This window comes from Nocardia africana NBRC 100379 (genome assembly GCF_001612635.1).
Lineage (GTDB): Bacteria > Actinomycetota > Actinomycetes > Mycobacteriales > Mycobacteriaceae > Nocardia > Nocardia africana.
The window spans coordinates 171,554-286,896 of the sequence record NZ_BDAV01000012.1 but is presented as its reverse complement, the minus strand read 5'-3'; the positions used below and the strand labels follow the sequence as shown (position 1 = coordinate 286,896).

The 115,343-nt window shown below is 66.2% G+C and carries 99 protein-coding genes and 3 tRNA genes (2 of these 102 running past the window's edge); 49 read left to right on the top strand and 53 right to left on the bottom strand.

What is annotated here, in order from left to right:
- The 6 genes in view from NA3_RS22545 to NA3_RS22520 are tightly spaced (at most 31 nt apart) and all read right to left on the bottom strand, a layout consistent with a single transcriptional unit that may run on beyond the window.
- Nucleotides 1-340: the 5' portion of a hypothetical protein gene (locus tag NA3_RS22545; protein ID WP_227995507.1), read on the bottom strand. The gene continues 314 nt to the left of window position 1, outside the view; only the first 340 of its 654 coding nucleotides appear in the window; the start codon lies at nucleotides 338-340; its stop codon lies off the left edge, out of view.
- Nucleotides 340-2,010, bottom strand: a complete 1,671-nt coding sequence (locus NA3_RS22540; RefSeq protein ID WP_062965608.1) for an ABC transporter family substrate-binding protein — start codon at nucleotides 2,008-2,010, stop codon at nucleotides 340-342. The genes NA3_RS22545 and NA3_RS22540 overlap by 1 nt, the downstream gene beginning before the upstream one ends.
- A 31-nt stretch (nucleotides 2,011-2,041) precedes the next feature.
- Nucleotides 2,042-3,718: an ABC transporter family substrate-binding protein gene (locus NA3_RS22535; protein WP_062965607.1), complete on the bottom strand. Its 1,677-nt coding sequence runs from the start codon at nucleotides 3,716-3,718 to the stop codon at nucleotides 2,042-2,044.
- Nucleotides 3,719-3,727: 9 nt separating this feature from the next.
- Nucleotides 3,728-5,614, bottom strand: coding sequence for an ABC transporter ATP-binding protein (locus NA3_RS22530; RefSeq protein WP_062965606.1), 1,887 nt, complete (start codon nucleotides 5,612-5,614; stop codon nucleotides 3,728-3,730).
- Nucleotides 5,611-6,624 (bottom strand): ABC transporter permease, encoded by a 1,014-nt coding sequence (locus tag NA3_RS22525; protein WP_062965737.1) that lies wholly within the window; start codon nucleotides 6,622-6,624, stop codon nucleotides 5,611-5,613. Before NA3_RS22525 ends, NA3_RS22530 begins: the two co-directional genes overlap by 4 nt.
- A 13-nt stretch (nucleotides 6,625-6,637) precedes the next feature.
- Complete coding sequence (locus tag NA3_RS22520) at nucleotides 6,638-7,615, bottom strand: ABC transporter permease (RefSeq protein ID WP_062965605.1); 978 nt, start codon at nucleotides 7,613-7,615, stop codon at nucleotides 6,638-6,640.
- Between the two features lie 172 nt (nucleotides 7,616-7,787).
- On the opposite strand from NA3_RS22520, the gene NA3_RS22515 reads away from it, so the two are divergent.
- Entirely contained in the window at nucleotides 7,788-8,591 is an 804-nt protein-coding gene (locus NA3_RS22515; protein WP_062965604.1) for an HAD family hydrolase, read from the top strand.
- A gap of 126 nt (nucleotides 8,592-8,717) precedes the next feature.
- On the opposite strand, the gene NA3_RS22510 is transcribed toward NA3_RS22515, so the two are convergent.
- Entirely contained in the window at nucleotides 8,718-10,859 is a 2,142-nt protein-coding gene (locus tag NA3_RS22510) for an N-acetylmuramoyl-L-alanine amidase (protein ID WP_062965603.1), read from the bottom strand.
- A gap of 308 nt (nucleotides 10,860-11,167) precedes the next feature.
- On the opposite strand from NA3_RS22510, the gene NA3_RS22505 reads away from it, so the two are divergent.
- Nucleotides 11,168-12,757 (top strand): SpoIID/LytB domain-containing protein, encoded by a 1,590-nt coding sequence (locus NA3_RS22505; protein WP_062965602.1) that lies wholly within the window; start codon nucleotides 11,168-11,170, stop codon nucleotides 12,755-12,757.
- Between the two features lie 18 nt (nucleotides 12,758-12,775).
- On the opposite strand, the gene NA3_RS22500 is transcribed toward NA3_RS22505, so the two are convergent.
- Nucleotides 12,776-13,276: a MarR family winged helix-turn-helix transcriptional regulator gene (locus NA3_RS22500; RefSeq protein WP_062965601.1), complete on the bottom strand. Its 501-nt coding sequence runs from the start codon at nucleotides 13,274-13,276 to the stop codon at nucleotides 12,776-12,778.
- Nucleotides 13,277-13,382: 106 nt separating this feature from the next.
- Between NA3_RS22500 and NA3_RS22495 the strand changes: the two genes are divergently transcribed.
- The 19 genes from NA3_RS22495 to NA3_RS22405 all read left to right on the top strand — a co-directional run bounded on the left by NA3_RS22495 (nucleotide 13,383) and on the right by NA3_RS22405 (nucleotide 41,510).
- Nucleotides 13,383-14,396: an EamA family transporter gene (locus NA3_RS22495; protein WP_084491781.1), complete on the top strand. Its 1,014-nt coding sequence runs from the start codon at nucleotides 13,383-13,385 to the stop codon at nucleotides 14,394-14,396.
- Between the two features lie 24 nt (nucleotides 14,397-14,420).
- Nucleotides 14,421-15,059, top strand: coding sequence for an NAD(P)-dependent oxidoreductase (locus tag NA3_RS22490; RefSeq protein WP_062965600.1), 639 nt, complete (start codon nucleotides 14,421-14,423; stop codon nucleotides 15,057-15,059).
- Nucleotides 15,060-15,233: 174 nt separating this feature from the next.
- Nucleotides 15,234-15,836 carry a hypothetical protein gene (locus tag NA3_RS22485; protein ID WP_062965599.1) on the top strand — a complete coding sequence of 201 codons (603 nt, stop codon included), beginning with the start codon at nucleotides 15,234-15,236 and terminating at the stop codon, nucleotides 15,834-15,836.
- A gap of 248 nt (nucleotides 15,837-16,084) precedes the next feature.
- Complete coding sequence (gene glf, locus NA3_RS22480; RefSeq protein WP_062965598.1) at nucleotides 16,085-17,287, top strand: UDP-galactopyranose mutase; 1,203 nt, start codon at nucleotides 16,085-16,087, stop codon at nucleotides 17,285-17,287.
- Between the two features lie 37 nt (nucleotides 17,288-17,324).
- Entirely contained in the window at nucleotides 17,325-19,280 is a 1,956-nt protein-coding gene (locus NA3_RS22475) for a glycosyltransferase (protein ID WP_062965597.1), read from the top strand.
- Nucleotides 19,281-19,342: 62 nt separating this feature from the next.
- The gene (locus NA3_RS22470) at nucleotides 19,343-19,876 is read left to right on the top strand and encodes a phosphatase PAP2 family protein (protein WP_062965736.1); all 534 of its coding nucleotides are present in this window, start codon (nucleotides 19,343-19,345) and stop codon (nucleotides 19,874-19,876) included.
- Between the two features lies 1 nt (nucleotide 19,877).
- Nucleotides 19,878-20,825, top strand: a complete 948-nt coding sequence (locus tag NA3_RS22465) for a decaprenyl-phosphate phosphoribosyltransferase (RefSeq protein WP_062965596.1) — start codon at nucleotides 19,878-19,880, stop codon at nucleotides 20,823-20,825.
- 4 nt (nucleotides 20,826-20,829) lie between these two features.
- The gene (locus NA3_RS22460; RefSeq protein ID WP_062965595.1) at nucleotides 20,830-22,788 is read left to right on the top strand and encodes an arabinofuranosyltransferase AftB family protein; all 1,959 of its coding nucleotides are present in this window, start codon (nucleotides 20,830-20,832) and stop codon (nucleotides 22,786-22,788) included.
- A gap of 284 nt (nucleotides 22,789-23,072) precedes the next feature.
- Nucleotides 23,073-24,083 (top strand): alpha/beta hydrolase, encoded by a 1,011-nt coding sequence (locus NA3_RS22455; RefSeq protein WP_062965594.1) that lies wholly within the window; start codon nucleotides 23,073-23,075, stop codon nucleotides 24,081-24,083.
- A 367-nt stretch (nucleotides 24,084-24,450) separates the two neighbouring features.
- Nucleotides 24,451-25,461, top strand: coding sequence for an alpha/beta hydrolase (locus tag NA3_RS22450; RefSeq protein WP_227995415.1), 1,011 nt, complete (start codon nucleotides 24,451-24,453; stop codon nucleotides 25,459-25,461).
- Nucleotides 25,462-25,953: 492 nt separating this feature from the next.
- The gene (locus NA3_RS22445) at nucleotides 25,954-26,883 is read left to right on the top strand and encodes an alpha/beta hydrolase (protein ID WP_036525379.1); all 930 of its coding nucleotides are present in this window, start codon (nucleotides 25,954-25,956) and stop codon (nucleotides 26,881-26,883) included.
- 233 nt (nucleotides 26,884-27,116) lie between these two features.
- On the top strand, nucleotides 27,117-28,925 hold the full coding sequence (locus tag NA3_RS22440; RefSeq protein ID WP_062965593.1) for an alpha/beta hydrolase-fold protein: 1,809 nt from the start codon (nucleotides 27,117-27,119) through the stop codon (nucleotides 28,923-28,925).
- Between the two features lie 143 nt (nucleotides 28,926-29,068).
- Entirely contained in the window at nucleotides 29,069-29,617 is a 549-nt protein-coding gene (locus tag NA3_RS22435; RefSeq protein WP_084491778.1) for a DUF732 domain-containing protein, read from the top strand.
- Nucleotides 29,614-30,606 (top strand): cutinase family protein, encoded by a 993-nt coding sequence (locus NA3_RS22430; protein WP_062965592.1) that lies wholly within the window; start codon nucleotides 29,614-29,616, stop codon nucleotides 30,604-30,606. The genes NA3_RS22435 and NA3_RS22430 overlap by 4 nt, the downstream gene beginning before the upstream one ends.
- 180 nt (nucleotides 30,607-30,786) lie before the next feature.
- Nucleotides 30,787-31,779 (top strand): LLM class F420-dependent oxidoreductase, encoded by a 993-nt coding sequence (locus NA3_RS22425; RefSeq protein WP_227995505.1) that lies wholly within the window; start codon nucleotides 30,787-30,789, stop codon nucleotides 31,777-31,779.
- A 242-nt stretch (nucleotides 31,780-32,021) separates the two neighbouring features.
- The gene (gene fadD32 / locus NA3_RS22420; protein WP_181838437.1) at nucleotides 32,022-33,944 is read left to right on the top strand and encodes a long-chain-fatty-acid--AMP ligase FadD32; all 1,923 of its coding nucleotides are present in this window, start codon (nucleotides 32,022-32,024) and stop codon (nucleotides 33,942-33,944) included.
- Nucleotides 33,945-34,188: 244 nt separating this feature from the next.
- A complete protein-coding gene (pks13, locus tag NA3_RS22415) occupies nucleotides 34,189-39,564 on the top strand; it encodes a polyketide synthase Pks13 (protein ID WP_062965589.1) in 5,376 nt (1,791 codons plus the stop codon).
- The gene (locus NA3_RS22410) at nucleotides 39,561-41,105 is read left to right on the top strand and encodes an acyl-CoA carboxylase subunit beta (protein WP_062965588.1); all 1,545 of its coding nucleotides are present in this window, start codon (nucleotides 39,561-39,563) and stop codon (nucleotides 41,103-41,105) included. The genes pks13 and NA3_RS22410 overlap by 4 nt, the downstream gene beginning before the upstream one ends.
- A 204-nt stretch (nucleotides 41,106-41,309) precedes the next feature.
- Entirely contained in the window at nucleotides 41,310-41,510 is a 201-nt protein-coding gene (locus tag NA3_RS22405) for a DUF5988 family protein (RefSeq protein WP_036497026.1), read from the top strand.
- A gap of 89 nt (nucleotides 41,511-41,599) precedes the next feature.
- On the opposite strand, the gene NA3_RS22400 is transcribed toward NA3_RS22405, so the two are convergent.
- From NA3_RS22400 to dprE1, 6 genes are all read right to left on the bottom strand, one after another.
- Complete coding sequence (locus NA3_RS22400) at nucleotides 41,600-44,971, bottom strand: arabinosyltransferase domain-containing protein (protein WP_372464258.1); 3,372 nt, start codon at nucleotides 44,969-44,971, stop codon at nucleotides 41,600-41,602.
- A gap of 50 nt (nucleotides 44,972-45,021) precedes the next feature.
- Nucleotides 45,022-48,273, bottom strand: coding sequence for an arabinosyltransferase domain-containing protein (locus tag NA3_RS22395; RefSeq protein ID WP_062965586.1), 3,252 nt, complete (start codon nucleotides 48,271-48,273; stop codon nucleotides 45,022-45,024).
- Between the two features lie 74 nt (nucleotides 48,274-48,347).
- Nucleotides 48,348-50,201, bottom strand: coding sequence for a DUF6541 family protein (locus NA3_RS22390; RefSeq protein ID WP_227995414.1), 1,854 nt, complete (start codon nucleotides 50,199-50,201; stop codon nucleotides 48,348-48,350).
- 172 nt (nucleotides 50,202-50,373) lie between these two features.
- Nucleotides 50,374-52,338, bottom strand: a complete 1,965-nt coding sequence (locus NA3_RS22385) for an arabinofuranosyltransferase (RefSeq protein ID WP_062965585.1) — start codon at nucleotides 52,336-52,338, stop codon at nucleotides 50,374-50,376.
- Between the two features lie 175 nt (nucleotides 52,339-52,513).
- Complete coding sequence (dprE2, locus tag NA3_RS22380; protein ID WP_062965584.1) at nucleotides 52,514-53,275, bottom strand: decaprenylphospho-beta-D-erythro-pentofuranosid-2-ulose 2-reductase; 762 nt, start codon at nucleotides 53,273-53,275, stop codon at nucleotides 52,514-52,516.
- Nucleotides 53,272-54,762 carry a decaprenylphosphoryl-beta-D-ribose oxidase gene (gene dprE1, locus NA3_RS22375; RefSeq protein ID WP_167354271.1) on the bottom strand — a complete coding sequence of 497 codons (1,491 nt, stop codon included), beginning with the start codon at nucleotides 54,760-54,762 and terminating at the stop codon, nucleotides 53,272-53,274. Before dprE1 ends, dprE2 begins: the two co-directional genes overlap by 4 nt.
- 167 nt (nucleotides 54,763-54,929) lie before the next feature.
- On the opposite strand from dprE1, the gene NA3_RS22370 reads away from it, so the two are divergent.
- Nucleotides 54,930-55,412 carry a GtrA family protein gene (locus NA3_RS22370; protein ID WP_084491776.1) on the top strand — a complete coding sequence of 161 codons (483 nt, stop codon included), beginning with the start codon at nucleotides 54,930-54,932 and terminating at the stop codon, nucleotides 55,410-55,412.
- 12 nt (nucleotides 55,413-55,424) lie between these two features.
- On the opposite strand, the gene NA3_RS22365 is transcribed toward NA3_RS22370, so the two are convergent.
- The 3 genes from NA3_RS22365 to NA3_RS22355 form a co-directional block, all read right to left on the bottom strand.
- Nucleotides 55,425-56,045 (bottom strand): pyridoxamine 5'-phosphate oxidase family protein, encoded by a 621-nt coding sequence (locus NA3_RS22365; protein ID WP_062965583.1) that lies wholly within the window; start codon nucleotides 56,043-56,045, stop codon nucleotides 55,425-55,427.
- 371 nt (nucleotides 56,046-56,416) lie between these two features.
- Nucleotides 56,417-58,630: a molybdopterin-dependent oxidoreductase gene (locus NA3_RS22360; RefSeq protein WP_062965582.1), complete on the bottom strand. Its 2,214-nt coding sequence runs from the start codon at nucleotides 58,628-58,630 to the stop codon at nucleotides 56,417-56,419.
- A gap of 100 nt (nucleotides 58,631-58,730) precedes the next feature.
- Complete coding sequence (locus NA3_RS22355) at nucleotides 58,731-59,213, bottom strand: hypothetical protein (protein WP_062965730.1); 483 nt, start codon at nucleotides 59,211-59,213, stop codon at nucleotides 58,731-58,733.
- A 368-nt stretch (nucleotides 59,214-59,581) separates the two neighbouring features.
- Here NA3_RS22355 and NA3_RS22350 point away from each other — a divergent pair, with 368 nt between their 5' ends.
- Both NA3_RS22350 and NA3_RS22345 read left to right on the top strand, forming a co-directional pair.
- A complete protein-coding gene (locus NA3_RS22350) occupies nucleotides 59,582-60,280 on the top strand; it encodes a DUF4282 domain-containing protein (protein ID WP_227995413.1) in 699 nt (232 codons plus the stop codon).
- Between the two features lie 123 nt (nucleotides 60,281-60,403).
- Nucleotides 60,404-61,276, top strand: a complete 873-nt coding sequence (locus NA3_RS22345; RefSeq protein WP_062965581.1) for a helix-turn-helix domain-containing protein — start codon at nucleotides 60,404-60,406, stop codon at nucleotides 61,274-61,276.
- A 29-nt stretch (nucleotides 61,277-61,305) separates the two neighbouring features.
- Here NA3_RS22345 and NA3_RS22340 read toward each other — a convergent pair whose 3' ends face one another.
- On the bottom strand, nucleotides 61,306-61,809 hold the full coding sequence (locus NA3_RS22340) for a MarR family winged helix-turn-helix transcriptional regulator (protein WP_084491775.1): 504 nt from the start codon (nucleotides 61,807-61,809) through the stop codon (nucleotides 61,306-61,308).
- 86 nt (nucleotides 61,810-61,895) lie between these two features.
- Between NA3_RS22340 and NA3_RS22335 the strand changes: the two genes are divergently transcribed.
- Nucleotides 61,896-63,362, top strand: a complete 1,467-nt coding sequence (locus NA3_RS22335) for an MFS transporter (RefSeq protein ID WP_062965579.1) — start codon at nucleotides 61,896-61,898, stop codon at nucleotides 63,360-63,362.
- A gap of 93 nt (nucleotides 63,363-63,455) precedes the next feature.
- On the opposite strand, the gene NA3_RS22330 is transcribed toward NA3_RS22335, so the two are convergent.
- Nucleotides 63,456-64,013, bottom strand: a complete 558-nt coding sequence (locus NA3_RS22330; RefSeq protein WP_062965578.1) for a dTDP-4-dehydrorhamnose 3,5-epimerase family protein — start codon at nucleotides 64,011-64,013, stop codon at nucleotides 63,456-63,458.
- A 1-nt stretch (nucleotide 64,014) separates the two neighbouring features.
- A complete protein-coding gene (rfbA, locus tag NA3_RS22325; RefSeq protein WP_062965577.1) occupies nucleotides 64,015-64,905 on the bottom strand; it encodes a glucose-1-phosphate thymidylyltransferase RfbA in 891 nt (296 codons plus the stop codon).
- Nucleotides 64,906-65,134: 229 nt separating this feature from the next.
- Here rfbA and NA3_RS22320 point away from each other — a divergent pair, with 229 nt between their 5' ends.
- Nucleotides 65,135-66,166, top strand: coding sequence for an alpha/beta hydrolase (locus NA3_RS22320; protein WP_084491774.1), 1,032 nt, complete (start codon nucleotides 65,135-65,137; stop codon nucleotides 66,164-66,166).
- Between the two features lie 141 nt (nucleotides 66,167-66,307).
- Here NA3_RS22320 and NA3_RS22315 read toward each other — a convergent pair whose 3' ends face one another.
- Nucleotides 66,308-67,015: a DUF8020 domain-containing protein gene (locus NA3_RS22315; protein ID WP_062965576.1), complete on the bottom strand. Its 708-nt coding sequence runs from the start codon at nucleotides 67,013-67,015 to the stop codon at nucleotides 66,308-66,310.
- A gap of 296 nt (nucleotides 67,016-67,311) precedes the next feature.
- On the opposite strand from NA3_RS22315, the gene rfbB reads away from it, so the two are divergent.
- Nucleotides 67,312-68,313 carry a dTDP-glucose 4,6-dehydratase gene (gene rfbB, locus NA3_RS22310; protein ID WP_062965727.1) on the top strand — a complete coding sequence of 334 codons (1,002 nt, stop codon included), beginning with the start codon at nucleotides 67,312-67,314 and terminating at the stop codon, nucleotides 68,311-68,313.
- On the opposite strand, the gene NA3_RS22305 is transcribed toward rfbB, so the two are convergent.
- Nucleotides 68,310-69,911, bottom strand: a complete 1,602-nt coding sequence (locus NA3_RS22305; protein WP_084491773.1) for a DUF2142 domain-containing protein — start codon at nucleotides 69,909-69,911, stop codon at nucleotides 68,310-68,312. The two genes, rfbB and NA3_RS22305, sit on opposite strands and share 4 nt — an antisense overlap.
- On the bottom strand, nucleotides 69,911-70,876 hold the full coding sequence (locus NA3_RS22300) for a glycosyltransferase (RefSeq protein ID WP_062965575.1): 966 nt from the start codon (nucleotides 70,874-70,876) through the stop codon (nucleotides 69,911-69,913). Before NA3_RS22300 ends, NA3_RS22305 begins: the two co-directional genes overlap by 1 nt.
- Nucleotides 70,877-71,103: 227 nt before the next feature.
- Here NA3_RS22300 and NA3_RS22295 point away from each other — a divergent pair, with 227 nt between their 5' ends.
- Entirely contained in the window at nucleotides 71,104-71,631 is a 528-nt protein-coding gene (locus NA3_RS22295) for a GtrA family protein (protein WP_062965726.1), read from the top strand.
- A gap of 149 nt (nucleotides 71,632-71,780) precedes the next feature.
- Complete coding sequence (locus NA3_RS22290) at nucleotides 71,781-73,751, top strand: glycosyltransferase (RefSeq protein WP_084491772.1); 1,971 nt, start codon at nucleotides 71,781-71,783, stop codon at nucleotides 73,749-73,751.
- A 51-nt stretch (nucleotides 73,752-73,802) separates the two neighbouring features.
- Here the strand turns inward: NA3_RS22290 and NA3_RS22285 are convergent, their stop codons facing one another.
- From NA3_RS22285 to NA3_RS22255, 7 genes are all read right to left on the bottom strand, one after another.
- Nucleotides 73,803-74,651: an SDR family oxidoreductase gene (locus tag NA3_RS22285; protein WP_062965574.1), complete on the bottom strand. Its 849-nt coding sequence runs from the start codon at nucleotides 74,649-74,651 to the stop codon at nucleotides 73,803-73,805.
- A gap of 126 nt (nucleotides 74,652-74,777) precedes the next feature.
- A complete protein-coding gene (rsgA, locus tag NA3_RS22280; RefSeq protein ID WP_062965573.1) occupies nucleotides 74,778-75,854 on the bottom strand; it encodes a ribosome small subunit-dependent GTPase A in 1,077 nt (358 codons plus the stop codon).
- Nucleotides 75,855-76,128: 274 nt separating this feature from the next.
- Nucleotides 76,129-76,917: a polyadenylate binding domain-containing protein gene (locus NA3_RS38755; RefSeq protein ID WP_227995412.1), complete on the bottom strand. Its 789-nt coding sequence runs from the start codon at nucleotides 76,915-76,917 to the stop codon at nucleotides 76,129-76,131.
- A 32-nt stretch (nucleotides 76,918-76,949) separates the two neighbouring features.
- Nucleotides 76,950-77,873, bottom strand: coding sequence for a galactofuranosyltransferase GlfT1 (glfT1, locus tag NA3_RS22270; RefSeq protein WP_062965572.1), 924 nt, complete (start codon nucleotides 77,871-77,873; stop codon nucleotides 76,950-76,952).
- 104 nt (nucleotides 77,874-77,977) lie between these two features.
- The gene (wzt, locus tag NA3_RS22265) at nucleotides 77,978-78,784 is read right to left on the bottom strand and encodes a galactan export ABC transporter ATP-binding subunit Wzt/RfbE (protein WP_062965571.1); all 807 of its coding nucleotides are present in this window, start codon (nucleotides 78,782-78,784) and stop codon (nucleotides 77,978-77,980) included.
- 8 nt (nucleotides 78,785-78,792) lie between these two features.
- Nucleotides 78,793-79,617, bottom strand: a complete 825-nt coding sequence (wzm, locus tag NA3_RS22260) for a galactan export ABC transporter permease subunit Wzm/RfbD (RefSeq protein WP_062965570.1) — start codon at nucleotides 79,615-79,617, stop codon at nucleotides 78,793-78,795.
- Between the two features lie 136 nt (nucleotides 79,618-79,753).
- On the bottom strand, nucleotides 79,754-80,350 hold the full coding sequence (locus NA3_RS22255) for a bacterial proteasome activator family protein (protein ID WP_062965723.1): 597 nt from the start codon (nucleotides 80,348-80,350) through the stop codon (nucleotides 79,754-79,756).
- A 235-nt stretch (nucleotides 80,351-80,585) separates the two neighbouring features.
- On the opposite strand from NA3_RS22255, the gene NA3_RS22250 reads away from it, so the two are divergent.
- The gene (locus NA3_RS22250; RefSeq protein WP_062965569.1) at nucleotides 80,586-81,791 is read left to right on the top strand and encodes a cysteine desulfurase-like protein; all 1,206 of its coding nucleotides are present in this window, start codon (nucleotides 80,586-80,588) and stop codon (nucleotides 81,789-81,791) included.
- Nucleotides 81,792-81,835: 44 nt separating this feature from the next.
- Here the strand turns inward: NA3_RS22250 and NA3_RS22245 are convergent, their stop codons facing one another.
- Nucleotides 81,836-82,825: an NAD(P)H-quinone oxidoreductase gene (locus NA3_RS22245; protein WP_062965568.1), complete on the bottom strand. Its 990-nt coding sequence runs from the start codon at nucleotides 82,823-82,825 to the stop codon at nucleotides 81,836-81,838.
- 123 nt (nucleotides 82,826-82,948) lie between these two features.
- Here NA3_RS22245 and NA3_RS22240 point away from each other — a divergent pair, with 123 nt between their 5' ends.
- The 3 genes from NA3_RS22240 (at nucleotide 82,949) to NA3_RS37080 (ending at nucleotide 84,574) form a co-directional block, all read left to right on the top strand.
- On the top strand, nucleotides 82,949-83,437 hold the full coding sequence (locus NA3_RS22240) for a MarR family winged helix-turn-helix transcriptional regulator (RefSeq protein WP_062965567.1): 489 nt from the start codon (nucleotides 82,949-82,951) through the stop codon (nucleotides 83,435-83,437).
- A gap of 231 nt (nucleotides 83,438-83,668) precedes the next feature.
- Entirely contained in the window at nucleotides 83,669-84,277 is a 609-nt protein-coding gene (locus tag NA3_RS39065) for a hypothetical protein (RefSeq protein WP_128145027.1), read from the top strand.
- Nucleotides 84,278-84,415: 138 nt separating this feature from the next.
- Nucleotides 84,416-84,574 carry a hypothetical protein gene (locus tag NA3_RS37080; RefSeq protein ID WP_157126591.1) on the top strand — a complete coding sequence of 53 codons (159 nt, stop codon included), beginning with the start codon at nucleotides 84,416-84,418 and terminating at the stop codon, nucleotides 84,572-84,574.
- Between the two features lie 109 nt (nucleotides 84,575-84,683).
- Here the strand turns inward: NA3_RS37080 and NA3_RS22230 are convergent, their stop codons facing one another.
- Nucleotides 84,684-85,520 carry a LysR family transcriptional regulator gene (locus NA3_RS22230; RefSeq protein WP_062965565.1) on the bottom strand — a complete coding sequence of 279 codons (837 nt, stop codon included), beginning with the start codon at nucleotides 85,518-85,520 and terminating at the stop codon, nucleotides 84,684-84,686.
- A 95-nt stretch (nucleotides 85,521-85,615) separates the two neighbouring features.
- Here NA3_RS22230 and NA3_RS22225 point away from each other — a divergent pair, with 95 nt between their 5' ends.
- The gene (locus NA3_RS22225; protein WP_062965564.1) at nucleotides 85,616-86,341 is read left to right on the top strand and encodes an SDR family NAD(P)-dependent oxidoreductase; all 726 of its coding nucleotides are present in this window, start codon (nucleotides 85,616-85,618) and stop codon (nucleotides 86,339-86,341) included.
- Between the two features lie 14 nt (nucleotides 86,342-86,355).
- On the opposite strand, the gene NA3_RS22220 is transcribed toward NA3_RS22225, so the two are convergent.
- Nucleotides 86,356-86,440, bottom strand: a tRNA-Ser gene (locus NA3_RS22220).
- Nucleotides 86,441-86,644: 204 nt separating this feature from the next.
- Here NA3_RS22220 and NA3_RS22215 point away from each other — a divergent pair.
- Nucleotides 86,645-87,640, top strand: a complete 996-nt coding sequence (locus NA3_RS22215; protein ID WP_372464276.1) for an alpha/beta hydrolase — start codon at nucleotides 86,645-86,647, stop codon at nucleotides 87,638-87,640.
- Between the two features lie 13 nt (nucleotides 87,641-87,653).
- Here NA3_RS22215 and hisC read toward each other — a convergent pair whose 3' ends face one another.
- Nucleotides 87,654-88,733 carry a histidinol-phosphate transaminase gene (hisC, locus tag NA3_RS22210; protein WP_062965562.1) on the bottom strand — a complete coding sequence of 360 codons (1,080 nt, stop codon included), beginning with the start codon at nucleotides 88,731-88,733 and terminating at the stop codon, nucleotides 87,654-87,656.
- A 173-nt stretch (nucleotides 88,734-88,906) separates the two neighbouring features.
- On the opposite strand from hisC, the gene NA3_RS22205 reads away from it, so the two are divergent.
- From NA3_RS22205 to NA3_RS22195, 3 genes are all read left to right on the top strand, one after another.
- A complete protein-coding gene (locus NA3_RS22205; protein ID WP_062965561.1) occupies nucleotides 88,907-89,764 on the top strand; it encodes a dienelactone hydrolase family protein in 858 nt (285 codons plus the stop codon).
- Nucleotides 89,765-89,850: 86 nt separating this feature from the next.
- A tRNA-Ser gene (locus NA3_RS22200) sits at nucleotides 89,851-89,940 on the top strand.
- A gap of 36 nt (nucleotides 89,941-89,976) precedes the next feature.
- A tRNA-Arg gene (locus NA3_RS22195) sits at nucleotides 89,977-90,049 on the top strand.
- A gap of 72 nt (nucleotides 90,050-90,121) precedes the next feature.
- Here NA3_RS22195 and NA3_RS22190 read toward each other — a convergent pair.
- Genes NA3_RS22190 through NA3_RS22150 form a run of 12 tightly spaced genes read right to left on the bottom strand, consistent with a single transcriptional unit; the run spans nucleotide 90,122 to nucleotide 97,534 of the window.
- Nucleotides 90,122-91,339 carry a tyrosine-type recombinase/integrase gene (locus tag NA3_RS22190; protein ID WP_062965560.1) on the bottom strand — a complete coding sequence of 406 codons (1,218 nt, stop codon included), beginning with the start codon at nucleotides 91,337-91,339 and terminating at the stop codon, nucleotides 90,122-90,124.
- A 4-nt stretch (nucleotides 91,340-91,343) separates the two neighbouring features.
- Nucleotides 91,344-91,517 carry a helix-turn-helix domain-containing protein gene (locus NA3_RS37075; RefSeq protein WP_128145028.1) on the bottom strand — a complete coding sequence of 58 codons (174 nt, stop codon included), beginning with the start codon at nucleotides 91,515-91,517 and terminating at the stop codon, nucleotides 91,344-91,346.
- Between the two features lie 10 nt (nucleotides 91,518-91,527).
- Entirely contained in the window at nucleotides 91,528-93,273 is a 1,746-nt protein-coding gene (locus NA3_RS22185) for a replication initiator (RefSeq protein WP_227995411.1), read from the bottom strand.
- Complete coding sequence (locus tag NA3_RS22180) at nucleotides 93,270-93,944, bottom strand: hypothetical protein (RefSeq protein ID WP_062965559.1); 675 nt, start codon at nucleotides 93,942-93,944, stop codon at nucleotides 93,270-93,272. Before NA3_RS22180 ends, NA3_RS22185 begins: the two co-directional genes overlap by 4 nt.
- Nucleotides 93,941-94,099: a hypothetical protein gene (locus NA3_RS37755; protein ID WP_167355027.1), complete on the bottom strand. Its 159-nt coding sequence runs from the start codon at nucleotides 94,097-94,099 to the stop codon at nucleotides 93,941-93,943. The genes NA3_RS22180 and NA3_RS37755 overlap by 4 nt, the downstream gene beginning before the upstream one ends.
- Nucleotides 94,096-94,269, bottom strand: coding sequence for a hypothetical protein (locus NA3_RS37750; protein WP_167355026.1), 174 nt, complete (start codon nucleotides 94,267-94,269; stop codon nucleotides 94,096-94,098). Before NA3_RS37750 ends, NA3_RS37755 begins: the two co-directional genes overlap by 4 nt.
- Nucleotides 94,266-94,571 (bottom strand): hypothetical protein, encoded by a 306-nt coding sequence (locus NA3_RS22175; protein WP_062965558.1) that lies wholly within the window; start codon nucleotides 94,569-94,571, stop codon nucleotides 94,266-94,268. The genes NA3_RS37750 and NA3_RS22175 overlap by 4 nt, the downstream gene beginning before the upstream one ends.
- Nucleotides 94,568-95,857, bottom strand: a complete 1,290-nt coding sequence (locus NA3_RS22170; protein ID WP_167355029.1) for an FtsK/SpoIIIE domain-containing protein — start codon at nucleotides 95,855-95,857, stop codon at nucleotides 94,568-94,570. Before NA3_RS22170 ends, NA3_RS22175 begins: the two co-directional genes overlap by 4 nt.
- Nucleotides 95,858-95,910: 53 nt before the next feature.
- On the bottom strand, nucleotides 95,911-96,210 hold the full coding sequence (locus NA3_RS22165; RefSeq protein ID WP_128145032.1) for a hypothetical protein: 300 nt from the start codon (nucleotides 96,208-96,210) through the stop codon (nucleotides 95,911-95,913).
- Nucleotides 96,211-96,216: 6 nt separating this feature from the next.
- On the bottom strand, nucleotides 96,217-96,834 hold the full coding sequence (locus tag NA3_RS22160; protein WP_062965555.1) for a DUF2637 domain-containing protein: 618 nt from the start codon (nucleotides 96,832-96,834) through the stop codon (nucleotides 96,217-96,219).
- On the bottom strand, nucleotides 96,834-97,085 hold the full coding sequence (locus NA3_RS22155; protein ID WP_062965554.1) for a hypothetical protein: 252 nt from the start codon (nucleotides 97,083-97,085) through the stop codon (nucleotides 96,834-96,836). The genes NA3_RS22160 and NA3_RS22155 overlap by 1 nt, the downstream gene beginning before the upstream one ends.
- Nucleotides 97,082-97,534 (bottom strand): hypothetical protein, encoded by a 453-nt coding sequence (locus NA3_RS22150; protein ID WP_062965553.1) that lies wholly within the window; start codon nucleotides 97,532-97,534, stop codon nucleotides 97,082-97,084. Before NA3_RS22150 ends, NA3_RS22155 begins: the two co-directional genes overlap by 4 nt.
- A 272-nt stretch (nucleotides 97,535-97,806) precedes the next feature.
- Here NA3_RS22150 and NA3_RS22145 point away from each other — a divergent pair, with 272 nt between their 5' ends.
- Together NA3_RS22145 and NA3_RS22140 are read left to right on the top strand one after the other, a co-directional pair.
- Nucleotides 97,807-98,115 carry a hypothetical protein gene (locus NA3_RS22145; RefSeq protein ID WP_062965552.1) on the top strand — a complete coding sequence of 103 codons (309 nt, stop codon included), beginning with the start codon at nucleotides 97,807-97,809 and terminating at the stop codon, nucleotides 98,113-98,115.
- 204 nt (nucleotides 98,116-98,319) lie between these two features.
- Entirely contained in the window at nucleotides 98,320-99,075 is a 756-nt protein-coding gene (locus tag NA3_RS22140) for a GntR family transcriptional regulator (protein WP_227995410.1), read from the top strand.
- A gap of 52 nt (nucleotides 99,076-99,127) precedes the next feature.
- On the opposite strand, the gene NA3_RS22135 is transcribed toward NA3_RS22140, so the two are convergent.
- Nucleotides 99,128-99,964: a hypothetical protein gene (locus NA3_RS22135; RefSeq protein ID WP_062965551.1), complete on the bottom strand. Its 837-nt coding sequence runs from the start codon at nucleotides 99,962-99,964 to the stop codon at nucleotides 99,128-99,130.
- 760 nt (nucleotides 99,965-100,724) lie between these two features.
- Nucleotides 100,725-101,564 carry a DUF6551 family protein gene (locus NA3_RS22130; RefSeq protein ID WP_062965550.1) on the bottom strand — a complete coding sequence of 280 codons (840 nt, stop codon included), beginning with the start codon at nucleotides 101,562-101,564 and terminating at the stop codon, nucleotides 100,725-100,727.
- 1,084 nt (nucleotides 101,565-102,648) lie between these two features.
- Here NA3_RS22130 and NA3_RS22120 point away from each other — a divergent pair.
- Nucleotides 102,649-103,608: a hypothetical protein gene (locus NA3_RS22120; RefSeq protein ID WP_128145033.1), complete on the top strand. Its 960-nt coding sequence runs from the start codon at nucleotides 102,649-102,651 to the stop codon at nucleotides 103,606-103,608.
- A 121-nt stretch (nucleotides 103,609-103,729) separates the two neighbouring features.
- On the opposite strand, the gene NA3_RS22115 is transcribed toward NA3_RS22120, so the two are convergent.
- A complete protein-coding gene (locus tag NA3_RS22115; protein WP_062965547.1) occupies nucleotides 103,730-104,527 on the bottom strand; it encodes a DUF6414 family protein in 798 nt (265 codons plus the stop codon).
- Nucleotides 104,528-104,887: 360 nt separating this feature from the next.
- On the bottom strand, nucleotides 104,888-105,202 hold the full coding sequence (locus NA3_RS22110; RefSeq protein WP_062965546.1) for a hypothetical protein: 315 nt from the start codon (nucleotides 105,200-105,202) through the stop codon (nucleotides 104,888-104,890).
- A gap of 244 nt (nucleotides 105,203-105,446) precedes the next feature.
- Between NA3_RS22110 and NA3_RS22105 the strand changes: the two genes are divergently transcribed.
- Entirely contained in the window at nucleotides 105,447-106,634 is a 1,188-nt protein-coding gene (locus NA3_RS22105; protein WP_063917674.1) for a helix-turn-helix domain-containing protein, read from the top strand.
- A 122-nt stretch (nucleotides 106,635-106,756) separates the two neighbouring features.
- Here the strand turns inward: NA3_RS22105 and NA3_RS38745 are convergent, their stop codons facing one another.
- Nucleotides 106,757-107,275 carry a hypothetical protein gene (locus NA3_RS38745; protein ID WP_227995409.1) on the bottom strand — a complete coding sequence of 173 codons (519 nt, stop codon included), beginning with the start codon at nucleotides 107,273-107,275 and terminating at the stop codon, nucleotides 106,757-106,759.
- Nucleotides 107,221-107,592, bottom strand: a complete 372-nt coding sequence (locus tag NA3_RS38740) for a hypothetical protein (protein WP_227995408.1) — start codon at nucleotides 107,590-107,592, stop codon at nucleotides 107,221-107,223. The genes NA3_RS38745 and NA3_RS38740 overlap by 55 nt, the downstream gene beginning before the upstream one ends.
- 500 nt (nucleotides 107,593-108,092) lie before the next feature.
- On the opposite strand from NA3_RS38740, the gene NA3_RS22095 reads away from it, so the two are divergent.
- From NA3_RS22095 to NA3_RS22080, 5 genes are all read left to right on the top strand, one after another.
- Nucleotides 108,093-108,494, top strand: a complete 402-nt coding sequence (locus NA3_RS22095; RefSeq protein WP_062965544.1) for a hypothetical protein — start codon at nucleotides 108,093-108,095, stop codon at nucleotides 108,492-108,494.
- A gap of 379 nt (nucleotides 108,495-108,873) precedes the next feature.
- The gene (locus tag NA3_RS22090) at nucleotides 108,874-109,749 is read left to right on the top strand and encodes an HNH endonuclease signature motif containing protein (protein WP_167355028.1); all 876 of its coding nucleotides are present in this window, start codon (nucleotides 108,874-108,876) and stop codon (nucleotides 109,747-109,749) included.
- 217 nt (nucleotides 109,750-109,966) lie between these two features.
- Complete coding sequence (locus NA3_RS36205; protein ID WP_084491769.1) at nucleotides 109,967-110,902, top strand: HNH endonuclease; 936 nt, start codon at nucleotides 109,967-109,969, stop codon at nucleotides 110,900-110,902.
- A gap of 463 nt (nucleotides 110,903-111,365) precedes the next feature.
- Nucleotides 111,366-112,211, top strand: a complete 846-nt coding sequence (locus NA3_RS22085; protein WP_062965540.1) for a helix-turn-helix domain-containing protein — start codon at nucleotides 111,366-111,368, stop codon at nucleotides 112,209-112,211.
- Between the two features lie 25 nt (nucleotides 112,212-112,236).
- Nucleotides 112,237-112,755 carry a hypothetical protein gene (locus NA3_RS22080; protein ID WP_062965538.1) on the top strand — a complete coding sequence of 173 codons (519 nt, stop codon included), beginning with the start codon at nucleotides 112,237-112,239 and terminating at the stop codon, nucleotides 112,753-112,755.
- Nucleotides 112,756-112,765: 10 nt separating this feature from the next.
- Here NA3_RS22080 and NA3_RS22075 read toward each other — a convergent pair whose 3' ends face one another.
- Nucleotides 112,766-113,542, bottom strand: a complete 777-nt coding sequence (locus NA3_RS22075; protein ID WP_062965536.1) for a maleylpyruvate isomerase family mycothiol-dependent enzyme — start codon at nucleotides 113,540-113,542, stop codon at nucleotides 112,766-112,768.
- Nucleotides 113,543-113,655: 113 nt separating this feature from the next.
- Between NA3_RS22075 and NA3_RS22070 the strand changes: the two genes are divergently transcribed.
- On the top strand, nucleotides 113,656-115,215 hold the full coding sequence (locus tag NA3_RS22070; protein WP_084491768.1) for an esterase-like activity of phytase family protein: 1,560 nt from the start codon (nucleotides 113,656-113,658) through the stop codon (nucleotides 115,213-115,215).
- 68 nt (nucleotides 115,216-115,283) lie between these two features.
- On the top strand, nucleotides 115,284-115,343 hold the 5' portion of the coding sequence (locus NA3_RS37065) for a hypothetical protein (RefSeq protein WP_157126590.1). The gene runs 99 nt beyond the window's last position; only the first 60 of its 159 coding nucleotides appear in the window; its start codon is at nucleotides 115,284-115,286; its stop codon lies beyond the right edge, outside the window.

Sequence of the window (115,343 nt, the reverse complement as noted above, 5' to 3'; positions counted from 1 at the left end):
TGGCCTCGGATTCCGTCAGGCCGACGAGTGGCGGATCGAAATAGACCGGCAGCCAGCGAGTCCGGCCCCCGGAGGTCAGCTCGAGCCACGATCGGCTCAGCAACCGGTTCTGCTGGCGTACCCGTTTCACCCGGAACGTCCCCGCCGGGAGCGTGCGCCACGGCACCACTCCGAACGCCACCGCGAGACGAAACCCGCTGTACAGCAGCACAACACAGGCGACCGCCGCCAACATGGCGAGCTGCTCCGAATCGGCGAACGGCGCCCAGGCGATGCAGATCACCAGGGCGCCGATCGTGGTGAGAACCGGATAGGCCAGGGGATGGCCGGTACCGGACATCACTTCAGGTAGCCGACTTTCGTCCAGTCGAGGGTGGCCAGGCCGCGAGCGCCGTAGTTGGCGAGATTGGAACGGGTCGCGACGATGCCGGGCGACTGCAGCAGCGGGAGGGAATGGCCCTCGGCGAAGATCTGGCGGTCGACCTGATTGGCCAGCTCGATGGCCTTGCCAGGGTCCAGCTCGGAGACGGTCTTCTCGATCAGATCATTGAGTTCCGGGGAACCGATATGGCCGTAATTGCCCTGCCAGTTGTTCGGGTCGTAGCCCCAGATCTGGCTGATGCTGCCCAAGGGGAACGGGTCACCGACCCAGGTGAACTGCGCCAGATCGAAATCACCCTTCTGGAACACATTGGTGAACAAGCCCTGTCCCGGCCGGGTGTCGATCGTGAGCTTCACGCCGATCTTGGCGAGATTCTGCTGCATGATCTGCGCCATCTGCACCCAGGAGGGATCGTTGTACATCACATCGCGGATCTCGAGTTGGCGACCGTCCTTCACACGCACGTCACCCTGCAATTTCCAGCCGAGGGCATCGAGTTCGCGGGCGGCGGCGTCGGGGTCGTAGGGCAGGGCGTTGTTCTGGTAGCCCTTCTGCCCCTCCAGGTAGATGTGATTGTTCAGCGGCTTGGGTTCGGCGACGAGTCCGTTCTGAATCGCGTTCGCGATACCCTGCCGATCGATCGCCTTCGAGACGGCGACGCGAACCTTCGGATCCTCCAGAATCGACCCGGGGGCGCCGTTGAATGTGAGATGCGACCACTGCAGCGCCGGCGCGCGGCGGATGGAGACATTCGGAACGCCCTGAGCCGTCAGCAGATCGCCGCGGCTACCGATTCCGATCGCGTCGAGTTCGTTGTTCTGCAAAGCGGGCACCAGCGCCGCCGAATCGAGCACGCTGAAATTGATGGTGTCGAGTTTCGGCGTCGCGCCCCACCATTTCGGGTTGCGCCCCAGCGTGATACGCCCTTGAGTGCGATCGGTGGATTGGACGACGAACGGTCCGGCCGTCACCTTGATCCCGTCGACGAGACTCTTGTTGAACGCGTCCGGATTCGAGGTCACCGACTTCGGGTACAGCAGGCTGTTACCGGAGAACTGGCCCTGCCATTCACCGAAATGCTTGTTGAATGTCACCACCGCCTGGCGGTCGTCGACACCGCGCTCGACCTTCGCGACCCGATCGAAACCCATATTGTTGGCGATCAGATACTCCGGATGGCGACCGCTCAGCGCCTCGGCTTGAGAGGCGATGTCCTCCCACGTGATCGGCGTCCCGTCCGTCCACACCGCCTTCGGGTTGATGGTGTAGGTGACGGTTTGCGGATCGGTGCCGGTCAACTCGACGTTGGTGAAGTAGTCGGTGTTGAGATGCGTGCCGCCGGCGGCATCGATGGTGAATGCCTGTGGCAGCATCGGCCGTTCCACCGCGGTGATGTCGTAGTTGTTGCCGTCGATCTGGAGGGTGTTCCAGTTCGGCGGGAACTCCGAGATCGACAACCGGAGATTTCCGCCGTCGCGAAGGTCGGCGACGTCGTGCGGATTGATGTCGTTGGTCGTGCCGAGGTCGGAACTCCCCGCCCCGGTCGTGGAGCCCGAACACCCCGACAGCAGCAATCCGAACGCGACCGCGGGGATCGCGAGCCGGGTTATCGTCGAACGAATCCGCATGGCCTCGTTCTCCTTTCGTCGGGACGGGCGGCTAACTTACGAAGCCGATCTTGGTGTAGTCGTAGGTGGCCAGGCCGGGAGCGCCGTAGTTGGCAATGGTGGTCCGTACCCCGTAGTTGCCCGGATCCTGAGTGAGCGGCAGCGAGAAACCCTCTTCGAAAACCTTGCGGTCCACCTGGTTCGCGAGGTCGATGGCCTTTTTCGGGTCCAATTCGCTGAGGGTCCGTTCGATCAGTGCGTTCAGCTCCGGGGAGCCGATGCGACCGAAATTGCTCTGCTCGTCATCAGGGTGATAGGCGTAGATCTGCGGGATGCTCCCGAAGGGGAACGCGTCACCCGAGAACTGGAACTGAGCGATATCGAAATCACCGGGGATCATCGCATCGGTGAAGAAACCCTGCCGTTGCCGGGTCGCGATGATCAGCTTCACGCCGACCTTCGCGAGATCACCCTGGACGATCTGCGCGACCCGAACCCAGGTGGGGTCGTTGTACATCACATCGCGAATTTCGAGGCGGCGGCCGTCTTTGACCCGCACATCGCCCTGCTGTTTCCAGCCCAGCGCATCGAGTTCGCGCGCGGCGGCCGCGGGATCGTAGGGCAGGCTGTTGTCCTGATAGCCCTCTTGCCCCTGAACGAAGATGTGGTTGTTCAACGGTTTCGGATTGGACACCAGACCGTTCTCGATCGCGTTCGCGATGCCCTGCCGGTCGACGGCCTTCGAAAGGGCCACGCGCAGTGCGGGATCGGCCAGAATCGAACCGGGCGCGCCGTTGAAGGTGATGTGCCGCCACAAATTTCCCGGTGCGTGGCGTACGACCAGTTCGGCACTGCTGCGCACGGTCGCCAGATCCTCGATGGAGTTCAGGCGTGCGGCGTCGAGTTCGTTGTTCTGCAGGGCCGCCGCATATGCGGCCTGATCCATCACACTGAAGGTGATGGTGTCCAGTTTCGGAGTATCGCCCCACCATTTCGGATTGCGGCCCAGCACGATTCGGCCTTGCGTGCGGTCGGTGGAGCGGATCACGAACGGGCCGGAGGTGAGCGGAATGCCGCCGGCGAGCGCGCGATTGAAGGTATCCGGGTCGGCGGTGACCGACTTCGGATACAGCATCGCGTTTCCGGCGAACTGACCGCGCCAATCCGCGTAATGCTGCTTGAAGGTGATCACGGCCTGTCGGTCATCGACCCCGCGTTCGACCTTGTCGACCCGATCGAACCCGTTGTTGATCGCGATCAGATAGCGGGTGTCCACACTCGACAGCGCATGGGCTTGGGAGGCGATGTCCTCCCAGGTGATCGGTGATCCGTCACTCCACACCGCCTTGGGGTTGATGGTGTAGGTGACCTGTTGCGGATCGGTACCGGTGAGCTGGATATCGGTGAAATAGTCCTTGTTGATCGTCAAATTGCCGGACGCGTCGATCAGGTACGACCGGGGCATCAACGGCCACAGCACCTCACCGGTCTCCAACTCGTTGCCGTCGATGGACAGGGAATTCCAGTTCGCCGGATATCCGCTGATCGCCAATCGCAGGTTGCCGCCGTCGCGCACCGCCGCGCGCGGCTGCGGATTGATGTCGTTGGCGGTTCCGAGGCTCGCGGGTCCGTTCGTGGTGTTCACGGATGCGCACCCGGCCAGGGCGACAGCCACGCCGGCCGCCAGTACGACAGCCGCCGAACGCAGTGTCCGCGAACGTATCCTCACGACGAACTCCTAGCGTGCCACGACCGGAAGCGGAACCGCGTCGATCAGCGCGCGGGTGTACTCGTGCTGCGGTGCCGCGAAAATCTGCTCGGCCGGACCGGATTCGACGATCTTGCCGCGATACATGACCGCGATATCGTGCGCGAGGTTGCGGACCACCGAAAGGTCGTGGGAGACGAACAGATACGACAGTCCGCGTTCGGCCTGCAGATCCCGCAGCAGGTTCAGCACCCCGGCCTGAATGGAAACGTCGAGGGAGGACACCGGCTCGTCGAGTACCAGCAGCTGCGGGTCCAGCGCCATCGCCCGGGCGATATTGATGCGCTGCTTCTGCCCGCCCGAGAAGTCGGCCGGATAGCGATCGGCGTGCTCGGCGCGCAGTCCGACCTGTTTCAGCAATTCCGGTACCCGCTTGCGGATTTCGTCGCGGGACCGGCCGTCGACGCGCAGCGGCTCGGCCAGGGCGTCGAAGATCGGCAGGCGCGGATCCAGCGAGGACGACGGATCCTGGAACACGATCTGCAGCTTGCGGCGGATATCGCGTTTGCGCTGCTTGCTCAGCGTCGCGACATCCTCGCCGAAGACCTCGATCGTGCCCGCCTGGGGTTGCGCGAGGTCCATGATCTGGCTCAGCGTGGTCGATTTCCCGGATCCGGATTCACCGACGAGCGCGAGCGTGCGCCCCTTGCGCACCGCGAAATCGATGCCGTCGACCGCGCGCACCTCACCGGTGCGCCGCTTGAAGACCACGCCGGAGGTGACCGGGAAGGTCTTGGTCAGGCCCGAAACCCGCAGCACCACGTCGGAATCGGCGGGCTCGGGTGCGGCGACGCTGTCGGTGTCGTGGCGGTAGGCCGCGAACAGGTCCGCGGTCCCCAGTTCGGTGGTGCGGATGCACGCCGCCCGATGCGCGGGCGCGGTTTCCTGCAGGGGCGGCTCCGCGGCCAGGCAGTCGTCGATCGAGACCGGGCAGCGCGGCGCGAAGGGGCAGCCGGGCGGCAGGGCGTGCATGGGCGGGGGAGCGCCCACGATCGGGATGAGCGGCGCCCGGGCCGGACCGTCCATCCGCGGGATGGAACCGAGCAGACCGACGGTGTACGGCATTCGCGGCGAGTTGAACAGCTCGGCGGCGGGGGCGTTTTCGACGATCCGCCCGGCGTACATCACGGCCACGCGGTCGGCCAGCGTGGCCGCGATCCCCATATCGTGGGTGATCATGATGACGCCGGCGCCGGTGATGTCGCGCGCCTTGCGCAGCAGGTCGAGGATCTGCGCCTGCACCGTCACATCCAAGGCGGTGGTGGGTTCGTCGCAGATGATCAGTTCCGGATCGTTGGCGATCGCCATAGCGATCACCACGCGCTGACGCATACCGCCGGAGAATTCGTGCGGAAAAGCCTTGGCGCGCACCGCCGGTTCGGGAATACCGACCAGATCGAGCAGCTCCACGGCCCGGTCCGCGGCCTGCGACTTGCTCATCTTCTTGTGGGCGACCAGGGCCTCGGCGATCTGATCACCGACCCGGTACACCGGGGTGAGCGCCGAGAGCGGGTCCTGGAAGACCATGCTGACCCGTGTTCCCCGCAGCGCCGAGAGCTGTTTGTCGCCCATGCCGAGCAACTCCCGGCCCCGCAGGCGGATCGAGCCGCGGATGCGGGCCTGGTCGGGCAGCAGCCCCATCACGGCCAGCGAGGACACCGATTTACCGGAACCGGACTCGCCGACGATGGCCAGCACCTCACCGTCGGCGACGGTGTAGTTCACTCCGCGCACCGCGTCGATGCGGCCCTCCTCGCCGGGGAAGGACACGTGCAGGTCCGACACCTCCAGCAGGGGCGCGGTCGTGCCGCGGCGCGAGTCCGCGCGGTCGGCGGATTCGGTGGTGCGATCGGTCATGCCGCTTCAATCCTCTTGTCCGCCTGCTCATCCGGACCGGCACCGGACGTTCGCGCCGACTTTGCGCGCAGCGCCTTGTTCCGCTTCGCCGCCTTGCCGGCCTTCCGGCCCGCCCGCGCGCCCTTGGAACTCGGGTCGAAGGCGTCGCGCAGGCCGTCGCCGACCAGGTTGGCGCACAGCACGATCGCGATCAGGAAACCACCCGGGAACAAGAACAGCCACGGGAAGGTCAAGGCCGATTTGGTGCCGAAGGCGATCAGCGAGCCCAGTGACACGTCCGGCGGCTGCACACCGAATCCGAGGAAGCTCAAACCGGTTTCGGACATGATCGCCGCGCCGACGGCGAGAGTGGTGTCGATGATCAGGATCGACGCGATGTTCGGCACGACATGGGTGACGATCACCGACCGCGTCGAAGCGCCCATATATCGTGCGGCGCGGACGAATTCGCGTTCGCGCAGGCTCAGCGTCAAGCCGCGCACGATGCGGGCGCTGATCATCCAGCTGAATCCGGCCAGCAGCACGATCAGCAGCAGAATCGAACTGCTGCCCTTGGTGCGCGGGGCGAAGATCGCGATGATGATGAAGCTCGGCACCACCAGCAGCAGATCGACCAGCCACATGATCGCGCGGTCGGTCCAGCCGCCGAGCAGTCCCGCGATCGACCCCGCGGTGACCGCGATCAGCGAGGTCAGCACGGCCACGCAGATGCCGATGATCAGTGATTTCTGCAAACCGTGCAGGGTCTGGGCCAGCATGTCCTGGCCGATCTCGTTGGTCCCGAACCAATGCTGCGGCGACGGGGGTTGCAGCAGTGCGTACGGGTCGCGCTCCTGATAGTCGTAGGACAGGAACGGCGGGATCGCGAAGGCACCGATCAGCATGATGATCAGCACGGTCGCACCGACGATGGCCGGCTTGTTGCGCAGGAACCTGCGCCACACCAGCTTTCGGCGACCGGCGGCCGCGGGTTCCGGCGCGCCCTGCGCGATGATCTCGGTTTCGGTCACTTTCTCGCCCCGATCATCCGACCCGCACTCGCGGATCCAGAATCGCATACACGATGTCGGACAGCAGGCCCGAAACCAGCACCACGAATCCCGCGAACACCGTGACGGTCACCACGATGTAGATGTCCTGCGCGTTGATCCCGTCGACGAGCCATTCGCCGACGCCGTGCCAGCCGAAGATCTTCTCGGTGAAGGTGGCGCCGGTGATCAGCGCGCCGAGACTGTAGGCGAACAGGGTCGCCATCGGAATCAGCGCGGTGCGCAGGCCGTGTTTGTAGAGCGCACGGCGGCGGGTGAGCCCCTTGGCCCGCGCGGTGCGGATGAAGTCGCTCTGCAGCACATCGAGCATGGCGTTGCGCTGGTAGCGGCTGTACCCGGCCATCGCGCCCAGGGCGAGACCGAGGCTCGGGACGAGCATGTGCTGCACTCGGTCGACGAACTGATTCCACACACCGTCCACGGCCGTGGCCGAGGTTTCACCGGTGTACAGGAATATCTGTTGCCCCGCGGCCGAATTTATTTCCAGCGCACCGTATTTCAGCAGCGTGGCCAAGAGGAAGATGGGCGTGCTGAGCACCAGCAGGGAAACTATTGTCGTGAAGTAATCGCTGAAGCGATATTGCCGGATCGCACCGGCCGCGCCGATCAGCACACCGAGGACCGTGCCGACCACCGAGCCCACGATCAGCAACCGCAGACTGACCCCGATGCGGCGCGGCAGTTCCTGGCTGACCGGCTGCCCCGTCAGGGTCGTGCCGAAGTCCCCGTGCACCACGCCACCGACCCAGGTGAGGTAGCGCTGCGGGATCGGCTGGTCGAGATGCAGTTCGTGGGCCTTGGCATCGATCACCGACTGCGGCGGTCGCGGATTGCGCTGTTCGAGGCTGTCCAGCGGGCGAAATGTCAGCGACGCCAGACTGAAGGCCAGGAACGACGCCAGCGCCAGCAGCACGACATAGTTGAGCGCACGTCGTAGCAGAAAGCCGGTCATCGGTCCCCTCGGGTCGGTTACTAGCCCCTGATCATAGGGAATGGTCTCGAGTCCACCGGTGACATCGTGCACCACTTCCGGCCCACTCGCAGGCGGGGCGCGGGCAAATGATTACAGCCGCGCCGGAATTTCGGGCAGGATGGAATAGGTGACGCGTCTACCGAAGCCGAAGATGGTGGCCACCGATGTCGATGGCACGCTGCTCGACGAATGGGAACGGGTGACGCCGCGCACGCGTACCGCGGTGGCCGCGCTGATCGCCGACGGAGTGCCGTTCGTGCTGGCCACGGGCCGTCCGCCGCGCTGGATCGATCCGGTGGTCGAGGGCTTGGGCTTTCCTCCGCTGTGTGTCTGCGGCAACGGTGCGGTGATCTACGACAGCGCCGCCGATCGCATCCTGCACACCAGCACGCTGGACGTGGAGAGTCTGGCGTGGATCGCCGACCTCGCCGAGCGGGTGCTTCCCGGCTGCGGGCTGGCCGCCGAGCGCGTCGGTTCCAGCGCGCACGATGCCGCGACGCCACAATTCGTCAGCTCCCCCGAGTACGAGCACGCCTGGCTGAATCCGGACGACACCCAGGTGTCGCGGCAGGAGGTCATCTCGGCGCCGGCCATCAAGATGCTGATCCGGCTGCGCGGGACGCCCAGCGCGCAGATGCAGTCGGCCCTGGAACCCCACCTGGCCGGACGCGCCGACATCACCTATTCCACCAACAACGGGCTCATCGAACTGTCCGCGCCCGGGATCACCAAGGCCGCCGGCCTGAGCGTGGTCGCCGAGCGGCTCGGGGTCGACCCGGCGGCGATCCTCGCGTTCGGCGATATGCCCAACGACGTACCGATGCTCCGCATGGCCGGCCACGGCGTGGCGATGGGTAACGCCCACCCCGAAGCCCAGGCCGCCGCCGACGAGATCACCGCCTCCAACGCGGAAGACGGCGTGGCGCGGGTGCTCGAGCGCTGGTGGGAGAGCTAGGGCCCGTCCGTCAGTCGGCTCGGCCCTGAACTGATCGTGCAAACCTCGCCGCTACGAGCAGGTTTCGCGCATTCGGGCGGAGGTTTGCACGAAAATTCGGGGTGATGCGACCTCGTGGCCCAGCGCTCAGCCCGCGGGAGCGGGGGCTGCCGGTGCCTCCGGTGCTGCTTGCGCATCGGGTGCCGGGGGTGCTTGCGGATCGGAAGGCCCCGCGTCCGGAGCCGCTTGCGGGGCCGGGGCGTCCGCGGCGGGCAGTGCCTGCGGGATCGGCTCGCCGGCCGGGCCCGGTTGTGCCCCACCGTGTTTCAGCAGCGTGGTGACGACACCGGTGGCGGTGTTGAGGATCAGTGAACCGAGCCGGAAATCGGCCCGCTGACCGCCGGGAACCGGATACGGAGTGCGCAGCGGCGTTCCGAGCTGTCCGGATTCGGCGCCGAGTTGGACGAAGCGGTCGAGAATCCGGCCGGCCAGTTCGACGATCGAACCGTCGGGCGCGGCGTAGACGTACCCGTTGACGAATGTGGCGTACTGGCCGCCGTCCCCGGTCGGGGCCGGTTCGGAGGATGCGGCGCCGAGGTGTCCGTTCGGACCGCCCTGCCCCGCCCAGTAGGTGGCGATGACGTTCTTGTCCACCATGCTCAGCAACTGTGTGCTGAGATCCGCCAGGGCAGCCAGATCCGCATGCGCCCGTCGATCTTTCGGAGCCGCGGGCGCGGTGCCGGCGGCCACACCCGCGGCGATCTCGCGGATGCGATCCATGCGCGCATAGGCGGCATCGCCCGGGCAGGTGGTGTTGCCGACGTCGCGATGGGCGAACACGATCGGCAGGTCCACCGCCGCACCCTCGGCGTACGGGGTGTAGTCGGTGCCCTCGGAGTACATGGTGGTGTGGCCCTCGGGGTCCAGTCCCGCGATCTTGGCCCGCCACCCGACGAACTGCCCCGTGGCCTGGAGCTGGGCGTCGCTGGGCGGTTGGGTTTCGAAATCGCCCATCATCGCCACACCCGCGGTGTTCTCGTTGAAACCACCGGCGTGCGCGCCCTCGACCGGGCGGTCCAGACCGCCGTAGCGGCCCTCGAAGATCTGGCCGTACTTGTCGACCAGCGCGTTGTAGCCGATATCGCACCAGCCCAGCGTCTTGGCGTGATACGCGTAGATCGCGCGTACGATGCCGGCGGATTCGGCCTTGGTGTAGTCGTTGCGTCCGGCGGTGTGGTGCACGGTGATTCCGCCCAGCCCGTCGTCATAGGTGGGCTCCTCGCAGCGCAGCGATTCGTCGGCGCCCCACTGCGCGCGGCTGATCACCTTCGGCCCGCCGCCCGGCAGCGGCGCGGCGACCGAGGTCAGATTCTCGTCGATCGCGCCGCGCCCGGGATTGATCAGCACCGCCGAGAGTTGCGACGCGGCCCGCTGCGCCGGGTCGTCGGAGCGGCCGGCGGCCGGGGCGATCGCCTTGTGGGTGGTCAGTATCTGAACCGCCTTCGTCTCGCCGACGTAGATCGGTTCGGTGCCGGTCCGGGCGGCCGCGGCCGCGTGATCGCTGCGATCGGTGTCGACCCGATCGGTCGGGAACCACGGTCCCCAGGTGCCGTCGGCCTGCTGGGCGCGGATGAGAGAGGTGGTGTCGGCCAGTTCCTTCGCGGTCAGGGCGACCATGCTGAACGGCGTATCCCGAGTCAATTCCTTGACTTCCGCGCCGACCTCATCGGCCATATCCGGTGGTACGGCACCGGGGGACAGGGCGGGGGCGGCCGGGTCGGCACCGGGAATCTGTGCGGGGTCGAGCGGGGCGGCGATGAAGCCGGGGCCGGCGTGCGCGGCGGAGGCGATGGGAGTCCGCGTCGGCGCGGCGGGGGCGGGAGCCTGCGGGGTGACCGGTCCGGCGTACGGCGTCGGGGTCGGGGTGGCGGTCGTCGGATCACCGAATTGGGGTAGTGGAATCTCGCTGGGTAGCTGGACCCCCGGCGGAGCGGGTAGGCCGGGCGGGATGGGAATCGACTTCGGCAGCGGAAGTTTCCGCAAGTCGGACAGTCGCAGATCGGGCAGGTTCAAGCCGGTGAGTTCGCGCAGCGGCAACACGATGTCGGGGGCGGACGCCAGGGCCACTTCGGCGAGTTGCGCGGGTATCGCGGCAAGGTCGCTGTCGCCCGCCGGGCGATAGTCGGGAGAGTCGCGCAGTGTCAGCGTCGCGAGCGGGGCGGCGACCGCGAGAGTCGCGACCACGGGGAGGACGGCGGAACGTTTCGGGCGGCGGTACGGCACGAGCATCTCCCATTCAGGTAGAACCGGTGACCGTCAGCGGGGAACAGGGTGGCGCGCGGGGTTGATTCCTGACGGATCAATGGTCACACTAGTCCCAAATGCCGCAGATCTAAACCTTTGGTTGAGGATTAGATCTAGGATAGCTCGAATGTAACTTCCCAGTAGCCACACCAGGTCAGGACATGCCGAGCGAGCGGTGCGTTCGATCAACCACCCGGCTCGCCGAAACCGTTGGGAGGCACGATGGCTCACCGTCGCCCGAGTGCGCACCGCGACGCCCGACGGCCGCTGTTCGCACACCACAGGAGGGTTCGATGACCCGGACCGAAGCCGCCCGCACCGGCGCCGCGCCGCCGCCGGATCACTCGGACAGCGCACGGGTGGACGGGGCCGTGGCCGGATTCCGGAGCCGGCTCCGGCGACGGCACGGTGAACTGCTGCGTCGTCGGCGCATGCGGCGCGGCGCGCTGATCGGATTGGTCGTGGTCCCGGTGACCGGCGGCATCGTCGTCGCCTTCGCGGTGCCGATGTTCGGTTCCGGCACTCGCAACGCCGCGTATCAGGCGGCGGCGGGCCCCGGGCACGGGCGCGGAATGAGCCAGGTGGGCGCGTTCGACCAAGCCACGGCCGGCGCGACGGCCGACGGCATCCTGGCGCACTACTACCCGGGCGCCCAGCTCGGAACGGCCGGGCCGACCACGGTCCGGGTGCGGCTCACCGTCTACGACAACGAGACGCTCGACGTGTACTCCGATTCCGGGCTGACCGTCGCCGGGCGGCGGGTGGTGGCGGGACAGGCCGCGCATCTGACCCCCACGCCGGACGGCGGTGCGAACGTCGTCGTGACCATCGGTTGCGACGGTGATGTGCTGTGGCAGGGCTCCACCGACGATCCCTGGGCCCACCCCGCCGACCCCGGCTCCGACCGGCCCGCGGCCGAACACCTGAAGGTGTGCGACGGCTCGAGTTTCCGTGGGGCACTGGGGGTTACGCAGGACAACGGGCACCCGGCGACGGTGAACCAGCTCGACGTCGAGGACTACCTGCTCGGGGTGGTCCCGGCGGAGATGGAGGCCGACTGGGCCGACAAGGGCGGTGCGGAGGCGCTGCGGGCACAGGCTGTCGCGGCCCGCTCGTACGCCTTGGCCGAACACCGCTACCCGTATGCCCAGACCTGCGACACCACCGACTGTCAGATGTATCCCGGCACCGACAAGGAAGATCCGCGCGCGGCCGACGCGGTCCACTCCACCGCGGGTCAGGTGCTCATGCGTGACGGCCACATTCTGCGCACCGAGTATTCGGCGGCGCCCGGCGGCGGGCAGCCGATCGACATCCATACTCTCGAGGTCGGGCCCACCCCCGCGGAACTGGAATCGGCCCCCGCCGCGCCCGAGGCTCCGGCCGGACCCGCGCCGGCGGTCCCGGAACAAGCGGTGCGCGGCAACTCCGCTATCGATGTGAAGTATGCCGAAAGTGGCGGGGCGGCAGGGCCTTTGGGCGATCCGATGGGTCCGGAGTCGTTGTTGCCCGGCAAGGTCGGAACCTTCCGCTTGTACAAGGGCGGCGTCATCATCGCGACCCCGACCCTCGGCGCCCAGATCGTCGATTACGCCCGCCTGTTGCAGATCGCACCGGAGGTCAGCCAGAGCGCGGGGGAGGGTGCCGGGGTGCGGGCCGCGGCTCCCGGCGGCACCCGCACGCCGGGGACGGCGGCGACTCCCGCCCCGCCACCGCCTCCCACCGGGCAGGATGCGGCGACTCGTCCGGGCCCGGCGGACGCGGCCGGCGCTCCTGCCGCCACGACCGGTTCACCCGTCGACTCGTCGGCGGCGGGAGTCGCGGCACCGGACCACACCGCGTCCGTCCCGGGGGTGACGGCTCCACAGCAGGCTCCGGGATAACGGACGTGCCCGGCCCCGCTAGCCCAGCGAGGTGTCGTCCAATGATTCGGACAGCCGGCGGAGCATGCCGGCGAGCTGGTCAAGATCGGTTCGGCTCATACCGGACAGCAGACGGATCTCGTTGTCGACGTGCAGCGGCATGACCTCGTCGATCACCGCACGGCCGTGCTCGGTCAGCTGGACTCGGATCGTTCGCCGGTCTTTCGCATCGGGAACGCGGCGGACCAGGTCCTTGGCGGCCATGCGGTCGATGCGATTGGTGATCGCGCCCGAGGTCACCATGGTGGCTTTGATCAAGTCGCCGGCGGTGAGGCCGTCGGGCCCGCCGGAGCGGCGCAGGGTGGACAGCACGTCGAATTCCCAGTACTCGAGGCCGTAGCGGGCGAAGAAGTCCTTCATCTCGCGTTCGAGGCGGCGGCCCAGGCGCTTCAGCCGGCCGATGACGTGGGTCGGCCATACGTCGAGTTCCGGGCGGACGCGACCCCAGTCGGCGACGATGCGGTCCACGGCGTCGCTCATGGCTCTCCTCTCGAGCGAATATCTCAACGTTCAGATACTTGACATCAAGACACGTGCTGGTGTCGGATTATCTCAACGTTGAGATTATCAATGAGGAGATACCGTGATGACCCGTACCGCTGCTGCCCGCGGTTCGACTGCCGCGATCCTCGCGATCACCGGGCTGGCCCCGCTGGTGTGGGGGACCACGTACGCCGTCACGTCCGAGTTCCTGCCGCCGGAGCGGCCGATGTTCACCGCGTTGATGCGCGCCCTCCCCGCCGGATTGGTGCTGCTGGGCGCCACTCGGGTGCTGCCGCGCGGGCGCTGGATCGGCCGTGCCGCATTGCTCGGCGTGCTCAACATCGGCGCCTTCTTTCCGTTGCTGTTCCTCGCGGCGTACCGGCTGCCCGGCGGCGTGGCGGCCGTATTGAGTTCGGCCGCACCGCTGTTCGCGCTCGGTTTCGCGGCGTTGCTGCTGCGCGTGCGACCGAGCGGTCGCAAGCTGCTGGCCGCCGCGATCGGCATGCTCGGGGTGGCATTGGTGGTGCTGCGGGCGAATGCCGCGCTGGACCCGATCGGCGTGCTGGCCGGACTGGCCGGCGCGGCATCGATGGCCGCGGGGACCGTGCTGACCGGGTATTGGGGACGGCCCGAAGGTGTCGGCCCGCTGGCGTTCACGAGCTGGCAACTGACCGCGGGTGGGGTGGTGCTGCTGCCGTTGGCCCTGCTCACCGAGGGTGCGCCGCCCGCGCTGGACGGCTCGGCGATCGGTGGATACCTCTATCTCGGCGCGCTCGGCACCGCGGCCGCCTACGCCCTCTGGTTCCGCGGTCTGGCGCGGGTGCCGGCCACGTCGGTCGCCTTCCTCGGCCTGCTGAGCCCGCTCTCCGCGGCGGTGATCGGGTGGATCGCGCTCGGCCAGTCGCTGACTCCGCTGCAGGTGCTGGGCATGGTGATCGCGCTGGGTGGCACGGTGCTGGGCCAGTTGGGGGATCGGGCGCCGAAGCCGAACGAGCCTTCGCTGTCACCGATGGTCACCGATGCGCCAGAACTCGCCGGCCCTCGGCAACTTTCGCCGGGCGACACCGATTCGATCGGGCACGAAGACCCCTCGGCGCACATCTCCCGAGTCCTCTGACCCCATCCTCGCAGGAGAAAGAGCATGCATATCACCGTTTTCGGCGCGGCGGGAGCCGCCGGCAGCCGCATCGTGCGCGAGGCGCTGTCGCGCGGCCACGAGGTCACCGCCGTCGGCCGCAGCGCCGGGCGCCCGGCTGTTGCCTCCGCAGCGGCGAGCTTCCGCGCCGCGGACGCCACCGACCCGGCCCAGGTGAAGGACGTCACCGCCGGCAGCGATGTGGTCATCAGCGCGACCAGGCCACACCCCGGGCGCGAGTACGAATTGGCGGACGTGGCCGCGGCGCTGCTGGAGGGATTGCGCGGCACCGGCATTCGCCTGCTGGTCGTCGGCGGCGCGGGCGACCTGATCGTGCCCGGAACCGGCTCGACCGTCATGCAGATGCCCGACTTTCCGCCGGACTGGCGGCCCATCGCCCTGGCCTGCCACGCCCAGCGCGAGGTATTGCGCAGCGCGACAACCGATGTCGACTGGACCTACCTCAGCCCGCCCGCCCTGCTCGAACCCGGCGAACGCCGCGGAACCTACCGGACCGGCGCCGACGAACTGCTCGCCGACAGCACCGGCACTTCGTACATCTCGATGGAGGACCTCGCCGTCGCACTTCTCGACGAGGCCGAGGATCCGCGCCACACCCGCACGCGCTTCACCGTCGCCTACTGAGTCCGGGCCGAACCATCTTCGCAGACAAGGCTTTATCCCGGCGTCGAGGATCGGTCGACCGCCCCGGCGACGATAGGAGACACCAGTGGGCCGCCTTCCCCGTGATGCGGATTCACCTCGTACCGACGTCGTCGGCAGGCGGTAGAGTGCCTGCCCGAGAGAAGGGGGAGGCCGATGAGCTATCCGTACGGACCCGGCTACGGGAACAATGGTTATCCGCCGGCGGGCTATCCGCCGCCCGGGTATCCGCCCGCGGGCTATCCGGCGCCGGGGTATGCGCCCTACGGCTATCAGGAGCCGCGGCCGAGTGGTGGCGCGGCGATCACCGCCGGAGTTTTCGCCTTACTGCTGGCGTTGCTGGCCGCATTCGGAATCGTCGGTTTGCTCAGTGCGGCCAGCAGCTTGAACCACTCGTACAGCTCCTACAGCTCGCACCGCAGCGGTTCGGGCGACATCTTCTACGTCATGGCCGCCGTCGACGGCCTGATCGCGCTGCTGTGGGCCGTCGGCGGAATCATGCTGATGAACCACAAGAACGCGGGGCGCGTGATGCTGGTCCTGCTGTCCTCGCTCGGGCTGCTGGGCGGACTCGCGGGAATCGTGATGGCGCTGGCCAACGGCGTGCCCGCGGCGTCGATCGGCGGAATCGTCGGCCTGCTGATCGCGGTGCTGATGCTGAGCTTGACGCTGTCCGGTTCGGCGAAGCGGTGGTGCGGGGTGGGTATGCCCGCCTATCCGCCCGCCGCGTACTACGGCCAGCCGCCCTACCCATACTGAGACGGCGACGGACGAGGGCCGCCGTGGCGGGTGTTCGCCCATCCGGGCGGCGGTACGGATGGCGTCGTGGCTCCGCGCCGACCGGTGCCCGCGTCAACCCCCGGTGACACCCTGGTGAACACTTCCCGGCCCCTCGCGGCGATATTCCGCCACCCCTCCCGGTCCGCGCACGGCCGTGACCACCGTCCCCGCCGGCGAGACCTACGGCGTGCAGACGCGGTGACCCGCTACGGCTACGCTGGGCACCCGTGACCGTCGCAGCTCCCTTCGATCTGATCGTCGTCGGCTCCGGATTCTTCGGGCTGACCGTTGCCGAACGCACCGCCAACCTGCTGGGAAAGCGGGTGCTCGTGGTCGAGCGCCGCTACCACCTGGGCGGTAACGCGTATTCGGAGCCGGATCCGGAAACCGGAATCGAAATCCACAAGTACGGTGCCCACCTCTTCCACACCTCCAACAAGCGAGTGTGGGATTACGTCAATCAGTTCACCGAGTTCACCGGTTACCAGCATCGCGTCTTCGCGATGCACAAGGGGCAGGCGTACCAGTTCCCGATGGGGCTGGGGCTGATCTCGCAGTTCTTCGGCCGTTATTTCAGCCCCGAGGAGGCGCGGGCGCTGATCGCGGAGCAGGCCGCCGAGATCGATACCAAAGACGCCGCGAATCTCGAGGAAAAGGCGATTTCGCTGATCGGCCGTCCGCTCTACGAGGCGTTCGTCCGCGATTACACCGCCAAGCAGTGGCAGACCGATCCGAAGGAGCTGCCCGCCGGCAATATCACCCGGCTGCCGGTGCGATACACCTTCGACAATCGCTATTTCAACGACACCTACGAGGGTCTGCCGGTCAACGGTTACACCGCCTGGCTGGAGAAGATGGCCGAATCGGATCTGATCGAGGTGCGCCTCGATACCGATTGGTTCGAGGTTCGCGACGAGATCCGCGCGCAGAATCCGGACGCGCCGGTCGTCTACACCGGCCCGCTGGACCGCTACTTCGACTACAGCGAAGGCGAACTCGGCTGGCGCACCATCGATTTCGAGACCGAAGTGCTCGAGACCGGCGACTTCCAGGGCACCTCGGTGATGAACTACAACGATGCCGACGTGCCGTTCACCCGCATCATCGAGCCGCGCCATTTCCATCCGGAGCGCGACAGCTATCCGGAGGACAAGACCGTCATCATGCGCGAATTCTCGCGATTCGCGCAGACCGGCGACGAGCCGTACTACCCGATCAACACCCCGGAGGACCGCGCCAAACTGCTCGCCTACCGCGAGCGGGCGAAGAACGAAACGGCCGCGGCCAAGGTCGTTTTCGGCGGACGTCTGGGCACCTACCAGTATCTCGACATGCATATGGCCATCGGCAGCGCGCTGAGCACCTTCGACAACGTGCTGCGCCCGCATCTGGAATCCGGCGCACCGCTCACGGCCGGCGATCCCCAGTAATGTGCCACCGGCCCGTACCGCGGATGCAGGAAGTGAAATGACCGCACAAGTGACCCTCGAGGATATGAGCACCGAGACCCGCGCGAAATCCCTGCTGCAGCGCATCATTCTGCCTCGCCCCGGCGAGCCGCTGGATGTGCGGACGCTGTATCTGGAGGAATCGGCGACGAACGCTCGGCGCGCTCATGCTCCGACGCGCACCTCGCTGTCGATCGGCGCCGAATCGGAAGTGTCGTTCTGCACCTATTTCAATGCGGTGCCGGCCAGTTACTGGCGGCGCTGGACGATTCTGGACTCGGTGGTACTGCGCCTGGATCTGTCCGGGCACGGCCGGGTGGACGTCTACCGTTCCAAGGCGGACGGCTCCCGAATCCACGTGCGCGGCAAGGAATTCGCGACCACCACGACGGGCCGTGAAGCGCTCACCGCACCGTCGGATGTCACCACGGTCGAATTCGAGGTCGAGCTGGCGCCGTTCGAGGACGGCGGCTGGATCTGGTTCGACATCACCACCGATTCCGCGGTCGAATTGCGCAGCGGCGGGTGGTACGCGCCGATCGAGGCGCCCGGTGAGGGCAGCATCGCGGTGGGCATGCCGACCTTCAACCGTCCCACCGACTGTGTGAACACCCTCGCGGCCCTCGGCTCCGACCCGCTGGTGCTGGAGAAGATCAAGGCCGTGATCATTCCCGATCAGGGCAATCGCAAGGCCGTGGACGAACCCGGATTCGCCGAGGCGGCCGCGGTTCTCGGCGATCGGCTCGCCATTCACGATCAGCCGAATCTCGGCGGTTCCGGTGGATACAGCCGCGTCATGTACGAGGCGCTGAAAACCACGGACGCGCAATACATCGTCTACATGGACGACGATATCGAGATCGAGCCGGACTGCATTCTGCGCGCGCTGGCCTTCGCCCGTTTCTCCCGAACCCCCACGCTGGTGGGCGGGCAGATGCTGAATCTGCAGGAGCGTTCGCATCTGCACACCATGGGCGAGGTGGTCGACCGCGGGATCTGGATGTGGACCGCGGCGCCGAATGTCGAATACGACCACGATTTCTCGAAGTACCCGCTGCGCGACCGCGACAATTCCAAACTGCTGCACCGGCGCATCGACGTCGATTTCAACGGCTGGTGGACCTGCGTGATCCCGCGCGTGGTGGCGGAGCAGATCGGTCAGCCGCTGCCGCTGTTCCTGAAGTGGGACGACGTGGAATACGGGCTGCGTGCCCGGGCGGCCGGATATCCGACGGTCACGCTGCCGGGTGCGGCGGTCTGGCACATGGCGTGGAGCGACAAGGACGACGCCATCGACTGGCAGGCGTATTTCCACCTGCGCAACCGCCTGGTGGTCGCGGCGTTGCACCTCGGCAACGACGGCCGTCCGATGATCGTCAATACGGTCAAGGCGACGCTGAAACATCTGCTGTGCCTGGAATATTCGACGGTCGCCATTCAGAACCAGGCCATTCGCGATTTCCTCGCCGGGCCCGACAAACTGTTCGAACTGCTGCCCACCGCGCTGGGCCAGGTCGCCGCGATGCGGAAGGAATTCCCGGATGCGGTGATCGTCGGCTCCTCGACGGACCTGCCGCTGCCCAGCGGCGCAGATGTGGGTGCGGTCGGTGAACCGTCGAATCCGCTGGCGAAGATCGTCCGGCTCGGCAAGGGCGTGGCGCACAACCTGCGCAAGGCCAAGACCGAGCATCACGACCGCCCGCAGTTGAACGTCCCGACACTGGACGCGCGTTGGTTCCTGCTCTCGCAGGTCGACGGGGTTACCGTGACCACAGCCGACGGGCGGGGCGTGGTCTACCGCAAGCGCGATCCGCGTCAGGCCCGGGAGCTGTTCGCCGAGGCGATGCGGCTGCGACGGGAACTGGCCGCCCGGTTCCCCGAGCTGCGGGAGCGGTACCGTGCCGCACACGCGCGCTTGACCAGCACCGCGGCCTGGGAGAACGCGTTCGGAATCAACACTAGCGAGGACAAATGACCGCCCCAGCCTCCTCCGATCCGACCGGCGCCCCGCATCTGCAGGTGGTGGCGGACCCCGAGGTGTCCAAGCCCGCGGAGGTCAAGATCCTCAACGCCGTGCAGGGTGCCATCGGCACGCCGCCGGTGATCAAGGCCGCGCGCGGGATGTCGCATTTCGGTGAGCACGCGCTCGGCTGGATGGCCATCGGCGCCGCGGGCGCACTGGTCGACAAGTCCCGCCGGCGTCAGTGGGCCGGAGTCGCGGTCGGCGCCTTCGGGGCGCACGCCGCCTCGGTCGTCATCAAGCGCATCGTCCGGCGCCCGCGCCCGAACGATCCATCGGTGCAGGTCAACGTCTCGACACCGAGCAAACTGAGCTTCCCGTCCTCGCATGCCACCTCCACGACGGCGGCGGCCGTGTTGCTCGGGAAGTTGACCGGGCTACCCTTGCCTGCGGTGCTCGTGCCGCCGATGCTGCTCTCCCGGGTCGTTCTGGGAGTGCACTATCCCTCCGACGTGCTCGCCGGATCCGCTCTGGGTGCGGCATCCGCCGCAGCCGTGCTAGCCGCCGAAAAGAGATTCGCCAGTGACCGCACAGGAAAGAACCCTCGCTGATATGAGTGAAGAGCCGACCGGCACCGACCTCGACGAAGCCGTCCTCAAGGGTCCGCCGAAGACACTGGCCGGCGGAATCGTCAAGGCCGTGCGGCCACGGCAGTGGGTGAAGAACGTCCTCGTGCTGGCGGCGCCGCTGGCCGCGGGTAAGGACGCGGTAACCGGTGCGTACGTGCTGGCGGACGCGACCGTGGTCGCCCATATCGCGATCGCGTTCGTCGTGTTCTGCATGGCGGCCTCGGGTATCTACCTGGTCAACGACGCGCTCGACGTCGAGGCCGACCGCGCTCACCCCACCAAGCGATTCCGGCCCATCGCGGCCGGCGTGGTGCCGGTGAACCTGGCGTATTCGCTCTCCGCGGTGCTGCTGGTCGGCTCGATCGCGGGGTCGTTCCTGGCGTCCTGGCATCTGGCCGTCGTGATGGCGGTCTACATCGGCATTCAGCTGGCCTACTGCTTCGGCCTGAAACACCAAGCGGTGCTCGACATCTGCATCGTGTCCTCGGGCTTCCTGCTGCGCGCGGTCGCCGGTGGCGCGGCCGCCGATATCCGGCTCTCGCAGTGGTTCCTGCTGATCATGGCCTTCGGTTCGCTGTTCATGGCGGCCGGTAAGCGCTACGCGGAGTTGAAGATCGCGCTCGACACCGGCGCCAAGATCCGCAAGTCGCTGCAGTACTACACACCCACCTACCTGCGCTTCATCTGGACCCTGTCGGCCACCGCGGTGGTGGTCTTCTACGGTCTGTGGGCGTTCGAAACCGATCACAAGCACACCCAGTGGTTCGCGATCTCGATGATTCCGTTTACCATCGCAGTCCTGCGCTACGCGGTCGACGTCGATGGCGGCGAGGCCGGGGAACCCGAAGAGATCGCGCTGGGGGATCGCATATTGCAGCTCCTGGCCATCGCCTGGATCGGAGCGGTAGGTGTCGCTGTCTATCTCACCTGACGAGATGCTGGTAGCGGGAGACGAACACGGGGAGGGGGCAGACGCGGAGTCGTCCGATCGCGCACTACAGCGCGACGGCGATGCCGCGCGCCGCTTTTCGGTGCTATCCCGCACGGTATTCGTCGGTGGGGTCATCGTCACCGTCGCGTTGTTCGGTATCGGTGCCTGGCAACGGCGCTGGATCGCCGACGACGGCCTGATCGTCCTGCGCACCGTGCGCAATCTGCTGGCCGGAAACGGCCCGGTCTTCAACGCCGGCGAGCGGGTGGAGACCAATACCAGCGCGGCCTGGACCTACGTGATCTGGTTCTTCAGCTGGATCAGCGACGCCCGGCTCGAATACGTCGGTCTGTTTGTCGCGCTGACCCTTTCGCTGCTGGCCGTCGTCTTCGCCATGGTGGGTTCGGCACGGCTGTGGCGCCCGGTCACCAGCGCCGCGCCGACGCTGCTGCTACCCGCCGGTGCGCTGGTCTACATCGCCGTTCCGCCGGCTCGCGACTACGCCACCTCCGGCCTGGAGAACTGCCTGGTCATCTTCTGGCTCGGCGTGCTGTGGTGGTTGCTGCTGCGCTGGAGTCAGGACGAGAAGCGCGGCCTGGCAAAACTTCTCGTGGCCGGCTTCTGGGCCGGATTGTGCTGGGTGGTCCGCCCGGAGATGACCGTCATCGGTGGGCTGGCGCTGCTCGTGCTGTTCTTCGCACCGGTGCCGCGTACCCGGTTGCGCCCGGTGCTGATTCGCGCGCTGCTGGTGGCGGTCGGTGGCGCGGTGCCGGTCGGTTATCAGATCTGGCGCATGGGTTACTACGGCCTGCCCTATCCGAACACCGCGGTGGCCAAGGAGGCCGGCGGTGCGAAATGGGGCCAGGGCCTGAAATACCTGTGGGATCTCGTCGGCCCGTACTACCTGTGGATCCCGCTGCTGATCCTCGTCGTGGTGGTCGCGGTGCTGCTGCGCGGTCGGCGCCGCCGGACTTCCGATGCCACGCCGGCCGGCGATGCCGGACGGCGGGTCCGTCTGCAGCGGTGGCTGCGCTCTCCGGCAGCGGTGGTGACGCTGATGGTCGGCGGCGGTCTGCTGTTGGTGCTGTTCAACATGCGCGTCGGCGGCGACTTCATGCACGGCCGCATGCTGCTGCCGCAGCTGTTCTGCCTGATGCTGCCGGTTTCGGTGCTGCCGGTCCGGTTGCCGGTCGGCGACCGGGCCGGATGGCTGCGGTGGTCGTTCGCCCTGCCGCTGATCGCCTGGGCCGGAACGGTCGGCTGGGCGCTGTTCGCGGCCAACACCACCGCCGACACCTCGGGCGGGCAGATCAGTGCCTCGGGCATCGTGGACGAGCGGATCTACTACGTCCTCAACAGCGGGCACGACCACCCGGTGCTGGCCGAGGACTATCTGGACTACCCGCGTATGCGGGCCATGCTGCAGGACATCGCCGCCACGCCGGACGGTGGCCTGCTGATCAACTCGCCCTCGTTCATGATGTGGTACGTCGCGCCGCCGCCGCTGCCCATTCCGCCCGGCGGCTACGGGCACACCGTCTACTTCCTCAATCTGGGCATGACCAGCATGAATGTCCCGCTGAGCGTGCGCGTCATCGACCAGGAGGGCCTGGCCTACCCGCTCGCCGCCCATACCGACCGGCTGGCCGACGGACGTATCGGACACGACAAGAACCTGTATCCGGACTGGGTGATCGTCGATACCGGTATGGTCGACCAGCATCCGTGGATGCCGTGGTTCCTCGACGAGAAGTGGGTGCGCCAGGCGCGGACCGCGCTGTCGTGCCCGGCGACCCAGGATCTGCTGGCCTCGTATCGGGCCCCGCTGACCTGGGATCGTTTCAAGCACAATGTCATCCAGTCGCTGCATTTCGCGAAGTACCGCATCGATCGGGTGCCCAAGTACGAGATCCAGCGTTGCCATCTGGTGGATCCGACGACACCGCCCCCGGTGCCGAACTAGACCGCCCGACGGCAACGAAGAAGTCGTATATTAGTCTCGGTTTGATAACGCCGACGTATCGATTTCACGATACGCTCGGTGAAGGACGTCCGTCGGGGGCGCATCTCCGCATGCGCACGGGTGATCATTCGCAGAGAAAGAACAGCGGTCGGACGGGCCGCGCTACGGGAAAGGCCGGACAGGGTATGCGAGGCGTGACTGTGCGATGGGTGCAGCAGAGACGTCGGAGACGGTCGCAGCAGCCGTCGGCGCCTCATCGAGCGGGGTGGCTCAAGCGGTCCGCGGTGGGCGTGGCCTTGGCGACGTTGCTGCCGTTCGGGGTGTCGGTGGCAGAGGCCGGACATGCGGCCGCCGCCTTCAATCCGACAGGTATCGACTTCTGGGTCGATTCGTCGATGGGGCCGATCAAGTCACGCATCTTCCGTGCGGCCGACGGCAACACCGGACGGGTGGTGTACGCCCTCGACGGTATGCGCGCCCAGGGCGACATCAGCGGCTGGGAGAAGGAAACCAACATCATCCCGGCGTTGGTCAACGCCAACATCAACGTGGTGATGCCGGTCGGCGGTCCGTCGAGCTTCTACGCCGACTGGAACGCGCCGAGCAACTTCTTCGGCATCGATACCGGTTCGGTCGGCTCGTCCGGCTCGGCCTCGACCGGCTCGGCGATGACCGGCTCCTCGAACTACAACGAGACGCTGGGCAAGGTCAACACCTACAAGTGGGAAAGCTTCCTCACCCAGGATCTGCCCAATGCGCTCGGCTCGCGGTTGGGCTTCAGCTCGCACCGCAACGGCGTCTTCGGCCTGTCGATGGGCGGCAGCGCCGCGCTGACCCTGGCCGCGTACCACCCGGACCAGTTCAGCTACGCGGGCTCGTTCTCGGGCTACCTGAACATCTCCGCGCCGGGTATGCGTGAGGCCATGCGCGTGGCGATGCTGAGCGCCGGTGGGTACAACATCGACGCGATGGCGCCGCCGTGGGGCCCGCAGTGGTTGCGGATGGATCCGTTCGTGTTCGCACCGCGGTTGAAGGCCAACAACACTCGGCTGTGGGTCGCGGCCGGCAGCGGCATTCCGTCGCCGCAGGACGCGGTCGCCCCGCTCGACATCGTTCAGGGATCGCCGCTGGAGGCGTTGGCGTTGGCCAACACCCGGGCCTTCCAGGTCCGCATGATGACTCTGGGCGCCGGCAACGTCACCTACGACTTCCCGAACGTGGGTGTGCACAACTGGCACAACTGGGAGGACGAGGTCTACCGGATGCTCCCTGATATGTCGGCCAATATCGGCTGATATCAGCACGACTCACGGCCCCGCAGCGGACGTTCGCTGCGGGGCCGTGTCGTATCCTGCGCCGGCCCGACGGCATGTGCCGCAGATCACCTTTCGGACTATTTCCGTGTTGAATCATTCGATCGCGCTGCTCGATCACCGATACTCGATTGGTATCGAAGAACCTGCAGTACAGCGGCGAGTGCCTTCGCCGAAACGCTTTGTCTGTGTTGTCCGGAACGAGCGGCGGTTCGTGCGGTGTGGGATCGGGTGCGACCGCCGCTTCAGGCGAAAGGCCGTGTCGATGCGAATTGCTCGCAGGAAGCCGTTGCTCGGAGGAAGGCCCGGTCACGGGCCGGGTTCGTGGCTCAGGCGCTCGGCGCTGGGCATGGCGTTGGCATTGTTGCTGCCACTGGGAGTTTCGGTACTCGGCAACGGCGCGACCGCGTCGGCGGCGTTCGACCCGTCGGGCTTCGACTTCTGGGTCGATTCTCCGGTGATGGGTCCGGTCAAATCCCGAGTTTTCCGGGCCAAGGACGGCAACACCGATCGCGTGGTCTACGCGCTCGACGGTTTGCGGGCACCCCAGACGTTGAACGGCTGGGAGATCGAGACGAATGTCGCGCAGGTGCTGACCGACTGGAATATCAACGTGGTCATGCCGGTCGGTGGCCAATCCAGTTTCTACGCCGACTGGAATGCGCCCAGCTCGTTCTTCGGCATCCCGTCGAGCAATTTCGGTTCGGTCAACACCGGATCCGGTGCGACCGAGGCATTCCTGGGCGGGCCCGGGAAGGACTATCGCTACGACTGGGAGACGTTCCTGACCGGCCAGTTGCGCGATGCCCTGCGCGATCGGCTCGGCTTCCGGGCAAGCCGCAACGGCGCATTCGGATTGTCGATGGGTGGTAGCGCCGCGCTGACGCTGGCGGCCTATCACCCGGACCAGTTCAGCTTCGCCGGATCGTTCTCGGGCTATCTGAACATTTCCGCCCCCGGTATGCGTGAGGCGATTCGGATGGCGATGGTCGACGCGGGCGGTTACAACGTCGATTCGATGGCTCCGCCGTGGGGTCCGCAGTGGCTGCGGATGGACCCGTTCGTCTTCGCGCCGCGCCTGATCGCGAACAACACCCGGCTCTGGATCGCCGCCGGCAGCGGCGTCCCGTCACAGGAGGACCTGGGCCTGCCGCTGCCGGCGGCGGCCGACCACATCATGCGCGGTGCGCCGCTGGAGGTGCTGGCATTGGCGAATACCCGGGCCTTCCAGGTGCGGATGATGACGCTGGGAGCGACCAACGCGGTGTATTCGTTTCCGAATGCCGGTGTGCACGACTGGTTCAACTGGCAAGCCGAGGCATACCGGATGATTCCGGACCTTTCGGCGAATATCGGCTGAACATCCGCGACATCCCGGGCCCCGGCCGAAACGTCCGGGGCCCGAGGCATGTTCGGCGTTTCCTGGTGAAATTCACCGAGCCAGTAGTTGATTCGTCATTTCACGCTGTCATTTCCGGGCGGACGCGATAGGGTCACTGCACGATTACGAATGGCGCACGGGCGGATTTCAGCCACCCGGCGGGGTCCGTGTTGCTAACGATTGGGCGGTCGAATATCGTCCAGCGAGCGCAAGTGTGACCGTTCGTAGCCGCGGCGTCGCTCATGTCGAAAGGTCGGGTTCGACGTGGGCGCAGATCATGCCGTCGCTGACGGAAGTGGTCGTGGCGCGGCGACAACAGCAGACAGCAGCAGAAAGAGAGCAGGATCCATGCGTTTCGGCAGGTCGGCCGCGCCGGTTTCGCATTCGGCGCTCGCGCCGGAGTCAGCCCCCAGAGGGCGGCGAGGCGCTCAGCGCGGTTGGCGCACACGACTTCTCGCTGCGGGTGCCGCGATGGCACTCCCGATTGCGGCGGGCATCATGGCTCCGGCCGCTATCGCCGCTCCCGTTCACGCACCCGTGCACCAGACCCCCGCGGGCGGCTACGACGAGCTGATGGTGCCGTCGAGCATGGGCCCCATCAAGGTCCAGGTGCAGTGGGCGCGCAACGGCGGTAACGCCGCGCTGCTGCTCCTGGACGGCCTGCGTGCTCGCGACGACCGCAACGCCTGGTCGTTCGAGACCAACGCGCAGCAGATGTTCGGCAACGACAACGTCACCCTGGTGATGCCGGTGGGTGGCCAGTCCAGCTGGTACGCCGACTGGCAGGGCCCGAGCAACACCAACGGCCAGAAGTTCACCTACAAGTGGGAAACCTTCCTCACCAAGGAACTTCCGGACTTCCTCAGCAACTACGGGGTTTCGCGGACCAACTACGCGGTCGCCGGTCTGTCGATGAGTGGTCCGGCGGCGCTGCGCCTGGCGGCGTTCCACCGCGACCAGTTCAAGTACGCGGCCTCGTTCTCCGGTCCGCTGAACTGGAACGCCCCCGGTATGCGCGAGGCGATTCGCGTGATGATGCTCGACGCCGGCCGCTTCAACGTCGACTCGATGGCCGCGCCGTGGAGCCCGCAGTGGCTGCGTTCGGACCCGATGGTGTTCGCGCCGCAGCTGCGCGGTCTGCCGATGTACATCTCGGCCGCCAGTGGTCTGCCGGGTCAGTACGACCACCCGAACGGCCTTGTCGGTGCGTTCAATACCGGTAACGCCATGGGCATCGAGCTGATCTCGATGGTCAGCACCCACTCGTTCAAGGCTCGGCTGGACTCGCTGGGCATTCCGGCCGCCTACGACTTCCCGCCCACGGGCACCCACGCCTGGCTCTACTGGCAGGACGAGCTGGCCAAGGCTCGCACGGGCATTCTGGCCGCACTGAACGCCTGATCAAGGGCCGTAACAACAGCTGAAACCGGCGCCGCGCAGATCCGATCTGCGCGGCGCCGGCATGTTGCGGGCGGGCGTCGGTTGCCTTGTGCGCTGCGATTTCTCAGGTTTGCTGTCCGCGCGTCCTACCGCCTCGAGCGGTCCGGGCGCGGTACAACACTCCTGTGGCAGGTGTGGCATCTGGTAGACGGGGGACGGTTCGTCGCGGCCGCTGGGGCCGCCGACGACTCGCGATGCTGGCCGCTGCCGTGGTCGTGCCGATCGCCTCCGGAATCAGCGTCGCGCCGCTTCCGGCAGCCGCCGAACCCGCCGCGGTGCCCGCACCGGCCGGGGCGAGCGTCGAGAAGGTCGTCTGGCTGACCGATCGCCGCGTCGCCCTGTGGGTGAATTCGCCGTCCATGGGGTCGCCCGTCCAGGTGCAACTCCTGCTGGCCCGAGACTGGAATTCCCGCCCCGACGCGCGATTTCCGCTGCTGTACATGCTCGACGGGCTGCGCGCGCAGGACGACGAGAGCGGCTGGACCAAGGATGCCGGGGCCGTCGACTTCTACGCCGACAAGAATGTCACCGTGGTCCTGCCCATCGGCGGCCAGTCGAGCTTCTACTCGGACTGGGTGCAGCAGGACAACGGCAAGAACTACAAGTGGGAAACCTTCCTGACCAAGGAACTGCCTCCGCTGCTGGAGAGCCAGTGGCGCGCCACCGATGCTCATGGCGTGGAGGGGCTTTCGATGGGGGGTACGGCCGCGATGTTCCTGGCCGGCCGCAATCCGGGCTGGGTGAAGTACGCGGCCTCGTATTCGGGTTTCCTGACCACCACGAGTGTCGGTATGCCGCAGGCGATCATGTTCGCGATGCGCGATGCCGGCGGATTCGACGCCAACGCCATGTGGGGCCCGCCGACGAATGCCGAGTGGTCCGAACACGATCCGTATCAGCTGGCGCCCAAGCTCAAGGGCGTCAGCCTGTACGTCTCCGCGGGCAGCGGGACCACCGGCGCCTACGACAAGCCCTCCGACATCCCGGGCATCAGCACCAATTACGCCGGGATGGGCCTGGAAATGCTGTCCCGGCTGACCAGTCAGAACTTCGTCGACAAGCTGAACAAGCTGTCGATTCCGGTACAGGCCAATTACCGCCCCTCCGGCACACATTCGTGGCCGTACTGGGATTTCGAGATGCGTCAGTCCTGGCCGCAGGCCGCGGCCGCGCTCGGCGTGGAGGCCGAGAAGCCCGCGTGCGCGGTGAACGGCGCGGTCGCCGCGGCCGTGCAGATCGACAAGTGGCTCGGTGACTGTGTCACCGGCGAGTACCAGGTGACCAACGGCAGCGCGCAGGACTTCAAGGGCGGCCGGATGTTCTGGTCACAGGCCACCGGCGCCCATGCCGTCGCGGGAGCGATCGGCGGAACCTATCAGGCGACGGCCGGACCGGGTGGCCCGCTGGGCCTGCCCACCTCCGCCGAACAACCACTGCCCGACGGCCAGGGCCGCTTCCAGACCTTCCAGGGCGGTTCGGTCTATTGGACGCCGCAGACCGGCGCCCAGGTGATCCGGGGGGCGATCCTCGCCGAATGGGAGCGGCAGGGCTTCGAACGCGGCCCCGCGGGCTATCCGACCGGGCCGGAGGCCAGGACGCCGAACAAGGACGGCGTGGTCCAGGGCTTCCAAGGCGGTCCGATGTACTTCAGCGACAAGACCGGGGCGCACCGGGTGCAGGGCCTGATCCTCGGCAAGTACGCGCAGATGGGCTTCGAGAACAGCTGGCTCGGTTTCCCGGCCGCCGAGGAGCAGCCGGCCAAGGACCTGGGCCGCTACAGCAAATTCGAGGGCGGCACCATCTACTGGAGTCCGCTCTCGGGGGCGTGGGCCGTGCGCAACGGCCCGATCATGGACGCGTGGGGCCAGCAGGGCTTCGAGAACGGCAAGCTCGGCTACCCGATCAGCGACGAGTTCCCGGTGCCCGGCGGCGTCCAGCAGAACTTCCAGACCGGATTCGTCGTCGTGCGCGACGGCAAACCCCCCGAGGTGCACGGGGCCTAGGGCGATAAGTCACCTTTAAGTGGTTGATGAGGGTTCCGGCCATGGAATCCCTGTCCGCGCCGGTTGCCGTTAACCTGGAGCGCGACCTGCTAGGCCTTGGAAGAAGTTCTAGCCCTCAGCGAACTAGATCGAGGACACGATTCATGCTTCGGACCCGTCCGGTCGGAGAACGGTACATCGCCGGTGGCAAGGTCGCCGGCATCATGGTCGCGCTGGCGGCCACCGGATTACTGGCCGCCTGCGGCGGTAACGATTCCACGGCGTCGAGCACGCCCACGTTGAAGCCGTCCCACACGAGCGCCACGGTCGCGCCCGCGCAGAGTGCGCCGAGCAGCGCCCAGGCGGCGCCCGAGCCCACCCAGGAACCGGCCCCGGCCACCAGCACGGCGAACGAGCGTCCGGAGCCGGCGCAGCCGAACTCGGGCGACACCACGCAGCTGTCGGCGAAGGATCAGGCCTATCTGGACGAGTTGAAGAAGCGCGGGGTGAATCCGTCCAGCCCGGACATCGCGATCACCGCGGCCAACTACGTCTGCCAGAGCAAGGCGAGCGGCGCCTCCGACCAGGAGGTCAAGACGTTCGTGAACGCGATGGCGGGTACCGACCCGTCCTTCGATCCGCAGAAGATGTCGGTTGAACAGGCGGGCCAGATCTACATCGACGTCGCGACCCAGTCCTACTGCAACAAGTGAACGCGCTACGACGTTCCGGATATGCGGGGGGCGGTCGCGCCCGCAACCGGCGGCCCGGCTGTCTGCTGTTCGTGCTGATCGCGGTGCTGGTGGCGATCCTGGCGCTGGTGCTGTGGTTCGTGCTCGCGGGCCGGCTGCACGTCCCGAAGCCGGGACCGCCCAAGCCGGGTAAGCCCAGCAGCCAGCCGGCGTCCTGCCCGGATGTGCAGTTACTGGCGATTCCCGGAACGTGGGAGTCGAACAGCAACGACGATCCGCACGATCCGACGGCCAATCCGGCGTCGTTGATGCTGCATGTGACCAATCCGGTGCGGCAGCAGTTCCCGGAGTCCCGGCTCGACGTCTACACCGTCCCCTACGTCGCGCAATTCTCCAATCCGATCGCGATTCCGCCGGACGGTCAGTCCTCCTACAACAACAGCCGGTCCGAGGGCACGCAGCGCGCGCTGGCGGAACTGACCGATATGTCGAAGAACTGCCCGCTCACCAACTATGTGATCGCCGGATTCTCGCAGGGTGCGGTGATCGCGGGTGATATCGCAGCGCAGATCGGCGCCGGGCAGGGACCGGTCGCCGCCGACCGGGTTCTCGGTGTGACGCTGATCGCCGACGGCCGTCGCGTGGGCGGGCCCGGACAGGCCGGTGAGATCGGTGTCTCTCCGCCCGGTGTGGGTGCGGAGGTCGCGCTGAAGGGCCTGTCGGTTCCGGGCATCACGATGACGGGCCCGCGTGCCGGTTTCGGTTCGCTGGCCGGGCGCATGAACACCATCTGCGCGCCCGGGGATCTGATCTGTGACGCCCCGCCGCAGGCGCTGAACCCGCTGAACATCGTGCCCGGCCTGATGACCCTGGCCCACGCCGTGGGCAATCCGGTGCACAGCCTCTACAACACCTTCCAGGTGGACGATCAGGGCACCACGGCCACCCAGTGGACGGCCGCCTGGGCCGAGGGTCTGATCAAGGACGCACCCCACCCGCCGCACAGCTGACGACCAGCGGTGACCGTGGTCGCCGGAGATCCCGGAAAAAAAGTAAACCCGAGGGTCACTCAGATTTTGGTGAAGGCTGTAAAGTGCAGCGATGATCGCGCCACAGCGCACATCCGCACAGCCAGGAGCAGAGAGTTCATGACAGAAGCCGCCGCCGCCGGCGCGACCAGCGGTGTCGAGATGACAGCGCTGGGCGTTCCGGCGCGCGCGTTCCGATTCGCTGCTGCCGGTGAAGGAAATCAGCAGGAGGGCGGTGCGCGGAAATTCGTCAAGCTCGCCCAGCAGGCCGAGGAATACGGATACGACTCCTTCGCGATTCCGGACCACCTCGGCCCCCAGGTCGGACCGATCGCCGCACTCGGCGCGCTGGCCGTGGCCACCGACCGGATCCGGATCGGAACCTCGGTGCTGGCCAACGGTTTCCGGCATCCGGTGGTGCTGGCCAAGGACGCCGCGACCATCGACGTGCTCTCGCGCGGGCGGCTGGAACTCGGTGTCGGCGCGGGCTGGATCAAGAGCGAATTCGACGCCGCCGGCCTGCCCTACGAATCGCCGGGCGTGCGGTTGGAGAAGCTGGACGAGGCGCTGACCATTCTCGACGTGCTCCTGCGCGGGCAGGAATGCCATTTCGAGGGCAAGCACTATCAGGTGCGCGGCATCAAGGGCACGCCGCGGCCGCGGCAGGGCCCGCGCCCGCCGCTGGTCACCGGCGGTGGCGGCCCCAAGATGTTGCGACTGGCCGCCAAGCACGCCGACATCATCTCGGTCGTGCCGCGCACGACCAAGACCGGTAAGGGCCTGCTGTCGGGAATCACCCTCGAGAAGACCATCGAGAAGGTGAATCTCATCAAGCAGGCCGCCGGGGACCGGTTCGGCGACATCGAACTCAACTGGACCATCACCGCCGTCGTGATCACCGACGATCGCGAGCGCACGGCCGAGATGGCGTTGGCCGCCCTTGACAAGGGTTTGCACCCGGATCTCGAGGTCGATGTGCAGTTGTCGGTGGAAGACATCCTGAACTCGCCCTATGTGGCCATCGGCACATTCGAGGAGATCGCCGAGCAGATCCGTAACGTGCGGCGATTGACATCGATGTCCTATGTCGGAGTGTTTCCGACGCAGATGGATGCTTTCGCACCGGTGATCCCCTTGCTGCGAGAGGAGCCGTAGCGAGTCGCCACCGTGCAAGCCGGGGAATCGTTCGGCTCGCTCCGGAGACCGCTTCGGGGCCTGCTCTGTAACATGTCCCTGGCTCGAGTACATCTAGCCGATAGGTGGTCACCGCGCAGGCCACCGGAAAAAGCTGCAGGCAAGCTCTCGCACCACAGAGCGCCCGCGGGTGAAAGAGAGTCGGGGCCTCACAGGTAACAGCGGCCATGTCGCCGTGCTGCGTGTGCCTCGGAGGAGAAGGAATGACGGACGAGACTTTCGACGATTACCTGGACGAAACCGGGAACATCAGTATTCCCGAGGGCCGCACCCTGGTCGATTACGTCGAGAAGCACACCCGCAACGATGCGAACGATCTTGCGTATCGCTATATCGACTACTCCCGCGAGCGCGACGGGGAGTATCAGGACCTGACCTGGAAGGAATTCGGCGTCCGGCTGCGCGCGGTGGCCGCTCGCCTGCAACAGGTGACCAAACCCGGCGATCGGGTGGCGATTCTGGCGCCGCAGGGCCTGGACTATGTGATCTCCTTCTTCGCCGCCATCTACGCCGGCACCATCGCCGTGCCGCTGTTCGATCCGGACGAGCCGGGCCACACCGACCGTCTGCACGCCGTCCTCGGCGACTGCAAGCCGTCGGCGATTCTGACCGCGAGCTCCTCGGCCGCCGGCGTGCGCCAGTTCTTCCGGCCGCTGCCGGCCGCGCAGCGTCCGCGCATCATCGCCGTCGACGCGGTGCCCGACACCCTCGGCGAGTCCTGGGTGCGGCCGGATCTGGCCGTGGACGACATCGCCTACCTGCAGTACACCTCCGGTTCGACCCGGACCCCGGCCGGTGTGGAGATCACCCACCGCGCGGTCGGCACCAACCTGCTGCAGATGGTCAACGCCATCAACCTGGACTGGAATTCGCGCGGTGTCACCTGGCTGCCGCTGTACCACGACATGGGCCTGCTGTGCGTGATCCTGCCGGCCATCGGCGGCAAGTACATCACCATCATGTCGCCGAGCGCCTTCGTCCGGCGCCCGGGTCGCTGGATCTCCGAACTCGCCGCGGTCTCCGACGGTGCCGGCACCTTCGCCGCCGCGCCGAACTTCGCCTTCGAGCACGCCGCGGCGCGCGGTCTGCCGAAGAACGGCGAGACGCTGGATCTGTCGAACGTGATCGGCCTGATCAACGGCAGTGAACCGGTGACCACCTCGTCGATGAAGAAGTTCAACGAGGCCTTCGCCCCCTACGGGCTGCCCAAGACCGCGATCAAGCCCTGCTACGGCATGGCCGAGGCGACCCTGTTCGTCTCCGCGACGCGGGCCGAGGACGAGGCCAAGGTCATCTACGTCGACCGCAACGAACTCAACGCCGGACGCGTGGTGAAGGTCGACCAGAGTGCGCCGAACGCGATCGCGCAGGTGAGCTGTGGCTACGTCGCGCTGTCGCAGTGGGCCGCGATCGTCGACCCGGAATCGATCGACAGCCCCGAGGGCGCCCAGGAGCTGCCCGAGGGCCGCGTCGGCGAAATCTGGTTGCACGGCAACAACATCGGTATCGGTTACTGGGGTCGCGACGAGGAAACTCGCAAGACCTTCAAGAACCTGCTGCCCAACCGCCAGGCCGAGGGCTCGCACGCCGCCGGCACCCCCGACGACGCGATCTGGCTGCGCACCGGTGACTACGGCGTGTACGTCGACGGCGAGCTGTACATCACCGGCCGCGTCAAGGACCTGGTGATCGTCGACGGCCGCAACCACTACCCGCAGGACCTCGAGTTCTCCGCGCAGGAGGCCAGCAAGATGCTGCGCCCGGGCTTCATCGCGGCGTTCTCGGTGCCGGCCAACCAGCTGCCGGCCGAGGTCTTCGCCGCCGACAGCCACGCCGGCCTGAAGTACGACGCCGACAATGCCTCCGAGCAGCTGGTGATCGTGGCCGAGCGGGGTCCGGGCGCGCACAAGGCCGACCCGCAGCCGATCGCCGACGCGGTGCGTGGTGCGCTGTCGCAGCGTCACGGCGTGACCGTGCGCGACGTGCTGCTGGTGCCCGCGGGTTCGATTCCGCGTACCTCGAGCGGCAAGCTGGCACGCCGGGCGTGCCGGGCCGCGTATCTGGAGGGCACCCTGCGCGGTGGCTATCAGCAGCAGGCGTTCCCCGACGCACCGGACGAAGAGTAAGTCGTGCTCCCGGTGACTTCCCACCGTGCCGAGATCGGGGTTTCTCGTCGCCCCGGCCGGTCCGTTGGTCGCTGTGACGTGCCCGTTCGGCGGGCCGTTCGGCAGGCCACGGCGGTGTGGAATTCGCCGGGAGACGCGTTCCGGCGGCGGGTTTTTCCACAACCCGCCACTTATCCACATGACGGCGAATCGGCTGTCAATCCCCGCCCGCGCAACATTCGCACACAGGTAGCTTGAGGAATTGATGGCTGATAACGAGGGCACCCAGACGACGGCAACCACCGGCGACGCGAACGCCGAGGTGGAGCAGACCAATGCGACCGAGCAGAGTGTGACCGAGCCGGGCGGTGTCGCGAAATCCGGCGGTACCGACATGTCGGTGGCCGAGCTGCGCGAGTGGCTGCAGCGCTGGGTCGCCGACGCCACCGGCCAGCCCGTGGAGCAGATCACGGTCGACCGGCCGATGGAGGAATTCGGCCTGGCCTCCCGGGACGCGATCGCCTTGGGCGGTGATATCGAAGAGCTCACCGGCGTCCTGCTGAACGCGACGATCGTGTATCAGCATCCGACGATCGCGGCGCTCGCCGAGCGGATCATCAACGGTGAGCCGGAGGCGCCGGAGGAGGCGGCCGACGACACCTTCTACACCGCCGGATATCAGCCGGGGGCGGCACACGACATCGCCATCGTCGGCCTCTCCACGCGACTGCCCGGAGCCGGCGATACGCCGGAGTCGACCTGGGATTTCCTGATCAACCGGGGTGACGGCATCCGGGAGCTGCCCGAGGGCCGCTGGTCCGAATTCCTGTCCGATCCGGATATCGCGGCGGCCGTGGAGAACGGCAATACCCTCGGCGGCTACCTCGACCAGGACGTGATCAAGGGCTTCGACGCGGAATTCTTCGCGATGTCGCCCGTGGAGGTCGAGCGCGTCGACCCGCAGCAGCGCCTGATGATGGAGCTGACCTGGGAAGCGCTGGAGCACGCGCGGATTCCGGCGAACACCCTCAAGGGCGAATCGGTCGGCGTGTTCATCGGCACCTCGACCAACGATTTCTCGCTGATCGCCGCACTCGGGCTGGGCAAGTCGGACGCCGACGCTCCGGCCTCGGCCGATGCCTACGCTCTCACCGGCGGCTCCACCGCGATCGTCGCCAACCGGGTGTCGTACTTCTACGATTTCCGCGGTCCTTCGGTGGCCGTGGACACCGCGTGCTCCTCGACGCTGGTGGCGGTGCACGATGCGGTGCGCGCACTGCGCAACGGCGACGCCGACGTGGCGCTGGCCGGTGGTGTGAACATGCTGCTGGCCCCCGCGATCACACTCGGATTCGACTCCATCGGCGCGGTCGCGAAAGACGGCCACATCAAAGCGTTCTCCTCCGATGCCGACGGCATGGTCCGCAGTGAGGGCGCCGGCATGGTGGTGCTCAAGCGCCTGGCCGACGCCGAACGTGACGGGGACCGAATTCTCGCGGTCGTGAAGGGTACTGCCGTCAACTCCGACGGTCGTTCCAACGGACTGCCGGCACCGAACCCCGAGGCACAGGTCGATGTCCTGCGCCGCGCGTACCGGGATGCCGGTATCGCGCCCTCGACCGTCGACTACATCGAGGCACACGGCACCGGTACCCCGATCGGTGATCCGATCGAGGCCGACGCGCTCGGCCGGGTGGTCGGCCGTGGTCGCGACGACGACAAGCCGGCGCTGCTGGGTTCGGCGAAGACCAACTTCGGACATCTCGAATCCGGCGCCGGTGCCGCCGCCCTCTCCAAGGTGATTCTGGCGTTGCAGCACAACGTCATTCCGCCGAATATCGGCTACGCGGGGCCGAGCCCCTTCATTCCGTTCGATCAGGCGCACCTCAAGGTTGTCGACGAGCCGACCGAATTCCCGCGCTACAGTGGTACCGCCACCATCGGCGTCTCCGGATTCGGATTCGGTGGCACCAACGCCCACGTGGTCATCCAGGAATATGTGCCGGCCGCTGCCGCCGCCGAGGCGAAAGACGATGCGGCGCAAGGTGCTTCAGCCGATGCCGAGCTCGATGCGGGCCTCGACGACGAGGCGACCGATGTCCTCGCCGGTGCCGAGGCCATCATCGAGGGCAACGATCCGCTGGCCGAACCCGAGCCCGTCGCCGAGGCTGCCGAGTGGACGCAGGAGCGCACCGAGCCGCTGCCGGTGATCCTGCCGGTTTCGGCGTATCTCCCGTCGCGCCGTCGCCGGGCCGCGAGCGACCTCGCCGATTGGCTGGAATCCGAAGCGGGACAGGCTACTCCGCTCGAGGATGTGGCACGGTCGCTGGCCAAGCGCAACCACGGGCGTTCGCGTGGCGTGGTGCTGGCCAAGACCCATGAGGAGGCCGTGGCCGGATTGCGCGCCATCGCCGCCGGTAAGCCGGGGCCGGGTGTGTTCACCGCCGATTCCCCGGCCGCCCAGGGACCGATGTGGGTGCTGGCCGGATTCGGCTCGCACCACCGGAAGATGGGTAAGCAGCTCTACCTGGAGAATTCGATCTTCGCCCGGACCGTGGACGAGGTCGACGAGCTGGTTGTCGACGAGGCCGGATATTCGGTCAAGGAGATGATCCTCGACGACGCCCAGGACTGGGATGTGGGCACCTCACAGGTCGGTGTGTTCACCATCCAGCTCGGTCTGGCCGCGCTGCTGCGTGCGCACGGCGCCGAACCGCATGGCGTGGTGGGGCATTCGCAGGGTGAGGCGGCCGGTGCGTACATCTCCGGTGGTCTCCCGCTCGAGGACGCGGTCCGTGTGATCTGCGCGCGCTCGCGACTGATGGGCGAGGGCGAGCAGATGATCACCGACGACCAGGTGCGCAATATGGCCCTGGTCGAGTACAGCGCCGAAGATATCGAGAAGGTGCTGCCGGAGTACCCGGATCTCGAGGTCGCGGTGTACGCCGCGCCGACCAATACCGTGATCGGCGGCCCGCCGGACCAGGTGCACGCGATCGTGGCGCGCGCCGAAGCCGAGGGCAAATTCGCGCGGGTACTGCAGACCCGCGGCGCGGGGCACACCTCGCAGATGGACCCGCTGCTGGGCGAGCTGGCCGCGGAGCTGGCCGGCATCGAGCCGACCAGGGTGACCACGGATCTCTACTCGACCGTGCACAAGGCGACCGTGTACAAGGCCGGTTCGGACCCGGTGCACGATGTCGACTACTGGGTGACCAATATGCGCGGCTCGGTGTACTTCACCAACGCGATCCGCCGCGCGGTCGACGCCGGTATCACCACCTACCTGGAACTGGCGCCGAATTCCGTTGCGCTCATGCAGGTCATGGGCACGACCTTCGCCGCCGGTGTGCACAATGCGGCTCTGATCCCCACGCTGAAGCGCAAGGAGGACGAGTCCGCGGCCGTCATCGCCGCACTGGCCCAGCTGTATGTGCAGGGGCATCCGGTCGACCTGGTGTCGCTGCTGCCCGCCGGTGACTACGCCGACGTGCCGCGAACCGCCTTCCTGCGCAAGGAATACTGGCCCAAGGTCAGCATCGCCACGGGTTCGGGTAGTGGCCGCGTGCCTGGTGCGCACGTGGCGTTGCCCGACGGCCGCCATGCCTGGGAGGTCGCGGCCTCGGCGGTCACCGATCTCGCCGGACTGGTGAATGCGGCTGCGGCGCAGGTGTTGTCGGACGTCGCACTGGGCGCGTCCGTCGCGCATTCCCCGCTGCCGGCATCCGGCACCCTGACCACGACGCTGACCCCGCATCCGGGCGGCGCCTCGGTCCAGGTCCATGCCCGCGAGGGCGCTGCGTTCCGGCTGCTGTTCGACGCGGTGGTCACCGCGAGCGCACCGTCCACCAACGGAACCCCGGCACCCGCCGTCCAGCAGCCCGCGCCCGCTCCCGCCGAAAACGACAGTGGCACAGCCGATCTCGTCGTCGCGGAGAGTTTCGGCGAACGCTGGGACCCGAACGGTACGCAGACCGTCGAGGAGCGTCTGGCCACCATCGCCGCGGAATCCATGGGTTATGCCGTGGAGGATCTGCCGATGGAGATCCCGCTGATGGAGCTGGGACTCGACTCGCTGATGGCGATGCGGATCAAGAACCGCGTCGAATACGAATTCGACATCCCGTCGCTGCAGGTCTCCGCGGTGCGCGATGCCAGCCTCAACGAGGTCGGCAAGGTGCTGCGCTACGCCATCGAGCACCGCGACGAGGTCGCCGCGATGGCGGAAAAGCAAGCGGCCGATGGCGGTTCGCTCACCGTGGACGACAACTTCGTCGCCGCGGCGCGCGCCGCGATGGAGGCCGGGGAGGATCCGGCCGCGGCGGTGAAACAGCAGGTCGAGGCCGCCGAGCCGAAGCCGGTCGAATCGGCCGCTCCCGCCGAAACCGCCGGTGCGGCCGACGCGGATCGAGAGGCGAACGCCGCGGTGGATTCGGCGAGCGACGCAGCCGAGCCGAAGGATGCGGCCGCCGAAGCCAAGACCGCTCCCGCGAAGGCGGCGGCCGTGTTCGGCGGCCAGGTCGCGGGTACCAAGGAACCGGAAGCCGATGTGCCCCCGCGTGATGCGGCCGAGCGGTTGACCTTCGCCGCCTGGGCGATGGTCACCGGTAAGTCGGCCGGCGGCATCTTCAACACCCTGCCGATCCTCGACGAGGACACCGCGGAGAAGCTGGCCGCGCGCCTGTCCGATCGGGTCGGCAGCACCATCGACGTCGACGACGTGCTCGACTGCGAGACGATCGAACAGCTGTCGGATATCGTTCGCCGCCACCAGGATTCGGCCACCGAGGTCGAGGGCTTCATCCGCCCGCTGCGGCCGCTGCCCGAGGGCTCGACCGCGATCCCGGTCTTCGTCTTCCACCCCTCGGGCGGTAATACGCTGGTGTACGAGCCGCTGCTCAAGCGGTTGCCGGAGGGCACGGCGATGTACGGCTTCGAGCGGATCGAGGGTTCGATTCCCGAGCGAGCCCGCGAATACGCCGCCGAGATCCGCAAGATCTTCCCCTCCGGTCCGTACGTGCTCTACGGCTGGTCGCTGGGTGCGGTGTTCGCCCTGCAGGTCGCCCAGATCATGCGTGCCGAGGGCGACGACGTCCGGCTCGTCGGTCTGATCGACCTGGCGCTGCCGGTCGAGGACGAGGACCCGTCGCCGGAGGGCCGGCGCGCGCGGATCGAGCGGTTCCAGGCGTTCGCGCAGAAGACCTATGGCATCGAGGGTCAGCTCGACGAGGAGATGCTCCAGGAACTCGCGGACGCCTCCGACGAGGAGCAGCTCGAAATCATCATGGGGCTGCTGAAATTCGCCGATGTGAAGATCCCCGGCGGCGTGATGGAACACCAGCGCACGTCGTGGCTCGACAGTCGCGATCTGCAGAAGGCTCAGCCGTCGCACTACGAGGGCGACGTGACGCTGTATCTGGCCGACCGCTATCACGACGGCATCATCGAACTCGAGCCTCGTTTCGCCGATCGGCAACCGAACGGCGGATGGGATGGTTACATCCCCAACCTGGAAGTCATCCACATCCCGGGTGACCACCTCCAGATCATCGATGAACCGCGCGTCGCGCAGATCGGTGCCGACCTCACCCGGAAACTGGCCGCGATCTCCGACGATGCACCCGGGAAGGGAGAGCAGTGAGTACGACCGCCGAGAGGCTTGCCGACCTGCGGAAGAAGCTGGAACTCGCGCAGGAGCCGGCCGGCGAAGCGGGGATTGCCAAGCGGGCCAAGAAGGGGATCCCCTCGCCGCGCGAGCGGATCAACATGCTGCTGGACCCGGGTACCTTCGTGGAAATCGGTGCGCTGGTTCGCAATCCGGCCGATAAGAATTCCCTCTACAGCGACGGCGTGGTGACCGGCCACGGGTTGGTGGAGGGCCGCCCGGTGGCGGTGTTCTCCCACGACCAGACCGTGTACGGCGGGACGGTCGGCGAGATGTTCGGCCGCAAGGTCGCCTCGCTCATGCGCTTCGCCGCCAAAATGGGCTGCCCGCTGGTCGGCATCAACGACTCCGGCGGCGCGCGCGTGCAGGAGGCGGTGACCTCGCTGCGCTGGTACGGCGAGATGGCGATCGCCCAGGAAGCGCTCTCGGGTGCGGTGCCGATGGTGTCGCTGATCCTCGGCAACTGTGCGGCCGGTGCGGTGTATCAGCCGATCTGCACGGATGTCGTGATCGCCACCGAATCCGCGCACATGTTCGTCACCGGCCCACAGATCACTCGCGAGGCCACCGGTGAGGATGTGAGCGCCGACGAGCTGGGCGGCGCGTACAACCAGGCCGATTGGGGCAATATCCACCACGTCGCCAAAAACGAGAAGGCGGCGTTCGAGTGGGCGCGCGAATACCTCAGCTACCTCCCGTCGAGCTGTCAGGAGGAGCCACCGATCGTGAACCCGGGCCTCGAGCCGGAGATCACCGAAACGGATCTGGAACTGAACAGCTTCGTCCCGGATTCCGACAACGCCAGCTACGACATGCACGAGGTGTTGTTGCGGATCTTCGACGACGGCGGCTTCCACGAGGTCGGGTCCGATATGGCCCGCAACATCATCACCGGGTTCGCCCGGGTCGACGGCCGGTCGGTCGGCGTGGTCGCCAACCAGCCGATGTATCTGGCGGGTGCGCTCGACGCCAAAGCGTCGGACAAGGCCTCGCATTTCGTCCGGATGTGCGACGCGTTCGAAATTCCGCTGGTGCTGGTCGTGGATACGCCCGGCTTCATGCCCGGTTTGGAGCAGGAGCGGGCCGGCGTCATCAAACGCGGTGGTCGCTTCCTGTTCTCCTTCGTGGAGGCGTCGGTGCCGAAGGTCACCGTCGTCGTGCGTAAGGCCTACGGGGGCGGCTGGGCGGTCATGGGGTCCAAGGCTCTCGGCGCGGACGTGTACTTCGCCTGGCCCACGGCCCGGATCGCCGTGATGGGTGCGGAGCAGGCGGTCGGCCTGGTCGGCCGCCGCCAGCTCGAGGCGGCGCCGGAGGATCAGCGCGAGGCCATCCGCAAACAGATGATCGACTTCTACAACGCGACCGCCGCCACTCCGTGGCCCGCGGCCGAGCGCGGCTACATCGATGCGGTCATCGAACCCTCGGCGACCCGCTTGGAGATCCGCAAGGCGCTGACGCTGCTGCGCGACAAGCGCCTCCAGCGCAACCCACGCAAGCACCACCTGCTGCCGCTGTAACCGCGCGATCGCCACCGACGCCGGCCTCCGCATCATCATCGATCGAGGCCGGCGTTCGTGTCGGTACGGCGCCGCCGCCCGAGTGCCGGACTCCGGCGTCGTGCCCACGCGCGTCGCTGGGGTAACGCCCGGTTGAACGCCGGGTAGCGCGTGTCTTTCGTGGAATCGCCCGGTCGGCGGGCCGCCATATGAGAGCCTTCAGCTATGGGTAGCTCACCGAAGGCTGTACTCGAAGGCGGGCCGGCCGACCTGCCGCACCGCATCGTTCCCATCACTCCACCCGGCATCGAATTACGCGTGCAGAACGCCGGTGGCTACGAACGCTTCAAATCCACACCACGTCGCCAGGACACTCCCGAAGGCAATCTGCCCGTCTACGAATGGATCGAACACGTCGACGTGTAGGGCCCCGGCAACCCCACATCGCCGCATACGACAACGGCGGGCGGCGCACGATATGTGCGCCGCCCGCCGTCGTTCGCGGGGACTACCGATCAGAACACTCGCAGCTGTCCGGGACTCCAGAATCCGGAGCGCGTCGCGGTACCGGTGTCCACCTTCGCCGGTGTGGCATCGGTGTAGTACCGGTCGTAGCGCTCCAGGGTGCCCCAGTCACGAGCCCAGTTGTCCTTCAGGTAGGTCGGGATCGTGGTGGAGCCCGCCAGCATCTGGGTGAAACCGAGCGGGCCGCCGAATTCCTCGGCCTGCCAGGTATCGGTCGAGCTCACCGCGAGCGGGCGGTCGGGCAGGATGCGGTAGTTCGGCATGGTCGCGACGCCGTAGCGGTGCGGGAACGGGTTCTGGCACGGGAACTGCAGACCCACCGCCCAGTCCTCGAGCACCGGCTGCTCGGAGCCCAGGAAGGTGTTCAGCGTGACCATCTTCGGCACCCGCGGCGGTGTGAACGCCAGCCACTGGTCACCGATCAGCACATTGCGATTGGCCGAGATCCGGACCGCATCGGCATCCGCGGCGATCTCCGACAGCGGAATGCGCAGGTTGCGCCACGACGGCGCCGGGCCGATATCGCGCGGAACGTAGCTGCCCTCGAATTTCACCGAACCGTCGGGCTGGCGTTTGCCGTACTCCAGCTTCAGGTCCTGGCCGTACTGCAGCGCACCGGTCTGGTCGAACGACAGGATGCGGCCGGCCGCGGAGATGACCACCAGCGGTGAATCCGCCGACCGAGCGGGCAGTTCGTACCAGCTCGAGGTCAGATGCGCGGGCTGCTGCAGGCCCTGCTGATAGCTGCCCATCACCGGCGTCGTCTTCGGGTCGAGGCCGTAGGGCAGTGCGACGGTCGAACCGTTGATACCGGCCTCTCTGGTGGTGCCGCCGCCGGTGCCCGCGTTCTGGCCCTCGGCGAAGTTCGCACCCACCGACTGGTTGGAGGTGTTGCCGGTGCCCGGCTTCACCTCCACCGCATCGGCTTTCAGATCGGTCGGCACACCGTTGGGATCGAAGCCGGTCGGGTCGGCACCGGCCAGCGGATCGTTGTCCTTCGGCGGATGCGCGGGATCGATGATCGGATTCAACCGGCCCTGATTCGGATTCGACTCGACCAGAACGTCATCGGCGATTCCGCAGCGGTTGCCGTCGACCGCGTCGACGTTGCCGCGGGCCAGTGAGTAGGCCGGGTACTGGGATACCGCGCCCTTGGCCAGCGACAGCACCTCGAACAACACCATCGCCGCGGCGACGAGCGTGAGCGGAATGGCCGCGAATCGGCGAATACGCTTGCCGCGCGACGTTTTCGAACTCTCCGGCGGTTTGGCGTAGCCCTCGCGCAGCGCCTGCCAGGCCACCACCGCGAGCGCGAGGCCGAACAGCACCAGCATCAGCGTGTTGGACTGGAGGCCGTGCAGGGAGACCGTCTTGTCGAACCACGGCACGCCGTAGCTCGACACGTACCAGTAGCCGTTGGTGCCGGAGAACGACAGCGCCAGGGCGAACAGCAGGGCGGCCAGGAAGATCGAGCGGTTCTTGCGCGACCGCAGCGCCGTCGCCGAGACCGCGACCGCGGTCACCGCCGCCAACGCCCCCGCGATGCCCGCGTAGGCGCCGAAGTGGTGGGTCCACTTGGTCGGGTTGAACATCATGAAGAAGATGGTTCCGCAGACCACCCCGATCAACCGCCAGGTCGGACCGCTGGAGATGCCGGGAATCTGCTTGCGCCGCAACAACACCAGGGCGGTGGTGATCAGGCACAGGATCATCACGATGAAGGCGAATCGGCGCGAGACCGAGCCGTCGACGGTCTGGACGAACAGGTAGTAGTAGCGCAGGTAGTCCTCGTACCAGGCCAGGTTCGGGCCGGTGAGGCGGCGCACCCGGTTGGCCTCCTGGATTCCGGCGAAGGTCTGGTCGCTGTAGACCACGGTGAGCACCAGGAAACCGGCCGCCGCGATCGGCGCCAGCAACGGTAGTGAGGACACGAATCCCGAAGCACGCCAGCCACTACCGGCACGCGCCTGCAGATCGCGCTTGCGGCGCACCACGATTCGCACCAGCGGGCGGATGCCGGCGAGCAGGGCGGCCACACACATCAGTCCGGTCGGGGCGGCGGCGAGGGTGAACGCCGCGACCAGTACCGCGCCGGCGGCGGGCAACAGGCGTCCGGTGGCGATCGCGCGTTCGATGGACACCCAGGTCAGCAGCGCACCGAGCGCGACGATCGGCTCCGAGCGCAGTCCGTTGTCATAGGGCAGCCAGAAGGCGAGGAACACCAGCCCGCCGGTCCACAGCGCGACCTTCGAGGTCCGCACGCTGCGGCCCAGTCGCGGCACCACCTCGCGGCTGATCACCATCCAGCACAGAATTCCGCACACCAGCGCGGGGATGCGCACCCACGGGCTGGCCGTGGAGACCTGCGCGAAGACCTGGATGACGTCGTAGTACCAGCCGAACGGCGCCTCCGGCACGCCGTACCAGCGGAAATAGTTGGCCAGATAACCGGCGTGCGGCGCCACCCGCACCATCGTGAGGATGTAGCCGTCGTCGGAGGTGTTGGCGCCGATGAAGTGCCACACCAGCAGGATGCCCAGGACCGCGCCGTCGGCCCAGGTCGGCTTCAGCCAGTGCGCGGGGAAGAAGCGGCGGTGGCCACGGCCGTCGCTGGTGTCGAGGCGGCCGAGCGCGGCCAGCGCGATGAGTGTGCACAGCACCGCGGCGAGCATCGCGACCAGTTTGATCACGGTCGGCGACGAGGAGAAGCGGGAATCGACGGTCATGTGGAACGACAGCCCGGCCGGCGCCGCACCCTTCAGATCCGAGAACACGCCGACCACCTGCGGCCGCAGATCACCCTGCAGGGCGCCGTCCACCGGCACGGTCACCGTTTCGGTGCCACCGCCGGCGGCGGGCCGTTCGACCTGTTTGGTCAGGCCCTCGAAGTGGGCGTAGGTCCGGTCGATATCCGAGGTGATGGTGATCGCGGTGCAGCCGTCGAGTTCGCCGCGCTTCGCGGAGGCGACGATCGCGTTGCGGTCGACCACATCGACCGAATCGCTGGTGACACGCACGAACATGCCCTCGAGCGCGGCCCGGTCGCCCTGCGGCGGCGCGGTGTTGAGCAGCATGCCGCCCTGGGGCAGCTGTGCCACCGTCGAACACGGAATCGATGCCCGCAGATCCACCGGGACCTGCGACATCAGCGGCGCCTCGACATTGCCGATGGTCCCGCCCTGCGGCCAGTTCACCTCGGCGGTGGTCTGCTGGACCGGCAGAAACGGGGTGGCGAGCGCGAAGATCGCACCGAGCAGGCCGGCGATCACCGCGATCATCCGGGCGGTGCGGAAATCGCGCGAGGTCACCGGTAGTTCGGTGACCGCCGGTTTGGTCAAGACAGCTGTTGCGGCGTCGGGCACGGATGGTGATGTTATCTGCCCACACTGAGAGTGACCGTGTTCACGCCCCGCTATTTCACTTTGATGGGCGCATCCTTGGCCCAGCCCCAGCGCGTCTCGACCGTCACCCCGACATCGGCCTGGCGCGCCTCCGGAACATAGGGCGTGAACCGTTCCAGCGAACCCCAGTCCCGGCCCCAGTCGTCGTTCAGATAGGCGGGAATGGTCTGGGCCGACAGCAGCAACCCCGTCCAGCCCAGTGGACCGCCGCCGATATCGTCCTGCCAGGCGTTGGAGGCGTCCGAACCGACCCGGTCCGGCAGGATGCGCCACTTCGGCACCTCGGCCACGCCGTCCTTGTGGTCGAACGGGCGCTGGCAGGGGAAGGCCAGGCCGACGTGCCAATCCTCGAGGACCGGATCGGTGTGTCCGACCACCGAGTCGAGGGTGGCGAGCTTCGGCAGTCGGGGCGGTGTGACCGCGAGCCACTGCTTCGGCGTCAGGTCGTTGGCGACCGCCACGATCCGCACCGCGTTGGTCCCGTCCGGAATGCGGTCCAGCGGCACCCGCATATTCCGCCACGACGGGCCGCCCCCGATATCCAGCGGAACGAACGAGCCCAGCGGCCGCACGGTGCCGTCGGCGGCCCGGTCGCCGAAGTCGACGCGCAGATCCTGCCCGTAGGTGACCACGCCGTCGGCGTTCACCGATTTGATTCGTCCGGCCGCGGTGACCACCAGGACCTTGCGGTCCGGGTCCTGGCGGGCGCCGGGCAGATCCATCCGGTACCAGCCCGAGGTCAGATGCGCCTGCTGTTTGGTCCCGGTGGTGTAGCTGCCCATCACCGGGGTGCGGGCCGGGTCCAGTCCGAACGGCAGTGCGACGGTACTGCCGTTCACGCCCGCCTGCTGCGTGGTGCCGCCGCCGGTGCCCGCGGTGGTGGTGTGGGTGGTCTTGTTGGCGGAATCGGTGTTGACCGAATTCGCGCCGCCGGTGGTCGTCTCCTCGGCGTCGGCGGTCAGATCCTTGGCCACACCGTTCGGGTCGAAGCCCACACTGTCGGCGCCGAGCGCGTCCGCCGCGGAACCGGAGTAGGGCTGCAGCAGGGAATCGGCGGTATCGGTTTCGGTGAGGACCGCGTCGGCCAGGGAGCAGGTATGGCCGCCCAGGGCACGGATATTCGACTTCGCGATGGAGTAGGCCGGATATTGCGTGATCGCGCCCTTGCCGAGGGAGGCGACCTCGAACAGCACCATCACCGCGGCCGCGATCGTCAGCGGTTGCACCGCCCAGGTGTCGAACCGCCCGCGGCCCTCGCTCTTTCGATACGGCTCGCGGTAGTACTGATAGGCCGCCAGCAGCAGGCTCAGCACCGCGAGTCCGAGGAACAGTGTCGAGAGCCCTTTACCCGCGATCAGTGGCGCCTTGTCGTACCACGGCACACCGTAACTGGAGACGTACCACCAGCCGTTGGATCCGGTGAACGTGATCGCCAGCAGGAAGAACACCGCGGCCGCGAACAGCGAGCGGTTGTAGCGGGCGCGAATCCCGTTGATACCCACCGCGACCGCGGTCAGCGCCGCGAGTGAGCCAGCCAATCCGGCATACACACCGAAGTGGTGGGTCCATTTCGTCGGAGTGAACATCATCAGCAGCAGCGACATGAACACGATGCCGAGGATGCGGGCCGAGGGCCCCTTCGAGGTGCCCGGGATCCGGCCGTTCTTGCGCAACATGACCAGGACGCACACCAGCAGGCACAGCAGCATCCCGAGAATGCCGAACCGGCGGGCCAGCGAGCCGTCCGGGGCCAGCATCAGCAGCGAATCCCAGCGGGTCCGCTCGTCGAACCAGGCCACATTCGGCCCGATGACCTTGCGGACCCGGGTCGCCTCCATCACCGAGGCCAGGGTCTGATCGGCGAAGACCACCACCAGGACCAGCGCTCCGGCGGCCGCGCCCGGCGCGAGCAACGCACCGTACCGCAGGACCGCCGCACCGGCCGAACCGCCGCCGCGAGCGCGGGAAATGATGTGCTGCAGAACCGGTCGCGAGCCGGCGACCAGGGCGGCGATGCCGATGAGGCCGGTGGGCCCGGCGGCGAGCGAGAACGCGGCGATCAACACCGCGACCGCGGCGGGCAGCAGGCGTTTGGTCGCGATCGAGCGTTCGATCGAGCACCAGGTCAGCAGCGCGCCCAGGGCGATCAGCGGTTCCGGGCGCAGGCCGTTGTCGTAGGGCAGCCAGGCGACCAGGAACACCAGCCCCGCCGTCCACAGCGCCACGGTGTCGCGGCGGACGCGAGAACCCAGGCGCGGCAGCACTTCCCGGCTGATCACCAGCCAGCACAGCACACCGGCCAGCAGTGCCGGCAGCCGCATCCACCAGCCGGCGTCGCTGACCCGGGTCATCCAGGCCAGCACCTCGTACGGCCAGCCGAAGGGCGCCTCGGCCACTCCGAACCAGCGGTAGTAGTTGGCCATATAGCCCGAATGTTTCGACGCCCGAGCCATATTCAGGATGTAGCCGTCGTCGGAGGTGTTGGCGCCGATGATGTGCCAGACCACCAGGGTGCCCAGCACCACCACATCCGCGACGGTGACCCGCCACCAGTGCGCCGGCAGGAAGCGGCGCGGCCGTCGCCCGTCGGCGGTATCGATCAGATGCAGGCAGATCAGCGCGATGACGGTGAAGACGACCGCGCCGATGATCGCGGCCAGCTTCAGCGGGCTCGGTGTCGACGAGAAGCGCGAGTCGATGGCGGCGTGCAGATGGGCGTCACCGAGCTGCTCCCGAGTCAGATCGGTGAAGACGCCGACGATCTGGGGCCGCACATCGCCGCCGACGGTATTGGTGAACGGTGTGCCGTCCTGCCGTGTGACGCCGGTGAATTCGGCCGTCGTGGCCTGCGCGGTGGAGGTGACGACGAAGCGCGCGCAGTGGCCCACCTCGGCCAGCGATGCCGACAGCAACGGGATATCGCGCAGCCGCACCGAGAGTGTGCGCCCACCCGGCTCGTCGGCGATCTTGGCGATGAGACCCTTCGCGGAGGCATTGGGCGCGTCGGCGGGCACGGTGGACAAGACCGTGCCGCTGGGCAGTTCGCGCAGCGCGCCGCACGGCAGCGAGGCGTCGACGGCGAGCGGCACGTACGACACCAGCGGCGCGTTCACCGGGACCGATTGCGGCTGCGGCCAATCCAGGCTCGCCCGGTCCTCCCGCACCGGCAGCAGCGGTGTGAGCACCGCGAGGGCGACGGCGATCACCCCGGAGAGAAGGGCGATCACGCGGATGCGGGGAAACGCTGGAGAGTCTGCGCGCACCCAGCGATGCTAAGCGACCGGGGCGACGGGGCCCGGAGGTGGCAGCGCGTCACACGAATCTGCCGTCGCGCGAATCAACGCAGTGCGCGCACATCCCAGACGACGACTCCGTCGACCACCTGCCCGGGGACGCCGAGCAACTGGTCCAGGGTCGCGCGGATCACGCCGCCGTGTTCGGTCGGCGGCAGTACCACCACGTCGGCATGCCAGTAGTCGAGATCGGCCAGCGCTCGCGCCCGCGCGCGGGAATCGACCGGCTGGATCCGATCCGTCTTCTGCGCCCGCATCAACAGCGTCGCGGTCGGCCGATCGTCGGGACCGTAACGGCCCTTCTTCTCGGCCGTCGGCCCGACGAAGTAGCCGCCCGCGAGCGGGAAGCGGAAATGGGCGTCGACCTGCCAGCTCAGCGGCTGGGCGTCGAGCCGGGTCGGCGGCGGCGCGATCACCACCGAGCCGTCGCCGACATAGCGGTCGACCGTGCCGTCGGTGAAGAATCGCGGCGTCGGATCGCGATGGGTCACCGGCAGCACGGTCGGTACCAGCGGGACCAGCGCCAGCGCGACGGCGCTGAACCAGATCCCCGGCCGCAGATCCTTCGTGCCGGTGCGGCCGTATTCGAGGATGCGCTGCGTGCCCAGCACCAGGATCGTCGCGAGCGCTGGAATCGCGGCCATGGTGAAGCGGGTCTCCAGCACGGTGTTCAGCAGCGGCACCTGGTCGAGCCAGTGCCACGGAAGGGTGATTCCGGTATCGGACCTGCCGATTCGCAGCGATACGCCCAGCGACAGGATGCTGAAGACCACGATCACCGTGGTGGCCGCGCGAATCGCCCGATACTCGCGATGGCGCGCGCGCCACAGCCAGACCGCCGTCACAGCGGTCAGGGTCAGCAACGGCCAGCCGAAGAAGGCATTCTCCTCGGTCGGATTGATCGCCGGGATCTTGCCCGGGGCGAAGGCGCCGCCCAGCGATTGTGAGGGAAATTCGATCAGCGACTCCAGGTCGTTGGCCATCGGCCCGTGATCGATGGACCGGTAGCTCTGCGGTCCGAAGAACTGCCACCACAGCGGAATCGCCGTAGCGGCCACCGTGATCACCGCGGCCAGCACCAGGGTCGGCGCCACGGCCCGCGCCACCCGCAGCCCGGTCCGAGGTTCGTGCAGGTAGTAGACGAGGGCGAACAGGCCGAAGCCCAGGGCGAAGATCAGTAGCGGCTCCTCGCCGAGCGCGATCTGAAGTGCGACCAGAACCGCGAGCAGCACGGCCTCCCGCACCCGCCGCGCCCGGCTCACCGTGTCGCCGGACGCGGCCCGGCGCGCCATCCGGATGACGATCATCGCGAGTCCCGGCAGGATCGCCAGACCGACGAAATTGGGGTGCGCGTTGGCGTGCGAGATCATCGCGGGCGCGAAGCCGCAGAATGCGCCACCCAGCGCGGCGGCGGAACGGGACCGCACCAACTCCCGGGAGAACAGCCAATACCAGGCGAAACCGGTTCCGGCCAGGCCCAGGGTGAGCACGAGCGCGAAGGTGACGGTCGGGCCGAACAGCACGGTCACCGGCGTCAACGGGATCCCGACCCCGAACATGGCGGTATTGGCCATCATGTTCACGCCGTCGGGATAATTCTGCAGATTCGTGCCCAGCGGATTGTGCAGATGGATCACCGCGTGCGCGGTCTCGGCGAAGAACCACTCCCACATCGACTGGTCCTGGCCGCTCTTCACCAGGTATCCGTGTGCGGTGTCGCGCCACTGCCCGGACAGTACATAGGCGGCGCCGGCGAGATAGAGCGCCGCGACCACAAGATCCGCGCGGAACGCGAGGAGCCGGTCGAGCAGCCGCGCACGCCGGGAGGCTCTATCCGCGAGTCTCGGATCCGCGGATGTGCGCAGCTCAGGCCCCTCGGACAGGACGGCCGCGCTCACCCCCGGACGCTCTGACTCGCCCGGAACCGCTGGCCCGCCCTGCACCACTGGTCAAACACTCCTTCGGCCGACAATCAGCCACCCACCGTACCCATCGGGAATGAAGCAGGGCCGGGTCAAGCCTGTTTATCCACAGGAACGGGGAAAATCCACAGCGTTATCCACAGGGGAGTCAGGAACGCACAACCAGGGTGAACGGCCCGATATCGGTGATCCGGAAATGCGGATCGGCGAAGAGTGTCCGGGGGAATTCGACCGTGTAGCGGCGCACGTTGGGATCGTTCGGATAGACGTCCTCGGCCAGCCGCAGGGTGTAGTTCTCGCCGCTGCGGCGGAACAGGAAGGCGTCCGGCGCGCGCCACGGAGAGTGGTTCAGCGCGTCGATCAACTCGGCCGGTGATTTCAGCTCGCTCCACCGCTTGATCTCGGCGGCCCGGGCCGGGAAATCGGCGAGCGGGTTGGCGTAATGCGAGGTCAGCGCCTGGAAACCGAAGTACGGGTAGTAGGACAGGAAGCTGGTGTCGGCGGTCAGGACCACCGTCTGATCGCGCGGCCGCCCGGTCTGCTCGGTGAGGACCTGATCGATTCGGCCGTAATGCGACACCGCCGAGGGGCTGCGCTTGTCCGCCCGCGCCCCGGTGCCGTCGGTGTCGGTGTAGGCGGTGGTGATCTCGGCATTCAGGATGCCGGGAATGCTCTGCGTGAAGGCGAGCGCACCCAGGACCGCGACCGCCGCGGTCGCCGCCCGGAACCGTCGCGGTTCGTCGATCGCCTGGTAGATCGCTCGCGAGCCCTCGACGAAACCGAACGCTCCCGCCGCGGCCAGCAGCACCTGCAGGATCGGCTCCAACCGGAACGCCAGCCCGGTGGTTCCGGCCGCCGTGACCAGCATGGAGGCCAGCGACCACAGATAGATCGCGACCACCGAGATGCCGAGTGCCTGAGCTCGTCGTGAACTCGCCGCCCGCACCACCAGCCACAGGGTGCCGAGCAGGCAGAGGGCACCGAGCAGCGGCTCGGAGAAGTCGAACATCGGGAACGCGAGCCGCGAACCGGATTCCGGCAGGTAGTGCAGGGCGGTGTTGGATTCCGGCAGATGCCCGGTCAGCACCTTCGCCAGATACGGGCCCCAGACGACCAAGGCCAGGATCGCGGCAATCATGCCCATCACGAGCAAACGCAGCAGGATCGGCCACAGCAGGCGGAAGACGCCGAGCCGCGGAGCGCGCGGCTGATGCACCGCGATCTCGCGCTGCTGCCACCACAGGGTCGCCCAGGCGACGAGGCCCATCAGGACGACGGTGAAGACCGCGACCACGAAGAACAGCGTGTAGAACATCGCCGAGAGTCCGAGGAACGCGCCCGCCCCGATCGCCGCGCCCCAGCCGCCCGCGGTGCGCGGGGCGCCGGCCGATCTCGCCGCCGCCCCGAACTCGTCGGGCCGATACAGCGCCCCCCACGCCAGCACCATCGCCGGTGCGAACAGGATCACCAGCACGGCGCTGTAGGCCTCGGGCGAGGCGAACGCCACCATCACCGCGGTGGTGGTCGCCGCGACCGCGACCGCCCAATCCCAGCGAATCAGCTTGGACCACAACACGAGTGCCAGCACCGACGCCACCGCCAGCGACACGATCGCATACGGTTTGAACGTCTCCCACCCGGCCAGGCCGAGCAGATTCGCGACACGTCCGCCGATCCAGAACCAGCCGGCGGGGTAGTAGGCCGGAATATCGGCGTAGGTCATATCGTGCAGCGCGGCGGTATCGGTGAGTCGCGTCAGATATTCGGTGCGAAATTCCTGATCCACCGAAATGCCGAACAGATACAGCTTGGTCGCCGCGAGCGGCATTCCCAGCGTCACCGTGACGAAGGCGGAAATACCCGCCCAGGAGAGCACTTTCGCCACCCACGGCCACCGGCGCAACCGGATCAGCACGATGGCGAGCACCAGCAGCAGCGCCGCTCCCGCCTGCCCGACGGTGGTCAGCGCCCGAGTCACATTGGAGGAGTTGAACGCCGGCCACTGCACCGCCGACATCGCCGTCAGCCCGATCGCCGCCACCAGCGCGGCGACCACCGCCCCGACGACAGCCTCCCCGAGCCCGCCCCCGACCTGCCGGACTAGTACGCGCACAGTGCCTCCGGATCCTCTCTCGCCGCCGATCTGCCCGCGAGCCTACAAGCCGGGTGGAACCGGTTCGCGTCGGTGCGATGCTCGCGCTGTACCGGCGGCCGTCCTCGGAAAACGACGAAGGAGAGCCGGCGCTCGGTAGCGGCGACTCTCCTTCGCGGCTCGAACTCGAGCCGAATCAGATGGGAAGTTTGCGGAAGATCGGGCGCGGAACGTGGCGCAGGATCATCATGACCCAGCGGAACGTGCCCGGCGCCCAGACCAGTTCCTTACCCTTCTCGGACGCCGAAACCGCAAGCACCGCAACGTCTTCCTTGTTCACCGTGAGCGGCGCCTCGGCGACGTGCGCGGAGAACTGGGTACGCACCTGGCCGGGCCGCACGACGGTGACGCGCGGGCCGTGCGGGCGCAGCGCCTCGCCCAGTCCGAGGTAGAACCCGTCCAGGCCGGCCTTGGTGGAGCCGTAGACGAAGTTGGCGCGCTTGACGCGCTCACCGGCCACGGACGACATGACGATGATCCGCCCGAAACCCTGGGCCTTCATCTTCTCACCGACGAGCACGCCGACCGACACGCCCGCGGTGTAGTTGACCTCGGCGACGCGCACGGCCTTGAGCTGGTTCTGCCACAGCTCCTCGGCATCACCGTCGAGCGCGAAGGCGACGATCGCGACATCGATATCGCCGTCGGCCCAGGCCTGTTCGATCACCTTGGGGTGGCTGCCGGTGTCCAGGGCGTCGAAGTCGACGATCTCGACCTTCGACGCGCCCGCGGCCTCCAGCTGAGCGACCGACTGCGCCCGCAACGGATCGTTCGGCAGCGCCGCGAGCACCACCCGCGCCGGGCCCTTCTTCAGGTACTCCTCGACGATCGCGAGGCCGATCTCCGAGGTACCGCCCAAAAGCAGAATGTTCTGCGGGTTACCTACCGCGTTGATCACTGCAGCTCCAGCCTTCTCGCCATATCGGACATGAAAACGCCTGTGGGATCGACACTTCGGCGGACCTTGATCCACTCGTCGATCTTGGGATACATCTTGTGGAAGGTCTCCGCGGTGGTCCGGGAGTCCTTCGCGGTGTAGAGACGACCGCCGAATTCCAGTACGCGACGGTCCAATTCGGTGACCAGCTCGTTGAGGCCGGGCCGCACGGGGAAGTCGACGCAGATGTTCCAGCCCTCCATGGGGAAGCTCAGCGGCGCCTGGTTGCCCGGGCCGAAGAACTTCAGCACATTGAGCGCCGAGTAATGACCGGAACGCTGAATGTCGACGATGATCTTGGTGAATTCGTCCAGCGCCTCGGGCGGCAGGACGAACTGGTACTGGATGAAACCGGCCGATCCGTAGGCGCGATTCCACTCCGAGACCACGTCCAGCATGTGATAGAACTGCGTCAAGTTCATGATCTTGCCGGTGTAGTTGCCGCCGAGCGCGTAGTACGCCTCGCCGACCATGCCGAGAGTGAGCTTGTTGGCCGCGAAACTCGGGAAGATGTTCGGCACCGTCAGTAGATTCGGCGCGTCGAACTTCAGCGGGTTGCCGCGCAGTTTCTTCGGCAGTTCGTCCAGCTTGGCCAGGCGGCCGCGAGAAACGTTGGCGCGCCCCAGTTTCGGCGGTGCGCTGATCACGTCGAACCAGGTCGAGGAGTACGTGTAGTTCTCCTCGGAGCCGTCCTTGTGTACGGCGATGGTCTCGTCCAGCGTCGTGGTCTTGATGCCGTCGGCGATGAAGTAGGCCGTCTCGGTCGGCGTCATCTCGATCGTGGCCCGCAGGATGATGCCGGTCAGGCCGTTGCCGCCGACGGTCGCCCAGAACAGCTTGGCGTTCTTCTTGGGACCGATGTGCTGAATCTTGCCGTCGGCGGTCAGCAGATCGATCGACCGCACGTGGTTGCCGAAGCTGCCCGCGCTGTGGTGGTTCTTGCCGTGGATATCGGAGGCGATGGCGCCGCCGACGGTCACCTGCCTGGTGCCGGGCAGAACCGGAACCCACAGGCCGAAGGGGAGCGCGGCCTTCATCAGCTGATCGAGGCTGACACCGGCATCCACATCGACGAGGTGGCTGTCACGGTCGATCCGGTGGATGTTGTTCAGCGCCGACATGTCGATGACGAGGCCGCCACCGTTCTGCGCATGGTCGCCGTAGGACCGGCCGAGCCCGCGCGCGATCACACCGCGCCGCAGGTATGCCGGCTTGGACTCGTTGTCCTCCGCGACCATGGCCACGGCCTTGGCGATCAGTTCCGGATCGCCGGTCGAGAGCACTTCGGAGGTGGAGGGCGCGGTACGACCCCATCCGGTCAGTCGACGGGTGCGCGTCGGCAGCGAGAAGCTGTCGGCGGAGCCGTTGCTGCTTGCCTGTGACGCCTCGCCGTCGCCCGCGGAGTTCGCAGGACCCGCGGCGGTGGAGGTCTGAGCTTTCGTGGACATCGGCATAGAGGCTACAGGTATGGCCGGGGAAGGGGTCGGCTGTCGCGTGTCCGCGGCCCGCTCGAGGCGGATTTCACAGCGGCGACCGGGGCGGGAGTGCGGTTGTCGCGGCGGGGCGGGAGTGCCGCTGTCGCGGTGGGGCGTGACCGACCCGCTACTCTCGTGCCGTGAGTGCGGAACCCCATCTCCCTCTTCCGGCCGAATTGCCCCTGGTAGACGAGCCGGGTGGTACAGATGTCGATCTGAAGACGCAGATTGTCCGGTTCGTCCTCACCGGTGGACTGTCGGCGATCGTCGACTTCGGGCTGTACGTGCTGCTCATGGCTCTGTTCGGGGTCCCGCGCGATTTCGCCAAGGCCTGCAGTTTCATCGTCGGTACCACCACGGCGTATCTGATCAACCGGCGCTGGACGTTCAAGGCGCCGCCGAGCCGCAGCCGGTTCGTGGCGGTGGTGATCCTTTACGCCGTGACCTTCGCGGCGCAGGTCGGTATCAATGCCCTGCTCAACGACACGCTGCCCGCGATGTCGGTGGACATCGCCGGCCATTCGGTGAAGGGCGCGGTTCTGATCGCCTTCGTCATCGCGCAGGGCGTGGCCACGGTGATCAACTTCGTCGTGCAGCGTGCGGTGATCTTCAAGATCCGCTGACCTTCCGGACCGTCAACCCTCGCTGACGAGGGCCCGCGCCTGCGCCTTGGCGCCGAAGTAGTCCCCACCCTTGGCTCGCGGACTGTCGGTACCCCACTCCCGTTCCTCGCGGGCGGCCGGAGTCAGGTGCGGGATGTGCTTTCGGCAGTGGATGTAGGCCTCCTCGACGTCCACGACCACCCACCGTTCGGCGACGCGCCCGCGCTCGGCCGCCGGCAGGTCGGGTACCCGGACCCGCAGGGCTTGATCGTCGACGATGCGTGCCGATCCGTTGATATGCAGCCCGACCAGGTCGCGGACGAAGTCGATCAGCAGGATGCCGACGTGCGGATTCTCCAGGATGTTGCCGAGCGAGGCCATCACTCCGTTGCCGCGGTACTCCGGATAGGCGACGGTGTGGTCGTCGATGACGTGCACGAATCCGGGTTTGCCGGCCCGGAAGCTGGTATCGCATTCGCCGTGCCGGTCGGCGGTGGCGATGAAGGCCATATCCATCCGGCCCACGAACTCGCGCATGCGGGAGTTGAGGCTGTTCAGCACCTGTTCGTCGTAGAAACGCTCCGCGCGCTCCTCGGTGCCGAATCGGCGTTGCAGTTCTCGCTCACCGTCACTGCCGCCTGTGGAACCGGACATGCCACACCCCTCCGGGTAGCTGAGATCCGCACGTAGATGGTTCGGCGCCGAACCCGAGATTTGCCGAAATACTATAGGAACAAACGTGTTTCGGATGGCGAAATCCGTGAACCCGCTGATGGCGCAGACTGTCGGTGAAGGTGATCTGTTGGTTGTGCCGCTCCCGCGCCGCACTTTCGCGTACTGACCCGGGCTCGGCAAATGCCCGAAATGCCGTTTGCCCCACGGCTGCTGACCGATTTCACAGGGATCTATGGCCGAAACCGCTTGCGAGCGGGAATGTTTCACATCGAGAAAGCGGGAATAGCGCGCTGGTTGCCTGTTACGTCTCGAGCGCGCTATCCCCTTGCGCGTGCCGGCCGGTGGGAGAATCACACCGGCGTGATGGTCACCGGAACTCCGTTGAACACCGCATTCCCGGATACGGCGTCGATGCGGGAATCATCGGTGAGGGCATTGGCATTCACGCCGGCGTGCTCCCGCGCGACGGTTTGTGTACTGCCCGAATGTCCCCATCCGTGCGGCAGGCTCACCACCCCGGGCATGATCCGGTCGTTCGGTTCCACCGGCACGGTCAGCTTTCCGGTCGCCGATTCGATCGCGGCCAGCTCGCCCAGCCCGAGGCGGGCGACATCGTCGGGATGAATATGCAGCGTGCAGGTATTGGAACCACCGACCAGGGCCGGCACATTGTGCATCCAACTGTTGTTCGACCGGAGTTGCCGACGGCCGATCAACACCACATCCGGCCGGGCAGCGGACAATTCGGCCACCAGCCGGGTCGTATCGTCGAGCAGCGGCTGCGGCGCAAGCTCCACCTTCTGTGAATCCGTGCGCAGCACGCCGGGCAGTCGCGGTTGCAGCGCACCCAGGTCGACGCCGTGCGGATTGTCCAGCAGAACCCGCAGGTTCAGCCCCTCGGGCGCGATGTCGACGGGCCGGCGATCGGGATTCCATTCGCCGTACGGGCCCAGTCGCAGCATCATGTCGATGCGCTGTTCGGTGCTGTCGGCGCCGATCAATTCGGCGCGTCGCTCGGTGAGTCCGGCCTTGTGCAGCGTGCCGGCGATGATCAGCTCGTCCACCGCCGCGACGCAATCACGGCCGGGCTCCGGCTGCTGCCCCGCCAGGGACAGCGCGAGACGGGCCAGTATTTCCGGTTCCGAGGGCCGGTCGTCGGGCAGCGCGACCAGCGGCGGCGAATAGCGGGCGTAGTTGTGCACGGCGAACTGCAGTAGCGCGAAATCGTAGTGCGGCGCCTGCAGGGTGCGCGGCGGCGGCAGGATCACGTCGGCATGGCGGGTGGTCTCGTTGAGATAGCGATCCACACTGACCATGAAGTCCAGACCGGCCAGCGCCTCGCCCAGCCGGGCACCGGCGGGCGCCGAGAGCACCGGATTGCCGGCCACCGTCACCAGCATCCGGACCTGTCCGTCACCGGGAGTGAGAATTTCGTCGGCCAGCGTCGCGACGGGGAATTCGCCCATGGCTTCGGGCAATTCGCGCACCCGGCTGGTCCAGCGCCCGAGCCGGAACGGCCGCGTCCGTACGATGCCCAGTGCCGCGGCGGTCGCGAACATCGCGCCGCCGGGCCGGTCGAGATTGCCGGTGAGCACGTTGATCACATCCACCAGCCACTGTGTGAGGGTGCCGAATTCGGCGGTGCAGGTGCCGATGCGCGCGTAGACCGCGGCCGTCGGCGCCGCGGCCAGCTCCCGCGCCAGCCGCCCCACGGTGTCGGCCGGGATGCCGGTGCGCGCCTGCACCGCCTCGGGGGTGAACGGAGTTGCCGCCGAACGGATCTGCTCGAGGCCCGCCACCTCGATCCGGATATCGGTCAGATTCTCCGCGAAGAGCGTGTGCACGATGCCGAACAGCAGATACGCATCGCTGCCGGGCCGGATGAACAGATGCTCGTCGGCGAGATCGGCGGTCCGGGTGCGTCGCGGATCGACCACGACCAATCGTCCGCCGCGCTTGCGCAGCGCCTTCAACCGGCCCGGGTAGTCCGGGGCGGTGCACAGCGAGCCGTTGGACTCCAGCGGATTGGCGCCGAGCATGAGCAGATAGTCGGTGCGGTCCAGATCAGGCACCGGGACGGTGAGCGGATCGCCGAACATGAGCCCGCTCGACACTTGTTTCGGCATCTGATCGGCGGTGCTGGCCGAGTACAGATTGCGCGTGCTCAACGCCCGGATGAGCGCCGGCACGTACAGCGCGCCGGCGACGGTGTGTGCATTCGGATTGCCCAGATACAGCGCCGCGGCCTGACGACCGTGGTCGCCGAGGATGGCCGGCGCCCGCTCGGCGATGAGGTCGAAGGCCTCGTCCCAGGTGGCCTGCCGCCAGGTGTCGGTGGCGCGATCCCGGATGATCGGTTCGGTCAGCCGATCGGGGTCGGCGTCGAGCGCCCCCAGGCTCGCACCCTTCGGGCAGATGAAGCCGCGGCTGAACGGATCCTCGCGGTCGCCACGCACGCTGGTCACCCGGTTGTCGGCATCCAAGGTGATCTCGAGCCCACAGACGGCCTCGCACAGCGGGCAGGTGCGGTAGGTGGTCCGGGTTTCCGTGGTGACGCGCGTCATGGACCCATCATCGTCGGCGGCACGGTGTCGCGCCGCGATTCATCCGAAATGCACGAAACCGCGAGAACATTCCGTTCTCGCGGTTTCGCGGTTGGTCGATTCAGCTGGCGATACGAGCGACCTGCGGCTTGCGACCGGAGTTCGCCGAGCGCACGGCCGCGGCGATCGCGACGACCGGCGGCAGCCAGCGGGCCTCGGTCGGCGCCACACCCCAGCAGGCCTCGCCGGCCGAGAGCTGGGTGGGCGGCAACGGGATGCCCGCACCGTCGGTGTGCACGATCGCACCCGCCGCGCGCAGCGCCTCGAGCGCCATCGCGGCCTTGGCGAGACCGGTCACCAGGTGGATCTCGCGGCGCTCGGCGCCCGGGATCTCGATCACCGGTCCGGTCAGGTTGTTGGCCCGCAGGAATCGGCGCACGTTCGCGGCCAGTTCGCCGGCGACCTCGATACCCGAAACATTCGTATCGGTGATCAGGCAGATGCCGTTGGCCGTTTCAGCGACCGTCCACCCGCGCCGGATGTAGTCCTGCGCGGTAGCGGCCAACGTCGCCGCTGGGACGGAAGTCGGAAACGCTGTACGCACTGTCTTCTCCATTCCCCGGGTAGATCTGGGTCCTGCCTCGGTGTTCATGGGACGTATCGGGCCGCGCTACCGGCGGTGTTACAACTTGGTGGAAATTTCTTCGTGATGGTCGGATACGTCACAGGGGTGGGCGGTGATCGCCGGTGGCTATGAACCATTCGGACCGCCGTTCGCCGCCGTTGTGAACTGCTACGACTACCACTTTTGTGCCCGTCGCTGTGAATCGAATGCGTTGCGGCTGTTGATTCCCTGGCAGGTCGCTGGGAAGAAAAAGGGATGAAAGTGTGATGTGAGTCGCATGTGGCCGATGGGATTCGAACCCGCCGGGAGATTGCTCGCTTCCGCTGTGCCGGGAGAGGATTCGAAACATGAGCGATGAACCGCAGCGGCCGAGGAGCCGGGACTCCGATACCGCCGCCGCGCGCGATTCCGCTGCGGGCGCACGAAATATGGACGAAGCGCTCGAATTGCCGGCCGAACGCGCCGGCGCCGACGACCGGCCCGGCGACGATGAACCGGGCGTCGCCGACTACGCGGTGGAATCTCGCTGGCTCGCATGGAAGGACTCCGCACGACGACGCCGGTCGCCGGACGACACCGCCGACGAGGGCGAGACCGCCGAGGACGAGCGGCCCGAACCGTTCCGGAGCCCGGGTGCCTTCCGGGCCTGGTGCGGTGCGGCCGCCCGCGCGCTGCTGGATGTGCAGTTCCGCACGCCGGCCACGCGTACGCTGCTCCCGCTGGCCTATCTTCTGGGACTGGCCTTCGCGATCGGCATCCCGCTGGTCCTGGTCGTGGTGCTGTGGCAGGTATCCGCGCTGCTGGGGTTGATCTTCGCGATCGTGGTGGCGGTGCCGCTCGGCCTGACCATCGCGGCCTCGGTCCGATTGGCGCTGGAATTCCTGGTCAACGCCTCGCGGCTGGCAACCCGGGTGGAACACATCAATACCCTCGCCGACGATCTGTTCCGGGCTCTGTCCGATGTCGCCGAGCCGGTGAACCAGCTTTCCGAAGACGTTCGCGCGGTGCAATTCTGGCGGTTCCGCAAGCGTCCGCCGCGCAAGTAGCAGGGCATCCTTCGGCCGGCCGATCGGCGCGGCTGTCGGGCGTTGTTCTGTTGTGCAACAATCCGTTCGGGGGTGCCCGGAGCGAATCCCGGTGCCCGCGAGGGTTTCAGCCGAGGGGGACAAATGGCTTCACCGCAGGGGATCACCGGTTCGACCATGCCGCGGCGGCAACTGGGCCGCCGGTTGCGCGACCTGCGCAATCGTGCTCGGATGACGACCCGGGTGGCAGCTCGCCGGCTGGAATGGTCGGAGGCCAAGATCTGGCGGATCGAGACCGGTCAGACCTCTCTGCGCAGTCTCGATGTGGAAGCCATGTGCAAGATCTACGGCGCACCCGAGGCCGAGCTGGAACCCCTCACCGCCCTGGCCCGGGAAACCAAGGCCCGGGGGTGGTGGGCTCCCTACAGTGACGTGATCGCCGAGGGTTTCGACGTGTACATCGGCCTGGAAGAGGCCGCGACCGAAATCTCCACCTTCGAGAGCGAATTCGTGCCGGGCCTGCTGCAGACCGAGGACTACACCCGCGCGCTGCTGACCGCGGCCCGGCCGGATCTGAGCCCCGTCGATATCGAGCGCCGGATCGAGGTGCGCGGGCAGCGGCAGCGTCTGCTCAACCGCACCCCGGATCCGGTGCGGCTGGTGGCGATCATCGCCGAATCGTTGCTGTGGCGGCGGATCGGTGATCCGGCCGTGATCGCGGGGCAACTGGATCATCTGCGCCGCATGTGCGAGCGCCCGAATATCGACATTCGGTTGGTGCCCAACGATTCCGGCTACCACGCGGGTCTCGAATCCGGGCGATTCGTCCTGTTGGAATTCGGCGCGGCCGGCGCGGAAACGACCGAGCCGCCGGTGGTGTACGTCGAAAATTTCGTCGGGTCTACCTATTTCGACAAAAATTCCGATATCGACCGCTATCGAGGCGCATTCGCGAATATCCGCGCCGCCTCGGTGGACGGGCGAGAGGTGCTGGACGAGGCCATCGCCGCCACCTGACGCGCTATCGGAAGCGTTACAGGCCGGATTCAGTGCAGAGTGCGTTCCAGTACTTCGCGATGAGTCGGGACGGCGGCGGTGTGTACCGCGCGGCCCTTGTCGGTGAGGCAGACATAGATCGCGCGGCGGTCTTCGGTGCACAGGGTGCGATCGACCAATCCGTCGCGTTCCAGCCGTGCCACCGTCCGGGAGAGCGCGCTCTGGCTCAGGTGGATGTCGTGCGCCAGATCGCTCATCCGGTAGCTGTCGCACGAGGCGTCGACCAGGCGGTCCAGCGTCTCGAACTCGCTCAGGCCGATGTGGTGTTCGCGCTGCAGGTCCTTCTCCAGCGCACAGGACACTGCGGCATGGCGAGCGAGTAGTTCACGCCACTCGCCGACCAAGCCGCCCGGCCCGTCGTTCCGGCCGGCCGGAGCCGGGCAGCCGGTCTCGGTATCACTCGGCGCTGCGGACGGCAGACCTGCGGAAAGCGCCGTGTCCGGTGCTACCGCGTCCGTCGAATGCGCCGGAAACGCTGTCGACGCCTTTGTCATGTCGCCATCCTAGTGCCCGCGCCAGTTTCATGCAACCACATTAAATGCTTGTGCATTAGATGCGCATGCATGTAATGTTCCGCCACATGACTTCCACAGCAACACTTCCGGCCGCCTCGGCGGCCGATACTCGGTGGCCGATCCGGCTCTGGGGCATGCTCATCACGCTGTGCATCGTGCTGTTCCTGGACGGCCTCGACGTCTCGATGGTCGGCGTCGCGCTGCCGTCCATCGGTACCGAACTCCATCTCGAAACCTCGACCCTGCAGTGGCTGGTCAGCGGATACGTGCTCGGCTACGGCGGCCTGTTGCTGCTCGGTGGCCGCACCGCCGATCTGCTGGGCCGGCGCAAGGTCTTCCTCATCGCCCTGGCCGTCTTCGCGGTCGCCTCGCTGGCGGGCGGGCTGGTCAGCTCCGGGCCGCTGCTGATCGCGACCCGCTTCGTCAAGGGTCTGGCGGCCGCCTTCACGGCGCCGACCGGACTGTCGATCATCACCACGAACTTCGCCGAGGGGCCGGCGCGTAACAAGGCGCTGTCCATTTACACCGTCTTCGGTGCGGGCGGCTACTCCATGGGCCTGGTCTTCGGTGGCCTGATGACAGGTTTCGGCTGGCGGTGGACCTTCCTGCTGCCGGTGCCGATCGCGCTGGCCGCCTTGGTCTCCGCGGCGATTCTGGTGCCGAAGGACAAGGGCGACACCGCCGAGGGTGGCCACGATCTGCTCGGTGCGCTGTTCTCCACCGCCGCCATGCTGCTGCTGGTCTACACCGTGGTGTCCGCACCGCAGGCCGGCTGGGGTTCGGCACGCACCGTGGGCTCGTTCGCGGCTGTGCTCGTCCTGTTCACCGCGTTCGTCGCGGTGGAGAAGCGGGTGCGGCATCCGCTGATCCGGCTGGGCATCCTGCGCAAGGCCACGCTGGTGCGAGCCAGTCTGGTGATCGTCGCGGTGGCGGGTTCCTACTTCAGCTGGCAGTTCATCGTCACCCTGTACCTGCAGGACAGCCTGGGCTGGTCGCCGCTGACCCTGGCGATGGCGCTGCTGCCGGTGGGTGTGCTGGTGGCCTTGTCCTCGGTGTTCTCCGACAAGTTGGTGGACCGCTTCGGCACCGGCCCGATCATCGCGGTCACGACCACCGTCATGGCAATCGGCTACCTGCTGTTCCTGCGCATCGACACCGCACCGTCCTATCTCGCGGTGATCCTGCCCGCGGTGCTGCTGATCGGCATCGGATGGATCGGCTTCCCGGCCATCAACATCCAGGCCACCAACGGCATCGACGACGAGGAACAGGGCCTGGCGGCCGGTGTGCTGCAGACCTCGATGCAGGTCGGCGCGGCCATCGTCCTCGCCATCACGACCGCGCTGATCTCCTCCGGCCCGCACGGCAATTCACCGCAGGCGGTACTCGACAGCTACCGTCCCGGCCTGATCTTCGCGGGCATCGCGGCGATCATCGGCGCCCTCATCGCCTTCACCCACTTCCTGCCCACCCGCAGGAAGCAGCAGGAGGTCGAGGACTCCGAACAGGCACCGGAACTCGCGGCGGCCTGAGTTACCACCCGAGCGCCACGCCCGGCTCATCAGTTCGAGCCGGGCGTGGCGCTGTGCGAACCGGGCCCGATCGGTGGAACCCGGACGCTGCCCTCAGCGCAGTTCGCGCAGGCGCGGTGCGGCCGCGTCCTTCGGCGAGCGGATGAACGTCAGCGGACTGCCGTCGGAACCGACCGTGGGCCAGTCGATTCCGAGATCCGGATCGAATGCGTCCACGTCCCGGTCGAATTCGGGGGAATATTCGAGGGAACAGAGATAGGTGACGGTGGAATCGTCGGCCAGCGACAGCAGGGCGTGGCCGAGCCCTTCGGAGAGAAATACCGAGCGGCGTGAGATGTCGTCGATCACCACGCTGTCCCAGCGGCCGAAGGTCGGGGAGTCGCGGCGCAGATCGACCACGACGTCCAAGAAGGCGCCGCGCATGCACGTGACGTATTTCGCCTGGCCGGGGGGATTTTCGGTGTAGTGGATGCCGCGCAGGACACCGGCCGCCGAGGTGGAGGTGTTCATCTGCAACAGGTCCAGGGGCCGCCCGGTCGCCTTCTCGAATTCCGAGGCCTTGAACGTCTCGGCGAAGACGCCGCGCTCGTCGCCGCGCAGCTCGGGCGTGAACTCCCACGCACCCGGGACCGCCAGTTCTCGAATCCGCATCTCAACCGTCCTGTCCGTAGCCGTCGTCGCGCCCGCGATTCAGCAGGTCCAGCAGATAAGTCCCGTACCCGGAGCGCACCAGCGGCTCGGCCAGCCGGCACAGCTGTTCGTCGTCGATGAAGCCCATCCGCCACGCCACCTCTTCGGGAACGCCGATCTTGAGTCCCTGGCGTTCTTCGATGGTGCGCACGTAATTGGCGGCGTCGAGCAGCGAATCGAAGGTTCCGGTATCGAGCCAGGCGGTGCCGCGCGCGAGGGTCTCGACCTGCAATCGCCCCTGCTCGAGGTAGGTGCGGTTGATATCGGTGATCTCGTATTCTCCGCGCGCGGACGGTCGCAGGCCCCGGGCGATCTCGACGACGTCGTTGTCGTAGAAATAGAGGCCGGGAATGGCGTAGTTGGACCGCGGGAGTTTCGGCTTCTCCTCGATGGAAACGGCTCGACCCCGGTCGAATTCGATCACGCCGTAGGCCGAGGGATCGGACACCCGATAGGCGAAGACCGCCCCGCCGTCGAGTCCGTCGAAGCGCCGCAGCCGGGTGCCGAGCCCGGGACCGTGAAAGATGTTGTCGCCAAGCACCAGTGCCGCGCATTCGCCGCCGATGTGGTCGGCGCCCAGTACGAAGGCCCGGGCCAGGCCGTCGGGTTCGGGTTGCACCACGTAGTCGATCGCCAGGCCGAACTGCGTGCCGTCGCCGAGCAGCCGGCGGAAGGCCTCGGCATCCTCGGGGGTGGTGATCACCAGGATGTCGCGAATACCCGCCAGCATCAGTGTGGAGAGCGGGTAGTACACCATCGGCTTGTCGTACACCGGGACCAGCTGCTTGCTGACCCCGCGCGTGATCGGGTGCAGCCGGGACCCGGTGCCCCCGGCCAGAATGATTCCGCGCATGTGACGCAAGTCTGCCAGCTTCCGCCCGCTCGGGCTCGATGAGGTTCCGAGTAGACCGCGAAATGGTCACGATGGTTTCGCCGGACCCTGGTCGGGCGATCAAGTATTGCGTAGGTCACACATCCGTGGTGTTCTGAAACACCAGTGTGTGAGATGTCAGCGCCGACACCTCAGCTACCGAATCTGCCGGTAGCCGGTCACTCGGCGCCGAGTGGCAGGTAGGTGCGCGATGACGGCGATTCCCATCGGCGAGGCCGAATACGGGCCGGGGTTCGAACCCGGTGTTGTCGTGGATCCGGTGGTGGTGAACCCGGACCGTGCGAGTTTGCATTCGCAAGCGGTGCTGCTGACCTGCCGGGGCGTGGTGGGCCCCGTTATCCGGCGCTATCCGATCACCCCGATGACCATGCCGGTCGCGCGGCTCCTGATCGACCGGCTGGCGGCGCTGCGGCCGCAGGTGCGTGGCGTGGAACGCGAACAGGTGCGGATGAGCGGCTTCCGGATGGAGATCATCCGCCCGGCCGGCGCCCGGCGATCCCTGCGCGACGGTGCCGTGATGTACATGCACGGTGGCGGCTTCTTCCTGTGCGGACTGGACTCGCACCGGCCGGTGGCGGCCAGCCTGGCGCGTCGTACGGGGCTGCCGGTGGTGAACGTGGACTATCGGCAGCTGCCCGGGACGAATATCGCGGGCTCGGTCGAGGACTGCCTGACGGCCTATCGCTGGCTGTTACGACACGGCGCCGATCCGGGGCGCATCGTCTTCGCCGGAGATTCGGCGGGCGGTTTCCTCACCTTCGCCACCGCGCTGCGGGCGGCGCAGGCGGGACTGCCCGGCCCGGCCGGCCTGGTCGGCCTGTCGCCGCTGCTGGATCTCGATTACCGGGTCAAGGGCGAGTACATGAACGTCGGCCGCGACGCCTACATCCCGATGGCGGCGGTGCGGCAGATGGTGCGTTACGGGGCCGAGGCGGAGCAGCCGTTGGACCCGGCGCTGTCGCCGGTCAACGGATCGCTCACCGGCCTGCCGCCGGCCCTGCTGATCGTCGGCGAGGACGAATTGCTGCGCTGCGACAGCGAATTGATGGCCCGCCGGCTCACCGCGGCCGGGGTGCCGAATTCGCTGGAGCTGTGGCGCGGACAGGTCCACGCCTTCATGAGCATCCTGCCGAATATGCCGGAGAGCCGGGCCGCGCTGGCCCGGGTGGCGCGATTCGTGCGGGCGCGGGTCGAACCGGAAGAGACCGCGCGGACCGCCTGACAGGGAGGGCTCGTAGGCGGCAGCGGAGCGTAACCACCGAGTGCGAAACGACAGTGCCCCGCCCACCGAACGGTGGGCGGGGCACTGTCTCTGATCCGAGGGATCCGCCCGCTCAGGGGTCGCGACGGGCAGCCTGCGGAATTACTTGGCCGGCGCCGGCGGGTTGAACGGCGCGGTCGTGGTGGCGAAGTACTGGATCGCGGCGCCGATCGCGACCGGAGCGGTCACGAAGATCTGGCCGGCGAGCACACCCAGGAAGCCGACGGCGGCAGCACCGGCGACGCAGCCGCCGAGCGGGCCGGCGCCGAACAGGGCGAGCAGCGCACCGGTCGCAGCGAGACCGATAGCGGCGCCCGCGACACAGCCGATGAGCGCGCCGCCGATACCACCGGCCAGGGTGCCGATGGTGGCGCCGGTGGCGATGGTGTCCTTCATGCGGGTGAACGCGGCGACCTCACGGTCGTAGGGGGTCTTCCACGGAGCCGAGTCCTCGAACGGCAGGGCGACCGGCTTGTAGACCGCGTGCGCCATGTCGTACTGCGGGGTCAGGGTGGCGGTGTTGCCGGAGATGTCGGCGGCGATCGGGAACTCGAAGTCGTCGACCCGGAAGTTCAGCGGGGTGCCGGCGAGCACGGTGCCGTTGGCAGCCTTGATCTCGAGCATGCCGTTGTCGTTGACGATCGAGCCGCCGTCGGTCTTGATAATCGCCTTGTCGTTCTCGACGCTGGCCTTGTAGTAGACGCTCTCGGGCGCCGCGGGGGCCGCGGGGTCGGCCGTGGCAGTTCCGGCCGCGACACCGACAGCGGCGACCAGCATGGCGGCGGTCGCGACGAATTTCCTCATCATCATTTTTTGCGGAACCTCGATACAGAGTGGTTCTGGGACATGAGAAATAGAAATCGACGTCAGCTAACGAGCGGTGAACCTGTTGTGTCCGTTCATTCAAATTCTGTTCACCATCGGGTTCTTGCTGATTGTCAGGTTGCGGAAACATGCAGTATGCGTGCGGTTTTCGGACACTGCCTGCAATTCGAACAAAAGGGACATAAAGCATGAGATGTGACGAAGGTCACACACGCGTGTGAGGCTGGTGTGACTCGGTGGTGATTCAAAGCCCGTATTCACCCCCACGTTAGGGTGGCATGGTGCGATTGCTCGTAACCGGCGGAGCCGGATTCATCGGCGCGAACTTCGTCCATCAGACCGTGGCGGATCGACCCGACGTCCGCGTCACGGTGCTCGACGCACTGACCTATGCCGGAAATCGCGCCTCGCTGGCGCCGATCGCCGATCGGATCGAGTTCGTACACGGCGATATCGCCGATTCCGGTCTGGTGGACCGCTTGGTCTCCGGAGCCGACGCCGTGGTGCATTTCGCGGCCGAATCCCATAACGACAATTCGCTGGCCCGGCCGCGGTCGTTCGTGCAGACCAATATCGTCGGCACGTTCACCCTGCTCGAGGCCGTGCGCAAACACGATGTGCGCTACCACCACATCTCGACCGACGAGGTCTACGGCGACCTCGGGGCCGACGATCCGGCATTCACCGAGAACACCCCCTATCAGCCGTCGAGCCCGTATTCGGCCACCAAAGCGTCCAGCGATCTGCTGGTCCGTGCGTGGGTGCGCTCGTTCGGGGTGCGCGCGACGATCTCCAACTGCAGCAACAACTACGGCCCGTATCAGCATGTGGAGAAATTCATCCCGCGCCAGATCACCAATTTGATCGACGGGGTGCGACCGCGCCTCTACGGCGCCGGACATCAGATCCGGGACTGGATTCACGTCGCGGATCACAATCGCGCGGTGTGGGACATTCTCGACCGCGGGCGCATCGGGCAGACCTATCTGATCGGCGCCGACGGTGAACTGGACAACCGGACCGTGGTGGAGTTGCTGCTCGCCGAATTCGGCCGGGACCCCGGCGATTTCGACCACGTCACCGATCGGCCCGGACATGATCAGCGCTACGCCATCGACGCCACCCTGCTGCGCACCGAACTGGGCTGGCGACCCCACTACGGCGATTTCCGGGCCGGACTGGCCGCGACCGTCGCCTGGTATCGCGACAACGAGGCGTGGTGGCGCCCGCAGAAGGAACACACCGAACGCGCGTACGCGGCGGCCGGCGAAAAGGTGCTCTAACCCCAGATCAGGACGTTGTATTTGATCGCGGCCGCGGCCAACGCCACCACGGCCGCGGCCACCACCGTGATCGCGGGTCCGCGCACCGGCGTCACGCCCCGAGAATCGCTGAGCCGCAACGGCATCCACCGCAGCAACACCGCGAATCCGGCAATCGCCAGCGGCACGAAATAGCGTCCCTGCACGCCGTCGATCATCCAGTAGCCCACGGGTGTGAACGACATGTACAGCGTCACGTAGATCATCGCCACACTGGCCAGTACGGTGAGCGCGACGATCCAGGTGCGCCACCGGTCACCGGTCAGCCGATCCGCGATTCCGGCGCTCACCGCCAGCGCCAGCAGGCAGGCCACGATCGACAGCGCGGGAACGTCGACATAGGCGAATCCCAGCTCGCCGAAGAATTGGGTGAACCATTTCTCGTCCCGATACCAGATGCTGTCACCGAAAGTATTCGCGAAATGCACCGGATTCGACAGAATTTCGTGCAGCTGATCGCCGGGACGCACCGAATGCCATTCCGCCGGCTTGCGCATCAGCCCCATACCGTCGCCCGTCGGCGCGGCGATCTTCATCCATACCGCGAACAGGATCGCGCCCAGCGCCGCGAAACACCACGGCAGCCAGCGCAGCACCTTCCCGAAGCCGTACTGCCGGGCGGGAATCAGCACCACCAGCATGGCGAGGATGACGTAGGTCGGCTTGCTCAGCGGCAGTGCCAGCGTCGCCGCCAGCGCGGCCGCCACCTCCGGTCTCGTCAGCCGGGTGTCGAGGAAGACGCCCTTCACCACCAGGCACGACACCAAGATCGCCAGGGCATTGGTGACGGTGTCGGCGGTGACCGTGCCCGCCTGGAACAGCGCGATCGGCAGTACCGCGACCGTGAAGGCCAGCCACTGGATCCGGAACGCGCGCAGCGCCCGCAGCGCGAAGGCCACGATCACCAGATAGGCGAGCAATCCGGCCAGCCGGGTGAGCAGCACCGTATCGCCGACGTCGAGGCCGATGACCTGCGCCAGCCGAATGCCCACGGCCGCGGGCACATACGGCAGCGGGGAGTAGGCGGCGGTGTTGGTGAACCACATCTGCTTGGTCGCGGTCGTGGTCACCGGCGCGGAACCCAGCCGGTCGTAGGCGGTCTCGTCGGCGGCGAGCGGGGCCGGCTCGGTCGGGTGCCGGTTGTAGTCGGTGAAGGCGTAGCCCATCAGCCCGTCGATACTGAGCGGAATCTGGCCGCCGTAGGAGACGCCACGGTCGTCGGTGATCCGCTCGGGGGTGAATCCGCCGTGCGCCACCTGATACGCGCGGCCGAACTGGGTGATCTCGTCGTGACCCCAGAACGGCGGCGTGATGGTCGCGAACACGATGCCGAAGACGCCCGCCACCAGGACGAACAGGGCCGCGGCCGGACCGAGGTGGCGCGCGACGGGGGACCAGGCGCGCCGGAGCAGACCCGCGGGCCGGCGCTGCTCGGTGGCCCGGCTACTTCCGGGGCTCACCTCGTCACGCTTCGGTTGCTCGGTGTCGGCTTCGCCGGCCACGGCCTCGCGGTCGGAGGCCCGCCTATCGGCGGCCTCCTTGTCGGCCTGGGTCGTCATCAGTGCCCCTGCCGGACCTGCTCGGGCGTTTCGACACCGACGGCCGAGTACCGCAGGTACATCAGGCGGGCGGCCTCGTGCCGGGACCGGCGGATGCCGTCGAGGATCAGGCCGGCGGTCCATGCCAGGCTGCCCAGCAGCAGCAGGGTGAAGCCGAGGAACAGCGTCGGGAACCGCGGCACCTGGTGGATTTCGTAGAACTGGATCACGATCGGCACGATCAGAATGATCGAGATCAGCCAGGCCAGCGTCCCGAACAATCCGTAGAACGCCACCGGGCGTTCGTGCCGGGCCAGGCCGAAGATCAGGCCCAGGATCTTGAATCCGTCGTGGTAGGTGCGCAGTTTGGATTCACTGCCCTCGGGACGGTCGCGGAATCCCACCCGCACCGAGGTCTGCGGTACCCGCAGATGCAGCGAATGCACGGTCAATTCGGTTTCGATCTCGAATTCGCGCGACACCGCGGGGAAACTCTTCACGAAGCGGCGGGAGAACACCCGATATCCGGAGAGCATGTCTTCGACGTTCTCGCCGAACACCTTGCCGACCACGCCGTTGAGCACGCGGTTACCGGCTTCGTGGCCCGCGCGGTACGCCTGCGTGCCCTCGTCCTCTTTCCGCACGCCCAGGACGTGGTCGTAGGGGCCGGACAGCAGTGCCTCGATCATCTTCGGAGCGGCGAAGGCGTCGTAGGTGTCGTCGCCGTCGATCATGAGGTAGATATCGGCCTCGATATCGGCGAACGCGCGACGGACCACGTTGCCCTTGCCCTTGACGGTCTCGGTGCGCACGATCGCGCCCGCCTCGCGGGCACGTTCGGCGGTGGCGTCCGTGCTGCGGTTGTCGTAGACGTAGACGTCGATGCCCGGCACGGCTGCCTTGAGGTCCGTGACGACCTTGGCGACCGCAGCCTCCTCGTTGTGGCAGGGCACGATGGCGGCGATGCGAAGCTCGGTGGGGTTCACCCCGTCAATCCCTCATTTGATCGGCCGATGAAATACGGAACACCGGGAGGGTACAGGCCGTCGCCGGACTCGCGCCCGCTAACCCTCACTGTGTCGGTCGCGGGCCGGTGCGCCGCCCCGACCTCGCGGCCTTCGCGGCCGCTGGGAGCCGCCCGATCGCACCCGCGGCAGGCTGCGCTCCCACCGGCATCACGCGGTGGGGAACCCCGGTGCGGTACCGTCGCCGGGTGGCCAGCAGTGAGACGGCGACCGAACCGGTCGATCGAACCGGCGATAGCTTGCGACACAAGGTCGTCACCGCCTTGCGGCAGGGATCGGCCTTTCTGGTGGTCGGCGCGATCGGCTTTCTCGTCGACGCCGGAACCTACAATGTGCTGGTCTTCTGGGGCGGCGACGGAGTTCTGAATCGGGCGCCGCTGGTCGCGAAGATCATCTCGATTCTGGTGGCCACGGTGGTCACGTATTTCGGCAACAAATGGTGGACTTTCGCGCACAAGCAGGGCGGCAGTCCCGGTCGCGAATATCTGCTGTACGCCGTTTTCAATGTGGTTGCCATCGGATTGCAGCTGGGGTGTCTCGGATTCTCCCGATATGTGCTGCACTTGTCCTCGCCGCTGGCGGACAACATCTCCGGCACCCTGATCGGCCAGATCGTGGCGGTGGTTTTCCGCTACTGGGCCTACGACACTTTCGTCTTCGTCGAGTCCCGCTCGGGTCGGGATTTGCGGGACACCCGCACCCGGTCGGGCCGATGATCGTGCTTCGCAATTGTCGATCACCGGCCCTCCGGTCGGACCGAGCGACATGAGACGGACATAATGGGTATCGCTCGCACCGAGCCCGCACTTGACCGCGCCCGCGCCGGATTCGGCGCCATCGGACACTGTTTACGAGGGATTCCACCATGGATCAGTCGGCTGGCCAGGCCGTGACCGCAACCGAGAACGATCCGCGCATCGCCGAGCCCGCACCCGGCGCCCTGCGGACCGAGCACCGCGCCCCCGACCGCCTGGTTCTGGCCCGCGGCATTTTCACCGGCCCGGCGCCCAAGATCAGCGACGAATTGTATGCGGTGGTCAAGGGCAAATCGCATCGCGAACGGCTGTCGCTGCGGCTGGAAAAGGGCGCGCACGCGCACACCAACACCTATTTCGGCCGGTTCGCGGCCAGCTACTGGCAGCGCTGGACGACGGTGACCGAGGTCGAGGTTTCGATGCGGGTCGCGGTCGGCGATCGCGCCCGGATCCGGCTGGCCGCCTCCGATATCGCCGGGCACCGGCGCATCATCGACTCCGCGGATGTGGATGCCGCCCGCCCGAACGGTCAGGGCCCGGAGGCGGCAGCTTGTGTAACCACGGAGGGTCCCCGGTCGGGCGAAGTCGAGCACCGCGTGGTCACCCTGCGGGCGCCGCTGGATCAGTACGTGGACGGCGGGGCGCTGTGGGTCGAATTCGATGCTGTCGGCGGCGAACTCGCGATCGATGAGCTCACCTGGACCGCTCCCGCTCCGGACCGGGTCCGCCCGGTCGCGATCGCGATCTGCACCTTCAACCGGGCCGAGGACTGCGCACACACGGTCGCCGCGCTCGCCTCGGATCCGGAGGTGCTGGCCGCCATCGACGCGGTCTACGTGGTCGACCAGGGCACCGACCTGGTCTCGGACCGGGAGCTGTTCCAGCAGACGCGGCCGCGCTTCGGTGACAAACTGCGCTACATCCGGCAGCCGAATCTCGGCGGGGCGGGCGGATTCACCCGCGGGTTGTACGAGGTGTCGGCGGCGAACGAGCACGCCGATGTCATCCTGATGGACGACGACATCCTCTGCGAGCCCGAAACGGTGTTGCGGCTCAACGCCTTTGCCAATCTCACGGTGGAACCGACGCTGGTCGGCGCGCAGATGCTGTTCCTTCTCAACCCCGACTATCTCAACGTCGGCGCCGAGGAGGTGCATCTGAACGAGCTTCGGCACGGTCAGAAGGTGCCCAAGGCGCTGCGCAACACCAGCATGCTCAAGCGCAATCAGGAGCGCCGCGTCGACGCCGGCTACAACGCCTGGTGGACCTGCCTGATCCCGGCCGAGGTGGTGGCCCGGATCGGACTGCCGCTGCCGATCTTCTTCCAGTGGGACGACGTCGAATACGGCGTGCGCGCCCGCGAGGCCGGATTCGTGACCGTGACACTGCCGAATGCGGCGGTCTGGCACGCGGACTTCTACTGGAAGGATTTCGACGACTGGGCGCGCTACTTCAGCATGCGCAACTCGCTCATCGTCAGCTCCATGCATACCGATCTCGACCCGAAGGCGGTGACCCGCAAGCTGTTCCGTGAGATCGCGGAATATCTGGTGGGTATGCAGTACGGCCTCGCGCACACCACGCTGCAGGGCATCGAAGACTTCCTGCAGGGCCCGAAGATCCTGCGCGACGGCGGAATTCAGGCCCTGGCGGCCGCCCGCGCCAGCCGCAGCGACTACGCCGAGACCAAGAAGCACCCGGCCGCCACCGCACCGGTCCGGCAGTCCGACATCCAGCTCCGCCGCGCCGGCGGTGAACCGAGCCGCCCGCTGCTGGTGCTGGTCAAGCGCGCGATCCAGCAGTGGACCGGACGTACCCAGCACGGCGTCGTGGGCGTCACCCGCGAGGATGCGCACTGGTGGCACCTGGCCCTGTTCGACCACGTCGTGGTGACCGATGCCTCGCAGTCCGGCGTGCGAATCCGGCAGCGGGACAAGGAGAAGGCTCGCGCCCTGCTGCTGCGCACCATCCGGGTCCTGCGCCGGCTGCGCCGCGAACTTCCGGAGCTGAGCCGGCAATACCGGGCGGCCGCACCGGAACTGACCAGCCGCGAGAACTGGGAACGGCTCTACGGCATCTGAACCGCGTGCCCGCCCGGTACGCCACCGGGCGGGCATCGGCGGATTCGCGGCTTACAGGAACAGGTCCGTGGTCAGCGGGCCGTCACCGGGGACCACGCGGTACTTGTCCAGATCGGTGATGCCGTGCGCGTTGAGCACCTCGTCGTCGATGAAGAAGTTGCCGGTGGTGTCCTTGGCGGGCGCGGTGAGGACCAGATACGCGGCGTCGGCGTAGATGTCGGGGGTGCGGGAGGTCTGGACCATTTCCTCACCGCCGAGCAGGTTGCGGACCGCGGCGGTGGCGATCGTGGTGCGCGGCCACAGCGAGTTGACGCCGATGCCGTACTTGCGCAGCTCCTCGGCCAAACCCAAAGTGGTGAGCGACATTCCGTACTTGGCGATGGTGTAGCCCAGCGAGCTGCCCGCCCATTTCGGGTCCAGGTTCAGCGGCGGCGACAGGGTGAGAATGTGCGGATTGCGGCCGGCCTCCGCCGATTCCCGCAAGGCGGGGATGCTGGTCTTCGACAGCAGGAAACTGCCGCGGCAGTTGATGTCCTGCATCAGGTCGTACTTCTTCATCGACAGCGTTTCGGTCGGCGACAGATCGATTGCCGAGGCGTTGTTGACGACGATATCGATACCGCCGAACCGCTCCACGGTCTGGCGCACGGCTTCGGCGACGCCCTCGTCGTCGCGCACGTCACCGACGAATTTGTGCACCCGGCCGCCGACGGCCTCGAGTTCCTCGGCCGCGGTGTGGATCGTGCCCGGAAGTTTCGGATGCGGCTGATCGGTCTTGGCGATCAGCGTGATGTTCGCACCGTCGGCGGCGGCCCGCTTGGCGATCTCCAGGCCGATGCCGCGACTACCACCCGACATGATCATGGTGCGGCCGGCCAGTGGCTTACCCGCTTCGGTCATATCCCTGCTCCCATCTGTGCGATCACCCCGGCTCCATGATCGGCGATCCGGCGGAGCCGGGGTGCTGAACTACCCGATTCGCACAGTAGGGCACCGAGCTGAGCTATGCAATCAGTTGCATAGTGGTCAGCGGCGATGGCGACGAGGATCACGTTCCTTGTACATTCGCCGCTGCGATTTGCTGATCTCGCGCCACACCCGCTCCCGTTCGGCACGCAACCGCGCGTCGCTGCGGGCGGCGAGCCGGTCGTTCTCGCGCTGCAGTTTGCGGTAGCTGTCCAGTCGTCGCTGCGGCAGTTCGCCGGTGCCGAGGGCCGCGAGGATCGCACATCCGGGTTCGGTGCGGTGCTCGCAGTCGGAGAATCGGCACTGCGCCGCCAGCGCTTCGATATCGGTGAATGTCCTGGCCAGACCCTGTTCGGCAGCCCAGAGACCGATCGCCCGGAGTCCGGGAGTGTCGATCAGAGTTCCGCCACCGGGGATCGGCCGCAACTCGCGATGCACCGTGGTGTGCCGCCCGCGCTTGTCCGAGGCGCGGACCCGGTCCGTCGCGAAAACCTCCTCGCCCAGCAGCGCATTGGCCAGAGTCGACTTGCCGGCGCCGGACGATCCGATCAATGCGACCGTGCCGGCCGCCACCGCGCGCAGCGTATCCATACCGGCGCCGGTGGTGGCCGATACCGGCACCACCGCCGCACCCGGCGCGGCGGCGCGCACCTCGGACAGTGAAACATCCGGCGCCAGATCGCATTTCGTCAGCACCACCACCGGCTGCGCACCGGACTCCCAGACCAGGGCCAGCATCCGTTCGATGCGACCCAGGTCGATCTCGCCGTCGGCGGCGACACAGATCGCGACGGTATCCACATTGGTGGCCAGCACCTGCGCGTCGGATCGGCCGGATACCGTCGCGCGCTGCAGAATCGTGCGGCGCGGCAACAACTTTCGTACCGTGAACGCGGGGCCGGCGGTTGATTCGGCCGGTGCGACGGCGACCCAGTCACCGGTACACAGGCCGTTGATGTTGGTATCCGCCCGCGGGCAGTCGGCGCGTGCGAGCCCGTCGGGCGTCGCGACATCGCATTCACTGCGATCCATCCGGATCACGCGGGCCGGGACCCAGCCGGTATCGAGCAGTCCTGTGTACGCGGCGGAGAGGTCGGCGGTCCAGCCGTAAGGAATGAGACGGTCGTCATCGACCATGGGGGGAGACATCCTTCGTCGGGCACCGGGCCCGCGAAGGGCTCAGTGCATGGGGAGAAGAGTGGAAATACGTGCGGCGGAGCGCTTCTCGGTCTGATACCGGGCTCCGGCCGCGACAATCCGACTGTCGACGTTCACGTATTCCACCTCCTCGACCCTCTCGTCTCTCGATACTCGGTTCGGTCGCGTGGGCGACCGGATGGATCAACGATGACAGCCCGCCGAACGGGCCGCAACGTATTTTTCCGGGACTACGTCGTCCCGGGCTGCCCGATCAGAGCGAGCAGGCGATCAGCAACTGCAGCAGGATGAGCACCCCGACCACGCCGAGGCTGATGTAGGACACGATCGCACCCGGCGCGGCCTGCGGCACCGGCCCGATCGCACCGTTGATGAAGGCGATAGCAGGCGATTTGTAGTAGACGTGGGTGCTGTGGCCCTCGGCGACCGGCACGGTGGTCTCGGCCGGGCCCATATCCCACAGCCACTTGGTCGCCACGCGCACGTGGTGCTGCCCGGGGCCGACCGGAATGTGGGTTTGTCCCCACTTCGCCATCGGCACCTCCATGCCGTTGACGATGATCTTCGGGCCGGTCAGCGCGAGCAGGAATCCCAGTGGGAAGTACGAGGCGTCGACGACGATGCCCTGCGGTCCGGGTTGCGGCTGGAACTGCGCAGCCGGGCCGTAGGGGCCGTATTGGCCTTGCGGCGCAACCGGATTGGGCGCCCCGTAGGGTGCCGGGCCGCCATTGAACTGCTGCTGACCGGGATACGGTTGCGCACCGTAGGGATTGGCGGGCGGCTGACCGTAGGGCTGCGGCGGAGCCGGGGGAGCGCCCCAGCCCGGCGCCTGATGCGGCTGGGACGCACTGTGCGGCTGGGGGATGTGTGGCTGCGAGCCCGCGTGCGGCTGCGGATACCCCGGCGCGGCAACCGCTCCGCTACCGCCGTGCGGCGGCGGCGCGCCGTACGGACCGTTCGGCTGCGGCGGGGGATACGGCTGTGCACCGTTCGGTTGGAATGGTTGCCCATAGGGTGGCTGCCCACCGTAGGGGTTGCTCACAGCCGTTACCTCCTCATGCGAAAAGCACTGATCTAACCGGGTTTATGGAACTGCTCGCGTCGCCCCAGACGCCGCAGCCGCAACCATTCTCGCAGACCGGCCGGATCTTTTTGCTGTACGAGGAAGAACCAGGAGAACCGCGCCCATTCCTGGGGTAGCAGTTTCCGCATCCCGGGCTGTGCCATCAAATAGCCACGGTTGCGGTAGGTGAAATAGCGTTTGACCGGATCGTCCGGATATTGGGTGTGCATGCGCCCGCCCAGAATCGGCTTGAATTCCGCCGACCCGTTCGGGTGCAGATACGCCGTCTGCAAACAGGTTCCGAACGGCAGGCCCGAGCGCACCAGCCGCCGGTGCACCTCGACCTCGTCACCCCGCACGAAAAGCCGCAGGTCCGGGACGCCGATCACCTCGAGCGCCTCGGCGGAGATCAGGGCACCGTTGAACAGCGACGCGATGCCGGGCAGGAAATCCTCGTCGCCGAGTTCGGACCGCAGCCGCCGCCACACCACGCCGCGGCGCAGCGGAAATGCGAGCCGATCCGGATCGTCGATATCGGCGACCACCGGCGAGACCTCCGAAAGGCCGTGGCGCTCGGCGCAATCGAGCAATTTCTCCAGCACGTCCGGACCTTCGGGACGGCCGTCGTCATCGGCCAGCCACACCCAGTCCGCGCCCATGGTCAGCGCGTGCAACATGCCGAGGGCGAAGCCGCCCGCACCGCCGAGGTTGTGTTCGGAACCCAGGTAGGTGGATTCGATCGGCTGTTCTTCCACCAGTTCGCCGACCTCGGGCTCGTTGCCGTTGTCGATGACGATCAGATGATCGATCGGCCGGGTCTGCGAGGCGAGCACCTTCAGCGATTCGCTCAGCAGTTCCCGGCGTTTGTGGGTCACGACCACCGCGATGATCCGGGCCACCCCGCTGTCCGCGGACGAGGCCGCCTGATCACTCATGGTCGTATCCTTGTCCTCTGGGACATGGGCGGAGCGCTGCGTGGTTACGCTCCGCTGCCGCCTCCGCGCTTGACCGCCCATGTCCTTGTCCTCTGCCGCCGTGGTCATGCGGGATCGCGTTCGAGTTCGAGCTCACGCAGGATCTGCTTCACGTGATCGCCCGCTTCCGGGCCCTCGTAGGCGCGCACCACATCCTCGATATCACCCTGCATGCGCAGCGTGCCGTGGTCGATCCACATTGCGGTATCGCACAATTGGGCCAGGAATTCGTTGGAATGGCTGCAGAACACCAGGATTCCGGAACGCGCCACCAGATCGCGCAGCCGGTTGCGGGCCTTCTTCATGAACTCCGCGTCGACCGCGCCGATACCCTCGTCCAGCAGCAGGATCTCCGGATCGATCGAGGTCACCACACCCATCGCCAGCCGCACCCGCATACCGGTGGAATACGTGCGCAGCGGCATGTTCAGGTATTCGCCGAGCTCGGTGAAGTCGGCGATCTCGTCGACCTTGGCCAGCATCTGCTTGCGGGTCTGGCCCAGGAACAGCCCGCGGATGATGATGTTCTCGTAGCCGGAGATCTCCGGATCCATGCCGACGCCGAGGTCGAACACCGGTGCCACGCGGCCACGCACCCGGGCAGTGCCGCGAGTGGGCTCGTAGATGCCCGAGAGCAGCCGCAGCAGCGTCGACTTTCCGGCGCCGTTGTGGCCTACCAGGCCGACCCGGTCGCCTTCCTTCAGCGACAGCGTGATGTCGCGCAGGGCCTCGACGACGACCACATCGGACTGATTGCGCCCGATGGAACCGCCGGCCTTGCCCAGGAACGCCTTCTTCAGCGACCGTGACTTGGCGTCGAAGATGGGAAACTCCACCCACGCCTGGTGGGTTTCGATGCTTACTCCGGTCATATCGCCCTCTACACCCAGTACGGCACGCGGGAACGGTATTGCTTCAGCGCCAGGATCGCCACCGCCCAGCCGACCACGGTGATCACACCGACGACCAGCCACGACCGCACGTGCACCGGATCGCCGAGCAGGGGTGCGCGCACGATCTCGAGATAATGGTAGGTCGGCACCAACTCGACCAGCTTGGCCCGCTCGCTCACCGCCCCGCCCTGATCACGCAGCGACTTGGTGGTCCACATGACCGGCGTCAGCACGAACAGCATCAGCGTCATGCTGCCCAGAATCGGGGCGATATCGCGGTAGCGAGTGGAGAAGATGCCGAACACGATCGACACCCACGCCGAGTTGAGGAACACCAGCACGATCGCCGGAATCGCCAGCAGCACGGTCCAGTCCAGATGTTCCCAGACGCCGAAGGCCACCAGCATGACCAGATAGATCACGATGTTGTGGGCGAAGAACAGGAACTGCCGCCACACCAGCCGATAGACGTGCACGCTCAGCGCCGAGGGCAGCTGTTTGATCAGCCCCTCGTTGGCGATGAACACGTCCGAACCCTCGAGGATGCTGGCGTTGATCACGTTCCAGACGATCAGGCCGACGGTCACGTACGGCAGATACGTCCACAGGTCCTGATTCAGGATCGCCGCGTAGAGGACACCCATCGCGGCCGCCTGCACGCCGGTGGCGATGGTGATCCAGAACGGGCCGATCACCGATCGCCGGTAGCGCTGCTTGATGTCCTGCCAGCCCAGCTGTAACCACAGCTCACGCTGAGCGAACCCCTCGCGGAGGTCTTTGAAGGCCCGCGGAAACGTTTGCGCATCCGACATCAGGGGCACCGTGGCGTCGGCCGGGCGTTCGGCTGTGGCCGAATCGGCAGGGGCAGCTGCTGGCACAGTGCACGACTGTAGCGCAGAGCCCATCCCCGCCGGTGGGGGCTCGAGGCTATCCGATTATCAGCGGTGTTCAGAGGTACTGACCGCCTCCGGTGACCGATCCGCCCTGTACGCCCTCGCGCGGCATGTGCGCACCCGGCGGCAGAGCGTGACGCATCTGCTCGAGCTGTGCGCGGGCCGCCATCTGCTGAGCGAACAACGCCGTCTGAATACCGTGGAACAGGCCCTCCAGCCAGCCGACCAGCTGGGCCTGGGCGATCCGCAGTTCCGCATCGGAGGGCACGGAATCCTCGCCGAACGGCAGCGCGAGCCGTTCGAGTTCGTCGCGCAGTTCGGGGGAGAGGCCCTGCTCGAGCTCGTGCACCGAGGTCTTGTGGATCTCTTTGAGCCGGTTGCGGCTGGCGTCGTCCAGCGGAGCCGCGCGAACCTCCTCGAGCAGCTGCTTGATCATGGTGCCGATCCGCATCACCTTCGCGGGCTGCTCGACCATATCGGCGAGTGATTCCTCGCCGCCACCGGTCTGCGCGCCCTCGGCGTCACTGCCGCCCTCGCCGACCATCTGTCCCGCGAACGGCGCCTCACCCTGGGCGCCGGCCGGAACGACCAGTGGCCGGCCCTCGGGTCCGATCACCACGATGGAATCCGGTCCTCCGTCCGATTGCGTCATGGCATCCATGATGTCTGCTTCCCGCGCCGAGCGCTAAGTGAACGACGCATCGCCCGGTGGGGGCCCGGTCCCGGAACGGGGTATGCGGTCCGATTTCGGGCGGAAGTATTCTGTTGCGGTTCTGTCCGCCTCGTGTGTGGTTCGGTTTGTGAAAGTCGGTTGCCATGTCGCGTGATATCGCATTGGGTCGGCGCACGGTTCCGCCGACTTGCCCGCTGCCCTTAGAGTGGCCAGCATGACTTACGACGTCGCGAGGGTTCGGGGGTTGATACCGTCCCTGGGCGACGGCTGGATCCATCTGGACCCCCAGGCAGGAATGCTGGTCCCGGATTCGGTATCGCGCGCCGTCTCAACCGGTTTCCGGACCTCTGCTTTTTCGCATACCAATCGTCATGCCGCCGCTCGCCGCAGTGGTGCGATTCTCGACGCGGCCCGGGAGGCGGTCGCCGATCTCGTCGGTGGCGATCCGGCGGGAGTCGTACTCGGACCGGACCGGGCCGTCCTGCTGGCATGGTTGGCCGAATCGCTGAGCTCGCGGCTCGGGCTCGGTACCGGCATCGTGCTCTCGCGCCTGGACGACGAGGCCAATGTGGCCCCGTGGCTGCGCATCGCCAACCGCTACGGCGCCCATGTGCGCTGGGCCGAGGTGGAGATCGAAACCTGCGAGATGCCGGCCTGGCAGTTCGAGGAGCTGATCGGACCCACCGCGCGACTGGTCGCCGTCACCGCCGCCTCGCCGATCGTCGGTTCGGCGCCCGCGGTCCGGGTCGCCGCCGACCGGGTGCACGAGGTGGGCGGGCTGCTGGTCGCCGACTGTTTCGGCGCGGCGCCCTATGCCCTGATCGACATCGATGAACTCAACGCCGACGTCGTCGCTCTCTCCGCGCCGGCCTGGGGTGGTCCGCAGATCGGTGCGCTGGTGTTCCGCGATCCGGCGTTCCTGGATCGCATTCCGTCGATGTCGCTGAATCCCTACGCCAAGGGGGCCGAGCGACTCGAGGTGGGCGGACATCAGTACGCGTTGCTCGCGGGACTGACCACCTCGATCGACTATCTCGCCGGACTGGACGAACAGGCCACCGGCAGCCGCCGGGAGCGGCTGGAGGTGTCGATCACCTCGCTGCAGGACTATCACGACCAGCTGTTCGACCATCTGATGGAGGTGCTCGACGCGGTTCCGGATCTGACCGTGATCGGCCGCGCGTCCACCCGCATTCCGACGGTGAGTTTCACCATCGCGGGGATGCAGGCGGAGAAGATCTCCGCCGAACTCGCCGATCACCGCATCGGCACCGTCAGCGGCGCGCACGGTGGCAGCCGCTTGCTCGACGCCCTGGGCGTCAACGACGAGGGCGGCGCGGTCACCCTCGGATTGGCGCCCTACACAACGAAATTCGAGATCGAACAGCTGGGCCGGGCGCTGAACTCGCTGGAAAAGTAGTTCGCGGTCCCCGGTGCCTGGTCGCCGGCGGGCACCGCGAACGTTCACGCCTCGTCGATGCGCAGCACCACCTTGCCGACGGTCTCGGCCGAATCGAGCAGTTCGTGGGCGTGTGCCGCCTCCGTGACCGGGACTTCGGCATGCACCACCGGCACCACCGCGCCCTCCGCGATCAGCGGCCACAGATGTCGCCGCAACTCCGCGATGATCTCGGCCTTACTCGACTTTCCCGTGGCCGGCCGCTTACGCAGATTGGTGGCGTGGACGGTGCCGCGCTTACCGAGCAGTTCCGCCAGATTCAGCTCGCCCTTCGCCCCGCCCTGCATGCCGATCACACACAACTGACCGTCCTCGGCGAGCGCGGTGATGTTGCGCGGCAGGTATTTCGCGCCCATATTGTCCAGAATGATGTCGGCGCCACCCAATTCGCCGACGACTTCCACGAAATCCTGTTCCCGATAATTGATTCCGATGCTCGCGCCCAATTCGGCGCAGCGATCCAATTTGTATTGCGAACCGGCGGTCACCGCGACGCGCGCACCGCGATTCACCGCGACCTGAATGGCATGGGTGCCGATCCCGCTACCGCCGCCGTGCACGAGGAGCAGTTGGCCGGCGTGTAATCCGGCGCGCATCACCAGATTCGACCACACGGTGGCGGCGACCTCCGGAAGTGCCGCTGCCGCAGCCAGATCCAGGCCTTTGGGCACCGGCAGCACCTGACTCGCGGCGACCACCACGCGCTGGGCGTAGCCGCCGCCGGACAGCAGCGCGCACACCCGATCACCCGGCCGCAGGTCCCGCACGCCCTCGCCGATCTCGGCCACGACGCCCGATACCTCCAGGCCCAGGATGTCGCTGGCGCCCGGCGGGGGTGGATAGAAACCCTGGCGTTGCAACAGATCCGCGCGATTGACCCCGGCCGCCACGACGTCGATCGCCACCTCGCCCGGTCCGGGCGGCGGCAGATCCGGCACCTCCGTCCAGCGGATCACCTCGGGTCCACCGAAACCGTCCAATGTCACCGCGTACATACCCCGACTCTATGTGCTCGCCGCGCTGGAACGGGTGCGGCTGTGAAACCGATCGGGGTGATCTTGTCCGTGGGTCGCTGACCAGGCGACATTCCTTCCATTCGGGGCCAATAGAATGACGCCATGGCTTACGAACCGAGCGGTCACCCGGCATCGCCGCCGTGGTTGAGCTCGGCACAGCAGCGGGCGTGGCGCGCCTTCATGGACGGTCACCAGCGTCTGATGGTGGAACTCAACCGCCAACTCCAGACCGACAGCGATATGAGCCTGCCCGAATACCGCATCCTGGTGATGCTCTCGGAGGCCCCGGGCGGTTCGCTGCGGATGAGCGATCTCGCCGACGGCGTCCTGTCCTCGCGCAGCCGCCTCACCCACCAGATCCGCCGCATGGAGGATCAGGGCATGGTCCGGCGCACCAGCTGCGAAGAGGACGGCCGCGGCGTCCGCGCCCACCTCACCGACGAAGGAATGCGCCGTCTGCGCGCCGCGGCCCCCGGCCACGTAGCCGCAGTCCGCCGCACCTTCATCGACCTGCTCAGCCCGGACGAGCTCACCGCCATCGGCGACGCCTTCGACCGAGTAAACGCCAAAACCGACCCCCGCCGAACCTGATCCGCCGCGCCTTCCTGCGCACCGGTGGTGGCCGTCCGCGGCCGGTGTCCGGTACGCGGTGGGCATAGCGTGCGTATGCCCACCGGAAGCCGTGTTCGAAGCGAATCGCGCGCCGGCGCTCCGATCGAAGAAGCCGGTAGGTAACGCTGCTGTCGCCGCACCCGATCGAACTGCCGTACCCGCTAGGGGACGATTCCGATGTCGAATTGGATTGGGGGGCGGCCCGGCCCGATGAGCACTCACCGAAAGCACGGCGCAGCACCGATTTTGGTCCTGGTACCCGCGGTCGCGGGGATGTATCTGGCAGCCGGCTGCGCACTTCCGGACCCGCCTGTGGCCACCGGAACCACGAATACTACGACCCTGTCGACACCACCGACCACCGCATCGACACCGCCGACCACCGCGTGGACGCCGATGCGCACTCTCAGCACGCCGACCACGACCGTCGCGCCGACCACGATCGAGCCTGTGGCCGACGACTACGCCGCGGTGTGCGCCGACGCTGTCAGCGGGGTCCGCGTCGACGACACGGAGTGCGACGATGCGACGGAAACCTACGCCGGCGACGATGTCACCGCCGCCGAGTACGCCGCGGCCGGCCTCGCGGGCGGTGCCGTGGGCGCTGCCATGTGGTACTACTACTCGACCCGCAACCGGGTCGTCGCCCCGGCGGTCGGTGCTCGCGTCGCGGGCGGTAGTTACGCCACCCCGCTCCCGAGCCTCGCCCGCACCCCCGCCATCTACCGATCCGGCAGCATCGACCCCAGCGGTGGAGCGATCACCAGCAGCACCATCCATCGTGGCGGCCTCGGATACCGAGATCACAGCGGCTCTTAGCGGAATTGATCGGGGACGTTGTTCTCTATTTTGTTCGTCTCTGTGCACGCGACGATGAGCACGCATGTCCCGGACCGGAATTCCGGTCTTCCGTCGAAAGGTCGACATCGAAAGGTTCGAACCATGCACAGGAAGTCAGTGAAAGCTCTCGCAACCACCGCGATCATCGTGTCGCTCGGCGCCGTGCTGGCGCCCATCGCCTCGGCCGACAGCGCTTCCGAGACCACGGCGAAACCGATCGCCATCTGCATCACCATCCCGTTGCCGGGATCCGCCGACTGGGTGTGGTGCTTCTGAACCTGGACCGGCTGTTCGAATCGAGACCGGAAACGACTATGGCGCTGACCGATACGGCGGTCGGCGCCATAGTCGCGACCGGGGAATCACAGGGTCGCAGCGGTGCCGGCTAGAGACGTGTCGCGGTGCGGACGAGGTCGGCGACGGCTTTGGATCTGCTGTGTGGTGGCCAGGCGATGACGGTCGTGACCGCCGGTGCGTCCGAGACCGGCACGATCGCGTGATCGTCGCGCAGGTGAGCTCGGACCGACTCGGGCATGACCGCGCAGGTTCGTCCGAGCGCGATCAGTTGGGCCAGTTGGGTGTGGTCGCGCACCTGCGGGCCGGGGCCGTCGGGATAGCTTCCGTCCCGTCGGGGCCAGCGCGGCAGCGGCAGATCCGTCAGGGCGGAGACCTCGGCCGACGATATGTGTGTCCGGTGAGCGAGAGGGTGGCCCGCGGGCAGGACGAGAACCTGTTGTTCGGTGTGCAGATCCTCGGTGTCCAATCCGGCGGTCGTGTCGAAGGGCCGGTGGAGCAGGGCGACGTCGGCACGACCGTTGCGCAGTAGTCCCTCCTGTTCGCCGGGCCCGCACAGGATCACCTCGACGGTGACAGCGCCCGGTTCGGCAGCGTAGGCGTCCAGCAGCTTCGACAGCAGTTCGCTGGACGCCCCGGCCTTGGTGGCCAGCACCATCCCGGGCTGATCGGCGGCACGCCGGGTGCGGCGCTCTGCGGCGTCGACCGCGTCGAGCGCGGCACGGGCCTCCCGCAACAGCACCGACCCGGCCTCGGTCAGCGCGATCGATCGAGTGGTGCGGTGCAGCAGAACCACGCCGAGCCGCCGCTCGAGCTGTCGGATCGCCCGGGACAGTGGCGGTTGTGCCATGCCGAGTCGCTGCGCCGCCCGCCCGAAATGCAACTCCTCGGCGACGGCGACGAAGTATCGCAACTCCCGCGTCTCCACCCCGTCATCGTATCCGGCATTGATACCCGTGCGGTATCAGCGACCACCCAGCCGGTGTTGGACGCATCCCCCGAAGCCGAACCAGGATCGACGGTATGAGTGAACAGACGATCGCGCTGGTGACCGGTGCGAACAAGGGAATCGGATACGAGATCGCGGCGGGTCTGGGCGCCCTCGGCTGGCGCATCGGCGTGGGCGCGCGCGACGCACAACGCCGCGACACGGCGGTGGAGAAATTGCGCGCGGCCGGGATCGACGCGTTCGGCGTTCCGCTCGACGTGACCGACGACGCGAGCGTGGCCGCCGCGGCCGATCTGATCGCCGACCACGCCGGCGGGCTCGACGTCCTGGTCAACAACGCCGCGATCACCGGCGGCATGCCACAGGAACCCACCCTGGTCGATCCGGCGACCGTGCGAGCGACCGTGGAAACCAACGTGATCGGCGTCATCCGTGTCACCAACGCGATGCTGCCCATGCTGCGCCGTTCGGCAGCACCGAGGATCGTGAACATGTCCAGCAGCGTCGGCTCTCTCACACTGCAGACCACGCCCGGCACGGACACCGGCCCCATCTCCGCTGCCTACTCGGCCTCGAAGACGTTCCTGAACGCGGTCACCATCCAGTACGTCAAGGAACTGGCCGACTCGAACATCTTGATCAACGCAGGCTGCCCCGGCTTCACCGCCACCGACCTCAACGGCCACCGCGGCGTCCGAACCCCCCAACAGGGCGCGGCGATCGCGATCCACCTCGCCACCCTGCCCGACGACGGACCCACCGGCGGATTCTTCTCCGACGCCGGAACGGTGCCGTGGTGACAGCCCCTCACCTGCGGTGGGTGTGGGATTTGAACCCACGGTGGCGTGAACCACGACGGTTTTCAAGACCGTTCCCTTAGGCCGCTCGGGCAACCCACCTCGTTCCGGGCGGGCCGGAACGGTGTCTCAGCCTACTGGCGCGGGTGCGGGGATGCCGAATCGGTCCGGCGGGCGTCGGGCGACTCGCCGGAGATCGGCCTGTCGCGTGTTTCGACGCCTCGCACGACCTCTGGCAGGATTACGGCCATGGTTCGTCGCCGGATACGGCGTCGGCTGTCCGGCGCCACCATCGCCGCACTCCTGATGAGTGGGGCGATCTGGGGAGCGCCGATGACCGCCGCCGCGCCCGCGCCCCCGGCCGATTCCGGTTCCGCCGAGGGCCCGCCTCCGGCGCTGGACGACCCCCGTCCGTCCGCCGCATCGATTGATCACATCGAACCGATCAACGATCGCTGGTTGCGAGTGTTCGTGGACTCTCCAGCGATGGGACGCACGGTGCAGGTACAGGTGCTGCTACCGGCGGACCGCAGCCATCCGCGCCCGACCCTGTATCTGCTCGACGGGCGCAGCGCGAGCAACGAGTACAACAACTGGACCGAGCGCGGTGGTGCGGTGCAGTTCTTCGCCGACAAGGACGTCAACGTCGTCCTCACGATCGGCGGTCCGGCGGGGTACTACACGGATTGGCAGCATCCGGATCCGGTGCTCGGCACCAACAAATGGGAGACCTTTCTCACTCGCGAACTGCCGCCGCTGATGGACGCGACATTCGAGGGCAACGGCCGCAATGCGGTGGAGGGTGTCTCGATGGGGGCGGAGGCGGCGATGATGCTGGCGATACGCGACCCGCAGACGTATCTCGCCGTCGCCGCCCACAGTGGTTGTTACGCAATGGGTTCGGACTTCGGGCAGGCGCAGGCGCGGGCCGTGGTGCGCACCTACGGCGGCGATCCGGACAACATGTTCGGCAAGCAGGACGACCCCGAGTGGCTCGCCCACGACGTGATGATGCACGCCGACACCCTGCGCGGTAAGGCGATCTTCCTGTCCGCCGGTTCCGGCGTGCCGGGACCCTACGACGTTCCGGGCAATCCCGAAGCCGTCTCGACCATCGGATTCGGTGGTCCGCTCGAGGCCGGCGCCAACGCCTGCACCATGGCGCTCGCGGATCGGCTGGGGCGCATGCAGATCCCGGCCGACGTCGATCTGCGCCCGGTGGGGACGCATTCCTGGCCGTACTGGAAGGACGAGCTGCCGCGGGCCTGGCCGACGCTGGCGGCAGCCCTCGGCGTGCGCTGACCGCCGCGCGGATTCAGCCGGCGAAGCGCGCGACGGTGTCCGGTGCGGTGGCGAAACTCAGGAAGCGATCGTTCTCGTGCGGATCGCCCGCGGTGATCCGCACCCCGTCGGTGCCGTAGGGCCGCACGATGACTCCGGCCTCGGCACTGGCCGCGCCGAACTCGGTGCTGTGCTCGCGCAGCGGCAACCAGACGAAATTGGCCTGGGTCGGCGGTACCCGATATCCGGCCGCGAGCAGTGCGTCGCGCATGCGTTCCCGCTCGGCCACCACATGATCGGTGCGGTCGAGTAGTTCGTGGCGCGCCTGCAGGCAGGCGATGGCCGCGGCCTGTGCGAGCCGATTCACGCTGAACGGGATGTGCACCTTCATCAGTGCGGTGATCAGTTCCGGGTCGCCCACTGCGTAACCGACGCGCAGCCCCGCCAGTCCGTAAGCCTTCGAAAAGGTACGCAGCACAACGACATTCGAGCGGCCTCGGCCGATCTCCACGCCGTCGGCCCGATCGCCGGCGGGCAGGCGCAGATATTCGAAGTACGCCTCGTCCAGCACCACCAGGACGTCCTCGGGGATCGCGTCGAGGAAGCGGGTCAATGCGGCGCGGCCGTGCGCCGTTCCGGTGGGGTTGTTCGGATTGCAGACGAAGACCAGCCGGGTCCGCTCGGTGACCGCCGCCGCCATCGCATCGAGATCGTGCGCGAATTCGTCGTTCAGCGGCACCGGCACGGCCGTCGCGTTGCCGACCTGCGTGACGATCGGGTACGCCTCGAACGAGCGCCAGGCGAACACCACTTCGTCGGCGGGGGAGGCGCAGGTGATCTGCACCAGTTCCTGGCACAGCGCGACGCTGCCACAGCCGATCGCGACATTCTCGACCGCGACGTCGTGGAACTCGGCGAGGGCTGCTCGAAGTTCGCCCGAGGAGTTGTCCGGATACCGGTTGATGAGTTCGGCCGCCTCGGCGATCACCTTGGCGACGCTCGGCAGCGGGCCCTGGGTGGTTTCGTTGCTGGCCAGTTTCACCGCGCCCGGATGGCTGCGACCCGGAGCGTAGGCCGGAATGGACTCGAGGTCCGGACGAATACGAGCACTCACCCCAACACCTTAATTCCTCGCACGTCGCGGCGGCTCGCGCGGTTCTTCCGGAAGCCCGGTCGGGCCGTCGGCCACTACGAACCGGCGGGGCGGTATGTCGGAAAATTTTCCGAGGAATGGGTACTTCCGTGCAACTTCTCCCGAATGTGACGGATGCGAACTACCCTGGTTTCATGTCGGGCATCTATCGAGATGAAGCACCATTGCGCGACAGCGGGCAGGTGGTCGACGGCGCTCCGGACCCGGCGGCCGGAGGTCGGGTGCCCATCACGGTGATCGAGCCGGAGGGTTACGCGCGCGGCGGCATCGTCGTACTCCACGAGTCCCGTAAGTTTGCCGATGTATTGCTGGAAATGATGAAATCGCTGGCCGGTGAGGGCTGGATCATGGTGGCGCCCAATCTGTTCCACCGCTTCGATCGGCAGCGTGGCCGCGGCGACGGCGCCGGGACGGTCAACGACCGCGATCTCGCCGCCGTCGGGGCGCGGGTATCCGACGGACCGGGCGCGGTCGCCACCGCGGTCGCGGGCGGTGCCGAGATCGAGCAGGTGTTCGGTGCGGATCTGTTCGCCGATTTCGACGCCTGCTTCGACTGGCTGGTCGGCCGTGGAGTCTTCCCCGACACCGTCGGGGTGCTGGGTTTCGACAACGCCGGCACCGCCGCACTGCTGGTCGCCACGAACCGGCCCATCGGAGCGGCGGTGAGTGTCGCCGCGCCCGGCATCATGGAGCCGCTGACCGCGGAGGCGACCGCCCTGATCGACGCGGCGCCGCAGTTGCAGGCCCCCTGGCTCGGCCTCTACGGCAACGATGATCCCGTCAACCCGTGCGACCACGTCGAACGCCTCCGTGATGCGGCGGCGCGAGCGTCGGTGGCCACGCTGGTCGTGAGCTATCCCGGCCTGCATCACCGCCCGGACCATCCCGGATTCGATATGGCCGACTTCGAGCAGCTTCCCGAGGAGGAGAAGCGGCAGCTGATCGACGCGCAGACCAGAATCTTCGATTGGTTCGACAGTCACCTGCGTTGACCAGCCGTTTTGCGTCCTGACCGGTTGCTCTGTACTCTTGCCTCTCGGCGGTTCGAAAGGACCGGCGCCCTCGAAAGAAGGCTCCAGGAGGCGTGCCAGAGCGGCCGAATGGGACTCACTGCTAATGAGTTGTCCCTTCACGGGGACCGGAGGTTCAAATCCTCTCGCCTCCGCCACGCCCGGGTAACCGGGCACACAACTGAACAAGACCTGCGCCCGTAGCTCAACGGATAGAGCATCTGACTACGGATCAGAAGGTTGGGAGTTCGAGTCTCTCCGGGCGCGCAGAAAAGAGCCCCCGAGCTGCATCAGCAGATCGGGGGCTCTTTCCTTCCAAGATCATCGAGGTGAAATCCCTCACTTTCCCCTTACATTCGAATCCGTACTTTCCTTCGCGTACCGGTCGAGGACCTCGCGAACGTCCGGTCCGTGCGTGCGCCGCTCGACGTAGTGATGTTCGGTCGTCGCCAGCTGAGCGTGCGACAGCTGGGCCTGCGCCTGCTCGACTCCGAGACCGTCACGGATCACCGTTCCCACGGTCCGCCGCAGCGAGTACGGGGTGATCCACTTCAGGTCATCAGGCAGGGCGGCGCGCAGCGATCGACGAAGGTTGTTCAGGCTCATCCAGTCGCCGTCGCGATTCGGGAAAACTGGCTTATCGGCGAGAGTCTCCAACGATTCGAGATCCTTGCTCGCTTCACCGAGCAGTTTGGCCAGAGCTTCCACAGCCAGAGCGGGCAACACGACCGTGTGATCGGGCGCGTCGCCCTTCCGCGAATCCTGCCGACGCAACGACTGGCCTTTGACCTTGCCGTGATCGATCATCGTGCCCGCGACCGTCATGACCGGCGGATCGGACAGCAGATCCACATCCGACCAGCGAAGCCCCAGAACTTCATTCGGCCGGCATCCGGTCGAGCCCATCACATCCACGAATGGAGGCAGCAGGCGTCCGGGAGGCGGACCGGAAACGTGTTCACGGTTGGTGTACGCGAGCACCGCCGCGCGAACTCTCGCGAACTCGTCCACGGTCAAAGCGCGTACCGGCGTCTTCTTCCTCGTATTCCGCGACGTTTCACGGAGCGGATTGACTGCCAGCACGTCATGCCGGACAGCCATCGCGAACATGCCGGTGAGTGCCACCCGGAGAAACTTGGCCTGACTCGCGGCCGACTCAGCCACGATCCCGAGGTGGCTCTCCGCGCGACTGGTCGGGAATTCTCGGACCCGCAGTTCACCGATCTGTTTGGCGCCGTGCTTGTCCCAAGCTCGCTGGTACTTGTCGACGCTCTGACCCTTCAGCCCGGCTTTCTCCTTGCTCGCGAGCCACAACACGAACAGGTCAGCGAGCGTCGTACGTTCCGTTATCACCGTGCTGGCAGAGGGCGTGGTTCGGGTTTTCAAGTGTCGCTGAAGATTCCGGCGGGCATCTTCATCGCTTCGCCCGCTGCGCTCGACCTGGCGGCGCTTCCCGTCCTGATCGCGAACGTAGGTGCTCGCCGTGAACTTTTCCGGCCCCGTCTGAGTGACCGAAATCTTGCCCCATTCGCCCGGGGCCATCCGCTGTCTGGGCATGACGCTATGCCGCCTGGTCCAGGGCGTCGATGTAGTCGGCGACCGCCTGTTCGCTGACAAACCGGCGCCGCCCGACCTTCACCGAGCGCAGCTCACCGGAGCCGATCAGTTCGTAGTACTTGCTGTGCCCGATCGGGATGAGCTTGCGAACTTCCGCCTCGCTCAGGAGCTTTGACATGAAACCCCTCCTATGCTGCGTTGTAGGTTGACGAATCTTGTTGTGTGCCTGGCGGTCCCGCAGCCAGGCGAGCGTTTTCGTATTGGGCGCGCCATTTGATCCGTTGAGCGATCGAAGCCATGACCAGGTGCTCGCGAGGTGGCACGTTCTTGTCTCCCGGCTCGACCGGTTTGACGATCAGCCGGGACGTATCCGGTTTCTGGATGCCGACCTGGGCGAGAAGTTGCCGAACAAACTCGGCGCGGTCGGCCTTGTGATCCGGGAGGGTCTTTCCGGTCCAGCGGCGCGAGACCAGCACACGGCGACCGCGCAGGCCGAGGGTTTCTCGGCGGTGGGCTTTGCCCTTGCAACGACCCGGCTGGGTCTTGTCGGTGGCACCCTTCGGATTGATGCCGTAGCGCAGCCAGACACCGCAGTTAGGTGAGCAGGGTGTCTTGCACAGTTCCGCGTGGAGCCGGTCGTAGTGATCGGCGGCGCGAGCGGACTGGGGCTCGATCACCTCAGCGATGGACTTGGTGAGGTATTTGGTCAGGTAGCCGACATGCCGGGATGCTTCCTCACTGCCCCCGAGCACGCCCCTGATGTCCTTCGGGTCGATCTGCTTGCCGAAGGTCACCACGTGGGCCGGTTCTAGGTCGTCGACCGTATCGAGCATGTCCATCGCTTCGTCCCACGAGGGCAGCGGCTCTCCGTTGTCGGGGTCGACGAATCGGCCGGCTGTGTAGTCCCAGACCGGCATGTGTCCATCGGTGTACTGCTCGTTGTCCGGGTCGAAGTGCGGCCACCACACCTGGTGATAGGTCGCGGCAGCGATCTGGAGAATCAAAGCCCGGGGATCGGTGCCGCGCACAGCCATGTGAATATGCGGTGCCCCGCGCTTCTGCGGTTCCACAGTGGCGAAGTACTGGATATCGCGGCCGGTCGCGCGGCGGTAGTTTTGCACGAACCGGTCGAACAGCGCCGGGAAGAACACGATGTCCCGGGCAGCACGCCGGTAGTCGTAGCTATCGGGATCAGCGGCCGACCCATCCGAGCACGGTTTGCCGTCCGCGTTGGTGGCACCGTCACGATTGATTTTTCCGTAGGAGTCCAGGGTGAGCGTGATGAACATCGAGGGCCGGTACTTGCCCGCATACTGACGGCCGATCGTGGCCTTGTCGATCTTCTTGCGTGGCAGATCGGGGACGTCCTGGCGACGGCGAGTGGACCGTTTGCGCTCCGATTTCGGCTCGGGATCGAGAGCCGGAAGACGCCCGCGCACACCGGTTTCGCGCAGATCCGCATCCACGTCCGAGACCACCTCGCGGATACCGTCCATCATGTCCTGGTCGCCGGATGCCTTGGCTTCCTGATAGTTGGTCATCAGGCTTGCGCGGGTCTCGACCAGCTCCAGTTGGTGTTGGGTGGGGTCGCGTTTGATGTCGACGGGTTCGGTTTCGATGTGCCAGCCTTCGTGGGCTTGCTGCATCCGCAGGGAGCGAGCCTTGGCCGCGCACGAGGGGCACACACTTTCCAGCGTCGATTTGCACGGGGCGCCAACATATTTCGTATCCCCGGTATCGGGGTCATAGGTGTACATCGGGATCGGGCGTCGGCACTCGCCGTGTTTGTCGGCGGCGGCCTGGGCGATCTCGTGCAGGTTCGGAATCGAGCGGCGATCGGCGGCGGTGTCCCGGACAGGGCCGAGGCAGGCCGGATCGGTGTCAGGCTGTTGGTCTGTCATGGTCTGGCCTCCCTCGAGGTTGGTGGGCTTCATGCGGCGTTTCCGCCTTCCTGACGGGGCAGCCCGCCCAGTCCGCCGGGGATGTGTGCGAACGGGGCTGAAATCGGCTTAGCGAGCGAATCAGCGCGCCGGAACGCCAGTTCCACGCGAGCCGGGCCGGTGATGCTGACGCGGCATTCGCTGGCGCCGAACGCATGTGCAAGATGGGTGGCGCGATTGGCCCAGTCGTCGGGGCATTGACCCGTCAGCATCGCCACCCGCACCGTGTCGGTTGTTTCGCCGATCGCGACGCCGAGCAGCCGCGGAATCCGCACCGATTGGCAGAGTTCGTCACGGCCGGACAGTTCGCAGTCGTCGAGGAGTTTCGACCACTGACGGCGATACCGGTACCAGCGTAGGAACCGGGATCGGGCACGCCGAGTCACCCAGCGGGAGAACGATTCCCGATACCGCAACCGCCACAGCACCAGTGCAGCGACCGAGGCCAGCGCCATGCCAAAGGCTGGAAACCAGCCGTAGAACCAGTAGATAGCAGCGACAGCGGCGATCGGTAGCGAGACCATCGGGAACAGTACGGCCCACCAGGCGGTCACGAATACCGAGATCACAGCCCAGCCGATCAGTGCCAGAACCATGGTCAGGATGTCTTCGATCGGGTCGCGTCGAGTAGAGACGGTGGTGGTGGTCTTGGTCGTGGTGCTCACTTCTTCACCTCGGATTCGTCGAACAACCCCGGCTGTCCGGGGCACTCACAGCCGGCGGGAAGGACTTTCGCCTTGCGCCGCTTCGCTTTCCGGACCTGATCGGATGCCGCCTGCACGATCGGATTCACCTGAGGCACAGGTTCTTTCGTGTTCATGCGGCCCAGTCCCCGCCGTCGGGGTCGTAGCCGTGCCCGAATACCGTCCCGGTTTCGGCGAGGATGTTGACCGCGATCCCGACCGGATCGAGTCCGCGAGCCTCGAGCTGGCAGCGACGGCGCGCGTGAAGGTCGATGACGTTGTCGTATTCGCTGGTGTGGTCGCTCATTTCGGGTTCTCCTGTTCGTTGTCGGGTGCCCCGCAGCGGTCACAGCGGAGGGAGGTCGATCGAGATTCGGACGACCGGGCGAACCGGTGGCCGTGGGTGTCGCATTCGGCGGTGATCCGGCAGCCGCCGCACGTGATCTGGTCGCCGTCGTAGAGCCAGCCGTCGCGACCGATCGCGAGATAGGAGGCGGCTTGGTGGCTGGAGTCGAAACAGATCGATTCCCCGTCGGCGTCGGTGTAGAGGTCGCCGCAGCTGTCGCAGTAGATTGCCAGCTGGTTTTCGGTGACCATGCCGCGCTTCATGCCGCCACCGGACCCGTGTAGCCGTCGCCGGGGATGTCCTCGCCGAGGTCGTCGGGGTCGAATCCGCTGTAGTCCTCAGCGGGGGCGAAGTCGACATCGGCGGCCGGGGAATAGCGTTCGACGATTTCGTTGGTCTGCTCGTCGGTGATCCAGTAGGCGCGGACCCGGACGAACCCCTTCTTGCCGTCCTCGCCGACATAGCCGACACCGGGGGTGTCCTCGGGGATTTCGTCGCACAAAGCGCCCCGGTTTCTGGCGCCCTGGCCGTGGATCATCGCGACCTGTGTCGGTTCCTCCAGCCGCAGGCCGATACGTGTCGGGAACAGTTGCCGGTTGGGCATGACCTCTTTGGAGGGGTCCTGCACCGCGGCAATCACCGATACCCCGACCGCGCGGCCCTGAGACTGCAACTGGCCGGTCAGGCGTCGGAACGTCTCCTGTTCCTGCCGCTCGGCATACGACGACAACGCGGCTGCCTCGTCGATGATGAGCAGGATCAGCGGTTCGTCCTGCGTCGGCACGATCTTGCGTAGACCGGCAGCACGCATCCGGGCCTGCCGTTCCTGCATCTCATGGACTGCCTTTTGCAGCAGGGCGAGGATGGTGGTTGCGTCGGTGGCGAATTCGACAAACAGCTTGTTTTCGCCCACGCCGAACTCGACACCGCCTTTCGGATCGGCCAGCCACACGTCCACGAACCCCGCCTTGATCGCGGGTCCCAGGCCAGCCAGGATCGACCACAGCACCGAGCCCTTGCCGGAACCGGTTGCACCGGCGATCAGGATGTGCGAGTACAGGATTCGCAGCAGCCACGGCGTACCGTCCTCACGCACACCCGCCGGGACCGCTTCCAGATCCACACCCGCAGCCGTCACCGTGCCCTGATCGATATCCGTCACCACCGCCTCAGCGAGGGTGTCGTGAACTCGCAGTTCGAGCCGCACCCAGCCCGGAGCCGGAGACTCTGCGGTCACCTGATCGGCGCCGACGTGATCGGCGATGCGGGACCGGACATCCTCACTCGACCAGTCCGACAGGGTTTGGCCGGCACCCATCAGCAGGTCCACCGTCAGCCCATGACGCGAGTAGTCCCACCACTCGACACTCGGGAATCCCGTTTCCGGCGAGCCGAGCTTGAGCAACGCGAACATCAGCTGTGAATGCGCGGGCGAGGCGAACGACAGCACCGCCGGGCGCAACACCGCCGGAGCCTCTTCCAGTTCCCGTGCGAAGCCCTCCGCAGTAGTCGTGGCCGGACGACGCCCCCAGGGCAAGAGATACGTCATGAACGCGAGCGCTCCCACCGCTGAAGCGGCTAGGGGAACCATGTTCACCACAGTCATTGCGGGCCCTCCGGGGAGTCCTCCAGCTCGCAAAACAACTGGCAGCCGCGGTCATTGACCGGAGGCAATTCCAGTTCGGAACAGAACAGAGTGCAGCCGGAAGAGCCCGAGGCGGACGGAGCGGGTTCGTCGCACAACATGACGCAGCCCGGTTTGCCGGTGCTGTGTTCGACAGCGGCCGGTGCCACGTCGTGACGTGGGCCGAAGGCCAGCAAGCCAGCCACACCGAGCGCGGCAGCGGTAGCGCCGAGGGCCATAACACCCACGGTCACAGCGCCACTGGTACCGATTTCCATGACAGATCAGCTCCCCACCGGGACAGAGACCGGCAGCAACGGCGGCTGCACAGGTCGAGAAACAGGAATCGAATGCGCCACCGCAGGCGCCGACGGCACCACAGGCGCAGGAACAGGGATTTCCGGCGCCGCAGGCTCGCTGTCCTTCGCAGCGGCCGGGGCATCTTCCTCGGCCTCGGCCATCACCACATCAGTGGCAGGGGTCGGAGCCGGATTCTGTTGAGCGGCACGGAACAACACCGCCAACCCGTGGGTGTCCACGAGCAGCGATATCGGGGCGATGGCCGCGACGATCGCGCACAGCCACGCCGGAAGCTCTTTGCCAGCAGCTACGGCGTGGATGCTGTTGCCCGCCACCGACACGAGCGCCCCGACCACAAGAACCCAGGTAAAGAACTTCCGTTCGGGGGATTTGGCGAGGACTAAAGCGCCGGCGGTGGCCTGAACGATCGTGCCGTCGATGATCAGCGGGAACAGCCACGCATCCGACGACGGAATATGCGCCAGCTTGGCCAGATCCCGCAGCGTGGCGAACGACAGCCGGAACGCGGCAGCGCCGACGCCCACGATCACCAGGACCGCGAACACCCGCGCCGCACGCATTCCCCGCTCAGGCGTGAACATCAGGCAGCCTTCTCCGCTACCAGACGCTCCGCCACGTCGTGCATCATCAGAATCTGCGGCAGCTGCTCAGCCAGGGTGCGAGCATCCTCGATCGACAGGTACAGCCGCGCATACCCGATGGCCTCGTGGTTCATCTCCACGCTCACCGAGGCCTTCACCGGCCCCAATGCGGTGTCACGCGCGGGGCAGTACTCGGCCTCGAGGCCATCGAACTTGCTGATGTGTGCGTTGATGAACGACATGGCGATCACGCAGCCTTCGAGTCGCCACGCGCCGGACGAGCCGCACCCGGATCGGCCGCGGGGACCTTGGCGCCGGAGTGGTCACCCGCGATACCGGTAGCCCGCACGGTCCAGCCGAGCGTCTTGAACTCACCTTGACCGGTGACCTTCGGCTGAAGAGTGACGTTCTCCAGCACGATCGAGCGCATACCGGGCAGCACCTCGGGGGTCGAGGGCACCGGGGCCACGTCCGCCAGGAAGATCACCTGAATGCTGGACTTCTTCGGGTTCGTCTCGGCCGGGTTGGTCGCGGTGGCCTTCCACTGCCGCAGACCGGTCACCGGGTCGACCTTCTGACGGGCCGGAGCGTTGCGGTTCTGGTTGTACTCGGTGTCCGGCTCGATCTCGCCGACGAGGACCAGGCCCTTCTCGAATGCTTCGTTGAACGCGACGTTGAAACGCAGATCCTTGAGTGCCATGACTGAATCTCCTTGCGTCTGGGGGGATTTCGAATCTCGCCTCACTCGGTAGCGGCGATGAAGTCATCGTATACGTAGTTTCGTATACGCACAAGGTAGTTTGCGTATACGAAGGGCGAGAAAGATCAAATCTGCTGGTCAGCGCACTAGAGCGGCTTGTCCGTATACGTATCTTCGTATACGCTGAGCGATGTAAAGACGCTATCGCCGCCGGTCGACGGCTCGCTGACCGATCGACACGCGCGGCATCACGGGACAAGAAGGTGTGCGCAATGAGATTTCGCCCTACGGCTCTCGCGTGGATCGACCCCGATGTCACCGTCGCGCCGGACTGGGATCGTGCCCAGGTGCAGCGCCTAGCGAGGCATCTGGGCTATGCCCTCATATGGCCGGCGAGCTCGTTGCTGCCGTTACCGGATCAAGTCCGCACGGCCGATGTCGATGCGGTGATCGTCCCTTCGGCGAGCCATCTGGACCCGCTCACCCTGAACAGCCTTATGGGTCTAGCCGATGTCGAGGCCGTCTTACCTCGGCTGTCGTTCGCGAGGTGGCCGATGCAGCAGAGCGGGGGGCGGGGGTGAGCACCTGGGGAACCCTCGGACTGCTTCTTGTGGTCCTGCCGCTGTCGGTCGGGGTGTATTGCGTGGTGGTGTACTGGCCGGAGCGTCGCCTCTCTGATCATCGAACGAACCGAGCCGAGCCGAAGGCTGTTGATTCGGATACAGATTCGAATACATGAATACCCCTCGCCACCGTCCGACGAAACGCCCGTTTACGTATACGAAGTGCGCTACACTCGTTTCGAGTCCTACGCGTTAGTGATTTTCGAATTGAAGGGAATGAGCCTCATGGCGGAACCTGCCTACGTTTCCATCGCGGGCGAATATGCTCGCCGAATTCGCGGTGGAGAATTACCGCCCGGAACTCAGCTGCCGAGCTATTCGGAAATCGCCGCCCGCAACAACGTCTCCGACATCGTTGTCCGGAAGGCGCTCGAGCTGCTTCAGAGTCAGGGACTTGTCCGGTCTGTACGCAGGCGCGGTGTGTTCGTGTCGGACCGGCCGAACCTGATCCGGATCTCGCCCGAACGTCAAATGGAGGACCCGGAAGTGACGTTCGCGAACGAGTCCGACAGCACGGTTCAGATCGACCGGTCAACGGAGAAGGTGCCAGCCACAGAAGCATTGGCCGATGCCCTTGGCGTAGCAGTCGGCGAAGAGGTCACCCACGTCGTCACTCGCGCCAGCGAAGATGGCCGGCCTATTTCCGTGTCTGACAGCTACCAGCCCGTCGACGTAGCGGACACGTCCGACGCTGCCACGCTCGAGGAAACGGTGGCAGACAGCATCCCGGTGCCTTCCCACGCGGAGTGGCTGAAGACCACCCCCGGCGACCTCGTGAAGACCGTCCATCAGCGCTACATCACCGCCACAGGACGAGTAATTATGGTCTCGGATGTGTCCTATCCGAGGGATCGCTATTACGCATTCGTTTTCCGCATGAACCTGAAAACGGAGCTTGAAGCGGCCTCCGAAAAATAGGGCTCTGCGCGACCGCCGGTCATCCGAATATGGATGACCGGCGGTTCTCTTTTTATTGACGGACCCAGCCCTGAGCCCGATCGGTGAGATTCCACCAAGAGACGAATTTGGAATCCTCTGATTCGATCTTCCATCGCGAGTTCAGCGCATCGAAAAAGGCGTCATCGCCGGTCTTTCCGCCCTTCGGCTCACCGATGTAGACCAAGCGGCTACCGCCGTTGGCCTCGAAGGCCGCTAGCGCTTCCGACGCCATCGTGTTGCCCCAACCAGGCGGCCAGCACAGGAACAGAACCTCATCGGCACTGCCGACCGACCGCGCAGCGAACTGCCCGAGATCACCAACGCTCAGCCAGACGTCCGCTTGGCCTTCGGCCCGAGTGAACGACGGATTCTCGGACCGATCCGGCGGTTCCGAGTCATACGCCGCAACGTCCAGACCTGCGCTCGCCAACTGCGCAGCCCAGTAGCCGCGGCCGGCTCCGAGCTCGACTACCGAACGCCCATTGCAGAATTGATGCATCCAAGCCACGGTCTCCGGCGACGGAATCGCGTACGCATAGGCGGCCTGCAAGATGGTCTGCGCGAATCCCAGTCGCGCGCTTCCTCGAGGCCGGCCACCGTCCACGACCCGACGCCCGTCATGTGCGGACACCGATGGCCCGACGATGTCCCAGTATGGGTTCGCGCTGGTCGACGGCCCGCCCGTCATGTAATGCACGAGCCGCAAATCGAACGCGGCATCGGCCTGGTCGTCCCCCGTTCCCGGCAGCATCGGCGCTGTGTCGAGGTAGTCCGCCACCTTCGGATACTCTGCGCGAAGCCGCTGTTCGTCGCCCAACAGTCCGGCCAGTTCTTCACGACGGTCCGCCGTCAGCGCAAGCTCAGCCATGCTCCAAGTCTGTCCGCGCGCAGGCTGTTTCGGCGAGCAAATGCACTCACCTGCATGGGTCGTTGCCGAATTTGGCTATAGAGGATCAAGGCGCGTCTGCTGCGCCGCCCGCGCGGCTCCGCCGCGCGGCGACGCGCAACGCGCGCTGATGGGGCGTCGCACGCGGCGCGTCGGCGCGTCGGTACCGCGCGGGCGGCGCAGTGACGACGGCTGTTCCTCTCTGGCCACTTCCCGCAATGATGTGGCAGTGCTGGGCACTCCGTCTGCCGTACCCGGCCTGGTCTCCCGCACCCGAGGACCGAATCCCCCGGCTTCCAGCTCAGTCGACCGGCTGTGGTCGCCTTCCGTAGCCGAGCCCCATGATATGCAGCCACCCTCAGGTTCTCACTTGGTTTTCGCCCTGACTTGACGGCACCTCTCCTTGGCAAGCTGAGCGCTCCTCCAGCGGGTTTGGCCGGCTGCCACCGGCGGCTCCCAAGCTGTGGGGACAAATGTTGCCACGACGCTGTCACATGGTACGCGCACAACCCCAGACATGGCAGAACGCCTACGGAGACATGTCAGCAGTCTGCGCATGCCTACGGACATCCGCGATACCTCGACGTGTCGGCGGAATCCTCCACCCGCCTTATTTGCCCGATTGACTGCTCCAGCCAACCGGGTCAAGGGGAAGCGTCCTTGACTCGGTCATCTTCTGCTGAGGGCGCCAGGTATGAGGGTGAAAGGGAAGCGCAGTCCGGTCGGATAGACGGCCTGGGCCCTACGACGCGGCCTTCACCTTGGATGGCGCCTTCTTAGGCCAACCGCTCACGAGAGTCTCCTCACGACCCAGACCGTGGTTATAAGCCCGCACTATCTCTTGCGCCATCGGCATCGATCGCGACGCTGAGCCGCCGCCACTAGCCCTCTCGCGCACCGCGTTTTGCTTCCAGATCTTCGGAGCGCCGCCGCTTTTCAGTACCTTGATGAGCCGTGCATCGTCAGCAAGGTCCCAGTTCCCGGGCCAAGTGAGCACCATCGCAACCGCCCGCAGAATGATGTTGTCCCAGGTGCTGGCGTCGCGGCCCCAAGCTGCACTGACCACCTTCAATACTCGACTGACCATGCCTGGCGTCTTGCCCATCACAAGCAGGGCCTGGACGGCACCGACGCGATTCGTGCTCGGTGTGGCAGCGATTTGGAGATCGTCGCCGAGCGATCGCACTTCGTTGTCGACCTGAATCGCAAGGGGGTCGCCGGCTGTCAGAGAAACCCGGAAGTTGTCGAACGGCTTGACAGGCCTGCGGTGCTTGTTCGCGGCGAGAAAGAGCTTCGCTTCCTGCTGGACGGTGAGTCCTTGGTAGACCATGGTGTCGCGGCGGAAGTCCGGGCCCTCCTGGTTGATGCAGGCCTGGTTGCTGTGCTGACCGTCGATGATCACCAACTGACCGTCGGCCCTTCTGGATACCAGAGCCGGGAGAAGCATCTCCACGTCCCAGTTCTCGGCGATCTTTGCAGTCCATGCGGCGATCTCATCGCGTTGCATGTAGAGACGCCCAGTATCCATCGACGGATCGACTGTGAGGTCCCCCACCCTGATCCGGTCAAAGTACTTGTCCACGTTATTACTCCAACGGCTCTAAGCGACCCTCCCCGGGTCGACTCCTAGTAGAGTAGCGAAAAAACTAGACCTATGCGAAAATTTATGGCCGAAAAGCTCTTTGAGGTCTTCTTGTCCGTTCAGGTCTCACCGCCGCGATTGCCGATGCCGGAGGCCAAGTCCTACGCGCCGCTGGTCGACGGGTACGCGGGATGCCCGCGCGGACACAGGTAGTCGACTTGCCACCTACTAGTCAGGTCGCATTTCAGCCAGATCGCCTACACGTGGGCTGTGCACTCTGCCTCGGCCCGGCTCTACCATCTTTCTGTGACCACACCATCGCTACCGTCGAATCCGTCGGCGGAGAGCCCTCACTCGACTCTGATTAGTGAAGGCCCGCGGCCAAGGCGAGAAGTCCTCGGAGCTGTAGCGAAACGCTTCGTTCAAGCCGCCAAAACCGTCAATAAAGCCGCCACCAGCGTGTTCTTGCTCGGCGCGCTCGTTTCGGGGTGGCTCGGACGACACAGCGGTACAGCGATCATGGCTGTAATCGGCGTAATCCTTGTCGCCGCGGTCTTGGTAGCCCTGTACAAAGCCGAGTCCAGTCTCCTGATCGAACGGCACGACTTTACGGCGTTCCGCAACCGTGCGGCGGAGCGGTTCGGTTATAGCGACTACGGCCCCAACGGTTTTGGGATTGCGCCAGGTTACGGAAGCCCCTTCCATGGCGGACAGGGCGGCGCCGGAGGGCATGCTTGGGGTAGCGCCAACGCAACCGGCGGACGCGGCGGCGATGGTGGATTCCCCGGGGGCGGCGGTGGGGCCGGAGGAAGCGCAGTCGCAATGGGTGGCGACGCCGTGGGCGGCGACGGTGGAAACGGCGGCCACGGTGGTGACGGGCTACCCCCTCGCTGAACCCGGTGAGTCTCCCGGGCCGTCGGATGCCGAAAAGACCAGGAAACACGAAGAACGTCTAAGAACGATCTCGCAGCCGCCCACATAGATATAGGACGAGGTCCGACCTGCCGTCGGACTGGCACCTCATTCACCGATGCGGCGTGTATCCCGCACGAACATTCAGGCACTGGCGTGGGAACATCCCCAGGTGGTCGACTACAACTTCCGCAATACGATCCTCCTCGCGCCCGCGAACCAACTCGACGTCGCCGCAGAGCGCTTCGTCCTATCACCAGCCGAAGAACCATCCGTTTGGATTCGACCTCTATTACCGGGGGAAACCATCGACAAGGCAACTCAACTCCTCTTGGAAGGTGGCCGATACCCAACAGCGGCAGAGGCTATCTCCGCTGGAAAACGCTGGCGGCGATGGCTACTCATGACATTCGCCAGTCACTACATCGGCATCGACATCGGAGACGAAGACCAGCCATATGCCGAGCCCATGTCGACGGAGTTCATTCCAGTCGCCATCCCTGAAGGAACCGCGCTTTTCCGTGACCACCATGGCTTGTTGGTATACCCCGCGGACCCGCCGGCGAAGTTCGGACGGTTCGGGGCCTCCGCCACGGCGGTCCGGTCCGGTCGGGCACTCTTAGAGCGCCTGCACGCTGTACAGCAAGCGGATCCGGGCGTATCGGACGAGCAAGTCTTGGCGTTCAACCTTATGCATTCTTCGTTGTTCGACGACAACGTTGAAACGCAGTTTGTCCTACTCGTCACGGCCGTTGAGGCGATTTTGCGGCCTGCTAAGCGGTCTCCCGAGTATCGCAAATTGATCAAGACCTTCATCCGACAAACGGAACAGTCGGATCTTCCGGCGAACGAACGTAATAGCCTGAGCGGCTACCTAGGGAATGGGCAGCGATATTCGATCACCGAGACCGGCCGAACTTTGGCCGGAATCCTGGGCAAAGCCACTTATGACGGTTTGGCGCCAAGTGATTTCTTCGCTAGCGCCTACAGCATGCGGAGCAACATCGTGCATGGGAACGCCTGCCGCCCTAGTCAAGAGGAACTGCGACACAAGCTACCCGCGCTTCGTGCATTCGTTACTCAGCTGCTAGAAAGGGCCATTTTTGGCGAGAACCGTGCGAGCGCAGGCTAACCCCCTCTATCTCGCGAACGCGACTGACGGCAGGTCGGCCATTGCGGTCGACCTGCAGGGAGCTTCCCGTGCTAGCCCCGACAATCAGCCTGACACTATCTGTCCAAGCATCTGTTGCGGGTTATCGATAAATTGCGAGTAGCTCAAGCACGAGGGCGGGGCCCTGCAAAAACTGGTTTTCGTTATTAGCATCCGGACGTGTGCGGGCGAGTTTACGCCGCTCGTCACGCGGAAGGATATTCATCCCTGGAAATGTCAAGTACGGCTTCCACTCGTCCGGCCGCAGCTTTTTGGAGATTTTTCCTACGATTCGGGCGGGGCCATCAATCTCGCCTCGTCGTATGAATTCATCTGTAAGAGTTCCACAGACTCGCCAGTCGGTGTCGATGTCCTCACCTACCACGAGGAGGCTCGCGTTAACACTGTTCAAGAAGCCGGACATCGCCGTAATTTGTTCAGCTGAAGGCATTCCATCAGTGTCAAATCCTAGCTGTTCAGCCATTGGCATGGCCGTTTGCATCATTTGAAGCGCTGCTTGCATTTCACCGGACCGGGCGATCATCCGAACGTAATCGGGAATGAAGATTTCACATTCCCAAGAGATCATCGCCCCAATACCAGCCTCTTTGAAGTCCTGCTCGGGCTCACCGACTTCGAACCAGCCGAGTTCTTCCGGATCGTCATCGGCCGCCGCAACCAGGCGATCGAATCGGGCCTCTGGCGCATCGGTGTACTTTCGCGACTCTTCACTCTCGCGTGCACGCCTCCCAGTGGCCTTTAACACCTTGGCGTCCACGCCGGCTTCCCCACCGCCCGACAACTTCGAACGCGTTTGGATTTCCGAAGCTAACCCGCCTTCTAAGGCAGCGATGTACTGGTCCAAGGCTGTTACATCTAGGTAGACGAAGCGACGAAGCACGCAGACTACCGTACTTCAAAACACAGCCTCACCACCGATGACACGCGCCCTGGACGCTTCAAGCGCAGTCCTCCGACTGTTGCAGGATGTCGCGAGCGCACCGTTATTTTGGCCGTACAAACGTCCGCGTACAACCCCGGATCGCTGCGCACGGTGCACGAACTAGGTTGCCGAAATCTTTTGTTGCACAACATGACTAACGGATTCTGCCGGACAGAGGAATACACACAAACCCATCAGAAGGTTGGGAGTTCGAGTCTCTCCGGGCGCGCAGAAAGAAGGCCCCGTCGCACTGCGGCGGGGCCTTCTTCGTAGTCATAGGTCGGCCGTGCCTTCTGTCGGGACGAGCCGGCCCCGCGATCACCGATTCCGCTCGGAGGGCGATCTCGTTGTCCAGCGAGCGAAGCTGAGTCGCGGCAGTACGGTCTCCACGTCGGCCACCATCATCACGGCGTTCAGCGTGAGTGGGTCGAAATGGGCGGTAGATGGGGCGATTACGGCCTCTGCGCCCGATTCCCGTACTTGGTCCGGCAACGGAATCCAGCTCGTCTCCGGCGCCCACACCAGGCGGTAGCCGAGGCGGCTCGCCAGCCGCCGAACCTGTGCCATATCCCAGTCCGGTGCCGACGCCTCCGGATGAACCCATCCCAAGCCGATCGGCCGCGGATCCGTCATCGGCCTTCCTCGCGGCGCTCGTCGCGCGATGGGATGCGTATCAGTGCCCAGGTGAGGTCGGACAACCCCATCGCGAGCAGAACCAAAATCCAGTCACAACCTGTCATCGTGTCGAGCCCCCTTCGCTGAACCGTCCTTGGTCGGACCCGGGCGCCGAGGACTGCAACACCCGGCGCCCGGACCGCATTCAGAGTCGCCGCGGAAGGCGCCTGCGTAATGCCACAACCTGTGGCACTGTGGGCTTATGGACGAGATGGGGGCTGGTGAACGCGTTGCCAGGGCGCGGAAACTAGGGCGTCTTACGCAAGTCCAGCTGGCCCAGAGAGCGTCTGTCTCTCTGTCCTTGCTCCGCAAGGTCGAACAGGGTGACCGCGCCGCGTCGCCAGCGTTCATAGCCGCTGTCGCGCGGGTTCTGGGCGTCGGAATCGGCGACCTGACCGGGCAGCCGTACTCGCCGGTTCGGGCGGACGCAGCGGCGCATGCGACGATCCCGGAGTTGCGGCGCTCGATTCTGGCGTTCGACGATGAGCCGCCCGCGATACCGCTGACGTTCGAGGACCTCAGTGCCGCTTTGGATCGTGTGCGGGAGGGAATGCGTCGCGCACGCTACACCGACCTCACGGCTGAACTTCCCGATGTGATTCGGGGCCTGCACCTGCTGGCCGACGCGGAGAGTTCCGGCAGGCGCTCGGAAGAAGTGCATTCCGCTCTCGCGTACGCCTATTCCAAGGCAATGCTTTTCGCCTACCAGTACGGATATCTAGATCTGGCAGGACTGGCCGCCGACCGTTGCGGTTGGGCCGCATCGCGCAGCGGTGATCCGATCTGGCCGGTCGCCGCTGAATACAACCGGGCCCTCATCTTGCTCTACTCGGGCGCGTACGCCGGCGGCCAGAAGACGATCGAACGTGCCTATGCCGCAAGCGAAGACATAGCCACCTCGCCGGATCTACTGGCGGTCCGTGGCGCCCTGCATCTGCGCGGATCGATCCTCGCGGCCCGCGCCGCCGACGCGGTGACCGCCGACTCGCACCTCACCGAGGCACGGCAAATCGCAAATGCGATCGGATCCACTCGATTCCGCCATTACGGCACCGGCTTTCGGCCTTCCAACGTCGACATCCATTCGGTAGCAATACCAGTCGAACTGTCCGACGGAACCACCGCGATCTCCCGCGCCGCAGATATCCGCCTGCCCACTTCGGTAGCCCCCTCACGAGCCGGCCACCACTTCATCGACCTCTCCCGAGCCTGGCTCCTACACGGCGACAAACAGCGAGCCCTACTGACCCTCCAGCAGGCCCACAAGGTCGCTCCAGAGTTGACCCGAAACCACTCTCAGGTCCACGAGACTATCCGCGTCCTGGCGCACAGCCGCCGCGGCACGGACAACCTCGCCCAATTCGCCCGATGGGCGAACGTCAAGATCTGACCCGGAAAGACCAAGCAGGAGTAACACCTTTCCAAGGGCTCGTCCGATCTGTGCGCAGGCGTGGCACATTCGTTTCGGATCGCCCGAACCTGATCCGGATCTCGCCCGAACGCCAGATGTGTCTATCGACGGGCCCAACCTTGAGCGCGATCGGCGAGGTTCCACCAAGAGACAAATCTCGAATCCTCGGATTCGATCTTCCATCGCGAGTTCAGCGCATCGTAAAAGGCGTCATCGCCGGTCTTTCCGCCCTTCGGCTCACCGATGTAGACCAACCGGCGGCCGCCGTTCGCCTCGAAGGCCGCCAGCGCATCCGACGCCATCGTGTTGCCCCATCCAGGCGGCCAGCACAGGAACAGAACCTCATCGGCACTGCCGACCGACCGCGCAGCGAACTGCCCGAGATCACCAACACTCAGCCAGACATCCGCTTGGCCTTCGGCCCGAGTGAACGACGGATTCTCGGACCGGTCCGGCGGTTCCGAGTCATACGCCGCAACGTCCGGACCGGCGCTCGCCAGCTGCGCAGCCCAGTAGCCGCGGCCGGCCCCGAGCTCGACAACCGAACGCCCATTGCAGAATTGGTTCATCCACACCACGGTCTCCGGCGACGGAATCGCGTAGGCATAGGCGGCCTGCAAGTGGTCTGCGCGAATCCCAGTCGCGCGCTTCCTCGCGGCCGGCCACCGTCCACCACCCGGCGCCCCTGATACTCGGACACCGACGGCGCCACGATGTCCCAATATGGGTTCGCGCTGATCGACGGCCCGCCTGTCATGTAATGCGCGAGCCGCAAATCGAACGCTGCGTCGGCCTGGTCGTTCCCCGTCCCCGGCAGCATCGGCGCGGTGTCGAGGTACTCCGCCACCTTCGGATACTCGGTCCGAAGACGCTGTTCGTCCCCCAACAACCCGGCCAGTTCTTCACGACGGTCCGCCGTCAGCGCAAGCTCAGCCATGCTTCCAAGTCTCGCCGCGCACAGGCTGTCTCGGCGAGCAAATGCACTCACCTGCATGAGTCGTTGCCGAATTTGGCTATAGAGGATCAAGCGGCGGCGCTTCGCGGCGCCGCGCAACCGCCCGCCTACGCAAGCCGCGGCAAGCGGGCGCGTCGGGCGCGTCGGCGCCGCTCTGGCGACGTGGTAGAACGCCGGCCATTCCTATCTGACCACTTTCATCAACGAGGCAGTGCTGGGCGCGACGCCTGCCGTCCCCGACTTGACCTCCCGCAGCCAAGGCGGAATCCGCCGGTATCCAGCCCAGGCAACCGGCTGTGGGTCACCCCATACAGACCTGCTCGCGCCAAACCTTACGACCAGAGATCCGCCGGGACCCAAACCAAGATCATGGGATGATGCGATCAGACGCTTGTTGCACGGTCAATAGAGGACGGTCAATGCCCGAGATCGACGAATAATTTGAACAACTGGCTAACACAGTCGATTTGGCCGGGGGGGCCGTGCCCGTCAACTGGGGCGAACTCCGCGACTACGTCTATGCCTCTCGGCTGGGCCCGGCATCGGTCGCCGAAATCCAGAGGAAACTCAAGAGACTCGGATTGAAGGTGGCCGCCCCCGGCTTCGTCCCAGAACAGCACATGTGGACCGTGGTCTATCAGCCCGACACTCCACTTGGAAGTTTCCTCGAGAAGGCTCTGACTGGGCAGTCTTCGGAGGTAGCCCCTCCCGCAAATCTTGTTAGCTTGGTCCTCGTCGGAGCTGCAGTCACAAAGGAACAAGAGCTGCGCTCCTTACGCGAAACGATCGACCGACTCGACGCCCGCGTAAAGGATCAGGATGAGAAGATTCTCGCGCTGCGAGCCATCATCGACCGCATCAAGGTCGCCGTTGCTGACATCTAGCTGGAGCCAGCGTATCGCTCCTCACGTGGACGAGTCTTGACACGCCCGAACTCCAGAAACGACGAACCCCCCTCAGCAGCAGTGAAATTCGGACATCAGCCCGACGCGACGACGCGCACGGACACCAAGCTGACCAGGGGCTATGCCCTGATCCGATGGTCGGGATGAAAGGATTTGAACCTGCGACCCTCCGCTCCCAAAGCCAAGACTCCGCTGTCGGCTGCGACCGGCGCTACCATCGGTCCGTGCATCCGAAATTGAAGCTAGCAGGCGGCGTCTCGTGACGATCTCAGTGGTGGATCGAAAGCTCCTGTGGGGACTATCGGGCAGCAGGTGCGCCTACCCGGGATGTCGAATTGAATTGGCGCACAAATCTGATTTGACCGGTATCGCGGTAATTCTCGGGCAGGAAGCTCACATTGTGGGCCGCAGCGAAGACGGCCCTAGAGGAAAGGAACCGATCGAAGGCGATCGCGATTCCGTTGACAACCTGATCCTCTTGTGCCCAACGCATCACACTTTGATCGATTCAGCCGTTGAAGACCATCCGGTGGCTGCGCTTCACAAGATGAAGAACGAGCATCAGGAATGGGTGAGGGAATCCCTAGGTATCGATAGAGATCAACTAGCCCTGGATGTGCGGTGGGCCAGGATCGTGGACCAGTTCGACAAGCAAATCGACTTGGCGGTATGGCACCGGACCATAGGCGTACTGATCTACGATGTGGATCCGATTCTCACTGAATCGCTAATCCGAGATCTGCGGAATTTATGTCGCTGGGTCGAAGTTAGGCCGTGGCCCGATGGCCATGAGATGGTGAGGACCTCGCTCGTCGGATTTGCACGTGTGATTAATCAACTTCTCAATATATTCATGACAGAGGCGGAGAATGCTCCGAGTGGCGAAGGTCTTATATATCCGCGGTGGTACAAGATTAGCAATTGGAATCCGGATCTTTACCACGAACTTCTCGATAGGTATAAGAAAGATCGCAACTTGATGGAGGATCTCGTATACGAGGCAACCCGTCACTTGAATTTGTATATCGATTCCGTTCGATCTGCGGTCGATCCCGACTACAGGGAGGAGCAGGGCTACCTGTACTTATTACAAGACGGGTCGGAGTATGGGGACGCCACGGTGGTTCCGCTATTTTCGCAAGCTGACCTCGATGACGGAGCGCCCTACACAACATTGGATAGATTCCTGGAAGTCCGAAAAACTAGGAATCCGAACACTGGGTCAGGGCTTTAAGGAAGCGAAGGGTGTCCCGCCTTCGCTCGCGCTGAGGAGCGAGACTTGCAGACGTGGCAAGGCGCGCCTTCGGCACTGCCACACCCAGAACAGGACCAAACGACCACTAGAACGGTCGGCGCGTGGAAACATTTGCACACGCCTCAGTCCAACTCTCCGCAGGCATTGCCCGCGAGAGTAGGTGGGGCATGGTCAGCGGGGCTGTTCGGGAGGCGACATGGTGCGTGAACAAGAGTGGGGGCCAAAGCGCGAAAGCGAGCGCGTAGAAATCAAATTCTACGGTACGTACTACTTCGTGCAGACCGTGAATGCTGCCGTGCAAACTGGGTCATTCGGCTACTCGTTCGGTGATCATTTCAATGAAGGACTAATCGCCTACGTAGAACCCTTTCGGCGATGGTCTGCGCTCCATGTATTTCTGGAATACATGATTGACACGATACTGGTGGAGGATCTGGATCGCGCTATGCGTGCGCATTACGTGCGCAAGTCTAGATGCTCACGTCCGGAATACTGCTATTCGGACCCGGCCTGGATGCTCGGGACCAGCCTGATGAAATCTCACGGATACGATGTGCGGGTAATCACCGATGAACTCGATAAATGGGTCGAGCATGGAACCGGCGGCTGCTGCAGAGACACTTCCTACGATCCGAGCGACCAGCCAGATTGGGACCTATGGGAAGAGGTATCGCCGGACGATTACTATCGCCTCGTGGATCAGCTCGCCGAAGAGTGTTTCTATGTACTATTTGCAAATAGGTCATTCTTACGAAGGTTTCACGAGTGCATCGCGGACCACATTAGAATGATCGACATCGTCGACGCCGACTCCGAGGAATCTAGATTCTTGCGTGAGACGCCTAACGGTGCTGCGGTGCGAAGAGCTGCGATTCCTGAGTGGGTCAAGCGTGCCGCGTTTTTTCGTGAACGTGGCCGGTGTGCTTTCTGTGAGCGAGATCTGGGTGGGAGTCACAGTCCGATGAATCGATGCCAATATGATCATATGGTGCCGATTTCGCACGGCGGCTTGAATGATGTCTCCAATATTCAGCTCTTGTGCGAGGATTGCAATAACAGAAAGGGGGCGCAGATTATGGAAACTAGTCGTATTTATGAACGATGGTACCCAACTGACCGCAGGCGTAGTTGAGTTAAGGTAGGTTACCTGCCACTTTGGCCACCCAAAAGATTTGCGGGACAAGTTCGCCTGTGGACCGGTGAACCACTGGTCGAACGGCACCGTTACCGCCGTGACATGAGCAAACATCGAGGGGCGACGCCCCTGAAACCGTTGCTCATGGCAGCATCCGTTCCTGTAACGTTCTGGGTGATCTCCAGTTGCGACGGTCCGGGCGCCAGAATGAGCGGCCGTTACTTTGGCCGTACAAACGTCCGCGTACAAGTCCGGATAGTGAGGCACTCTCTTGGTTCCCTATCGTCGTAACCTGTTGTTGTGCAACAGCTTTGCTGAATATTCCCGGACAATCGCATACACACGAACCCATCAGAAGGTTGGAGTTCGAGTCTCTCCGGGCGCGCAGAAAGAAGGCCCCGTCGCATTGCGGCGGGGCCTTCTTCGTGTTCCATAGTCGGACCCGGTCTAGCCTGGCCGGGTGGGAGCGTCCGGTTGGGAGATCGTACGTCCGCGCGAGGCCGTGGACGGGCTCGCGATGCTCGGGTATCGCGATCGTGCCGATGCCGGGTTGGAGCTTCGGGTGGCGGTGATTCCGGCGGTGACCGTGGCGGTTGATTTCGGTGGGGGTGGGCTTGTTGTGGAGACGACGGCGGGGAGTCGGGCGAGTGGGGGGATGGTGGCCGGTTTCTCCGGTGGGCTGACGGGGATTCGGGCGGAGCGGGCGGCGTGTGTCGAGGTGCGGATGTCGCCGTTGCGGGCGTATTCGGTGCTCGGGGTGGGGCCGGGGGAGCTGGGGGCTGCCGTGGGGTTGGACGAGGTGTGGGGGGCGTCGGGGGAGCGGCTGCGGGCGCAGTTGGCGGAGGCGGCGGGTTGGGAGGAGCGGTTCGGGCTCGCGAGAGCGTTTCTGGCGCAACGAGTCCGGCCCGAGCGCACACCGGATGCGGAAGTCGTCGCCGGGTGGAATCGCATTGTCGCGAGCCGCGGGCAGGTGCGGGTCGCCGACGTGGCCGAGTTCTGCGGGTGGAGTCGCAAACGGTTGTGGGCGAGGTTCGAATCGCAGATCAGGCTCACTCCCAAACGGGCCGCGATGCTGGTTCGGTTCCGGCATGCGGTGGAGGGGCTGGTGGCGGGCCGGCCGGCCGCGGACGTCGCTGCGGCCTGCGGTTACAGCGATCAGGCACACATGTCCCGGGAGATCGCGAGTTTCGCCGGACGCACGCCGAACACGCTGGCACGGGAGCCGCATTCGCCGATCGGGGAGCACAGGTATCGCGCCTGGGGAACATTTTTTCAAGACCCGGCGGGGGTGGTCGGCCGAGGGTGAAGGCCCGAACGAGAAAGGGCCGGCCATGGCAGACAACGATCTTCACGATTTCGAACACGCGACCTTCACCCATGAGGGCAAGTCCCGCACGATCTTTCGACAGGGCAGTGGGCCCGCGGTGATCGTGGATTCGGGGCTGGGGATGGCTGTGGACGATCGGCTGGTCGCGCCGGTGCTCTCCCAGCCGGGTCTGCCGTTGGGCTTCACCGCGCGGCAGAAGGGCTCGATCGACGTCTCGTCCGACGACCTCGACCGCATCAAACAGCGTTGTGCCGCAGGTCTTTCCGTGATGGGCCTGCGCTTTCGCGGTGACCGTCGTTCACCGGCTGAGCGTTTCGATTTCCTGCGCGCGCAACTCGGCGACGCGTTCATCGCCATCGAACTCGACGACGCCGCGGCCAACCCGGACGGCGTGCTGAGCGCGCATTCGGTGCTCACCGAACATCTCATCGACGAACCGGGCGAACCGACTCAGGCCGCGCTGCACCGGGTTCTGGATTTCCTCGCCGAACGCCTGGAGGTGCCGGGCCGGATCGACCGGTGAGTCCGGCGCCTCACAACCACGCGGGCAGATTCGGCAGATGTCCGGTGAGCCCCACGCCGTCGCTGCGGCCGATCAACCACGCCAGCAGCTCCGCTGCGGGCCCGGAAATGGTGTCGGAAGGGTCGGGGCCCACCTTGGCGGTGAAATCGGTGTCGGTCGCGACGAGAGTGAAACTCGGCGGCGGTGGCTGATCCGGATCGGAGGTCATCGGCTTGGCATCGGCGGGGCGATGGGCGGAGGCCGCGTGATCGAATCCGGCGGATACCTCCGGCAGCATCCGGGCCACGAAGGCGGCCGGCCAGTCCGCGGGCCGGTATCCGATGTTCAGATCGACGCGGTGAATCTCGATCTCGCGCAGGCGCAACCACGGCACCACCGCGGCGGCCAGTTCCTTACCCGTGCGCGCTCGCACCCGGTACTGCCAGCGTTCCGGCGGCATGGCCCGGGCCAGGCCGAGGAAGCGGTCCGCGGACGCGCGCAGATCGCTCAGCTGCTCGGCGAGCGGGCGCGGCGCACCGGCCTCGATATCGGAATCGCGGAGCAATTGGCTTGCGTACTGCGGGGTTTCGATGCCGGTGCGGGCCCACAGCAACAGGTTCACGAGGCCGTCGGCATTGCGGGACAGGTGGGCCAGCAGATGGCCGCGCGTCCAGCCCGGCAGCAGTGACGGTTCGGCGATATCGCTGTCGTGCAAGGTTTCCACCGCGGCGACCAGCGACTCGGTCGCCGCATGCACGGCTTCGAGCAGGTCGACGGGAACGGCTGATTCCGGCGCTTCGCTGGTCACCTCGGTGACCCTACCCAGCGCTGGGAACGCGCGCCGGGCGAACTCGATTGCCGTCGGATAACTGTTCAGGTTCCCGACAGTTGATCGTCGATTCGGCAGGATAGGTATCACCGGTGGGAACCAGTCATCTGCTCCGATTCGCCCTCGCCGGCGCCGTACTCTGCGCGGCCGCCGCCTGTTCGTCCGGCGGTGGCGAACCGCAGTGGCACACCGACCGGGACCGGCCGTTGACCGTCTCGCTCGACGATCTGTCCGCCCGCACGGGTGGCGGCGCGGCCGTCGCCTTCGGCACACCGGCCCACGGCCGCCTCGACCGCACCGCCGACGGTTCCCTGCGCTACACGCCGCAGCCCGGATATCAGGGCGAGGACACCTTCACGGTGACCACGTCCGAGGCGGTTCACCTCTACACCACCGATATCGCGCCGCTCGGCGACTTCGGCGGCACCACGGTGCAGGGCAGCGGATTCGGGTCCGCGTGGACACCGGTGCCGGGGTCGGCCGACGAGTTCTACGGGCTCACCGACCGCGGCCCGAACGTCGACGGGCCCGGCAAGAACGACAAGCTCGTTCCCATCCCGGATTTCGTGCCGAAGATCGGCAAATTCCGGCTGACCGGCACGCGCGCGGTACTGGAATCCACCATCGACCTGAAGAACCGTGCGGGCGTCGGCTTCAACGGCCTGGTCGACACCGCCGCGTCGACCGGTGAGACGATGCGTGATCTGGACGGACAGACCTTGCCGCCCATCGACCACGGCCTGGACCCGGAGGGATTGGTCGCCCTGCCGGACGGCACCTTCTGGGTCTCCGACGAATACGGTCCGTTCCTCGTGCACGTCGACGCTTCCGGTACCGAAATCGAGCGCCTCGCACCGGGTTCCGGCCTGCCGCGGGAACTGACGATGCGAACGCCGAATCAGGGCATGGAAGGCCTGACCGTCACGCCGGACGGGCGGCGATTGGTCGGTGTGATTCAAAGTGGTTTGCAGACACCGGGAGTGGAATCCGCACGGGAGGCGCCGATGACCCGGATCGTCACCGTGGACTTGCAGACCCGCGCCGTCGCCGAATTCGTCTACCCACTCGAGGATCCGAAGCGCAAACTCGCCGTCTCCGAAATCACCGCACTCGACGACCACACCTTTCTCGTGGACGAACGTGACGGTGAACTCGCGCCGAAGGCGAACAAGAAACTGTGGACGATCGATCTGAACGGCGCCACCGATGTCGGACCGCGGGCGAATATTCCCGGCACCCGATACGACCCGGATCTCGGCCTGCTCGTCGGCGACAGACCGCTGGAAACATATGTCGGCAAGGTGTCGACCGCAGAGGGGATCGCCGCGCTCGGCAAGGCGGGTATCACCCCGGTCGCGAAGAAGTCGAACCTGGATCTCGCGGGATTGGTGACGGGGCTGAATCCGGCCGGCGCATTCTTCGGCCACGACAAAATCGAAGGCGTCGCCACCACCGACGGCGGCCGCACGCTCTACATCTCCAACGACAGTGACTTCGGATTGGCGGGAAGCAGCGGCAGTCGGCCGCCCTTCGGCCTGAAACCGAAAATCTTGCCGGACGGCCGTCAGGACACCGGTGAAATCCTGCGAGTCGATACCGGGGCGCTTCCGGCGCGCACCACGACGCATACCGTCACCGTCTCTGTCGGCTAGCCGGCATTCTCAGGCTTTACCCAAGTTCCGCACAAATGCATGCCAGCCGGCGCTGCCACCGTGGGTATATGAGCACAGTTGTCGAGGTACTGGTAATGGGCGTCATGCTGGCCACCTTCGCGGCCATG

What these genes read in the sequence shown, in the direction of transcription:
- NA3_RS22540 (WP_062965608.1), bottom strand. Translation starts at nt 2,010, where the DNA reads ATGCGGATTCGTTCGACGATAACCCGGCTCGCGATCCCCGCGGTCGCG.
- NA3_RS22530 (WP_062965606.1), bottom strand. Translation starts at nt 5,614, where the DNA reads ATGACCGATCGCACCACCGAATCCGCCGACCGCGCGGACTCGCGCCGC.
- NA3_RS22520 (WP_062965605.1), bottom strand. Translation starts at nt 7,615, where the DNA reads ATGACCGGCTTTCTGCTACGACGTGCGCTCAACTATGTCGTGCTGCTG.
- NA3_RS22515 (WP_062965604.1), top strand. Translation starts at nt 7,788, where the DNA reads ATGGTGGCCACCGATGTCGATGGCACGCTGCTCGACGAATGGGAACGG.
- NA3_RS22510 (WP_062965603.1), bottom strand. Translation starts at nt 10,859, where the DNA reads ATGCTCGTGCCGTACCGCCGCCCGAAACGTTCCGCCGTCCTCCCCGTG.
- NA3_RS22505 (WP_062965602.1), top strand. Translation starts at nt 11,168, where the DNA reads ATGACCCGGACCGAAGCCGCCCGCACCGGCGCCGCGCCGCCGCCGGAT.
- NA3_RS22500 (WP_062965601.1), bottom strand. Translation starts at nt 13,276, where the DNA reads ATGAGCGACGCCGTGGACCGCATCGTCGCCGACTGGGGTCGCGTCCGC.
- NA3_RS22495 (WP_084491781.1), top strand. Translation starts at nt 13,383, where the DNA reads ATGACCCGTACCGCTGCTGCCCGCGGTTCGACTGCCGCGATCCTCGCG.
- NA3_RS22490 (WP_062965600.1), top strand. Translation starts at nt 14,421, where the DNA reads ATGCATATCACCGTTTTCGGCGCGGCGGGAGCCGCCGGCAGCCGCATC.
- NA3_RS22485 (WP_062965599.1), top strand. Translation starts at nt 15,234, where the DNA reads ATGAGCTATCCGTACGGACCCGGCTACGGGAACAATGGTTATCCGCCG.
- NA3_RS22475 (WP_062965597.1), top strand. Translation starts at nt 17,325, where the DNA reads ATGACCGCACAAGTGACCCTCGAGGATATGAGCACCGAGACCCGCGCG.
- NA3_RS22465 (WP_062965596.1), top strand. Translation starts at nt 19,878, where the DNA reads ATGAGTGAAGAGCCGACCGGCACCGACCTCGACGAAGCCGTCCTCAAG.
- NA3_RS22460 (WP_062965595.1), top strand. Translation starts at nt 20,830, where the DNA reads ATGCTGGTAGCGGGAGACGAACACGGGGAGGGGGCAGACGCGGAGTCG.
- NA3_RS22450 (WP_227995415.1), top strand. Translation starts at nt 24,451, where the DNA reads ATGGCGTTGGCATTGTTGCTGCCACTGGGAGTTTCGGTACTCGGCAAC.
- NA3_RS22445 (WP_036525379.1), top strand. Translation starts at nt 25,954, where the DNA reads ATGGCACTCCCGATTGCGGCGGGCATCATGGCTCCGGCCGCTATCGCC.
- NA3_RS22440 (WP_062965593.1), top strand. Translation starts at nt 27,117, where the DNA reads ATGCTGGCCGCTGCCGTGGTCGTGCCGATCGCCTCCGGAATCAGCGTC.
- NA3_RS22435 (WP_084491778.1), top strand. Translation starts at nt 29,069, where the DNA reads ATGCTTCGGACCCGTCCGGTCGGAGAACGGTACATCGCCGGTGGCAAG.
- NA3_RS22425 (WP_227995505.1), top strand. Translation starts at nt 30,787, where the DNA reads ATGACAGCGCTGGGCGTTCCGGCGCGCGCGTTCCGATTCGCTGCTGCC.
- fadD32 (WP_181838437.1), top strand. Translation starts at nt 32,022, where the DNA reads ATGACGGACGAGACTTTCGACGATTACCTGGACGAAACCGGGAACATC.
- pks13 (WP_062965589.1), top strand. Translation starts at nt 34,189, where the DNA reads ATGGCTGATAACGAGGGCACCCAGACGACGGCAACCACCGGCGACGCG.
- NA3_RS22405 (WP_036497026.1), top strand. Translation starts at nt 41,310, where the DNA reads ATGGGTAGCTCACCGAAGGCTGTACTCGAAGGCGGGCCGGCCGACCTG.
- dprE1 (WP_167354271.1), bottom strand. Translation starts at nt 54,762, where the DNA reads ATGTCCACGAAAGCTCAGACCTCCACCGCCGCGGGTCCTGCGAACTCC.
- NA3_RS22365 (WP_062965583.1), bottom strand. Translation starts at nt 56,045, where the DNA reads ATGTCCGGTTCCACAGGCGGCAGTGACGGTGAGCGAGAACTGCAACGC.
- NA3_RS22360 (WP_062965582.1), bottom strand. Translation starts at nt 58,630, where the DNA reads ATGACGCGCGTCACCACGGAAACCCGGACCACCTACCGCACCTGCCCG.
- NA3_RS22350 (WP_227995413.1), top strand. Translation starts at nt 59,582, where the DNA reads ATGAGCGATGAACCGCAGCGGCCGAGGAGCCGGGACTCCGATACCGCC.
- NA3_RS22345 (WP_062965581.1), top strand. Translation starts at nt 60,404, where the DNA reads ATGGCTTCACCGCAGGGGATCACCGGTTCGACCATGCCGCGGCGGCAA.
- NA3_RS22340 (WP_084491775.1), bottom strand. Translation starts at nt 61,809, where the DNA reads ATGACAAAGGCGTCGACAGCGTTTCCGGCGCATTCGACGGACGCGGTA.
- NA3_RS22335 (WP_062965579.1), top strand. Translation starts at nt 61,896, where the DNA reads ATGACTTCCACAGCAACACTTCCGGCCGCCTCGGCGGCCGATACTCGG.
- NA3_RS22330 (WP_062965578.1), bottom strand. Translation starts at nt 64,013, where the DNA reads ATGCGGATTCGAGAACTGGCGGTCCCGGGTGCGTGGGAGTTCACGCCC.
- rfbA (WP_062965577.1), bottom strand. Translation starts at nt 64,905, where the DNA reads ATGCGCGGAATCATTCTGGCCGGGGGCACCGGGTCCCGGCTGCACCCG.
- NA3_RS22320 (WP_084491774.1), top strand. Translation starts at nt 65,135, where the DNA reads ATGACGGCGATTCCCATCGGCGAGGCCGAATACGGGCCGGGGTTCGAA.
- NA3_RS22315 (WP_062965576.1), bottom strand. Translation starts at nt 67,015, where the DNA reads ATGATGATGAGGAAATTCGTCGCGACCGCCGCCATGCTGGTCGCCGCT.
- NA3_RS22305 (WP_084491773.1), bottom strand. Translation starts at nt 69,911, where the DNA reads ATGACGACCCAGGCCGACAAGGAGGCCGCCGATAGGCGGGCCTCCGAC.
- NA3_RS22290 (WP_084491772.1), top strand. Translation starts at nt 71,781, where the DNA reads ATGGATCAGTCGGCTGGCCAGGCCGTGACCGCAACCGAGAACGATCCG.
- NA3_RS22285 (WP_062965574.1), bottom strand. Translation starts at nt 74,651, where the DNA reads ATGACCGAAGCGGGTAAGCCACTGGCCGGCCGCACCATGATCATGTCG.
- rsgA (WP_062965573.1), bottom strand. Translation starts at nt 75,854, where the DNA reads ATGGTCGATGACGACCGTCTCATTCCTTACGGCTGGACCGCCGACCTC.
- glfT1 (WP_062965572.1), bottom strand. Translation starts at nt 77,873, where the DNA reads ATGAGTGATCAGGCGGCCTCGTCCGCGGACAGCGGGGTGGCCCGGATC.
- wzt (WP_062965571.1), bottom strand. Translation starts at nt 78,784, where the DNA reads ATGACCGGAGTAAGCATCGAAACCCACCAGGCGTGGGTGGAGTTTCCC.
- wzm (WP_062965570.1), bottom strand. Translation starts at nt 79,617, where the DNA reads ATGTCGGATGCGCAAACGTTTCCGCGGGCCTTCAAAGACCTCCGCGAG.
- NA3_RS22255 (WP_062965723.1), bottom strand. Translation starts at nt 80,350, where the DNA reads ATGACGCAATCGGACGGAGGACCGGATTCCATCGTGGTGATCGGACCC.
- NA3_RS22250 (WP_062965569.1), top strand. Translation starts at nt 80,586, where the DNA reads ATGACTTACGACGTCGCGAGGGTTCGGGGGTTGATACCGTCCCTGGGC.
- NA3_RS22245 (WP_062965568.1), bottom strand. Translation starts at nt 82,825, where the DNA reads ATGTACGCGGTGACATTGGACGGTTTCGGTGGACCCGAGGTGATCCGC.
- NA3_RS22240 (WP_062965567.1), top strand. Translation starts at nt 82,949, where the DNA reads ATGGCTTACGAACCGAGCGGTCACCCGGCATCGCCGCCGTGGTTGAGC.
- NA3_RS39065 (WP_128145027.1), top strand. Translation starts at nt 83,669, where the DNA reads ATGAGCACTCACCGAAAGCACGGCGCAGCACCGATTTTGGTCCTGGTA.
- NA3_RS22225 (WP_062965564.1), top strand. Translation starts at nt 85,616, where the DNA reads ATGAGTGAACAGACGATCGCGCTGGTGACCGGTGCGAACAAGGGAATC.
- NA3_RS22215 (WP_372464276.1), top strand. Translation starts at nt 86,645, where the DNA reads ATGAGTGGGGCGATCTGGGGAGCGCCGATGACCGCCGCCGCGCCCGCG.
- NA3_RS22205 (WP_062965561.1), top strand. Translation starts at nt 88,907, where the DNA reads ATGTCGGGCATCTATCGAGATGAAGCACCATTGCGCGACAGCGGGCAG.
- NA3_RS22190 (WP_062965560.1), bottom strand. Translation starts at nt 91,339, where the DNA reads ATGCCCAGACAGCGGATGGCCCCGGGCGAATGGGGCAAGATTTCGGTC.
- NA3_RS37075 (WP_128145028.1), bottom strand. Translation starts at nt 91,517, where the DNA reads ATGTCAAAGCTCCTGAGCGAGGCGGAAGTTCGCAAGCTCATCCCGATC.
- NA3_RS22185 (WP_227995411.1), bottom strand. Translation starts at nt 93,273, where the DNA reads ATGAAGCCCACCAACCTCGAGGGAGGCCAGACCATGACAGACCAACAG.
- NA3_RS37755 (WP_167355027.1), bottom strand. Translation starts at nt 94,099, where the DNA reads ATGAACACGAAAGAACCTGTGCCTCAGGTGAATCCGATCGTGCAGGCG.
- NA3_RS37750 (WP_167355026.1), bottom strand. Translation starts at nt 94,269, where the DNA reads ATGAGCGACCACACCAGCGAATACGACAACGTCATCGACCTTCACGCG.
- NA3_RS22175 (WP_062965558.1), bottom strand. Translation starts at nt 94,571, where the DNA reads ATGAAGCGCGGCATGGTCACCGAAAACCAGCTGGCAATCTACTGCGAC.
- NA3_RS22170 (WP_167355029.1), bottom strand. Translation starts at nt 95,857, where the DNA reads ATGACGTATCTCTTGCCCTGGGGGCGTCGTCCGGCCACGACTACTGCG.
- NA3_RS22165 (WP_128145032.1), bottom strand. Translation starts at nt 96,210, where the DNA reads ATGGAAATCGGTACCAGTGGCGCTGTGACCGTGGGTGTTATGGCCCTC.
- NA3_RS22160 (WP_062965555.1), bottom strand. Translation starts at nt 96,834, where the DNA reads ATGTTCACGCCTGAGCGGGGAATGCGTGCGGCGCGGGTGTTCGCGGTC.
- NA3_RS22150 (WP_062965553.1), bottom strand. Translation starts at nt 97,534, where the DNA reads ATGGCACTCAAGGATCTGCGTTTCAACGTCGCGTTCAACGAAGCATTC.
- NA3_RS22145 (WP_062965552.1), top strand. Translation starts at nt 97,807, where the DNA reads ATGAGATTTCGCCCTACGGCTCTCGCGTGGATCGACCCCGATGTCACC.
- NA3_RS22135 (WP_062965551.1), bottom strand. Translation starts at nt 99,964, where the DNA reads ATGGCTGAGCTTGCGCTGACGGCGGACCGTCGTGAAGAACTGGCCGGA.
- NA3_RS22110 (WP_062965546.1), bottom strand. Translation starts at nt 105,202, where the DNA reads ATGACGGATCCGCGGCCGATCGGCTTGGGATGGGTTCATCCGGAGGCG.
- NA3_RS22105 (WP_063917674.1), top strand. Translation starts at nt 105,447, where the DNA reads ATGGACGAGATGGGGGCTGGTGAACGCGTTGCCAGGGCGCGGAAACTA.
- NA3_RS38740 (WP_227995408.1), bottom strand. Translation starts at nt 107,592, where the DNA reads ATGGCTGAGCTTGCGCTGACGGCGGACCGTCGTGAAGAACTGGCCGGG.
- NA3_RS36205 (WP_084491769.1), top strand. Translation starts at nt 109,967, where the DNA reads ATGGTGCGTGAACAAGAGTGGGGGCCAAAGCGCGAAAGCGAGCGCGTA.
- NA3_RS22080 (WP_062965538.1), top strand. Translation starts at nt 112,237, where the DNA reads ATGGCAGACAACGATCTTCACGATTTCGAACACGCGACCTTCACCCAT.